We start from the raw sequence: 115,343 nt of genomic DNA on the forward strand, positions 1-115,343 counted from the left end.
ATATCTGTGAAGTGATCGGGATCACTTCGAGTCGTGGAGAATTCTTGTTGCAAACAGGTGGGCCCGGAAGTTTGTGTTCATTACGTTCAGGAGGCGCTCGATGGTCGAACGAAAGACCGGCCGACGTATGAGCGTCGCCAGGCAGATCCTGATCCTGCAATTGGCGTTGTTGGCGCTGGTCATCGGCGTGGGGGCTGCGCTCGCGGTTGTCGACGAACGCCGCGACAGCGATGACGCGATCCGCAGGCAGGTGAGCTCGATAGCGCAGACTCTCGCCCTGTCGGATTCGACGGCGGCGGCCCTGACGAGTCCGGACCCGACTGCGATTCTGCAACCACAGACCGAGAAAATCCGACAGGCAACCGGCGTCGATTTCATCGTGGTGATGGCGCCGGATCGCACTCGGTTCACACACACGAGCCCGGAACTGATCGGCCAACTGTTCACCGGGAACATCGACCGCGCACTCGCCGGCGCGACCTTCACGGAGACGTACGCCGGGTCGCTGGGGCCGTCGATCCGCGCAGTCACTCCGGTTTACGATTCCGGTGGAACCCTGGTCGGTCTGGTTTCCGCCGGTGTCACGCGCGAGCAGATCAGCAAGCAGTTCGCCCAAAGTGTTCCGGTCATCCTGTTCGTTGCCGGCGGCGGTCTACTTGCCGCCCTCCTGAGTTCACTTCTGGTGAGTCGGCGTATCAGGCGACAGACCCTGGGGATGGCGCCGGACGAACTCCGCACCATGTACGAACACCACGACGCAGTCCTGCACAGCATCGGTGAGGGCTTGGTGGTGATCGGGCGAGGCCGAAGCAACGATGCGCGAGTGGATATCGTCAACGACGAAGCACGTCGCCTCCTCGATCTACCGGAAGGGCCCGTGCCACTTTCATCCATCCCCGAGACCATGCGGGTCGACGATGCCTCTCCCGCAAAAGATCAAGTGCACCTCACCGACAAGCGTGTGCTGGTGGTCAACCAACACCCGGTTGAGTGGGAGGGCAACAGAATTGGCACGGTGCTGACAATTCGCGATCACACCGAACTGCAGAACGTACTCGGGGAATTGGATTCGGTACGTAGTTTTGCCGAGTCGCTTCGATCGCAAGCCCACGAGAGTGCAAATCGTCTGCACACGATCATCACGATGGTCGAGTTGGGGCGAAACGACGACGCAGTGGCCTTCGCCACCAATGAATTGCGGGTGTCTCAGCAGCTGATAGATCGTCTGATGAATGCGGTCCACGAGCCGGCACTGGCCGCACTACTGCTCGGCAAGATGAGCGAAGCGACCGAACGCGGTGTCGACCTGACCATCACGGAAGACACTGCGCTCGGTCCGGTTCCTTCGCTCAATGCACGCGAGTTGGTCACGCTGGTCGGCAATCTCGTGGACAATGCTATTGACGCATCGCGCGCGAGCGAGTCTCCGTGGGTGGAAGTGACGGTAATGGAAGAGGATTCGATGATGGTTGTTGCCGTCGCCGACAGCGGCCCGGGAATGACACCCGAAGCACTCGAAAAGGCCAAGGGCCGTGGCTACTCCACAAAATCCGGCTCTCGCGGACTCGGTCTCGCGCTCGTCTCGCAAGTGGTGAAACGGCACGGCGGCACGCTCACCAGTGAACCGGCGATGGGCTCGATGCTGGTAGTCCGTATACCTCTGCGCGAGGCGGAAACACCGCGATGATTCGTGTACTGATAGTCGACGACGAACCGTTGATCGCGCAGGCGCACCGTTCGTACGTCGAGCGTGTGCCGGAGTTCGTGGTCCACGGCGTGGTTCATTCCGGGAACGCCGCCGTGCGTGCAGTTACGGCGGCCAACGCCACCGACCAGCCCATCGACCTGGTCCTGCTCGACATCGGTTTGCCCGACGCCAGCGGTCTCGACGTGGCTTCCGCCCTCGGCGGGTTGCGCCCGAGTCCGGACATCATCGCGGTCACCTCGGCGCGCGATCTCGAGGTGGTTCGAAGCGCCGTGGCTCGCGGGATCGTCCTCTATCTCCTCAAGCCGTTCACCTTCGCAGCGTTCCGCGACAAGCTCGAGCGCTACCTCGAATATCGTGCTGCCCTGCCCGCTGGAGAGTCTGCGGTCAGCCAACACGACATCGACCGAGCGATGTCCGCACTACGAACGTCCGACGATCGAGCAGCGGCGCCGAAAGGCTTTGCATCTCAAACGCTCGGACTTGTCGCGGCATCTGTTCGGGATTCGGAAGGTCCCGTGACTGCGGCCGAGGTGGCAGCGTCGGTCGGAGTGTCCCGGGTGACAGCCTGGCGCTACCTGGAAAAGCTGGCAGACGACGGCATGCTCACCCGGGAGACCGAGTACGGGCGGGCTGGACGCCCTCAGGTTCGTTACCGCAGAACCTGACTTGTCACCGAACCTGATTGGTGCAGAAGCTAGTTCGCGCCCACGGTATCCAGAACCCAGGCGAACTCGAACGCGACCTCTTTCCACTTCTCGTAGCGACCGCTGACACCGCCGTGTCCGGCGCTCATCTCGGTCTTGAGAAGTAGCGGAGCGTCACCGGTCTTTGTGGCGCGCAGTTTTGCGACCCACTTGGCCGGCTCCACGTACAGAACGCGGGTGTCGTTGATGCTCGTGATCGCAAGAATGGCGGGATAGTCCTTGGCTTCCACGTTCTCGTACGGGCTGTACGAGCGCATGTAGTCGTAGACATCCTTGTTGTGCAGCGGATCTCCCCATTCGTCCCACTCGATGACCGTCAACGGCAGCGACGGGTCGAGAATCGACGTCAGCGGGTCGACAAACGGAACGTTGGCGAGGATGCCGGCGAACAGTTCCGGAGCAAGGTTGGCGACGGCGCCCATCAGCAGTCCACCCGCACTACCACCGTCGGCGACCATTCGATCGGCCGACGTGACACCGGTGTCGATCAAATGCTGTGCGCAGGAAACGAAATCGGTGAAGGTGTTCTTCTTGGTGAGCGTCTTGCCGTTTTCGTACCAGTGACGGCCCATCTCGCCGCCGCCGCGCACGTGTGCGACGACGAAGACGACACCGCGATCGAGCAAGGACAAGCGGGCAACCGAGAACGACGGGTCGATGCTCGCCTCGTAGGAACCGTAGCCGTACAACAACAGCGGCGCGGGACCTTCGGGCGCACCGACGCGCCTGACGATCGAGAGCGGAATGCGGGTGCCGTCGTCGGCCACTGCCCAGTCGCGACGCTGCTCGTAGTTGCTCGCGTCGAAGTCACCGAGAACGGGCTGCGACTTACGCAGTGCCAGTTCACCACTGGCGACGTAGTAGTCGTACACCTGCCCGGGAGTGATGAACGACGTGAATCCGAGCCGGATGGTGGGCTGCGCCCATTCCGGGTTGGACCCCATACCGATGCTGAAGAGTTCTTCGTCGAAGTCGATCTCGTGACGCTCACCGTAGCCGTCGGCGGTCAACGGCCACACGGCAACCCGAGTGAGCGCCTCGCGACGGTAGCTCAGCACGAGGTGTCCGGCAAAGGCTTCGGCTTCTTCCAGACGAACGTCCGCGCTGTGCTCGATCAGCGTCGTCATGTTCGTCGGATCCGACACGGGAGCTTCCACCAACACGAAGTTCTCGGCCTTGACGCCGTCGACGACGTCGTTGTGGAGAATGAGAAAGCGATCCTCTCCCCCGATCACCGCGTGTTCGGCCCCGTACTCGACGCCCTCGCGGCGCGGGATGATGACGCGGAAGTCGCCTTCCGGGTTCGCCGATTCCAGCATCCAGCCTTCGCTGGTCACCTTGGAACCGACCCAGATCATCAGGTACTTTTCGCTGCGGGTCGACCCCACCGAAACCCAGTACCGTTCGTCGGGCTCGTGGAACACCGAAACATCTTGGCTCTGCGGCGTTCCCAGCTTGTGACGCCACACGGTGTCCGGGCGCCAGGAGTCGTCGACGGTCATGTAGAAGACATGACTGTGATCGATCGCCCAGGTGGCACCAGGTGCGGTGTCGGGAATCTCGTCGGCGAGCATCTCGCCGGTCTCGAGGTTCTTGAACCGCAAGGTGTACCGCTCGTCTCCGACGATGTCCACCGAGTACGCGAGCAACGTGCCGTCCTCGCTGATGGAGAACGCCCCGAGCGAAAAGAACTCGTGCCCTTCGGCTTCGACGTTGCCGTCCATGAGGATCTGCTCACCGGCCAACTCGACGCCAGGTGTCAGGTTGGGCGGAGTCCAGTCGTCTTCACCGGCAATGGGACACCGGCACTGGACGGTGTACGACTTACCTTCCACACTGCGCGAGTAGTACCACCACTTACCCATGCGAGTGGGCACCGACATGTCGGTTTCCTGCGTCCGCGACTTGATCTCCTGGAAGATCTTCTCGCGCAACGGCTCGAGAGCGGCCGTCTGCTCGTCGGTGTACGCGTTCTCGGCTTCGAGGTACGCGACTACCTCGGCGTTGTCCTTGTCCCGCAGCCACTCGTAGTCATCGACGAACGTGTGTCCGTGATGGGTACGTTCGACGGGGACCTTCTTTGCGACCGGCGGGATCAGACTCATGCGCTGGGACCGACCCAATCGTCGAAGGACAACCCGGAAATGCGTTCGTACGCCTCGATGTAGCGGGCACGAGTCGCGTCGACGATCTCCTGCGGCAACGGCGGAGGTGTCGTGTCCGAGCTTCGATCCCAACCCGATTCGGGGCTCGTGAGCCAGTCGCGAACGAACTGCTTGTCGAAACTGGGCTGCACCTTGCCCGCTTCGTAGCCTTCGAGAGGCCAGTAGCGCGAGGAGTCCGGGGTGAGCACCTCGTCGGCGAGTACCAGGTTTCCACCGGAGTCGAGGCCGAATTCGAGCTTGGTGTCCGCCAGGATGATTCCGCGATCGGCCGCGAAGTTGGAGGCGCGGGCGTAGACGTCGAGGGTGTCCTCACGAAGCTGGACTGCCAGCTTCTGACCCACCTTCTCCACTACCTGATCGAAGCTGATGTTCTCGTCGTGATCGCCGAGGGCAGCCTTGGACGCCGGGGTGAAGATGGGATCGGGCAGCCGCGACGCCTCGACGAGGCCCTCGGGCAACGCGACGCCGCACACTGCTCCGGTGTTGTTGTAGTCGACCAGGCCGGAGCCGGTGAGGAAGCCACGGACGACGCATTCGACGGGAACCATGTCGAGGGAGCGCACGACGAGGGCGCGGCCGAGAACCTCTTCCGGGATGCGATCGTCGTCGGGCTCGCCGGCCAGGTGGTTGGTGCCACCGAGGACGTTGAAGAAGAACACGCTCATCGCTGTGAGAACGCGGCCTTTGTCCGGGATCGGTGTGCTGAGCACGTGGTCGTAGGCCGAGATCCGATCACTCGCGACAAGCAGCAGATGCTCGTCGTCGATCGTGTAAAGGTCACGGACCTTGCCACCGGCCAGATGAGTGTAGGAATCAAGTGTAGGACGCACCCGGTCACCCTATCGGGCGTTCGCAGTTCGTACAGAACCCCGGTAGCCGGGACGGGTAAGCGTCCTCGCCGTTCGGAGAGCTGTCCGCCCTGCTCATCCGGATATGCAGGTGGCCCCTCGCCGGCAGGCGAGAGGCCACCGTCACAGTCGATGAACTACTGGTTTGCGGGCAACTTCGACAGGCCCTCGTCGATCGAATCCAGCGTCAGAAGGGCCGTCTGATAGGTCGCGGCCAACGAATGCCGGACCTGGACGACGTTGCCGGCCTTCACTGCGGGCAATTCCTTCCACAGCTCGGAATTGACCAGCTCCTGCAACTGCGGCGACATCGAGCCGTCGGCGTTGAGGCCGTAGACGATCACGTCGACATTTCCGAGATTCTCGCCGATCTTCTCGATGGATACCTGTTCGACGTGGATGTCGGCCGGGTCTGCGGGGGTGCCGGGGAACTGCAGCCCCAGTCCGTCGAAGAGATTCGTCGTGTACGAAGACGCGTACTCGCGTGAGAAGGTGCCTGCCTCCGGCTTGCAGACGTTGCACACGCCGCCGAAGCTCAGCGCGCCGAGCTTGTCCTTGTACTTCGCGGCCAGCTCGGCAGTTTTGGCGTCGTAGTCGTCCTTGAACTCTCCGTAGGTGTCGGAGACGTTCGCGGCGTCGGCGAACTGCTCGCCCAGCACTCGCCAGTCAGCTGGAACCGTCGGTCCCAGGAAGACGACGGGAGCGGCAGCCTTGAGCTGAGCCATGTCCAGCTGACTTTCGACACGAGCGGGAACGCCCATGATGATCAGATCGGGCTCGGCAGCGACGATCCCCTCGTAATTGAGCTGGGAGACGTTGCCGTCGGGCGCGACCTTCGGCAAAGCTTCGTAAGCGGCCTTGGTCTTGTCGTCCATGTTGCCGAGTTCACGGGTCCACTCACATACCGCAGCCAGGTTCGCTCCCGCCTGAATCAGCGGCAGGACCGCATATCCGCAGGCCACGATCCGCTGCGGGTCGCTCGGGATCTCGATGGATCCGTTCTGCGCCTCGAAGACACGGGTCTGCGAGCTCGCGGCTGTCGTCGACGATTCGGACGATGCCTCCTCGGAGTTGCTGCAGCCGGCGACGCCGACCGCCAGCGCAGCTGCTGCACCGATCACCACTGCGCGGCGAAACCGCGACAGACCTTGAACCCGCATGTTGAACTCCATCTGAACGCACCGGACTGCTCCGGAATTGATTTGGTGAGGCTAACCAATATCAGGGCGGCGGGAGTTTGCACAAACACAGGTCTCGAGGAATGAACTGCGCCTCCCGAGCCGCTCACGCTCACAGCAGCACGCCTCCCACTGAGAGGGAGCAAAGCAAGATTCCTCTCGAATCGGACACGCGAACTCGCTACCTTGCCTTCGCGATACCTCATCGACTCGCCACTCTCTCCGCTCGACGAAGGGCTCACACATGTCCCGATCCACGCGTACCTGCTCACTACGGTCTGCCGCGGCCATTGCGTTGACCAGTAGCTTTCTCATCGCCGGCTTCGGCGCCTCGATCGCACAGGCCGAACCTGCCCCCTCTGCTCCACAGTTCGGCTCGCTTGATTTCGGATCCAGCGACTTCGGCAGTGCCGAGCAGACCCCAGATGCCCCGCGGCTGACCGGGATCGACAATTTCCGCGATGTCGCAGGCACTGGCGCCGGATACTCGGGAACTTTCGGTCTGCCCGTCAACAAGGGGGTCTTCTACCGCGCGAACGCGATCACGCCCAAGGGCGATGACATGAGCATTCTCGAAAAGCTGCGTCTGACAAAGGTTTACGATCTGCGCACCGAACCCGAGATCGCCAGTAAGCCGGATGTCCTGCCCGACGGGGTTGCGTACGAGAACATTCCGATCCTGTCCGGGAACATTGCCGAGATGGTCGCGAAGATCAAGTCCCCCGAGGACTCTCGATCGATGATGCAGGACATGAACCGCGCCTTCGTCACCGGAGCGACGGAACGAGCCGGATTCGCGCAGTTGCTCACAGGCCTCGCCGAAACCGAAGGCGCACAGGTCTTCCACTGCACCGCAGGCAAAGACCGCACCGGCTGGACATCGTTTCTCCTACTGAGCATCGCCGGCGTCGACCGCTCGGTGATCATGAACGACTACCTCCTGACCAACGAGTACACGGCCGAAGGCATGAAGGCCACGCGCGCGGGCATTGCGGCGAGCTTGGGCGAGCAGATGGCCGTCAACATGGAGCCCCTATTGGGTGTCGAGGCAAGCTATCTCGATGCCGGCCTCGCACAGTTGGACCAGACCTACGGGTCGGTCGATCGCTACCTGACCGAGGGCTTGGGCCTGAGTGCGGCAACTGTCATGGCACTCAAAGCCAAACTGCTTGGCTGAGCCGCACAGATGCCCCGGGTTCGACGTGGGGTCGAACCCGGGGCACGTGCACTTCTCTGCCCGTGCCGTGCCGGATGCGCCGCAGCGCCCCGTGCGTCAGCGCGATACGGCGATCACGTTGTTTCGGTACGCCCAGATGACGATCTGCACACGGGTACGCACCTGCAGCTTCTTGCAGATGTTGCTGATGTGCGACTTCACCGTGCTCTGCTCGAGGCTGAGGGAATCGGCGATGTCGTTGTTTCCCAAGCCTTGTGACAGCAACTGCACCACATCCATTTCACGTGCACTGAGACCGTGATCCGATCCGGAGCGCGCTGTGGACATGGGTGCAGGCTTGCGCCTCGCGAACTCCACGATCAGTCTCGAGGTCAATCTCGGCGAGAGCACCGAGCCACCCTCGGCCACGGTCAACACTGCGGACGAGAGTTCCTCGGGATCGGCGTCTTTGAGCAAGAACCCGGCGGCGCCGCTGTCGAGTGCCTCGAATACGTACTCGTCGAGATCGAACGTGGTGATCACGATGACGCGGGTCGCCGGAAACTCGGCAAGAACTTCCCTGGTAGCAGTCAATCCGTCGCCGTGCGGCATGCGGATGTCCATCAGCACGACATCCGGACGCAGTGCACGCACCTGCTCGTACGCCTCGACTCCCGTCTTGGCATGCCCGACGACGCGAATTTCGGGGTGACCGGAGAGAAACAGTTCGAAACCCTGCCGTACCACCTGCTGGTCGTCCGCAATAAGGACATCGATCATGCGTTGATCCTCCCGTTCACCGGCACCAGTGCCTGCACAGCCCACTCACCTTCCGAATTCGGTCCGGCGTCCAGTTGACCACCCATGAGCGTCGCGCGTTCGCGCATTCCCACAATTCCGAGGTTTTGCCCGTCGGAGGCCGGGCGAGAATTACCGAGAGTATTGATCACCCGTACCCTCACCGCGCCCGCTTCTCGGCTCAGGCACACCTTGGACTCACTGCCCGGCGCATGACGAAGGACGTTCGACAACGCTTCCTGCACGATGCGGTAGCAGGTCAACTGAACTCCGCTGTCCAGGTCGTCGAAGCGGCCGACCTTCTCCAGCGAGATCGACGAGATGGTGCGTCTGCAGTCGTCCACCAACTCGTCGATGTCGGAGACCATGGGCGTCGGGAAATCGGGGTCTTCCTCACCCAGGCGAAGTATCCCCACAATCTGCCGCAAGCTGTTGAGGGCTCGCTGCCCCTGCTCGATGACGCCGCCCAGGAGGGCTTGCGCTTGTTCGGGATTACTCGAGAAGAACTTGTCGGCGGCACGGGCCTGGATGATCATGCCGGTCATGTGGTGAGCCGCGACGTCGTGCAACTCACGTGCCATGTCCTGCCGTTCGGCGACAACGGCATTCGCGATCTTGCGTTCGCGGTCCCGGTGCAGATCCGCTACTGCCTGACTGTTCTCCACAGCTTGCTTTCGCAGGCGCGCGACGATCTTTCCCATGGCGGCGACAACCAGAAAACTGGTGACGGTGTTTGCCGCCGGTTCGAGGAACAGGTGGGGCAACTCCCCCACCTGAACCTCGGCGACCGTCAGCCCGTCCCGTTCGGTGAGATACATCGCCAAGATCACGTCCATCGCCATTCCGAGGACCAACAGTCCGGCCAAGCGCATGCCTGTCACCCGGATGGACACTGCCATGATCGCGAACCAGAAAAGCGGCGTTGCCCCGAGCGATCGACTGCCGAGGAAGAGCATCAACCCGCCGGATCCTGCCAGCGTCAGTAGGTAGTACGCGATCGGGTATCGACGGCGCGCACACGCCACCACGGTCAGCGCCGTCAGGAAACCCATGATGCCGACGACGGTCGCCGGATCGCTCAGCACTCGATTGCTCGTCTCGGGTTCAGTCTTGAGACTGGCGAGGCCGAATACCCAGGGCACGCTCAACAGACCGACGATCACGGCCGCCGTAGCCGGGTTGCTCAGGTTGAAACGTCCCCACCCTCGCGATGTCAGGGCTTGCCCCGGGGCATTCTGACCAGCCGAGTCGAACATCCACTCCCCATTCCGCATCCAGTGATTGACGTTCATGGTGGCATGCGCGCACCACTTGGTCCCACATTCGACGAACGTGAAGGGAATGTTCGATTCTCGGTTACGACCAAAGGACTAGTTCGGGGTGAAAGTACTAGTACTTATGGATCAGCTGAACTGTTCGACCAACCGGTTCACCATATTGGTGGCGCTGTAGTAGTCGAGACGGAAGGTGTCCAGCCCCACGGCGTAGACGTGGTGATCACGAATTGCCGGATGCTGGGCCAACAGGGGAAGTGCCTCGACCGCCTTCACCGCACCGTCGTCGGCGCTGACCAAGATCAGGGTGTTGCCCGCGATACCGTCGTAGAGGTTCTCGGCCGAGACCTGAATGATGTCCTTACGCTTGCCCATGGACTCACTGCTCTTCGCGGACTCGGGAATGTCGGCGACAGTGAAACCCATCGCCGTGAGCAACTTCGCCTGCCCGGACTCGTGCGTCCAGATATTGGCACCGCTGCCGTCCTCGTAGTAGACCAGCGCGGTGGTCGGCTGCGGTGGAAGCGTGATCTCGGCTTTGGCAGCCTCTACTGCGTTGTCGAATTTCGCGACCGTAGCCGCGGCGTTGTCTTCGAGACCTGTCGCCTTACCCAGAACAGAGGCAACTTCCTGCCAACTGCTTCCGCCGTAGTCCACCACGATCGTCGGAGCGATGGCCGTGAACTGCTCGTACAGGTCGACGACGGAGTCGCCGCCTGTCGCCGAGACGACGATCAGATCCGGGTTCTGAGCCAGAACGGATTCTGCGTTCGCGCCGCCCATCGGCAACACGGCAAGTCCGCGTTCTCGCGCGATGTCGCCCCACTGTGTGAACAATCCCTGCGCATCGGACACATCGGTGTTCGGTCCTGTCGATGCGGTAGCCACCACCGGAGCGTCGATCGACAACAGTGTGCCCGTCAGCGTCACACTGGTCGAGACGATTCTCTCCGGCTTCGACGTGATCTCCACCGGCCCTTTCGGCGTTTCCACGGTGCGCGGCCAATTACCCTGCGATACCGCTGAGTCAGCATCGGAATCGGCATCCGCAGAACTACATCCGGCGAGGGCGAACCCTACGACCAAGACTGCGGAGAGCACCTTCAGGGTGCGTGATTTTTTCATTGTGACGCCCACTGGCGGACCACTCCTCGAATTCAAAAGCCCATCAAATTAGGTTAGGCTGTGCTCATGCTAACCCAGCCGGCGACTGATCTGTCCGCTTCCCTCGCGGCCTCGCCCGACATCGACACGTTCTGGAACCGGATAGTGCGACAGGGCACGCCGATCATCGAAAGTGTTGATCCACAGACAGTTCGGGTCACATTCCTCTGGCGGCAGCCCGAAGAGATGGAGGTCGAGCGCGTCTACCTGGATGCAAACTCGCTGACCGACCACCACGCGGAACAGCTCAGCGTGATGCGCAGGATCGGCGAGAGTCCGGTGTGGTTCTACGCCACCGAAGTCTCGAACACCTGGCGTAGCAGTTACAGCTTCATCCCGGTACCGAAGTCCGTAGTCGACGAACTCGACTATCCCGGAGCAGGCAAGGAAGACACGACTCGCCGCACCCGATGGCTGGGGTTGCTCGAACACCGAATCGCCGACCCGCTCAATCCGCTCTCCGCGGGCGTGGACACAAGACGCTCCGTCGCCGAGATGCCCTCGGCGCCGGTCCAGTTCGGCTGGGATGCTCCGGTTTTCAGAAAGTCGGTGCAGCTCGCTTGGGACAGTTCGGCTCTAGGCATCGAACGACCGGTGTGGATCTACGAGACCGTGGACGACGGGCTGACACCGCTCGAAGAACGCCCACTCGTGATTCTTCTCGACGGGCGCCACTGGGCCGAGGTCATGCCCGCGGGTGCCGCTTTCGATCGTGCAGTCCAGACCGGCAAACTGAAATCCTGCGTTCTGCTGGCGATCGACTCCGTTGACAATCAACGTCGTTCGAAGGAATTGCCGTGCAACCGCGAATACTGGAGTGCAGTCGTCAACGAACTGCTTCCGCAGGTACGCGCCGTCGCACCCTTTTCATCTGATCGAACGCGAACCGTCGTCTCGGGGCAGAGCTTCGGCGGTCTGTCCTCGATGTTCGCAGCACTCGAATTTCCCGAACACTTCGCTCTGGTCGCCAGTGGGTCCGGATCATTCTGGTGGCCAACGGGTTTGAAGCGCGGCGAGGACGGCCCGGCGGGTGGAGACATAGCCGCACGCATCGAGCGCGACGGCGTGCCGGACGGTTTACGCGTTGTCCTCGAAGTAGGTAAGCACGAGTCCGACATGGTCGGGCACAGCGCAGCGGTCGCCCAGGCGTTGGAGGCCGCCGGAGCCCAAGTGTCGTATCGGATCTTCGACGGCGGCCACGACTGGTTGTGCTGGCGCAGTGCCCTTCTGGACTCCGTTGTCGAACTGATCGGCAGTCCGTGAGACGGACAACGCTCTAGGCCGGCTCGATGTCACCAAGCTTCCATGTCCGGTCGAAATAGGGCTCGAGAGGTCCGTAGAAGCGGAAGTACGAGAACCAGTGCCGGCCCGGAATGGTCTGAACCCAATTGGATTCCTTCCCTTCCGGGGCAGTAGGACCGTAGTAGAGATCCACTGAACCATCTTCGTTGACAACAAGATCGGGATCTCGCGAACCACGGTCGCCTCTGCCCTGCTCGTTGTCGATCAGGCACCGGGTGTCGATCGAGTAGACCGTCGCGGACCAGAAGAGCTTTGCCGGGACATCGGCGGGCACGTGGAGTGTGTAACTCTTTCCTCCGTCCAACCAGTGGCCGTCGGTATCGGAGTAACTACCCAAATACGCCTGGCCGAGCCCCGGCGTCGTACTCTTCATCGCCTCCGAGAAACTGACTGCCTCGTAGAACCACGACGCGCGTTCGTAGAACTCGTCGTAGTTGTCCGCCCGCTGAGCAGAGTTGTCCAGAACAATCGCCAAGTCCCACTGACGATCGGGCCAGTAGCGCGAACCGGGGAACCGCTTGACGAATGCATTCGCTTGCGCGAACACCTCCCCCACCTCGACGGCCCGCTGCAAGATCTTCCGCAAGCGATCGTCCGGGGCAAACGGTTTGCCCTTCTCTATCCCCAACTGCCGAAGCCACGCCATCGGGAAGCGGTCGCGCTCTTCGACGGGTTCGTCCTGCACGATGTCGTGTAGGAGCTCCCAGTAGCGAAGACCTCGCGGCTGAATTCCGCTCCAGGGCTTGCCGTCCGGTGAGACGAGCCGAGTGGGAGTCGGATTCGCGCGATCGGCGTAGGGGTAGACGCGCACTGCCTCGACCAACGCACTCGAACGCGCCGGGTCGGGATCGAGCGTGCGGAAGCCGAACATGATGTGCATCATCGGGGAGTGGACGACGGTGTATTCACCTGTGTCTTCAGCACTCTGGCCTGGGCCGACCACCACTGTCTTGCCACCCTTGCCGGCGTCGGGGCCCATCTCACCGAGCACTGCGACTTCCCGTTGCCAGAAATCCGCGATACCCCCGGCTGTCGGACCCGGCGGCAGTTCGATCACCAACGGCCCCGATACACCGAGATCGAAGAAGTTCAAGATGTACGGCGTCGTCGCGTTGGCGGTGATCAGCCCCAGTCGGTCGCGATACGATCGATAGACGACGATATCCGACGCGGTTGCTCCGAAGATGTTGGTATGCACGTCCATCCACTGCGCCCAGGAGACGATGGGGATGGCCCACAGGTACGCCTGGACCGCAGTCTGGAAGTCGAACTCGTCGAACACCGTTGCGATGTTCTCGCGAGCGGGAAGCTCTGCGTCCCTGGGGACCACTCCGGAGGAATACGTCAGTTCGATGTCGGCCATACCCAGATGGTGCTGAAAGAAACCTCGGCGCGAATCACCCGCACCGGGTGAACCTCTAGTTCAGCGCGCCGCGAATGACAGCAGCCGTGCTGTCGAGTATTGCCCGATTGGGTGTGCGAGGAAGCGCGCGCAGACCGAACCCGTCGCCGCGATTGCGCGGAATGACGTGCAGATGAACGTGGAAGACTTCCTGCCCCGCAACAGCTCCGTCGGAGAGATGCAGGTTGACCCCGTCGATGGGGAGGGGGCCGGTACGCATCGCTGCGGCAATCTTCTGCGCGACGGCAAAGATCCTGGCGCCGTCGTCGGGGTCGAGCGTGGACAATCCACTGGCGTGGCGCTTCGGCACGACCAGGAGATGGCCGGAGGTGAACGGCCGAATATCCATGAAGGCAAGAACATTCGCGTCGTCGTAGACGACACTGGCCTCGGCCTCACCAGCGATGATGGAACAGAAGATGCAGTTCATGCTCTTCGACCCGGTGCGCCTTTTCGGTAGTGACGGCCACCGAAAAGGCGCACGGGGGCGTAGCCCTTACAGAATCGGCGACGGCGCGTACGCCGCAGCTTCGGGATTGGCGTCGACAAGTTTCTGCACCTCGGCGACAACGGCATCGACCTGAGCCGAAGCGGCGCCGACAAAAGCGGCCTTGTCGGCAAGAGCCTCGTCGAGTGCAGCGCGGTCGAGCGGCAAACGGTCGTCGGCGGCGAGGCGATCGAGCAGATCGGGCTCCTTACCCTCTTCACGCATCGCCAGTGCAACTGCGACGGCGTTCTCCTTGATCGCCTCGTGTGCGGTCTCTCGTCCGACGCCCGCGCGGACGGCAGCCATGAGGACTCGCGTCGTCGCGAGGAACGGCAGGTACCGCGTCAGTTCCTTCTCGATCACGGCCGGGTACGCACCCATCTCGATCAGCACGGTCAGGAAGGTCTCGAACATGCCGTCGATCGCGAAGAACGCGTCCGGCAGCGCGACACGGCGCACGACGGAGCAGAAGACGTCGCCCTCGTTCCACTGTGCACCCGCAAGCTCGGCTGCCATGGAGCCGTAGCCGCGCAGGATCACCTGAAGACCGTTGACGCGCTCGCACGAGCGGGTGTTCATCTTGTGCGGCATCGCCGAGCTGCCGACCTGACCGGGCTGGAAGCCTTCGGTGACCAGCTCGTGGCCGGCCATCAAGCGGATCGTGTGTGCGAACGACGACGGGCCGGCGCCGACCTGGACGAGCGCCGAGATGACATCGTGATCGAGGGAACGCGGGTACACCTGGCCGACGCTGGTCAGTACGTGAGCGAATCCGAGGTGCTCCGCGACCTTCGCTTCGAGCTGCTCGAGCTTGGCCGCATCGCCGTCGAGAAGGTCGAGCATGTCCTGAGCGGTACCCATCGGACCCTTGATCCCGCGCAGCGGGTAGCGGTCGATGAGCTGGCGCAGACGCGTCAGTGCAACGAGAAGCTCGTCGGCCGCGGAAGCGAAACGCTTACCCAAGGTGGTGGCCTGAGCTGCGACGTTGTGCGAGCGGCCGGCCATCACGATGGACGAGTACTCGGCAGCGCGCTCACCCAGGCGGGCGGCGACGGCGATGCCGTGGTTGTAGACGTGCTCGAGCGAACGCACGATCTGCAACTGCTCGACGTTCTCGGTGAGGTCGCGGCTGGTCATACCCTTGTGGACCTGTTCGTGTCCGGCGAGTGCGTTGAATTCCTCGATGCGTGCCTTCACGTCATGACGGGTGACCCGCTCGCGGTCCGCGATGGACTCCAAGTCGACGTTGTCGATGACGCGCTCGTAGTCGGCGATCGCGTCGGCCGGAATGTCGATGCCCAGCTCTGCCTGCGCACGCAACACCGCCACCCACAATTGGCGCTCGAGCACGATCTTGTACTCGGGAGACCACAGAGCAACAAGCTCCGGGCTGGCGTAACGGTTGGCAAGGACATTCGGGATGCGGCTCACGAGGCCTCAGTCTAACGGTGGCCGAGCAGTGCTGTTACCCCCGAGCTGGAGCAGCTGTCTACCCCCGAGCTGGAGCAGCTGTCACCCCCCAGCTAGACGACCGGCGGCGCCATCACGTCGATCGATTCCAACAGCATTCCACGGGCCAACCCCCGCGGGTCCGGGTCGTACTCCCCCAGCGCCGTGATCATCGCGCCGTCGACCATCGCGACGAGACGACGCAGTTGCCCCTCGGGAGCCGACCGGCCCGAGCGCCGGAGCGCATCGGTCAACAATTCGTCGAGCTGGGCACGAAGGCGCAGCTGCACGTCACGAAGTGCGGGATGACGGGCACACGCCACAAATCGTTCGTAGCGCGAGATCAATCGTTCGCGACTCTCCGGCCGCTTCTCTTCGTCGCCGAGCAGCAACTCGACCAATAGTTCGACCGTCGATTCCGCGCCCCGCCGACGTTGGGTCACCGCAGCCACTCTGGCGCGCATCGCTTCCATGTCGGCGTTGCCGTTGAGCTCGACAGCACACGCGATCAGATCGTCGAGTGAATCGAAGTAATAGGTCGTCGACGCCAGCGGAAGATCGGCTCTGGTGGCTACGGCGCGGTGACGAACGGCGTCGAACCCACCCTCCAGCAAAAGTTCAGCAGCGGACGCCACCAGAGCCTGGCGACGTCGTTCACCCTTGGGCGTAGCTGCGGAAGACACCACGACATCGTGCCAGCATGGGGCACCTCCGCATGGCGAAACAGCTCGAAGACCCTGCTGTTTGTTACCCGAGCCACTTCTCGAGGCGGATCAGTGCCTCCTGGATGTCGGCAGTTGCGCCTGCAAACGAGAGTCTGACCATCCGGTTTCCGTGGACGGTGTCGAAATCGATTCCCGGCGCCAGCGCGACCCCGGTATCTGTCAGCAACCGGGCACACCACGCGGTGGCGCCCTCGTCGCCGCACAGATGGCCGATGTCCGCGTAGACGTAGAACGCACCGTCGGCCGGGGCCAACTCGGTGATGCCAAGTTTCGGCAGGCCGGTCAACAGCAGTTCACGATTGACGGCGTACCGCTGAACGTGCCCGTCCAACTCGATCTTCGCCTCGTCCGAGAACGCCTCGATCGCGGCGTACTGCGAGATCGCGGGCGGGCACACCGTCATGTTCGACGCGAGTCTCTGAAGCGGGCGTCGCAGATACGTCGGCACCAACATCCACCCGAGCCGCCAACCGGTCATCGAGAAGTACTTGGACACCGAGCCGATCACAACAGATTCGCGTGAGGTCTCCCAGGCACTCGACGTGTGCTGATCGCCGTATCCGATGCCGTGGTAGATCTCGTCCGAGATCAGAAGAGTTCCGTGCTCGTCGCACCACGCCGCCAAGGCGGCCAACTCGTCGGGCGAGATCACCGTGCCCGTCGGATTTGCGGGGCTGGCGACGATCAGACCGGCAGGCGGAGACGGCAAAGCCTCCAGCATGTCCACGGTCGGCTGGTACCGGGTTGCCGGCCCGCAGTCGAGTTCGACGACGTTGCAGCCGAGAGCGGCAAGGGTATTGCGGTACGCGGGATAGCCGGGCCGAGCAACCACAACGGTGTCCCCCTCGTCGAACGCGGCGAGGAAGAGCAAGGTGAACGCCCCGGACGAACCGGTCGTCACCACCACGTCTTCGGCGTCGACCGCAATCCCCGATCGCTCGCTGTGGTAGCGCGCAATAGCTTCGCGTAGCGGCAGGATCCCGAAAGTTTCGGTGTATCCGAGTAGTTCGGTGCCCAGAATCTCTCGCGTCGCACGTAGCACCGGTGCCGGCGCGGGAGTCGACGGTTGACCGGCAGCCAACGTCAGAACGTCGCCGTGTGTCCGCTGACGTTCGGTCGCGGCCTTCCATACATCCATGACATGGAAGGTCTGAATATCTGATCGACGAGATTCTGCGCGCACACCCCGACGGTAGCCGAACTGTGGTTCCGCATAAAACGACGACTGCCGATAGTGACGATCCGACAGATTCAGGCGCTCAGTGTGAGTCGATCGAACGAGACCTGGGCCACGTCTCTCGCGCAACATTGATCAACGACTTCCTTCGATCAAAAGGTGCATCAGATGAAAGTTCGCTCAGTGCCCACCGCGGCTCTGGTCACGATCGGCGTGCTCACCGTTGCCTCGTGCGGAAGTTCGTCTGATCCTGGAGGGGAGTCCTCCGGCGATTACGCCAAGGACGGCAGTTTCACGACGATCGTGAACACCGACCCCGGCAACCTTCATCCTCTGATCACCAACTTGACTGCCACGCAGGCAATCAACAGCTATACCAACGACTCGCTGTTGGCCATCGACCCCAAAACCCGTGCAGCGGGCTCGTATCTGGCCGAAAAATGGAGTGAGAACGGAACTTCGCTGAACTTCACCCTCAAAAAGGGGATCACGTGTGAAGACGGCACGACGTTCACTGCCCAAACAGCGGCGAACAACATCAACTGGGTCGTCGACAAGACGAACGGCTCGCCGTGGCTGGGAGCGTCGGTACCCGAAACTGCGGTAGCAACCGCTGACGGCGACGAGCTCACGATCAAGACAGCGGAACCTGCGCCCTTCCTGCTCGAGCGCATCGGTGCTCTCAAACTGGCATGCCAGGCAGCACTCGACGACCCCGCCAGTGTTCGCAGCAGCAGCAACGGAACCGGCCTGTTCAAGGTCACCGAGGTAGTGGCCAACGATCACGTCACGCTCGAGCGCCGCGACGGATACAACTGGGGACCGAACGGCGAAACCACGTCGGACACCCTCGGAGTGCCCCAGACCGTCACGATCAAGATCGTGACGGACGCGGCGACGACGGCGAACCTGGTCCTCACCGGAACGGTGAACGCAGCACCGGTGGCCGGTGCGGATATCGAACGTGTGGAAGCGTCCGGCCTGGAATCGATGACGTCGAACACCTTGAGCGGGCAGTTCATCTTCAACCACAATGCTGCTCTTCCCACCAAGGACGAAGCGGTGCGCAGCGCGCTCGTGCAGGCAATCGATCTCGACGACTACACGGACATCAACACCGGTGGCAAGGGTTCGCGCGCTACGGCATTGGCCGTTGTCGATCCGCGAGCATGTGATTACGACAGTGTCACCGGCGTAGTTCCGAAGTTCGACATGACCGCGGCGAAGAAGACCCTCGCCGACGCCGGCTGGAAGCCCGGGTCCGACGGCGTTCTGACCAAGGACGGTCAACCGCTGCAGTTGACCGTCATCTTTGCCAACTACCGCGATACCACCTCTGCAGCAGCAGAATACGCGATGAAGCAGTGGCAGGAACTCGGCGCGAAGGTAGAACTTCGTGGTGGTGACAACAACTTCATCATCTCCAACACGTTCGCGGCAAAGGACCTCACGTCCTGGTCGATCTCGATCGGTCTCACCGTTCAGAGTGACACTCCCAGCATCTTCGTTCCGTACTTCTCCGGCCCGGTCCCGCCTGCGGGAGTCAACTTCGCATCGATCGACAATCCCGAGTACACCGAACTGGCTGCGAAGGCCTCGGTTCTGCCCGGCCAGGAATCCTGCTCGGTATGGAAGGAAGCGGAACAGGCGCTGTTCACCTCTTCTGACGTCGTTCCGGTGTCCACGTCGCCGAACTTCATGTTCTTCAACGGTGCGACGTCCCTGTACGCGCCGATTGGTGGCACCCTGGCGGGTCCAGGCATCCGAGTTCTGAAATAAGCCGGAAGACAAAGCTTTACGTCTGCATCTATTTCTCCGATTCGAAGGATCTACATGACTGACCGTCCTTTTGCTCTCGACGACCTCCACCGTGTGGTCACGCCCACCGAAACCGCACTCTCTCCCGACGGCACCGTGGTCGTCTTCGTTCGCTCGGAAATTGTTGCCGGAAAGGCAACTACATCGCTCTGGGCGATCTCCCGCGATTCCCAGGCTCGCCGTCTCACTACGGGGCCCGCCGATTCTGCCCCTCGGTTCTCTCCGGACGGAACCTCGATCGCTTTCCTCCGTAAGGTCGGCGACTCCGCGCAGCTGCACCTGATCCCACTCGCCGGCGGCGAGGCCGAAACACTCACCACAGCAGCATCACTCCCCCTCGGCGCCGGAGCAGCGGCCTGGAGCCCGGACGGCAAAGCCATTGCATTCGCCGCCGTGGTCTCACGTTCGGACTCCACCGATCCGAATGCACCCATCGTCACCGACCGGCTCGGATACAAGGTGGACGGCGCCGGTTGGCTCGGCACCTTCCGGCGCCACCTGCACACCGTCGATCTGGAGACGAAGGCGGTTCGGCGGCTCACCGACGGTGATTGGAATGCAGACGTACCGTCCTGGTCACCCGACGGCACGGCGCTTGCCTTCACCGCCAATCTCGAACCGGACAGCGATCTGAACCTCACCTTCAGCGCTTACCGCGTCCTCGTCGACGATCTGTCGGTTCCGCCGCAGCAACTCGGTCACGCCACCGGAGTGCAGGGTTCAACACTGTGGCACCCGAACGGAGATTCGGTTGTCGCCATCGGCACCCCCGAGGTCCGTGTCGGAACTGCAGACCTGATCCGTCTGTCCGTCCCCGGCCCTACCGAAACACCGGTCGACGTCACTCTCACCGCTCATCTCGATCGAAACGTGATGCCCGGTGCGCCTGGTTACCCCGGTGGCACACCGGCACTGTCGAATACTCGCAACGAGATCGTGTTCTGCCTCCGCGATCGCGGATGGACGCATCTGTATGCAGCCGACATCGAAACCGGTACATCCCGCTCCCTCGTCGCCAATCCCAACGAGGTCGTCTCGGCGCTCTCCGTTGCCCGTGACGCCCGCGTCGCCTCCGTCATCATCACCACACAGCAGTCCTTCGGCGAGGTCGCTCTCGTCGATCTCGACAGCGGCGATGTCACCACGCTGACAGAATTCACCGCAGAAGCGCTCCCCGAGGTGACCCTGTTTGCCGCCGAGGAACGCGAATTCGCCATCTCCGACGGCCGTACCGTGCATGGTTGGTTGCTGTCCGCTCCCGAAACCAGTGGCGCCGCACCCCTTCTGCTCGACATTCACGGCGGACCGCACAACGCGTGGACCGGCGTTGCCGATACCTATCACCCCGCCCACCAGGTTCTCGCCGCGCAGGGTTGGCGCATCCTCACCCTCAATCCACGTGGATCGGACGGGTACGGTGCAGACTTCATGTACGCCGTCAACGGCGCCTGGGGTACCTCGGACCAAGCCGACTTCCTCGAGCCGATCGACGCGCTCGTCGCCGAGGGACTTGTCGACGGGGACCGACTGGCGATCACCGGGTACAGCTACGGCGGATACAGCACGTGTCACCTGACGTCGGCAACAGATCGTTTTGCCGCCGCGGTTGCCGGCGGCCTGATCTGCGATTTCAACGCCATGGCCGGGGTCTGCGATTTCGGTCCGCACCTCGCATCGCTCGCGACCGGCACCACTGTTCCCGAGAACTCCGCGGGGCTCCTGGCCGCCTCACCGCTTGCCGCCGTGAAGAACGTGGTGACCCCGACGCTGATCCTGCACGGAAAGTCGGACGAGCGGTGCCCGCTGGGCCAGGCCGAGGCCTGGTTCGCCGCACTGCGCCAGCAGCATGTACCCACCCGACTGGTGGCGTATCCCGGTGCAAGCCACGGGTTCCTCGTCAACGGCTCGATCTCGCACCGAATCGACTACAGCACACGGCTCATCGAGTGGGTCAAGCGATACACCTCCGCGAAGCTGCCCAAGACCGGCCTGGCCAACGCCTCTGCCGGAGCCGATGCCTGGAAGCGTTCACTGGACGTACTGTGTGAGCGTTACGGCGTCACCGGTGCTCAATTCGGTATTCTCACACTCGATTCCAGCGGCAAGGAAATCACCCGTACGACGGTGGCTTCCGGCGTGATCAATGCAGACACCGGGGTCGAGGTCTCCACCGACTCCCTGTTCCAGATCGGATCCATCACCAAGGTGTGGACCGCAATGCTGGTCATGCAACTGGTCGACGAAGGTTTGCTCGACCTCGACGCAACCGTCCGGTCGATCCTGCCCGATTTCGCACTGCAGGACGAGGAAACAGCTGCCCGCATCACGGTTCGGGCACTTCTGAACCATCGCAACGGAATCGACGGTGACCTGTTCATCGACAAGGGGCGCGGAGACGACGTCGTCGAACGCTACGTCGAGGGCCTGCGCGACTTCCGCCAGGTTCATCCACTCGAGGACGGCTTCGCGTACTCGAACTCCGCGTACGTCCTGGCAGCTCGTATCGTCGAGGTTCTTCGCGGCGGCATCTGGGACGACATCCTCAAGGAGCGGATCATCGACCCGCTCGGTCTCGAGCACACACTCACGTTGACCGGAGATGCTCCGAGATACTCTGTGGCCGCTGGTCATACGGGGAACTCCGTCGTGATGCCCGTCTGGCCGATCACGCGCTCGATGGGGCCGGCCGGCTGCATCACCGCCAGCATCGGAGACCTGCTCACGTTCGCCGAACTCGGTCTTCTCGAAGGTCGGAGCGTCGACGGCGTACGAATCGTGTCGGAGAAATCAGCCGCCGCGATGCGTACACCCGAAATCGACATCAGCGATCTGTTCCCGGACAAGTCGGGTTGGGGCTTGGGCTGGTTCCATGAAACCTGGTCGGGCGAAGAGATTTTCGGCCACGACGGCAGCACCATAGGGCAGCATGCGTATCTGCGCATCTTCCCCCGCCACAATGTCGCGATCGCGCTGCTGACCAGCGGCGGGAAGGCCGACGGCCTCTATCGTGATCTCTTCACCGAAGCCGCAGCCGCATTGGTCGGACTCGAACCTCCGCAAGCCCTCGCCCCGAACCCCGCGAGTGTGGAGTCGATTCCGGATTCGGTTCTGGGCAAGTACAGCTCGGGCGGAATAGCAATCGAGTTCCGCCGTGGAGAGTCCGCTGACGAAGCCGTGATCACCGTCATCGGTGACGTCATCCCGAATCCCGAGGAAGACGAAACAGCTCCGAAGAAGCCTGCAACGGTAGCCACTCTCGTGCCGTCCCAGATTCCGGGGACCTGGACCACCCGTCAACCCGGGGCCGCCGGTTGGACGACGGTACGGCCGCACCGCGACGGCGTGTACGTCGGATTCCGCTTCCTACCCCGGGTCAACGCGTGACGACGACCGATACACATACGATGACGGAAACACAGAACGCCGAAACACCGAACGCCAGCGAACTCGAGGAATCAAAGATGCAAGAACAGCTTCAGGAACTCGTCGATCAGTGGAGGGTCGAGGCGAACATCCCCGGCGTCTCGGTCGGAATTGTGCATGGCGACAAGGACATCGTCGTCACCAGCGGCATCGAGAGCATCGAAACCCAGCTCCCGGTCACCGACAAGACGATGTTCATGATCGGTTCCACCACAAAGGTTTTTGCTGCAACTGCCGCGATGGCACTGGTCGAGGACGGCCTTCTCGATCTCGACACCCCGCTGATCGAGTACGTCCCCGAACTGACCCTCGCCGACGACGAAGCCACCCGCACCGTCACGATGCGTCACCTCCTGACGCACACCGGCGGATTCACCGGCGACGCCAGCCTCTCGGCCGGTTGGGGCGAAGACGCCCTGGGCCGGTCGATTTCACGGCTGAAAGAACTGCGACAGGAATTTCCCGTCGGAGAAGTCTTCTCCTACAGCAACTCCGGGTTCGTTCTCGCCGGATACGTCGTGGCCAAGATCAGCGGACTGACCTTCGAAGAGTTGGTCAAGCAGCGCGTTCTGGACCCACTCGACATGAAGAACTCGGCGTTCCTGCCCTGGGACGTGATGACTCACCGGTTTGCACTCGGCCACTACATCCGCGACGGTGAGCCGTTCGTGTCCAACGAGACGGGGCTTGACCGCGGCATGACGCCCTGCGGCGGAATGTGGTCCTCGGTGCGCGATCAGCTCGTCTGGGCACGCTACGCACTCTCGGGCGAACACCCCGGTGAGGGACAGCCGCTCGACGAGTCCACCCGGTTGCTGATGCAGAAGCCGCAACGTCCCGCAGCGATGATGTTCGAGGAGGTCGGCATCGGCTGGCTGCTGACTCGATACGGAACCACCCAGGTAGTGCGGCACGGCGGAAACGTCAGCAACCTCCAGGTCTCCGAGTTCCTGACGGTGCCCGAGAAGAACTTCGCCGTCACCGTGCTCACCAACGCACTCGGCGGCGGAATCGGCAAGAAGATCGTCGACTGGTGCATGGCCAACCTCGCAGAACTGCCCGCTCCGGCATCTCTCGACGTGGTCGAACCCGCTCCGTCGGCCGTCGACGCCGTCCTGGGCAAGTACCAGGCCGGCAACCTGACGATGACCGTCGCCCCCGGCGACGAGGGAATCGGCGTCCGCATGGGCAGTGCGCAGGACCTCGGCGAATACGAGGACATCGTCTGGCCGCCGGCGATCCCGATCGCCTTCCTCAACGACCTCGACTTCGCTTCGCGCGCCGACACCACGCGGACGTTGGGGCGCTTCGTCACCGACGACACCGGACGCGCCGTGATGCTCGAATTCGGCGGCCGAACCGCCAAGCGAGTGGCTTGATCCTCTAGACGGGTGACGCGGTCCGATCACGAGGCCGCGTCACCCGTCCTTGTATATGCACAGCCTTTGCATGTACACAGCCTTTGCATTTACACAGCCGCGAAGGTACAGACTGGACGCCATGAACGTCATCGGCGAGTCGATTCTGCACCCGTCCCGGTGGAGCGTGCGTGCCCGGACAACCGTGGCATCGACGCTCGTGATCGCCTTCTGCCTGGTGATCGCCGGGCTTGCACTGGTTTTCGTACTGGCGAACTCCCTCCATCTGTCCGCACTGAACAGCTCCGAAGCTCGCGCCACGCAGTTGATCCAGCAACTCAGCGGAAAGAGCCCAGCCGATCTCGACCCGTCACTCCTGTCCACCGACAGTCAGGTCGGAATCGTTCAGATCGTCGACGCCGATCATCGAATAGCGGCCCAGTCTCCCGGAACCGAGAGCGGCCTGCTGTCGGAACAGCTTCTCGGCCCCGACGAGTCGGACGCCTACGGGAGGGTCAAGAAGTCCGACGACGAAGACTACTGGCTGATCGGACGCGGCGCGCAGACGCCGACCGGACCGGTCACCGTGTTCGTCGGCGCCGACCGCGAACCCGTTGAAACCGTGGTGACCACTGTTGCCGTTCTGCTGGCCATAGCCGGGCCCCTGGTTCTGGGACTTGCCGCGTTCGCCACGTACCGCCTGGTGGGTTCGGCTCTCGCTCCCGTGGAACGCATCCGCGCTCGGGTTGCCTCGATTTCGAGTGGGCGCCAGGGTGAACGAGTTCCCGTTCCGTCTGGGAACGACGAGATAGCCCGGCTGGCAACAACAATGAACGACATGCTCGCGCGCCTCGACGAGGGTGCACTTGCTCAACAACGATTTGTCAGCGACGCCTCACACGAATTGCGCAGTCCGCTGTCCACGATCACGACGGCTCTGGAACTGGCACACCGACGCCCGGATCTCCTCGACGACGCGTTGATCGAAGACGCACTACTCCCCGAGGCGCGCCGGATGCGGCAATTGATCGAGGATCTTTTGATTCTCGCGCGCTCGGACGAAAGCGAACTCGAATCCGCCGGTACCGTCGTGGACGTGGACCTCGACGACATTCTGTTCGCCGAGCAGAAGCGGATCGACGGTATCTCGGAGATCGCGGTCACCGCCCGTGTTGCTCCGGTTCGCGTCTCCGGGGACCCGAGAGCGTTGGCGCGTATGGTGCGCAACCTGGTCGACAATGCAGTGCGGCACGCCGAGACCATGGTGCATCTCGAATGCTCCGAAGACGGCCACGACGCCCAGATCGTGATCGAGGACGACGGGCCCGGAATCCCTGCAGCAGAACGCGAACGAATCTTCGGACGCTTCGTCCGCCTCGACCAGCCGCGGTCGAGGCAGGGAGGTGGCTCCGGACTCGGACTCTCCATCGCGTCGGAAATTGTTGCGGCGCAACACGGAACCATCACTGTCGGCGAGAGTGCCGGCGGCGGGAGTCGATTCGAGGTGACGATTCCGCTACCGACCGACTGAAGATCAGGCACTGCCGACAAAGCGGTACCCGACGCCTCGAATGGTTTCGATGCTGCGGGTTCCGAACGGGAGGTCGACCTTCTTCCGTAGGTATCCGATGTAGACCTCGACGATGTTCTCGTCACCTTCGTAGTTGGTGTCCCAGACGGAGCGAACGATCTCGCTCTTGGTGACCACCACTCCGTTGTTGCGCATGAGGAACTCGAGAACGCTGTACTCGCGTGGCGTCAGCGTCAACTCGATTCCCGCTCTGATCACTTGATGTTTCGCGGGGTCGAGGGACAGGTCTCCCACAGTGAGTATCGATGGACGCTGGGGAGCGCCGCGCCGGACCAGTGCGCGGAGCCTCGCTAGGAGTACGACAAACGAGAAGGGTTTGACCAGGTAATCGTCGGCACCGAGGTCGAAAGCATCAGCGAGGTCGTATTCGCCGTCCTTCGCCGAGAGCATGAGGATCGGCGTCCAGACCTCCCGGGCGCGTAGGTCCCGCACGATGTCGTATCCGTGTTTGCCCGGCAACATGATGTCGAGAACGATCACGTCGAATTCGTCGCTGCAGGCAGTCGCGAAGCCGTCGTCCCCGTTGAGTTCCACTGCGGTCACGAATCCCTCGGCTACCAATCCCCGCCGGATCGTCTCGGCCAGGCGCACTTCGTCTTCGACTACCAGTACTCGCACCACCGGCCCCGTTTCGTCGACACGCAGTTGTTCGGATGCACCCAGTAGAGCAGACGGTAGGCCCCTGACCGAGTTCCGTTCAGCATTTCTTCAGCTTCGGATCGTCACACTGCATGCATGCCAGCAACTGTGTCGACCGTGCGAAACGTGGTCACCGAAGTCTTGACCGAGAGCACCACTGCAGAAATTGCGGTTGCCACAATCGTGGTTGCCGCCGCGCTGTTCGCCTTCGGTTCGATCTACCGGGCGTCCAGCGTTCGGTCAACAGCGCTCCGCGCCTGCGGACTCGTGCTCGCACTCGTGACGCTCTCGATCCAGGTGTATCGAAACGGATGGTTGACGAGCTTCGACGAACCGCTGACCAACTGGATGGTCGATCATCGGAGCGGCACCCTGGACCAGATCGCAGTCGCAGTCACAGATCTCGGCAGCCCGGTAGCCACCGCGCTGCTCGGGATCACGTGCGGAGTGCTCATCTCGTGGCGAGCGCGTTCGGTAGTTCCAGGCTTGATCGTGATCGGAACCGTCGGCGGTGCAGCAGTCGCCTGCACAGTCGTCAAAGCACTGGTCGGCCGCGAACGTCCGCCGACCAGTATCCAAGTACTTCTCGAGACCGGCCACTCGTTCCCGTCCGGTCACGTGACCGGCACAGCAGCGCTTTTCGGCATTGCGGTTCTCGTTGTGAGCGTCGACCGAACGCCGGCCGTCAAACGCCTTCTGATGCTTCTCGCCGTGACGGTCACCGTTGTCGTCGCGCTCACTCGCCTCTACTTGGGAGCTCACTGGCTCACCGACGTCGTTGCCGGAGCCGTTCTCGCTACGCTTGCGGTCACTGTGGGAGGAGCAGTCTTCCGGTTCGTCGGCACGCACAAACAAGCCGAATCAACTACTGCTGCAGCGTGCTCTGCAGAACCTTCAGTACTTCACGAGCCGCAGTCGGCCCGGTATTGAGGTAGAAGACGTCGTCGTCGACAGCAACGGCATGATTGGCGGCCACCCCACGTAACTGCGCCCACAACGGCGCGTTGGTCAATGTCGCCGGGTCCCCGCCCTGCACCCCGTAGAAGATCCAATCAGCATCCGCCACGTTCAGCTCTTCCTCACTGATGTCTCTCGAAGTGTCGTCGAATTGCTGCGACTCCGGACGCGCCAGACCGGCATCCTGGGCGATACTTCCGGTGAATGAAGGAATACCGAAGATGCGCAGGCGATTTCCGTTCTGTCGGGTGAACGACACCGTGGGCGGCGATGACAGGGAAGCACCGAGCGCCGCCGCGTCGGCGTTGAACGTATCCAGTAGCGCCGTCGCCTGTTGCGTCTTTCCGACTCCGTCGGCTACCAGCAGGAAGTCCTGCTTCCAGTAGACACCGGTCCCCTGCGTTGCCACCGTGGGTGCGATAGCCGAAAGCTGGTCGTAGAGCGAATCAGCGTCCTTTCCTGCAACATTCATCAAGATCAGGTCAGGATCGAGCGTGACGATCGCTTCGAAATTCGGAGTGAAGCGACCACCAGCGTCAACGACATCACCTAGCTGAGTACGGAATTCCGGGTAGGCAGCCGACAAATACGGCGGAACCAGGTCCGCACCGTCACCACGCGTCGAACCTGCGGGCACGACACCGAGCGACAGCAGTGCGTCGGCCTGTCCGGTCGAGATCACCACCACCTTCTGCGGCTGCGATTCGATCGTGGTGTCTCCTTTGAAGTGAGAGACGGTGCGAGGAAACTCGCCGTCCGACTTTCCGCTCCCCATTCCGGCCGGGACTGCTCGCGGAGCGACGAACGCAGAGCCCGTCGGCGCCGACGCACTGGTCCCCGTATCTGTGGTCGAAGCGTCCTCGCTCGAGCAGCCACTGAGAGTTGCCGCCAATGCCAGCGCGCCGATCAGCATTGCACTGCGTGACTTCTTTCGAAAATTCATGATCGTGTCCCGTACGTCGTGAAGCATGACAGCTTTTTCTTCCGCCATGGTTAGGTGACCCTATCCTTCGAAGAACTGTAAACTATATCTGTGTCAGATACAGTTTCAGGGCGTGGATCACACGAGATCGATCACTACTCTGATCGCGTGCCCACTGCAGAAGAAACGTCGAGATCACTCATCGCTGCAGCATTCGAATTACGTCGAGCGCTGCGCGAATACATGGATGCGTCGGGCACCGACGCGACTTTGCCGGAGGCACAATCCGAAGTACTTCACGATGTAGCACGTCATCCGGGCACTCGGATCGGGGCTGTGGCCGATCGACTCTCCCGGCGCCCGAACACCATCAGCACACTGGTGCGCACCCTCTCCGACAAGGACCTGATCGAGCGGCGACCCGACCCCACGGACGGCCGAGTGAGCACACTTTTCGTGAAGGACGAGCGAAGCGCGCGTCGAGACCGTCGGTCCGAACTTCGCATCGGCGTCCTGGCCCAAGAACTGACAGGTCTCGACGAGGGTGACCTCGACACACTGACCGCTGCCATCGGCATCCTCGACCGAGTCAATCGATCATTGAGAGTTCATGCGCCGCGGTAATGCTGCTCAGGTGACGTTCCCGCTCTTCTCGTAGACGTCGGCAAAACGCTTCATCTGCTCCGTGATGCCCGTCAGGCTGTACCCCGTACGCAGTTCCACCGACGCGATCTGGCCCGAAACCACGGCCGGAAGCCTCGTGAACGTCGGCGAATCGAGTTCCGGCGCATCCGACCACGTCGGCGGAATCAGAACGAGATCGGCCGGAAAGATGCCTGGCTCTTCCCAACTCGCCGACGCCCAGAAACCGTCCTCGCTGTCGAGCTTGACGAATTCGACGCCCATCGTTTCGAGAATACTTCCGAGTGGAGTCCATCCCGGCACGGCGTAGTCCAGGCTCGATTCCAACGGAATCACGTATGCAACAGAGATATTCGTCCGCGCCGCAGCCAATTCGCGCACCCGATCGCCGAGCGCATTCAGCTCTTCCCGTTTCGCCGCGTAGACCGGCGAGGTGTCGGTGCCGCCGATGCCCTGGACCAACGAACTGAAGCTGTCCAGCGCCGCTTGCGCCCCATCGGTGATCTTGACACCTGCAATGGGAGCAACCTCTTCGACGCGAGCGATGTCGTCACCCCAGATGCTGCCGAAGTTGCCACCGTTGTACGAACTCCAGATGTCGATGACAAGATCCGGGTCCACGGCCAGGAGTTTCTCGGCGCTGATGTCCGTGTCAGTCTCGCTGACATGGGAAATTCCGCTGAAGTCGAATGCATTCAACGTTGATTCGTCCAGCCTGGAGAAGCCGATGATGCCGACCGGAACGACGCCGTATTCGAGCAGCACCGGCGCGGTGTCCGCCGTCGCCACGATGCGTTCGGGGATCTTGTCGAGCGAAATCTGCTGACCACGCGCATCGACGTACGTCCACGCTTCACTGTCGTACGTCCACGCTTCACCGTCGCCCGTCGTGTCGGTCGTCGAGGTGCCACACGCAGCCAGCACCGTCGAAAGTGCCACTGCCACAGCCATGAAGATGGCCCTGCTACCGCGTTTCGAACGCGGCGCAACAAAATCGATCACTTCTGCCCCATGCTGTCGAGCGGGTTTCGGGAGAACTCCGAACCCGGAAAGTAAAGTAAGCCTCGCCTACATGAGTAACGGTAGAGCGGATCAGGAGTTGACGCAATCGCGGAGTTTTGTCAGAGAATGTCGAAATCGGATCAACGATCCGCGTTCTTTCGAAAAACCATCGGCGTGATACCGGTGGACTGTTTGAAGGCGGCGACGAAACTGCTGGGCGTCGAGTATCCGATGCGTTCTGCCACGTCGGCGACCGCAGCCCCTTGGCCGAGCAGGGACATCGCCACGTTCATCCGAAGCAGCACTCGCCACTGGCCGAAACTGACTCCGGTGTCCACCTTGAATCGACGAGCCAAAGTGCTGGTGCTGACACCGATCTCGTTCGCCCAGTCTTCGAAACTGCGCGGGTCCTCCGGTCGAGCCAACAGGTCGCGCGCAATCCGGCCGACCGGGCCCGCATCGGGGATCTTCATCGCCCCGCGCGCGTCGCCGGGAACAACAAGGTCGAAGAACACTCGCTCGGCGCGGCCCCTCGCATCGTCCGACATCTCGCGAGCACTCAGATGCAGAAACAGTTCATACAGGAGTGGCGTGCCATGTACCGCAACCGGATGATCGCCGAGCGAAGGCCCTTGTCCGACAGCACAATACACGGTCAAGAATTGCGCACCCGCGGCAACGCGCACCGAGTGTCGAAGCAGTGCCGGTATCCACAGCCCGCGCCCCGGGAGCAACGTCCACATCTGAGCGCCTGAGCGCACAACCACAATGCCGGAACGAGGGAACAATATCTCGTTCGATCGGTGTGAGTGGGTTTCCCACGTCACCGGTTGATCAGCACTCGACGCACCACCCCACAGAACCAAATCTTCAGGCTCGTCGTCCAATTCGTGTTCGGATACCACCAACTCGTCGTTCGACGGCACTCCCCACCGGAGCCAATCACCGTCGATCTCGGACTTTGTCCGCCTCACGTCTACATCCCTGGGTCGAGCGTCGCCTGTCCACGTGACTCTAACCCCTGGACATACCGAACAGGTGCGGCAGAAACCGATCCCACCGCACCTGTCAGCGAGTTACCCCGCTAGTTCATGTCGTTCGCGATGATGTTCTCGATATTCCGTTCGGCAAGCGCGGTGATGGTGACAAACGGATTGACGCCGACATTGCCCGGAACGAGGGATCCGTCCATGACATACAGTCCCGGGTACTCCGGCAGACGACCGTAGCCGTCGGTCGCCTTGCCCAGCACACAACCGCCGAGGGGGTGGTACGTCAACTGGTCGCCCCACGTCTGCGTCGGCCCGAAGAGGTCGGTCCGGTAGATCGTGCCTTCCTTCTTGTTGATCTTGTCGAAGAGCTTCTTCGCCATGTCGATCGACGGCTGGTTTTGCGAGCGTTGCCAATTCAATCCGACTTTGCCGGTTGCCGAGTTGAATTGGAATTGAGCGCGTTGCGGATTCTTTGCAATCGCCAAGTACAGACTCACCCACAGTTCGGTACCCGCCGGGAAGGGCGCGATTTCCGCGAAGACGGGAGCGGATGTGTCGGCCCAGTTGTCGATGCCCATCACGGGGATCGCCGACTGCTTCGCGCCGGTCGCGTCCCACATGTGATTGGCGCGGCCCACCATCACGTTACCGTTGTGACCCCACTCCTGCCCCACAGCACCCGGCAAATTCGCCAGTTGCCCTTGCGCTTTCATCGAGACCAGGAGCTTGCTGGTACCGATACTGCCCGCCGCGAAGAAGACCTTGTCGGCTGTCACCGTCTTGGTGCCGACGGTGTTGCCCTGCTCGTTGATCTGATTCATCACCACTTGATAGCCACCGCCGGTCGCGGCCGGCGCAACCGAGGTCACGACGTGCAGCGCCGAGATCGTGAGCTTGCCGGTGGCGGATGCCGCAGCGAGGTACGTCTTGTCCAGCGACTTCTTTCCCGCGTTGTTGCCGTAGATGACCTCACTCACCAGGGCAGACTTGGTGACCTGACCAGCAGCTTCCTGCTTCATGTAGTTGAAGTCGTACACATTCGGCACGAACGTTGTTGTGTAACCGGATCTCTCAGCGGTCTTTCGCCCGGTCCGTGCGAACTTGTAGTACTCGGTCGACTCGAACCAAGCCGGGTCGATGTTATTGACTCCGAGCGCAGCGTTGGCCCGCGGGAAGTACGTCGAGTACATCTCGTTGGAATCGACTCCGGGCAGGATCTCTTCGAAATAGTTGCGCTTGGGTGTGACGGCCATGCCGCCGTTCACCAACGATCCGCCGCCGACCCCTCGACCTTGGTAGACCTTGATCCCGCCGAAGTCCTCGGCGTCGAGAACACCGACGTAGCGACTGATGTTCTTGTCCACCGAGCCGCCGGAAAAGTGTGAAACCGGTTGAACTGTACGGTCTCTGAGCCAGAAGGAACGACCGTCAGGTGAGAGCATCGGGCAGAAGACCTTGCCGTCGGACCCTGGCGTGGTCCACGACTTCCCCATTTCGACCATGTGTGTGTCGATTCCGGCCTGCGTCAACCGAAGAGCCGCAACGGCCCCGCCGTATCCGCTGCCGATCACGAGCGCGGGGACACGGTCTCCGTCGTTCAATGCTCGCCTGGGCGCCGCGGCCGCCGTGGTCCACGAGGACGAGAGCGCGGCGGCCCCCACAGCTAATCCTGTTGCTGCCAAGAAGTTTCTACGCGAGAGCGTGGAATTGGTACGTGCGTGCCGTTCGTTGGATCCAGCGCGAATGCTCAAGTGTGCCCTTCTCTTTCCGTGACCCCCGCGCTGAGATATACCGGGAGAAACCGAACGAGAAGTCCATACTCGTGGGTAACTTGAAGGAACCGTTGATTTTCCACGAAAAGGGCCGATGAACAGAAAGTTCACCGGCCCTCCGAAAGAACGAGTCAGGGAAGAGAGATGCGACCTTCGACGGCGCCGAGTCCGATGTCCTTGCGGAAATGACCGCCGGGAAGCTTGACGTCGGCGATCTTTGCGTAGGCGTCGTCGCGAGCCTCGGTCAGATCCTTACCCACTCCGACAACACTCAGCACACGTCCACCGGCCGAGACGACGGCTCCGTCTTCACGCTTCTTGGTACCGGCGTGCAGGACTCCGTCGGCGTCGGCTCCGGTGATCACGTCGCCGGTGCGCGGAGTCGCCGGGTAGTTCTCGGCAGCAATCACGACCGTGACAGCGGAACCGTCGCGCCACTGCAACGGACCGACCGAATCGAGTGTTCCGGTCGATGCCGCATTGAGTAGACCGCCCAGCGGCGTTTCGAGGAGAGCAAGCACGGCCTGCGTTTCGGGGTCACCGAACCGGCAGTTGAATTCGACCACGGCCGGGCCGTCGACTCCGATCGCCAGACCCGCATAGAGAAGACCGGAGAAGCTGCTACCGCGTGCCACCAACTCGGCGGCGACAGGCTTGACGACCTCGTCGACAATCTGCGTGACCATCTCGTCGGGCAGCCACGGCAAGGGGGTGTACGCGCCCATGCCGCCGGTGTTGGGTCCGGAGTCTCCGTCGCCGACGCGCTTGTGGTCCTGAGCCGGAAGCAGCGGGATCACGGTTTCGCCGTCGACGAGGCAGAAGAGCGAAACTTCCGGCCCGTCGAGGAAGGATTCGAGGAGAACCGGATGTCCGGTCTCGAGCAGTTCCGCGGCATGATCGCGTGCCGCGAGACGATCCGTCGTGACGACAACGCCCTTGCCCGCGGCAAGTCCGTCGTCCTTGACCACCCAGTTCGGCCCGAAGCGGTCGAGCGCTTCGTCGAGCTTGGCCGGATTGTCGACGATCTCGCTATGCGCGGTCTTGACGCCGGCAACAGCCATCACATCCTTGGCGAAAGCCTTGGAGCCCTCGATGCGGGCGGCGTCGGCCGACGGCCCGAAGCAGGCGATACCTGCTGCACGCACCGCGTCGGCGACACCGAGGACCAGCGGAACCTCGGGCCCGATGACGACGAGGTCGGCGTCGACCTTCTGGGCCAGCGCGGTAACCGCGTCACCCGAAGCGACGTCGACGGGGTGCTGCTCGGCGATTTTTGCGATCCCGGCATTGCCAGGCGCGCAGATCAGGGCCGTGACACCTGGATCGCGAGCAAGAGAGAGAAGGAGGGCATGTTCACGGGCTCCGGAGCCGATTACTAGTACGCGCACGGGGAACAGACTACGGCCTGCGATAACAGCGCTCTCGGAGTGCCACTGACGGGGCCAAGGTCCCAGCGTTCGACCTTTGTGCGAAATATCCGTTTCGAGATGAGATCATATGAATACCTGAATAGGTGAACAGATGTTTTCGGACACCTGTCCACCAAGGAAAGGACACCCGTGAAACTCCACAAACCAGGCGTTCTGACGCTCACCGCAACCGCCGCAATCGGCGCACTTCTGATCACGTCGTGCAGTAGCCCGACTGGCACCGACTCATCGGGCAACGACAACGGCCTGGTCCTGGCCGACGGCTACGAATTGGGCGGCTACAACCCGGTCGCAGGTTTCGGCGCCGCCGGTGAAGCCAAGATGTACGACGGTCTCGTCCGGCTCACCGGAGGCACCGGCATGCCGGGATTCGAGCCGTCTCTGGCGGCGGAGATGCCCACTGCCAACGCCGACGCGACAGTCTGGACGGTCAAACTCCGCGACGGGGTCACCTTCTCCGACGGATCGACCTTCGACGCCGCCGACGTGGTTGCCACGTACAAGGCGATCCTCGATCCCGCTTCCGCCTCCGAAGCGCGGTCGTCGTACGACATGATCAGCGACGTCGTGGCCGTCGACGACAGCACAGTCGAGTTCCGCCTCGCCTACTCGTATGCGCCGCTGCTGACGAAAATGCTGATCGGCATGGTTCCGTCGGAATCCCTCGCGACACCCGGGCTTGCCGCCGAGTCGCCGTTGAACACCGCGCCCGTCGGTACCGGTCCCTACACACTCGTCGACCTCTCACCGGATCGAGCGGTCTTCGAGGCGAACGAGAACTACTGGGACGGTGCACCGGAGATCAAGAAACTCACTCTCCTCTACGTTCCTGACGACAACACCCGAGCCCAGCGCATGGTGTCCGGCGAGATCGACGGCACCAATCTCCCTCCACTGCTTGCCAATACGTTTTCGGGCAAAGACAACATGTCCGTGACGGCCCACCAGTCAGCAGACTGGCGCGGCCTCTCACTCCCGACGAACAATCCCGTGGCAGGCGACAAAGCCGTGCGGATGGCACTCAATCTCGCCGCCAACCGCCAGTCGATGATCGACAACGTCCTGGGCGGACACGGCCGCGTTGCCGCCACTCCGATCCCCGAGGTGTACGGCGACTCGTACAACCCGAACGCAACCTTCGCCTACGACCCGACCGAGGCCGAGCGAATTCTGACCGAAGCGGGCTGGATAGAAGGCGCCGACGGAATCCGTTCGAAAGACGGTCAGCGGGCGCAGTTCACGATCATGTACAACTCCGTCGACACCGTTCGACGTGATCTTGCTCAGGCATTTGCCTCCGACGCCCTTGCTGTCGGCATCGAGGTGGATCTCGAGGCGCTCTCCTGGGACCGCATAGACCCTCGAATCAACCAGGATTCGACGCTTCTCGGTGGCGGAGACGAGCCTTTCGACCCCGACACGCAGGCGTACGACGCGCTGAACTCGAAGTACATCGCGCCCGGGGTCGGCAGCATCTACGACAACGCCAGCGACTACTCCAATCCAGCAGTCGACGCGGGGTTGGAAGTAGGACGCCGCAGCCTCGACCAGGCAACGCGTGACGCCGCGTATCGCGACGTTCAGCAGGCGTACGTCGAGGATCCCGGATTTGTCATCCTCGTGTTCCTCGACCATACGTACGTTTCGAAGGATTCCGACTGGCAGATGTCCGGGCCGGTACTCGAACCACACTCACACGGTGTGACCTGGGGTCCGTGGTGGTCACTGCAGACGTGGGCCAGAGGGCAATGACAGCGGTCGACGTTCGGGCAGACACGCGGCCGACGCAGGGCCACCGTGACAACTCCCGCCGAAAGGCCATCCTCACGATGGTCGGTCGGCGGGTGTTGTTCATCGTGCCGGTGATCGTCGTGGTGTCCGCGGGACTCTTTGCTGCCGCTGCGATTTCACCGTTCGATCCGTTGGTCGGCTATCTCGGCACGCGATACATGACGACCAGCGACGCGGACAAAGCGCTGATCGCCGACCAGATGGGTTTCGACAACCCCTGGTACAGCACGTATTGGAATTGGCTCCAGGGAGTATTCACCGGCGATCTCGGGATTTCCAGATCGTTCAATCAACCTGTTTCCCAAGTCATCTCCGAACGTCTGCCATGGACCCTGCTGCTGGTAGGCATCTCACTTCTCATTGCGATTCTCGCCTCGCTGGCCCTGGGTGTTCTCGCCGGAATCCACAGTGGAGGATTCCTGGACAAGACCGTGTCAGGGCTGAGCGTCGTCGTCCAAGGCCTTCCGCCGTTCGTCTTGTCTCTGGGGGCAATCGCCCTCTTCGCGTTGACTCTCGGCTGGCTCCCCGTCGCCGGACTGACCGACGGGGGTGTCGATCCCACACCGGGACAGGTGATCCGGCACTTGGTGCTGCCGGTGACGGTCCTCGCCATCTCGCAGATGCCGTGGCTCCTACTCGCGGTCCGAGAATCCGTCGTGGGTTCGAAAAGCGAGGGGTTTGTCGCGGGCGCGGTAGCGCGCGGAATCCCGACGCCGACCATCACGAAACGCCACATACTGCCCACATCGCTGGCACCGTTCGTCAACATCGTCGGCGTGCGGTTGCCCGAACTGATAGTCGGAGCAGTTCTGGTGGAAGAAGTCTTCAGTTGGCCAGGGATTGCCGGGGCCATCGTGTCGTCTGCGCGTGACCTCGACATGGCCCTTCTCGCGTTCCTCACCGTCGGTACGACATTGACGGTCATGCTCGGCTCATTACTTGCCGACGTCCTGGTTGCAGTACTCGACCCGAGAGTGAGTACCGATGGCTGAGCGACGCTTCAAGATCGCCCTCGGCGTGCTGATCCTCGTTGCGCTGTACGCGGCGCTGGTCCCATGGTTGGCCGACGTCGACGACCGAGTCACAGACTTCTCGGCGGCTCGCCTGGCCCCGTCCTTCGATCACCCGTTCGGAACGGACTCGGCAGGACGAGACCTGTTCGTGCGCATAGCTGCAGGGATTCGAACCTCACTTCTCATCGCACTCGCCTGCGCGCTGCTCGCCACGGTGATCGGCGTCGCCGTCGGTACCACGGCCGGACTGGTCGGAGGCTGGGTCGACAGGTTCGTCATGCGCGGCACCGACGCCGTCAACGCTCTCCCCCACCTACTGCTCGGCATCGTCATCGTCGCGATGTTCCGTGGAAGCATCGCCGCCATCGTGCTTTCGATCGCACTGACCCACTGGACCCAAGTGGCCAGGATCATCCGCTCCGAGATCTTGAGTCTTCGCGAACGTCCCTACATCGACGCCACCATTCTCGCGGGGGCAAGTCGACGTCACGTGATCATGCGCCACCTCGTGCCGGCGACGGCGCCGCAGGCCCTGATCGCAGTCGTTCTCCTGCTGCCCCACGCCGTCTGGCACGAATCGACGTTGTCGTTCCTGGGTTTCGGCCTACCCCCGCACAAGCCCAGTCTCGGAACGCTTCTCGAAGAGGCACGCAGTTCTCTGCTCCTCGGCGGTTGGTGGACGCTGGTATTCCCCGCCGCAGTCCTCGTGATCGCCACCGTCGCAGTTGCAGTCGCCGGTTCGGCCCTGCGGTCGATGCTCACGCCCCCTCGACCTTCGGAGCTACGACTGTGAACCCCGGCCTACGCATCGAATCCCTCACCGTCAGGATCCCGCTGCCCGGCGGATCCGTAGTCCACGCTGCGAGCGACATCGACCTCGACGTTCCAGCCGGCACGGTGACCGCGCTGGTCGGCGAATCCGGGTGCGGCAAGTCGATCATCGCCACCGCAGTCATGAACATGTTGCCGCCGAACGCTTCTCGAACCGGAACGGTCACCGTCGGTACCCCGGACGTCGAGATCGACGTCTTCTCCGGCACCCCCTTCCGCGGACGGCACGTGGCTCTCGTTCCACAATCCGCCGCAACACATCTCACCCCCGTCCGGACTGCGAGATCGCAGCTACAGGAGACGATCGACACACTCGGCGGCGATCACACTTGCGACGCCTTGGCACTTCGCGTCGGACTCGACCCGTCGGCCCTGGACTGCTACCCGCACGAACTGTCGGGCGGCATGGCACAACGCGTTGCCATTGCCGGTGCGCTGGCCGGGAATCCGTCGGTGATCGTGGCAGACGAACCTACCGCCAACCTCGACCGGGAACTCACCGACCACGTCATGCGACTACTTCGAGAATGCGCGGACGCCGGGGCGGCGGTCCTGCTCATCACCCATGACCTTGCATCACTTACCCGCAGCGGAGTCGCGGATCGACTTGCCGTCATGTACGCATCACGCATCATGGAAACCGGACCGGCTGCCCTGGTGTTTCAGGATCCACTCCACGACTACACCCGAGACCTTCTCGGCGCCTTACCTTCCCGCGGCTTGCATCCGATACCGGGCTCGCCACCGCAACTCACCGACCTCCCCGACGACTGCGTCTATCACCTACGACGCCCGGAGTCGAAACAGTCCGGCGGCCCGACCGAGTTGGTGACCCTCGGCGAACGCACATACCGAACATTGCGGAGGGTGGGCTGACATGAGTCTGCAAGCTCTGGGAATCACCAGCGGTTACCATCGCAACCGGCCAGTTCTCGAGAACGTCTCGCTCGAGATTCCGCCTGGGAAACTGATCGGCCTGACCGGTCCTTCGGGCACCGGAAAATCTACACTTGCAAGGATTCTCACCTCACTGGACGCGCCGTGGTCAGGCGAAGTGCGGATCGACGGATCGCCCGTTGTGGGTACCAAATTCTCGGTACCCACAGCACTGCGCGGCACGGTGTCCATGCTGTTTCAGTCACCTCGCGCATCAACCGACCCTCGGCAGACGCTCGCCTCGATCATCGGCCAACCCGGTGATATTGCCGGTAGGACAATCGATGTGGCCGCACTGGCAGCAGAAGTGGGCCTCACTCCCGATCTCTTGTCGCGCAGACCGCACCAGGTCAGCGACGGCCAACTGCAGCGCGCCTGCCTGGCGAGATCGCTGGCGCAACAACCGAAATACCTCATCTGCGACGAGGCGACGGCGATGCTCGACGCTGCCACGACGGCCGCGCTCGTTCGGCTGATCGAGAGTCGCGCCACCGAAACCGGCGTCGGCGTACTACTTATCAGCCATGATCGCGAATTACTCGACGCCTGCTGCGACCTGGTCCACGACCTCGACAGTATTAGCGCTTAGCCTCCCCGAAATCCATCCTTGACTCGAACGCATGTTCGAGTATGCTTTGTGTAGGGGATCGGGGGATTCAATGAGTGTTCTGTCATCGGATGTGGTGTCTGGTTCTGCGGTGGGTTTACGCGGACGTCTGTGGCAGTTGACGGCTGCTGAGTTGCGGGCTGCTGCTATCGAGGCGAGTGCGGAGATTCTGCGCCTGGAAGCTGTGCGGGTGGCGGTGGTCGACGAGTTGTCGTTGCGCCCGGATGATCAGGTGATCGCCAGTCGCGGGGTGGGTGCGTGGTTGGCGGCGAACACGATGCTGCAGGTGCGGGACGGGAAGAAGATCGCCGCCCTCGGTGCTGCGCTGCGGCCGTTTCCGGCAGTGGCGGCTCGGTTCGATTGCGGGGATTGTTCGTTCGAGCACGCCGTGTTGATCGTGGCGTTCTGCGAGTCACCGCCGAAGGGGATGCCGGAGGAAGCGCTACCGAAGTGCATCGACTTGTTGTTGGCTGCCGCGTCGGGGGTGGAGGCCACGACGACGAAGGTGCGGAACGTGATCGCGACGTTGGAGCGAATCTTCGAATCCGATGAGATTCCGCCAGCCGAAGACGTCGACCGCAACGAACTCCGCATCGCGTCGACGCTGAATGGTCGGGTGGTGGTGCGTGGCGATTTCGACGCCCTCACCGGCGAAATGCTGCTGTCGGCCCTGTCGAATCTGACGATGCCCACCCCGGCACCCGATGGAACCCCGGATGCCCGGTCGGCGGCGAAGCGGACCGCGGACGGGTTCACCGAACTGATCCGCCGCTACCTGGACTGCGCCAAGACCGGCATGGATGGTGGTCAGCGGCCGCACGTGAACGTGCACATCAACGCCCGGGATCTGGCCGAGCACCGCGACTGCGCAGCATCTTCCGCTGCCACTGATGCCGACGAGGAAGACTCACTTGATCTAGATCTGTCGGATCTCGATGTCGGGCACATGCCCTGGCTCGGACCACTCTCGATCTCGCAAACCAGGCTTCTCGGGTGCGACTGCTTCCTGTCCACTGTCCTACTCGATGATCACGGCGCACCGCTCGATGCGAAACCAGGGAAACGATTGGTCACCGCCGAACAACGCGTCGCCCTGATCGCCCGCGACAAAGGCTGCGCGTTCCCCGGCTGCACGTGTGTGCCCGCCTGGACCGATGCGCACCATATTCGGCACTGGGCCAATGGCGGCCCGACGGTGATGAACAACCTGGTCCTGCTGTGCCGTTCGCATCACCGGTTGATGCACCGCAAATCCGGGTTCGTCGGCAAGTGGGAGATCCGGATCGGGGTCGACAACAAACCCTGGTTCATCCCACCACCCTCGATCGACCCGCAGCGGCACCCGCGGCCGGCGAACACCACCTTCAAAACCTGAGGACAAACCTCGGGCATACAACTTCACGCCAGGTCCGCATCGGNNCCGATGCGGACCTGGCGTGCGTTCATGTTGGTCAGCCTGCAACCGTCAAGTCGTAGAGGGTCACTCCGTCCACCGTTGTGGCGGTGAAGTTTTCGGTCACCCACGTCGAGATGGCTGTAGCGGTGCCTTCGGCGTTCATACCGCCACCCATCCCCCCGCCCGCAATGAAGTAGTGAATCTTGCCCTCTGCCACGTACTGCTGGAACTGCGCGAGCGTCGGGGACGGATCGCTCCCGTTGAAGCCTCCGATAGCCATGACCGGTGACTGCGTCGCAAGCTGATAGCCCGAGGCGCTGTTGGATCCTATTGCCGCGGCGACCCACGTGAACTGGTCGGAGTTCTCTTCGAGTGTGGACACGACCGCAGCTCCCGGTGTGCTGCCCTGAAGCAAACCACCTCCCGCTCCGCCGCCCATTGCGCCGCGTGTTGCGTCAGTGGTCGATGTGGTGCCGCCCGGAACTGTTGCACCCCCTGGTATCTGACCCATTCCCGCAGGCGGCACCCCCATTGTCCCTGTCCCTGTCCCTGCCCCGGTACCGTCCGTCCGGCGGTTACCGCCGTCAGCCATGCCACTGAATCCGCCGAATCCTCCACGACCACCGCCGGGCCCGCCCATTCCACCTTCGACGCTCGGTCCGGCAGAAACTATGGAACCGGTGTGCGGAGTGTTGATCGTGTCGATCGCGTACGCAGTCGGACCCGCCAGACCGGTGAAGATCGCCGCGAGAATCACTGCCGCAGCCAATCGACCTCGCGTCACTGCCGGGATCAGCACTGCCACAGCAGCGACGATGCCGACGACCAGAATCGCCCAGCGAAGCCACGGTACGAACGAAGGCGAGCGTCCGAGCAGTACCCACGCCATCGCAATGGTTGCGGCCAACGACACTGCCAGAACGAGGCGAACCCAGAGAACGTCACGATGACGCCAAGCGAATACGGATCCTGAACCGATCAGTGCGGCGATCGCCGGCGCCAACGCAACCGTGTAGTACGCGTGGAAGATTCCCGCCATGAAACTGAAGGTCAGTCCGGTCACCAACAGCCACAGTCCCCAGACGATGAATGAAGCGCGCTGTGTGTCGACGCGCGGCGCCTTGCCCCGCAGCACGATTCCAGCCACCAGAAGAATCAGTGCGGCAGGAATCAGCCAGGCAATCTGGCCGCCCTGGGCAGATTCGAACAATCGGGTGATGCCGGTACTCCCCCACATTCCACCGCCTGCCCCGCCCCCTGGTGCCATACCTCCCGCTGCCATACCACCTGCGGCCTCGCCCATTCCGGGGAAACCACCGACAGCACCGGTCGCAGCGTCACCAGCACCGCGCATTCCGCCGCCGCCGACGCTTCCGGTCTCGTTGCCGCTCAGGCGTCCGAGTCCGTTGTAGCCGAGCGTCAGTTCGAGAATCGAGTTGTTCTGCGAACCACCGATCCACGGACGTGAGTCGGCCGGCCACAGTTCGACGATTGCCAACCACCATCCGGCGGAGACGATCAGCCCGCCCAGTGCAGCGAACAGTTGAAGTACCCGCTTACCCAGTTTCGGCGGACCGGCGATCAGGTAGGTGAGCGCCAGTGGCGGTACCACCAACATGACCTGTAATTGCTTTGTCAGGAAACCGAATCCACAGAAGACACCGACCAACACGAGCCAGCGGGTGCGACCATCCTGAACCGCGCGCATCATCGCCCACACCGCCGCGATCATCAGGAGCACCAGCAGGGCATCCGGGTTGTTGAACCGGAACATCAGCGCCGCGACGGGAGTGAGAGCAAGAACCAAACCGGCGAGGAGGCCGGCGGCCGCACCGAAGTACCGTCGCACCGTTCCCCACAACAGCGCTACCGACCCGACACCGAGCAACGCCTGCGGCACCAACATCGCCCAGGAATTGAGTCCGAAGATGCGAACCGACAGCGACATCAACCACAGGGACATCGGCGGTTTGTCGACGGTGATCGAGTTGGCGGCGTCCGAGGATCCGAAGAAGAAGGCCTTCCAGGACACCGAACCTGCCTGTACCGCAGCGGCATAGAACGAGTTGGCCCAACCGGATGCGCCGAGACCCCAGATGTAGGCGACTCCGGTGCCCACCAACAGCACTCCGAGCGCCCACGGTTCCCAGCGCGCCTGACGTGGCGGTTCCGGTGCCGGGACCGGTGCGGCCAATCTCTCTGCAGTGGCGGTCATCGATTAGCTCCTACGGGTTGTGCGGTGCGAAACACCCAGCGCAGTGCGATGAATCGACTCACTGTGGCAACAAGATTGGCAATGACGAGTACTGCAAGTTCGACGTGCTTGGACGCGTCAGGCGCCACAACGTCGAGGACGAACAACGATCCGCTGGTGAGCAGTAGACCGAACCCGAACACGAGCAAGCCCTGCATCTGGTGACGGGCGGATCCCTCCGACCCGCGAATCCCGAAGGTGAAGGCTCGATTGGCGGCGGTATTGAACACTGCCGTCACCAGCAATGCGACGGCGTTGGCCCACTGCGCACCCATCACCGAGTGCAGTGCGAGGTAAAGCAGCGCATACGCGAGCGTCGAAATGACTCCCACCACGGCAAAGCGTGAGAGCTGCCCGACCATTCCTCGAGGAACTCCGGGAACCAGTGGTTCACGTCCGAAACTCGCCCTGAGCTCGGCCAGTGGGAGCGAGCCGGTCGACAGTGCTCGTCCGACGCGGACGACACCTTTGAGGTCGGCGACTGCCGTGGCGACGATGTCTACCCGACTGTCCGGGTCGTCCACCCAGTCGACGGGCACCTCGTGAATCCGCATGCCCGCTCGCTCGGCCAACACGAGCAGTTCGGTGTCGAAGAACCACCCGGTGTCCTCCACCAGCGGAAGTAGTTGCCGCGCAACATCGACGCGCATGGCTTTGAATCCGCACTGGGCGTCGGAGAAGCGAGCGTGCAGTGCGCTTCGGAGGATGAGGTTGTAGCTACGCGAGATGAACTCACGCTTGGGGCCGCGCACCACGCGCGACGACCGTGCCAGCCGGGAACCGATGGCGATGTCCGAGTGCCCGGAGAGCAGCGGAGCAATCAACGGCATCAGGGCGTTGAGGTCGGTGGAGAGGTCGACGTCCATGTATGCGACCACGTCCGCGTCGGAGTCGCTCCACACCTGCCGCAATGCTCGGCCGCGACCCTTCGCGTCCAGGTGGACGACCCGGACGTCGTCGAATTCTTCGGCGAGGGAACGTGCGAGCGCCAACGTGCCGTCGACACTGGCGTTGTCCGCGATGGTAATTCGTGCAGAAAATGGCACCTGTGTGCGTAAATGCCGGCGCAGGCGCCGCACGCACGTCTCGAGGCCTGCCTCTTCGTTGTATACCGGGACGACCACGTCCAGCACTACAGTCGTCGCGGAAAGCTCCCCTGCGTCCGTGCTGCCCGCGGTCTGCATGGCTTCTGTCGTCATGCGTCCTAGATTTGTCGGGCCGGCTCCGACGAACCTGCGTCCAGCCTGGGAGTTTCCTGGCAACCGGACGCGGGCTAATCTCGGGGTATGCCTTCAGTCTTCAGCGCCATCATCAACGGGGATCTACCAGGACGTTTCGTGTGGGAGGACGACGACGTTGTCGCGTTCTTGACCATCGCACCGGTCACGCAAGGTCACGTGCTTGTCGTACCGCGCGCCGAGGTCGATCAGTGGCAGGACGTAGATCCTGACCTCTTTGCCAAGGTCACCGCGGTTGCACGCAACCTGGGCCAGGCCGTGAGGAAGGCGTTCGACGCACCTCGGGCCGGTCTCCTCATCGCAGGTCTGGAAGTTCCGCATCTTCACGTTCACGTCTTCCCCGCGTACGACATGGGCAACTTCGACATCAGCGGCGCCGACACTTCGCCGTCACCCGAATCTCTCGACGAGGCACAGACCAAACTCAAGTCGGCACTGCGCGACCTCGGCTTCGAGGCAACCGTCTCGACTCGATGATCGCGTACCTTCGACCGAATTTCGCTGGCCGATAACTGGACTCCCCGCCGCAGCCTCCCCCGGATGTTGCGGCGGTCGCATTTGTCGCTCCTACCGACCGTGACCTGCGATTGCACACCGAACAGTCCGTTTCGCGCTGTCGCGCGAGCACGAGTTTCGCTGCTACCGTGGGGCGCCGGTCCGGGACCTAGGGCCCTAAAACTAGTTCACGTGTTAACAGTCGGAGGACAAGGGAGCAATGCAGGAACGTGCCAAGATCAGTCGCCGACAGATTCTTCAAGGCGCTGCTGATCGGTTCGAAGTCACGGGGTACGGCAGCACGAGCATGAACGACATCGTGTCCGCGGCACGGATGACCAAGGGTGCGGTCTATTTTCACTTCTCGTCCAAAGACGAATTGGCCCAAGCCGTCATGGAAGAGCAACACCAGATCTCGATCTCGGCTTTCTCCGCGGTAGCCGCCACGGGCGCACCGGCACTCGAACAGCTCGTCATGGTGTGCCACGAGATGGGCCGCCAACTCGTCGCGGACTCGATTGTTCGTGCGGGAGTCCGGCTTAACCTCGAATTGGCCTCTGTCGACGGTTCGCAAGGCCCGTACCTCGCGTGGATACGCGACCTTCGAAAACTGGCCGAGGCCGCGAAGCTCGAAGGCGATATCCGCGAAGACGTGGAGCCGGAATCGGTGGGTCGCGTGGTGATCTCGGCGTTCACCGGCGTTCAGCTGGTATCGAACGTACTCACCCGACGAAGCGATTTGAACGATCGGATCGACGAGTTGTTCTCGTTGCTCTTGGCCGGTGTGGTCTCGGACAAGCGCCGCACCGAGGTCGCCGACCTGGTCGGATGCCGCCTCGAAACCTATGCGTCCTGACCCCGGAACACCCTGACAATCGATTGATTCGGCGTATCGGCACCGAACCGTGCGCCAACCTTCGTCGATTCGTACAAGACCCCCCGTCGTCGACTCACTATCGTCAGATCCACGAATAACCCAGATAGACGGATACCGACGAAAGGGCTTCTCGAATGACCGAAACCGCCACGTACGTTGAGAGCGCGCAGCAGGAGATCGCTGCTGTACTGGCCGAAGCGAAGACCGATGCGTTCGTCCACGCACGCGACATCGATTCGGGCGAAGAGTTCGGCTACGGCGCTGACGAGGGTGTCATCCTCGCCTCCGTTTTCAAGATTCCTGTCGTACTGCAGTACGCCCGCGAAGTTGCGGCCGGCACCCTTGATCCGACCGAGCACGCCACCGTGACCGCCGAGTTCCGCTCCGGCGGCATCGGTATCGGCGGTTGCGCCGACGACGTCACGGCCAGTTGGCGAGATCTCGCTCTGCTCATGATGAGCTTCAGCGACAACGCCGCCACCGATTTCCTGTACGAGCGTCTCGGACTCGACAACATCGTCGCGACGCTGCGTGGGCTCGGTTTGGAGAAGACCAACTTGGTTCGTGACTGCCGCGGTCTGTTCAAATCGGTCTACGACGACCTCGGCGTCGACAAGGGCACCTTGCTGGAAATGCCCCCGATCGAAATTCTCCGGACAATTTCCGTCATGGATCCGGCTCGCTCCAACTCCAGCACTCCTCGTGAGATCACAATGTTGCTGGCTGCAATCTGGAAGGACGAAGCAGGGCCCGCCTCAGCCTGTGAAGAAGTCCGAACGATCATGAGCAAGCAGGTCTGGCCACACCGACTTTCGTCCGGGTTCCCCGACGAGGTCACCGTCGCCGCCAAGACCGGAACGCTGGGATTGGTACGAAACGAAGCCGGTGTCGTGGCGTACCCCGACGGCAAGCGTTACGCCGTCGGCGTCTTCACCAAGTCCCACGAACTCACGCATCGCGCCCCGAAGATCGACGCCTCGATCGGAACCGTCGGCCGCATCGCCGTCGAAGCACTCCGCAACAGCTGAGCAGTACCCGCTGACAGAAGTGCGGGTCGCGCTGAGAAATCAGCACGACCCGCACTTTTCGGCTTTCGAGCTAGCGCGGACCGCGCAGACGAAGGTGCACCATCAAGCGGAACCGGACGTTGGGATCGTCGAGATCCAACGCGGCCATACCCTTGAGCTTACTTAGACGATACCGAAAGGTGTTGGGGTGCACGTGCAATGACGCTGCAGCGTCACCGACATCGCCGAAGGCATTGAGCCACGCATCGAGAGTGTCGACGAACGAGGTCGCATGAGCAGCATCGTGGCTGGCGATCGCCTCGATGGGCCCCAGGTCCGAAAACCCTTCGGCTGCGGCTTCCGACGCAATCTCCAGCAGAATGGCGTCGACGTGGACGCTGCTGAAAGTGGCGACGCTGCCCGACGCTCGTCCCGCCAACAACACTTCGAGGGCATGTTCGGCGTCACGCTTCGATCGGCTCAACTGTGCCGGCCTGGTCACGACCCGACCGATTCCGATGATCGTGTCGCCGGACGCTCCGGTACGGTCCAGGAAATCCGAAGCCACACGGAACGCCTGCAGTTCGGCTTCGGCCGGGGAATGCCCGCGAACGGACAGCACTGCGTAGCCGGTCCCGTTGACCAAGGCAGCCGCCGACTGTGAGTGGACGGCGCCGAGGTGCATGGCCAGAGCGTCGGTCAGTCGCACCACGTGGGCAGCGTCATCGGGTTTCGACGAACCTTCGAAAGACCTTCGGCCCAAAGCCATTACGAGTGCCGGGCCGGTTCCGAGGCCGAGGCGGTTCATCGCGTCGACCGCACCGGTCCCACCGTCGAGAAGGGTTGCGATCAGGTCTGCGCGCAGTCGACGTTCGGCGTCCGCGCCGCCGCGCAAACGCAACATCTGCAGCGCGATCAACCCTGCCGAATCGCGCAAGGCTCGCATCCGGTCCTCGGACATCGGCTCACCGGTTGCCACCCACATGGAGCCGAGGAACTCGTCGCCGGCCCGGATGGACACGGCGATACGACCCATTTTCGTACCGAGGGTCTCGGCCGAGACCCACACCGGATCGTCGCTGCGATAGAGCCGGTCGAAAACCCCTGCTTCTTCGAGCACCCGAATGTACTGGTCAGGAACTTGCCGCTCCAAGACGGTCGCGATACGTGGACCGTCGCCTTCTTCCTGGCGGCCTGAGAAGGCGATGACCCGCGAGCTTCGGTCCTCGATCGTGATCGGCGCGTCCAGCAGCGCACTGACGGCGTTGGCGAAGGCGAACAGATCGCCCGCCGGACCACCCCCGCGTGAATGGATGTGCCCGACTTCGTTCCGTGCCGAGAGCACCGAATGAAGCAGACTTGTCAGCTGAACCCACGAGACTCCGCGGGCCAACGTCAACACGACGACGCCCGAGGACATGATGGATTCGCGGTCTGCGTCGCTGACCTCGGTGGTCACTCGCGCGACCACCACTCGCACTCCGCGCTCGGCCAGGCCTGCGACGGACTCCGCGATACGTTCGCCGCCGGTGATGCCGACCAGCAGCACCATGGAGTCGGGCGTCGAGGGCGAGTCGTCGTCGGGGTCGTGAATGACCACCGAAGCGATCTCCTCGACCGCCTCCGGGTCACCGACAACCGGATTCAGCACCGTAGTTCCCACGTCTTCGAGAAGCCGCACCAAACTGATGCGAGGTCGTACGGTGCCCACGTCTATCACTCCTTCGTCCTGTGAACGAAGTGTGTCATAGTGATTCGTCAAAACCGATCCATGCCGATCCATTCGACCGACGTGGTAATCGCTTCGAGCAGGTCAGGGATCGGTTCGACGCCGATGCCCGGTCCTTCCGGAACCTTCACGTAACCGTTGTCGAGAACGAACGGCTCGGTGATGTCTTCGGCGAAGTACCGGTCGGAAGCCGACGTATCACCTGGTAGGACAAATCCGGGGAGCGCGGCAAGAGCAACGTTGGCGGCTCGACCGATTCCGGTCTCGAGCATTCCGCCGCACCACACGGCAATTCCGTTGGCCTTGCAGACGTCGTGGATACGGCGCGATTCCAGATAACCGCCGACACGTCCCGGTTTGATGTTCACCACGCTGCACGCACCGATGGCCAATGCGTCGGCGGTGACCTTGGCGGAGGTGATCGACTCGTCGAGGCAGACCGGCGTCCGCATCATCTCGGCCAGCCTGGCATGGCCGCGAAGTTCCTCTTCGGGAAGCGGCTGCTCGATCAGCAGGAGGTCGAAGTCGTCGAGCCGCTGGAGATGGCGCGCGTCAGCCAGGGTGTACGCGGTGTTCGCGTCGACCTGGAGGAGTACGTTTTCGCCGAACCGCTCGCGGACCGCGCGAACCGGCTCGATGTCCCAGCCCGGTTCGATCTTCAGTTTGATCCGAAGGTATCCGGCATCGAGGAAGCCGCCTACCTCCTCGAGCAGTTCGTCGATCGAGTTCTTGATACCCACCGAGACACCGGCCGGTACGCGATCGACTACTGCGCCGAGGTACGAAGACATGCTCGTCCCGCAGGCGCGCAACTCGGCGTCGAGGAAAGCGGTTTCCAAGGCGGCTTTGGCCATCGGGTGTCCGGCGAACTGTTCCATCGCGGCGCTCAGTGCGTGCACGTCGGGATCGGTGAGTTCACCCAGAGACGGGATCAGGAACTTGCGAAGTACTTCGGCGGCGCCGTCCGTGTATTCGGAGCAGTAGCGAGGCTCGGACATCGCTACGCACTCGCCCCAGCCCTCCGACTCGGAGGTGACGACCTTGACGAACAGCACGTCCTTGGTGGTCTCCGTGCCGAACGAGGTCCGGAACGGCGCCTTCAACGGCAGTGCTGCCCGGCGTAATTCAACTCCGTCGATCTTCACGAGGTAACCTCCGCTGTTGTCCTGCCTGCCTGTGTTCCCGGCGCACGGTCCAGGACATACTTTCCGGTCCTGGTGACAGCGAGAACCACTCCGTTCTCGGCGAGCACACCGCCGAGAGTCTCGCGGACTGCCAGACGCCAGTCGTTCGCTGCTGCCGGATCCGACTTACGTAGTGCGTACACGTCATTCGGTGTAGCCACCGTGACGAAACGATTCTTCGTCGACTTCAACACGGGCAGGCCGGCTTCGGAGATGGACAACAGTTCGCTGGCTCCCAACGACTCGGGAGTCGGGACCTCTCCCGAACCGGCGACGACGTCGGAAACCTTGCTGCTACCGATTTCCCAGTCGATCAGCAACCGGTCGCTGTCTGCGCCGCCGTTGAGACTGTCGTTCATCGGCGCGTAGAAACGCGGCAGATACTGGATCGGGAACGCACCGAGTTTCGAGACGTTGAAGTAGGCATTGCGCGCGACGAGCGGGTCGAAAGTCCACCGCACGTGGAGAATTCCCCGTTCCAGTGCCCATGCTCGCTGGAACAGTTTCAACGCGAGGCCGATGTGCCCGTTCTGCACGTTCGGGAGGATCCCCGTGATGTGTGAATGCAACGAACGATGTTGCGGTTCCTCGAAGAATGCGACCGAGCCGCCGATCAGATCTCCGCCACGAAAAGCGCCGGCGACGTAGTTACCGGAGTGCGCGAGCGCTTTCATCATGTCCCGATGGACGGGAGGGTTACCGCTCTCCGGCTGCCATACCTTCTCGAACAGACCGAATACCTGTTCCAACTCGGCATGTCCGGTGACGGTTTCGATAGTCACACATGCAAGCAGAGCGGCCTGCTCGGCCTGGCTGATAGCTTGCCGCATCCGTGAAGGCGATACACCTCCGAATGGTTGAACGGTCTTGCGTTGGACATTGTTCGGCGACGTCATCGTCACAGTCCTCCCTCCAGGATTCGAGTCACCAGACCGGCCAACAAGGTGGCGCGCGGGATCATCTGATCTATCTCTACGTGTTCTGTCGCTGCGTGGGCACCACCGCCGACGGCGCCGAGGCCGTCCAACGTGGGAGTTCCGACTGCGGCAGTGAAGTTTCCGTCCGAGGCGCCGCCCACAGCGCAGTCGCGAAGCATTCCCAGCCCGTTCTCGCTGCTGACCTGGTGAGCGAGAAAGTACAGCTTCTCCGACGACACGGACTCCAAGGGCCCACGGTTGGGTCCTCCGGACACCGAAATTCGACTTTCGGCAAGCACCGGCGTCAGTGCGCGGATCGAACGATCGATGCGTTCCTGTTCCTTCGCCGACCACATGCGAACGTCACACCACAGTTTCGCTTGCGCTGCAACGGTATTGGTGGTGGTACCGCCACTGATCACGGACGGCACCACCGACGTTCCTGCCGACGGGTCCGCGAGCTCCACCACGGCCTGAATCTGATGTGCGAGTTCCACGACAGCGTTCACGCCTCGCTCCGGTTCCAGTCCGGCGTGTGCTGCGCGTCCTTCGATGTCGACGCAGTACAGCGACATTCCCTTGCGCGCTGTCTTCACCGCGCCGTCGGCCGCGGCTTCGAGGACCAGCACCGCGTCGACCTGACGTGCTTGGTCCTCGATCAGTGCGCGCGAGGTCGGGGAGCCGATTTCCTCGTCGGAATTGAGGAGCACGACCACCCCGTCCAGCGACGGAAGAGACGCCAACGCATGGAAGAGCTGGACGATGCCGGCCTTCATGTCGAAGACTCCGGGTCCGGTGGCGATGTTGTCGGTGACCGACCACGGCAACTCCGCGAGCGTTCCGAGCGGCCAGACGGTGTCGAAATGGCCCAGAAGCATCACCTTCGGCTCCGCGCCGAACGACCAGCGCAAGTGCTGGCGACCGTCGATGCGGATACGTTCGGGAGCGCTTCCAAGATGACGTTCGCCGATTTCGGCCACCACGTCCGCACATGCATCGACTGCGCCGAGATCGGAACTGGGCGACTCGGCGGTTACCAACGCCGCCAGGTCCGCCACCATTGATTTCTTGTCCACTCCGACGCTCTCCTGTCACCGACTTGCAACTTCGCAGTCAAGCTTGGTCGAAGCGACCCTGTCGGATCTTGTCCAAGACTCCTGTCCTTCGGGCTCGGATTCGTCGTGTGTCACGAACAGCTGGGTGTAACAAGCAGGTGCGTCAGGTTCCGATCTCGGTTCGGGCGGCAAACAGTTCGGGGAAGAAGCTCAACTCCAGCGCACGTTGCAAGAACCCGGCACCGCCACTCGAACCGCCGGTCCCCTTCTTCATGCCGATCACTCGCAGCACGGTCCGAAGGTGCCGGAACCGCCACAGCTGAAAGCTCTCCTCGAGGTCGACCAACTCCTCGAACGCCTCGTACGCGGTCCAGTGCTGCTCGACGTTCTCGTAGATTGCCTTGACCAGCGGAATCAGTTCGTCGTTTCGCACGTAGGGCGCGCTGACATCTCGCTCGAGAGCCGACGCCGGAACGTCGTAACCTTGCCTGGACAAGTACCGCCAGAACTCGTCGTACAGTGTCGGCTCCCCGAGCAGGGTCTCCAACAATCGATGGGCGGACGGATCCGATTCGAACACCTTCAGCATGCCCGCGTTCTTGTTTCCGAGCACGAATTCCACGGCGCGGTACTGGTACGACTGGAATCCCGAGGAGTTGCCGAGAACGCCCCTGAACTCCGCATACTCCGCCGGTGTCAGTGTCGCCAGCACGGACCACTGTTCGGTGAGAGTGGCCTGGATGTGTTTGACGCGTGCGATCCGCTTGAATGCGACGCGGATGTCGTCGGCAACGATCGCCGCTCTGGCCGCCCGTATCTCGTGGAGAAACAGCTTGAGCCACAACTCGCTGGTCTGGTGCTGAATGATGAACAGAAGTTCGTCATGGTGTTCGGGCTCGCTCACCGGGTGTTGCGAATCCAGAAGGGTGTCGAGTCCGAGGTAGGCCCCGTAACTCATCTTCTCGGAAAAATCGGTGACGACGTCGTCTTCGATCTTTCGTGTGCCGTCCGTTGCCGACATCTTCGGTCTCCTTCTCAGAATTTCGCCGGGGTCTGCGGAACGATCATGGCCACCAATGCGGCAGCGCTCGTCGCTCCGACCAGGACTCCGAATGCAGCCATGTACGAGAACTGGTCCACCATCCATCCCATCACGAGCGGAGTGATGAAACCGGCGAACTGACCACACCCGTTGATCAAACCCATTCCGGAACCGAGGAATTCGGAGGGAAGTGCCCGCAACGGCATCGCGAAGATCGACATCGAGCACAGACCGCTGATGCCGAGAGCCAAGGTCTCGTAGAACGTGAACATCGCGACGGTGTCAGCAGTCGTCATCAGGAACAACAGGACGGCCGACGTGGCCATACACGGAACCAGAAGAATCCGAGCCCGGTCGTGGAAGTACTTGTCCACCAACCGCCCGCCCACAATCGTGGCCAGCGCCGTGACGATGAAGGGGATCGCGGCAAAGATTCCCGTGTCGATCAGCGATAGTCCCTTGTCGTTGAGCAGATAACTCGGCACCCAGGTCATCAGCCCGTACGCGGACATGTTGGCCAGACAGAACAGAATCGCGAACTTCCACACCGACGCGGACTTGAACACCGCGGCGCGGGAGTGCTCGCTCGCGAGGGGTTGCAGCGCAGCCTCCGGATCTTCCGAGATTTCGGTGTCCAACGGCGCCGGCAGCACCAACCACACCACCGTGCCGATCACGGCGCCGACGATCGCCACCAGCCAGAACGCGTCACGCCACCCCACGGCCATGAGGACCGGCGCGATGATCAGCGGTGCGATGCCGGGGCCGAGGTTGTTGGCGCCGAGCATGAAACCCATCGCGGTCGCTCTGGTTTTCGGACGCGTCCGCTCAGCCAAAGCCTTGAACGACGCCGCCGGAAAGAGCCCCTGGCTGATGCCGAACATCGCACGCATGACCATCAACGAGATGAGCCCCACGCGAACCCTGTCAATGCTGTGAACACCGACCACAGGATCAAAGCAACGATCAACAGCGGCCTGGGTCCGAAGCGGTCGGCCAACATTCCGCCGGGAACCTGCCCGAGCATGTAGAAGATCGCGAAGACCGAGACCACGCCACCCAACTGCGTACTGCTGAGCGAGAATTCGTCGCCGATCATCGGAAGCGCAAGCCCGATCATGACGCGATCCACCATGTCGATCAACCAGATAGTACTGAGCAGCCCCACCGTAACGGTGGTCGTGCGACGAATCGACTTGTTGTCCATCATGTTTCGAACCGAACCGTCGACCCTCCGCGATGATTCTTCCACTGTGACGCGTTCCGCCTTCATCAAGCCTCCCGAATTGTCTTGTGTCGCATGGACTGGAACATTGAAAAGACTGATGAAGTGTGACAGCGAACACGTCTACCGCATTGGTCCGTTTCACCAATACCCGAAGCAACGTTTGGTCGTTCGGAACATGTTCTGCCCCAAGAGATGACAAATGCCGCCGACGCACACGGCGTCGGCGGCATTTCGCGATAGAGTCGCTACTTCATTACGTGCGATTGGCGACTGCGATGATCGTCGAGACACCTGCGGCTGCAAGCCGAGCATTGACAGTGATCAGACCGAGAATGTCGTCGACGCTACCGAGCGTGTGCGAAATCGTGCGGTCCGAAATCCGTCGCGAGCCGGGAACAGCCTCGGCGAGTTCGGCTCCCGTCGTGGTGGGGTGAACGATCTCGAGGGTCCATTCGTCACGCAGCTCGACCGGCTTCAGTGTGTCGGCCTTGCGCACTGCACGCTCGGCGCCTGCTCGGATCTGCTCGCACGCCAGCGAAGGCGGCAGCGAATTGGTTGCCGACCATCCGTGCGCCTTCTTGACCTCGACGGTCTCGGTTGTCGGCGAGGCCGCATCCACCAGGCCACAGATGATGTCGTCACCCGTCACCAACCCGACGGGAACGCCCTGCGTGGCGGCATAGAGGGTGTTGACGTCGGTCTCGGAGACGGACTTACCGTCGAGGCGGACGTCGGCGAACAAACTCGAGAACGTGTGCGCCAGAACGCCGGGGCCGCCGGCAGGTGCGTGGTAGCCGACGAACAGTGCGACGTCGTGATCGGACGTCAGTCCCTCCGCCATGCACTGCATCTTCGGTGTTCCGAAGATCAGACGCGCCCGTGGATCCAGGTCTGCGTGAAGCAGGTTGTCCATCGTTCCGTGGCTGTCGTTGACCAGGACGCTCGTCGCACCGGCGTCGAACGCACCCGCGATCGCGGCGTTGGTCTCGGCGGTCATGAGCATCTGCGCACGGTGGTAGCCGCCACCGCCACGGATCGTCTGATCGAGCGTCGCGATACCCGCGATACCCTCCATGTCCACCGAAATATAGACGTGCATTCCTGTCCTCCATCGATCTCAATCGGCCGAATTGATAACTTCGCTTTCACCTTCACACTCGGCTGCATTCGTTTCTTGTCCGGTCGAACGGTGAGTCGGCCTCCATTTGGGACGTTCACACCAGATTCCGCTACCCGAGCCGTGAAACCATCGGGACATTCGCCGGGCCAGGCGGTTCGACCAACGACAGGAGTGCAGCGCTGATGCAGGTCCACGACATCGTGTTCACCGGCGGCCGCGTCGTCGATCCCGCATCGGGGACCGACGAGGTTCGGGGTATCGCGATCACCGGCGGCAAGGTCTCCGCGTGGGGTCACGACGCGATCGAAGCCCGGCAGACGATCGACGTGACCGGTCAGGTGATCTGCCCCGGATTCATCGACCTGCACAGCCACGGGCAGGAAATCGCCGAGCAGCGACTTCAAGCGTTGGACGGAGTCACGACGGCCCTCGAACTGGAGGCCGGCGTCATTCCCGTCGCGAAAGCATATGCGCGAGCCGGTGCCGAGGGACGCCCGATCAACTACGGCTACGCGACGTCGTGGGCGCACGCCCGAATGATCGAGCTCTCGGGAGCCGATCCCGACGGCGACATCAGGACTCTCCTGCACCATCTCGGTTCCCCGAGCTGGCAGGGCGAGCCCACCGCCTCCCAGCGTGCACACATTCTCGAACTCCTCGAAAACGATCTGGCCGCAGGCGCTCTCGGCATCGGCGTCGTCGTCGGGTACGCCCCGAAATCCGATCCGGTGGAGTACTTGCAGGTGGCGGATCTCGCGGCCCGAGCCGGTGTCCCCACCTACACCCATGCGCGCCCGCTCATCTCGGCCGATCCGTCGAGCCCGGTGGACGGCGCCGTCGAAATCGCCCGTGCAGCAGCCGAAACCGGTGCACACATGCACTACTGCCACGTCAACAGCACCTCGGGGATGCACGTCGACCACGCGCTGTCGGTGGTGGCGCAGGTCCAGGCAGCCGGATCGCGCGTCACGACGGAGGCGTATCCGTACGGTTCCGGGTCGACGGCCGTCGGAGCTGCGTTTCTCGATCCGGACAAGCTGCACCTGATGAATCTGACACCACGGTCGCTGACATTCGTGCCCACCGGTGAACGTATCGCGGACCGCAAACAGCTCGAACACCTTCGGGCCACCGACCCCGGTGGGCTGGTACTGGTGGAGTTCCTCGACGAAAACGACACCGTGCAGCGCGAATTCCTCGAACGGGCGATGACTTTCGACCGCGCCGCCATCGCGAGCGACGCGATGCCACTGACCTGGCCCGGCCGTACACCCGCCGATGCTTTGCAGTGGCCATTGCCCGAAAAAGCACTCGGTCATCCCCGCGGCGCCGGCACCTACGCACGCGCGATTCGTACGCTGTATCGCGAGCGTCAACTGCTGTCGTTGTCGGAGATCATCGCGCGCTGCTCGTTGATCCCCGCGCAGATCCTCGAGGAGTCGGTTCCCTCGATGGCGACGAAAGGTCGGATCAGCCCCGGTAGCGACGCCGACATCCTCGTTTTCGATCCCGAGCGGATCACCGACAACGCCACCTACATCGACGGCACCCGTCCCTCCAGCGGAATCAGCCGCGTGCTGGTCGGCGGAGTACCCGTCGTCGAAGGCGGTGTCGTGGTCGAGGACGCGCTGCCCGGTCGCCCGGTACGCCGCTCGTAGCCGAATCACCTTCTGACCTGCATAGTTCTGACAGAAAGTCACCACACATGAACACATCGTCTGCAATCAACGGCACAATCGATGCCATGACGGATTTCGCGAACCCCCCGATCGGTTGGCAGCACAAGGCCTTCGGCACCGACCTCGAAGGTCGCGACGGTTCAGACCTCGAGCCGCTGGGGATCTCGGCACTCGACGGCAACCTCCTGCTGCCGGTGATGACACTCAACCGTGCAGCGATCGCGCACAATGTCGACCTCATGGCGCAGTTCTGCTCCGATCACGATGTGGACCTGGCGCCCCACGCGAAGACCACGATGAGCCCCGAACTGGTTCGTCGGCAACTCGACGCCGGGGCATGGGCTATGACGGCGGCAACCGTTGCGCAGGCACGCATCCTGCGTGAGTTCGGTGTGGACACCATCGTCATCGCCAGCCAGGTTCTCGATCCCGCCGGCATTCGGTGGATCTGCGACGCCCAGGCCACCGATCCCGATTTCTTCGTCACCACGCTCGTCGACTCGGTCGAGAGCGTCCGGTTGATGGAACAGTTGATCGCGAAAGTCTCACCGGCCAGCCGTATCCGGGTTCTCGTCGAGTTGGGCTACGACAGCGGGCGCGCCGGCGCTCGCACGGTCGAGCAGGCACTCGATGTTGCACGCGCAGCGTCGCAGGCTCCTTCGTTGATTCTCACCGGAGTCGAGGGGTTCGAGGGCATGATGCCAGGAGCCTCGGTAGCCGCCCGCCGTATCTCCGTCGATTCGTATCTCAAATCCGCGCGGGTGTTCACGGAAATCTGTGTGGCCGAGAACCTGTTCGAGAACAACTCCGCGAAGGCTCCCCGGCCGCTGGTCACTTTCGGCGGCAGCGCATTTCACGATCTCGTGGTGCGCGAACTGGCCGGCCGGTGGGCGCTCGACAACGGCGTACGCGTCGTACTGCGCAGTGGTTGTTACATCACCCATGATCACGGTCTCTATGCCGAGACTTCGCCGTGGGCGGACGGTCCGCGAACTCTGCAGGGAGCCGCAGAAGTCTGGGGTGTCGTGCTGTCGATTCCGGAACCCGGCCGCGCGATCCTGGGTTTCGGGCGTCGCGACGTCGGTTCCGACGCAGGCTTTCCCATCGTCCTGTGGCGCCGACGCGACGGATCCAACCGCTCGGCGCGAGAACTGACCATCACCGCGCTCAACGACCAGCACGCGTACGTCGACGTTCCGGCTGACTTCGACGTGACCGTCGGCGATCTGCTCGGTTGCGGAATCTCGCATCCGTGCACCACTTTCGACAAGTGGTCACTGATTCCCGAGGTCGACTCGGAATACCGCGTCGTCGGCACGGTGCACACCTACTTCTGAGAAACAGCGCCCGTAAGTCCTCGTCAGTCGTCCTTCGGGTCACGCGGCAATTCGACGCGGAACGTCGTTCCCTGCCCGAGGGCCGTCTCGACGCCGACGGTTCCGTCGTGCGCTGCAACCAAAGCCGAGACGATGGACAGGCCGAGACCGGCGCCCCCGGTCTCGCGGGTGCGAGAGGTGTCCGCGCGGTAGAAACGCTCGAAGATACGCGCGGCATCCTCGTCACTCAAACCCTGGCCGGTATCCGAAACTTCGACCACCGCGGAGTTCTCGGTCGTACCGACACGAACGGTGACCTGCGCATCCGGCGGGGTGTGTTTGATCGCGTTGCCCACCAGATTGGCGACGACCTGACGCAGTCTGGCCTCGTCACCGTGCACCTCGGGCAGGCCTGGGCCGCCGGTCATCTGAAGTTTGACAGTTCGATCCGGTGCAATCGCACGCGCCGCCTGCACCGAATCAGCCGCAACTGCAAGCAGATCCACCGGCTTGTTCTCGAGCGGTCGCTGTTCGTCGAGCCTGGCCAGCATCAGCAGATCCTCGACCAGAAGTCCCATCCTCGACGCCTCGCCCTCGATCCGGTTCATCAGCGTTTCCGTATCGGTCATGGCCCCTTGGCGATACAACTCGGCGAATCCACGAATAGTCGTCAAGGGTGTGCGCAACTCGTGGCTCGCGTCGCCGACAAATCTACGCATCTTCTCCTCGGAACGCCGTGCTGATTCCTCCGAAGCCTCGGTCGCCGCAAATGCGTGTTGAATCTGCGCGAGCATTCCGTTGAGCGCCACGGACAGTCGGCCGACCTCGGTGCGGTCGTCACGCTCCGGAACGCGTCGATGAAGGTCGCCGGCGGCAATGGCAGCGGCAGTTTCCTCCACCTCGACCAGCGGGCGAAGGCTCCGACGAACCACGAAATACGCTCCGCCGCCCAGGATCAGCAGGACAACCAGGCCGATGCCGAGTTGCAGACCGACCAAGTCGTCGACGGTCTGCTCGTTATCCGTCAGTCGCACACCGATAGTCGTGGTCGTGCCGTCGCGGACCGTCGTGAGAACTCGCCAGTTCACGTCCGAACCGTCGCTCGATCCGACGGTGATCGGGCCGTTGGTGGAATCTTTCGACAGGTCGGGTTCCGTGGTCGTCGACCTGTCGTTCAGGATTATCACCCGTCCGTCCGGGGTCACTGTCCGGACGAAGAAGGGGCTGGGTGGGCGGGTGCCCGGGCCGACGTCACTGGGCGGCTGTAGATCTCTGGTGTGCGGCTTCGCCCAACCGTCGACCGCCTCGTACAGCGTTTTGTCGGTCCGCTGGGTCAGCGAATTCTCGAGAGCAGAAGTGACCGCCACGCCCGACGCCAACAAACCCAGCGCGGCCAACACCAGCAAAGCGGCAACCAGTGTGAAGCGCAGCGGCAGTGAATGGAGACGGAAACGACCCCGCTTCGGAAGCTGATCGTTTTCCGCGGCGGCGATCATTGCCGCGGTTCACGCATCACGTAGCCGACCCCACGCAATGTGTGAATCAGCGGTGTCTGCCCCGTATCCACCTTGCGCCGCAGGTAGGACACGTAGGACTCGACAACTCCGACCTCCCCGCCGAAGTCGTAGTTCCAGACGTGGTCGAGAATCCGCGGCTTGCTGAGGACCGTCCCGGCGTTGACCATGAAGTAACGAAGCAGTGTGAACTCGGTGGGTGAGAGTGCGACCAGTTCGCCCTTCTTCCAGACCTCACGGGTGTCGTCGTCGAGTTCGATGTCGGCGAACTTCACGCGCGGCGACTGCTCCGGCGCGACACCGCGACCGGCACGGCGCAGGATGACCCGCAACCTCGTCACGACCTCTTCGAGGCTGAACGGCTTGGTGACGTAGTCGTCCGCGCCGAGGGTCAGACCACTGATCTTGTCGTCAAGCGAGTCCTTCGCCGTCAGAAACAGGACCGGCGCGTCCACGCCGTCGGCGCGGAGGCGTCGAAGCAGACCGAAGCCGTCCATCCCGGGCATCATGACGTCGAGAACAATCGCGTCGGGACGGAAAGTACGTGCGACGTCCAGGCCTTGGGCGCCGCTCGAAGCAGTTGCCACCTCGAAACCCTGGAACCGGAGGCTCACGGAGAGCAACTCCACGATGGTGGGTTCGTCGTCTACGACGAGGATGCGGGCTTCAGGGGTCTTGTCGGTCACGAGAACCATCTTCTCCCTTGGCACTGGAATCCCGCTGTATGTTCCCTGGGAGCTTCCTGTGAACGGCTGAGTTCAGGTGAAAAGCTGAGTGCAGGTGAAAAGCTGGGGCGCAGGGCCCACGAACCGGAAGGACGCGGCATGTCACTGCCCCCACTGTGGAACAGAGACTGCTTGACCTGGCGCATTCCTCTGTTCACCAACAACACCGATCCCGGCGAGGATCCCGGCTTCGCGCCACCGGAGTCTTGGGCACAAGCCCTTGCTGCTGTTGCCCAAGATCTGCGTTGTCTGCGATTCGGGCCTGAAGTGGTTGTCGATCGTCTGATCTGGGAATTTTCGATCAACAGCGACTACAACGTCACGATCGGCTGGCAAGGCGCACGCGACATCGGCGGATTCAGCCACTTCGACGCAATGCCGATGGAAGACGCAATATCGATGGACACTGCATTCGCGGACGCTGCGGTGTGGGTCGCCGATATCGTTCAGACCAAATTGGCCGGCTACGACTTCGTCCAGTGGCCGAGCCGAGGGCGCCATCTGCTTGTTCCTCGACGTCGAGACGGGGAACCGGTGTGGATGGATCCGCACGGTGACGTGACGGTCGGTCGCATCGGAGAGTTGTGCAAAAATGCGACCAATTATGCAGCAACCTAGCTCAGTTCAAATCGCTCAGCTCTACGGTCCTGTGGCGTCTGCGTTGGTCGGCGGCGTGGTGGCCGCATACGCAGTGGCCGAGTCGCGAGTGGACGACTTCTCGTTCTCCGACGACGGCGTTACCTCGGTGGTGATCACGCCGCAGTGGGCGGGAGCAACCGCCGCGGTAGTTGCCGCGGTCGGCGTTGCGCTACTGCATCGCTGGGGACGTGGCAGATTCGCGAGTGTCTTCGCTGCGGCCGGCGCCCTCGCCATCGCGCTACCGACATTCGTTTCGATCTCCGCCCAAATGTCGGTGACTCTGAATGCAATCGGGGCCGGCGCTTTCCTCGCGGCGGCAGCATTTCCGACGAAGGGGCACCGCGGAGCACAAATCGCTCTCGCACTCGGGCTGATCACGACGACCCTGTACTTCGGCGCCGCGGACTTGTGGCGCGATCGCGTCGCGCGATGGTCACTCACACTTCCAGGTGACACCTATCCCGTGCCGTCCACGGTTCCCGTCTGGATTCTGCTCGCTGCAACTCTTCTCGTGGGCGGGGTCGCTTCAGTCGCACGCTCAGAGCAGGCACCGGACGACGTCGACACACGCCTGGTGACGCTGGGAGTTGTTCTGCCTCTGGCATTCACGGCTCTCCATGTGTGGTTGGGCTCGCCGTCGACATCACATGGGTTCTGGTTGACTGCAGTGGGGATCGCGGTTGTCGTAACCGTCGCACTGGCTTGGCGGTTGCCCCCACACGACGGTCGTTTCATACTCGTCGGACTGGCAGTCAGCGCAGTTTCGGTCGGCACGATCCGCTTTTCGTCCGACTGGACTTGGGCGATACCCGCGAGCGCTGCTGCCCTGGCGCTGGGCGTCGTCGTCGGCTGGAAAAGGCCGATGCCCCAACTCGGGCTGGGACTCCTTGCCGTGACCACACTCTCGGGACTGCTGGGTGCCGCCCCGACCACGGTTACCCACATCCTCGTCCTCCCGCTTGCGCTGGGACTGGCCGTCGCGTCATGCCTGCCTGTTGCGGTCGGAGCAGTTTCGAGCGGGGCCGTACTGCCCTTCGCTCTTACGTTGTTCTCGGTTTCAGCGACCTTCTTGGACCCGGCCGCGCAGGAATTCGGGTGGTCGAGCGGTCCGCTCGCCGAACACGGTCCTGCCACGGTGAACACGTCGATTCCACTGGCCGTTCTCGCGGCAACGGCGACGATCGTGGTGGCCATGACGGCCATCCATCAGAAGAGAGTTCGAACGGCGGTGGTGACCTAAATCGCCAGCTGATCGGGTCGGAACGCAGAATTCTGTTGCTATGGTTGGTTGGTCAACGACGACATCCGGACGAGCGCACCGTACCCGGCCAGCGAAAAGACGGTGCCTTGGGAGTTGTTCACCATGGCATGGATCGTGCTCGTCATTTCCGGACTTTTCGAAGCTGTCTGGGCTACCGCACTCGGTAAGTCCGACGGATTCAGCAAGATGTCACCCACCGTCGTCTTCGTCCTCGGCCTGATCGTCAGTATGGCTGGTCTGGCCTACGCAATGCGCACCCTTCCTATCGGGACTGCGTACGCGGTCTGGGTGGGCATCGGCGCTGCCCTTACCGTCGGATATGCGATGGTCACCGGCGCGGAGTCCACGTCGGTCGTCAAGATACTGCTGATCCTTGGCATCGTCGGTTGTGTCGTCGGTCTGAAGGTCCTTCACTGACCGGCGATCCTGGTGAGTGTTTGTGTGTTACCGGTTACAGTTAATGCATGAAACTGCTGGAGATGCTCACGCTTCCCCTACGCGCGGGCATTGCAGCCGCAGAGATCAGTTTGGGAATCGCGGAGCTGACGGTCACGACAGTTCGTATCGCCGTCGGTAATACCGGCGCCGTGACGGCGGGTGCTGCCGGCCTGGCAAGCCCCCGCGGACCCATGCAGATGATTCAGCAGTTGTCATCGCTTACTGCAGACGATCGGCCCATCGGGCAGGCCTTGGCCCCCGGTGGGCCGCTCGATCGACTTCTCTCACCCGGCGGTCCGGTGGATAAACTGACTGCACCCGACGGCACTCTCGAACGACTACTCGCTCCCGGCGGACCACTCGAAAGACTTCTGGCCCCGGGCGGCCCGTTGGATCGAGTGCTCGCCGAGAACGGCGCTTTGGAGCGGCTACTCGCCCCGGACGGATTGCTCGATCGAATGATGGCCGAGGACGGTCCGCTGGAACGCCTGACGGCACAGGACGGTGCCGTCGAACGCCTGACGGCCAAGGACGGCGTCATCGATCGCGCACTGGCCGAGAACGGCATCCTCGAAACACTCCTGGCAGAGAACGGCGCCTTCGAGCGGCTCATCGCCGAAGGCGGCCCGCTTGACCAGATCGTTGCACTGTCCGACACCTTGACTTCCCTCGCCCCCAACCTCGAGCGAATGAGCGCAAGCATCGAGGTACTTCAAGAAACCGTCGGAATCCTCAGTGCTGCAGTCGGTCCACTCGGAGAACTGGCCGGCAAACTTCCCAATCGGTGGCTCAAGAGCAAGAGCGAGCGCCCAGGGCCGGACCTTCCGATCGAGTCGGCATAACGAAGGGTTACTCGCCGATTACGCGGTCAGTTGTTGATCACGATATTGAGATTGATGATGATTCCGCCGAAAGTCAGGATCGTGTTGGCCAAGCCAACTGTCATTCCGCTGTTCAGAGCCGCGATCAGTCCGTTCATCGTCGTATCCCCTTCACTGTCTACGGGTTACGCGTACAAGATTGTGCGCTGGCGCTGACAATAGGCCAAGTTCGCGACCTGCGCGCCATTGCGGAGAAAACTTGTACCCCGGTCGCAGTTTTCACGTTAACTGTTGCAGGACAACATAATTCCAAGATCGGCGCACTACCCGCTAACGGCCGAATCAAACATCACGATTGGGCATACGGAGCCCACTCCGCATAACCGTCCGTCTCATCAGACACTTGTCCACCCAAACAGAGTGCACAACAGTTAGTCCGGTGCAACAATAAGACGAATCGGACATGCCTGCGACGTGATGGGGAAGGGTGGTTGAAACAATGACGGCGCCGCGCATTGCCAGGGAACACCGCGGCCCCACCGGGGGCCGAAATTCCGCGTCGCAGGACAGCCTGGACGCCGCCTCGGACGCCTTGCAATCGCTCTATGCGCACCTCGATCCACACGCTCAGGCAGAGCAGTTCCTCGAACAGGTCTGCAAACACGCCGTCGACCTCATCGCCGACGCGGACATGGCCGGAATTACCATCGGCGGTTCGGATTCGACGTTCCGAACCGTAGCCGCCACCCACCAACTTGTTCGCACCGTCGACTCGATTCAATTCCGACTGGACTACGGACCGAGTGTGACGTCGTCACGCACAGGAACGGTTGTCCGCGCACATGCCAGCGAAGCTCACAGCCGGTGGCCTCAATTCGCAAGCGCGGCAAAGGCAGTCGGCGCCGTCAGTTTCTTGTCGATGCCGTTGCCCGGTAGAGATCGCCCGCTGGGGACCCTCAATCTCTACAGCCACGACCTCCGAGGTTTCACCGGAGCCGACGTCGCACTGCTTCAACTGTTCGCCGTGACCTCGGCCTACGCACTGCACAGCTCGCAGCGCCTCGACATCGCCAGAAAGCACGCGATGGACCTCGAGCGAGCACTCGAATCGAGAGGCGTCATCGAACAGGCCAAGGGCATCATCATGGGCACTCATCGCGTCGACGCCGACCGAGCCTTCCGCATCCTCATCCAGGACTCGCAGCGCAGCAACGTCAAACTGCGAGTGATCGCCCAGCAGTACATCGACGGCGCGATCGACCCGCGTCAGGCTACGAACAAGCCTGAGACCAACTGATCCGGGCCTGCTGAACCGGGCCGGCAAACACAGCAGCATCTCGGCAAACACCGCATCTTGGAAAACACCGCATCTTGGAAAACACAGAGGCACCCACCAAATTCTCGGTGGGTGCCCTCTTCGATGGAGCCTCCTGTCGGGATTGAACCGACGACCTTTCGCTTACAAGGCGAGTGCTCTACCACTGAGCTAAGGAGGCGAAGACCGACGCGTTCCCGCGACTGACTTTGCGGAGCCATCATATCCAAGCCGTCACGGTGGCCGCGCCCGGGTCACGTTAGATAGCGTGGGCCCCATGCGCAACTCCCACTCCGCCCCCTGATGGCGAAATTCACCGAAGTACTCACACGCCTGACGGGTAACCGCCAAGCCACCGTCGACACGGTCACGTCGGCTCCCGCACCGCTTCAACCGATCGACCTCACCGACGACGCCGTCGTCGCAGAAGTCCTGGACCTGGCGGTTCGGGTCGGCGAAGTCCTCCTCGCATCCGGGACCGCGGCCATGGACACGGCGGAGCAGGTGCAGTTCATCGCCGCTACCTACGGCCTTGCCCAGTGTGACGTCGACGTCACCTACAACTCGATTGTGCTCTCTGCCTATCGCGGCCCGACGCGACCGCCGGCGAGCACGATGCGCATCGTCCACTACCGCTCGATGGACTTCACACGATTGGCGGCTGTCGACCGACTGACGCGTCGTATCCGTCGTGAGGCGATCACCCCGGACCAAGCGCACGACGCGCTCACAGCCATCACGACAGCGCCCCACCCGTACAACCGATGGACCGCGACCATGGCCTGGGCTGCGATGGCGGCTTCGGTCTCCGTCCTGCTCGGCGGCGGGTTTCTCGTTGCCACAGTCGCGTTTCTGACGACGATGGTGATCGACCGCGTCAACCGCGTACTGAACCGTTTCGGGTTGCCGTTCTTCTTCCAGCAGGTTGTCGGTGGTCTCATCGCGGCTGCGCCCGCAGCGACGCTCTATACCTTTCAGGACCAGCTGGGGATCAGTATCCGGCCGTCGTTGGTGATCGCGGCCGGAGTGGTCGTCCTGCTGTCCGGGCTGTCGTTGGTGGGCTCGGTCCAGGACGCGATCATGGGTGCGCCGATCACGGCTGTCGCGCGATTCTTCGAAGTGGTGATGATGACGGGCGGCATCATCGCGGGCGTCGCGATCTCGTTGCGGATGACCGGAATGCTGGGTTCGACGCTTCCGCCGATCAACGTGGAAGTCTCCACCATCACCCAGTTGCCGATCCTCATGCTCTCCGGTGCATGTGCGTCAGTCTTCTACGCGCTTGCCTGCTATGCCGAGCGCCGTGCACTGACCGCGGCGTTCCTGGGCGGCGCGGCCGGCAGTGGTGTGTCGATCTTCGTGCAGACACTCGACGTCGGCCCTGTGATCGCCGCCGCGATCGCCGCAACCGTGGTCGGTCTTGCCGGTGGCCTGATGGCACGCCGCGCCCTGACGCCTCCGCTGGTTGTCGCGGTCGCCGGCATCACTCCCCTGCTCCCCGGCCTGTCGCTGTATCGAGGCCTGTACGCATTGCTCAACGACCAGGTACTGATCGGCCTGACTGCCTTGCTGTCGGCCTTCGGCATCGGCTGCGCCCTGGCCGCGGGCGTGACGCTCGGCGAATGGGGAGCGCGCACGCTGCGTCGTCCCCGAATCCTGATGCGCGTCGACTCGCTACGCCGGCCGATGGTCCGCAAGCGCAGACGCCGGGTTCCCGTCACCGAGAAGTAGAGAGATACGAGCAGAAAGAGCTGGGCACCTGACGGTGCCCAGCTCTTTCGGTTCACTCGGCGGTTTCCGAGCGGTGAGAATCAGCTCTCGACTGCATGCTTTCCGCCGGCAGCCTGATCGGCTTCCATGGCCTCGCGCAGGCTCTTCGGACGCATATCGGTCCAGTTCGCCTCGACGTATTCGAGGCACGCCTTGCGGCTGTCTTCGCCGAACACCACGCGCCAGCCGGCGGGGACCTCGGAAAACGTGGGCCACAGCGAGTGCTGGTCCTCGTCGTTCACCAGCACGTAGAAGCGGCCGTCTTCGTCATCGAAAGGGTTAGTGCTCATCTCGCCTCACTCGTTACGTACGTGTCTTGTGCGCCCAGACTAGCAAGCGCACCAGTTCGGTTCTGGTGGCTCAGTACCGACGCCAGAATCTCCCCCGCCCGCACTGCCACGTTCGACAGCAGCGACGACGTCAATCCGTGAGTCTGTTCTGTCCCACCCTGCAGATAGATACCGCCTGTCACGTCCTCCGTTACAGCCAGTCGATAATCCCGACTGACGTTACGCGGAACGGACGAATCCGGCACGAGTTCACCCAACAAATTGTCCAGCGGTGCCGGGGTGAAACCCGTGGCCAGAATGAGTGCGTCGCACGACAGCGTGTCGGTCAAGCCGTCGAGGTTGCTACGGACGGCCAGTTCGATGCCGGATTCCGTCTCGACAGCGCTCGTGATCTCCGAGGCCCGACGCATGAACAGTCGCCGCGGCCCACGAACCATCTCCTGATACTCGGTGGCATACAGCTTGTTGATCAGTTCGATGTCGACGACCGAGTAATTGGTACTGCGGTGCAAATCGAGCAGTCGACGTCGTTCCGCGGCGTCGGCGCCGTGCAGCTGATCGACGGCTTCGGGATCGAAGATGCGGTTCGCGTACGGGCTGTCGTCTGCCGGGCTGTAGCCGTAGCGGGCGAAAACACTGTGCACTTCGGCGGTCGGGTAGTTCGTGTGCAGGTAGTCGACGATCTCTGCGGCACTCTGGCCGGCGCCGAGAACGACGAACCGGTTGTGTACGGGCTCCGGCATGGCTTCGAGGTGAAAGAGGAACTGGTGATTGTGGAAGCACCGGGACGACGGCGTTGCCCACTCCGGGATCCGCTCTTTCAGCCCGGCTCCGACGACGATGTTGCGCGCGATCACCGTGTCACCGTCGGCTGTGCGAACCGCAAAGCGATCGACCACGCCGTCGGAGTTCTTGATGCCCTCGACCCCGTCGACGGTTGTCCCGAACTGCACGTCCGCGTCGACTCGTCGAGCTGCCCAGCACAGGTAGTCGTTGAATTCGTGGCGTGTGGGGAAGAAGGTCTGGTGGTTGACGAAGTCGACCAGTCGACCCTGCTCGAACAGATACGAGAAGAAGCTGTATCCGCTCTGCGGGTTGCGGAAGGTCACCAGGTCCTTCGGAAACGCGATCTGCATCGTGGCACCGTCGAGCAGCATCCCGGGATGCCACGCGAACTGAGACTGCTTTTCGAAGAACCGCGCGTTCACCCGATCAACGGCTGCACAATTTGCATTGTGTTCTTCGACAGCGATGGCCAACGCGAGGTTGGCCGGCCCGAACCCGACGCCGACGATGTCGACAATGGCAGGTTCGGCGCTGGAGTCTCTCGGTGATTCACTCATTACAGGTAGTCCATCCCCGACGGGACGACCTGATACGGTCGCCAATCGATGTCCCGAAGTAAGTAGCAAAGGCTACCCTTAATGAGGTGAGGGTATCAATACTGTGAGCCCTCGTATAGCGGTCGACCCCGCGGAGCGATGCGACGTATGTCATAGTTTCGCCGCCTCCCTCACGTCGTCCCCGCCGACGATGGCCGCAGCCTCGATCACGTCGACCAGCTGACCTGCCCATTCACGGACTGCGACCGCGTCGACGCGGTCGGCACGGAACCCGAGAGTTGCAAAAACAGGCCCTTCGCCAACTGGCTCGTAAAAACTCAACGTCACATCCGCATCGGGCACTCCCACCGGAATCGGTACGAGAGAACCGAAGTCGCCGAGCCCGTCCAAATCCGCCTGTTGGTGATGGATCACCATCACCTGAGGTCTCATGGACGCCGGATTACCCAGAGCCTGCTCGACATACACATATGAGACGTCCTGATTGCTCAGCGCTTCCAGATTCCCCTCCCTCACCCGAGCCAGCAATTCTGCGAACGTCGGGCTACCGGACGTATCCGTGCGCAGGAGAACAACATTGAAGAAGGACCCGATCATCGGTTCGAGACGGGGATCCGACCTGCCCGCAACCAGCGAACCGATCGGAAGATCGGTACCGGCCCCAGCCTTCGTGAGAACGGCGGCCAGCGCGGCTTGCAGGACCATGAACATGCTCGTGCCGGTGCGCGCTGCCAGAGCATCGATCCTGGCGTGCAGATCGGCGTCGATGTCGACAGAGACCACGTCGCCCCGAGGCTCCGAGTCATCTTCCGGCAACGGAAGATTCACACTGGTCGGTATTCCGTCGAGCGCATCCTGCCAGTACGCGAGTTGCTTCGACGCGCGGCTGCCCACGTCCAGGGGGTCTCCCAAGAGCTCGTCCGACCACACGGTGTAGTCGGCGTACGTCAACGCAAGCTCGTCCCAGACCGGTTGATCTCCCTGCGACCTGGCTGCATAAGCAGAGACCAGATCTCCCAACAGCGGCACTACGGACCACTCGTCGACGGCGATGTAGTGCATGACGAGAAGCAGTGTCCGAGAACCGTCTTCACCGAGCACGAGGTGCACTCGCAACGGCGGTTGCTCACGCAGATCCATCGGAAGTTGAGCCAGCTCGAACACCGCTCGGCCCAGGTCGCCGGCACCGACATCGACGACATCGACAGTCGGCCGAACCGATTCCCTCGCCACGACGATGCCGTCGACCTCGACGAATGTGGTCCGCAGGGGTTCGTGCCGCGATGTCACATCGTCCAATGCGTGCCCGAGAATCTCCGGATCGATCTTCGATTTCAGGGTCAGTGCCAGAGCATGGCTCGCTTGCGGATGTGCGCCGGCAGAACGGAACAACTCCCACTGACGACGTTGCGGCGCAGACAGACCCATGGTCTCCGGACGCCTCACCGCCGGTGCCAGGACCGGGCGTCCACCTTCCGAACGCGCAACGACTGCCGCCAACTCGGCCACGCTCGGTGCATCGAACACGTCTCGAATACTGATGTCCACTCCGAATGCTTCACGAATGCGACCGACCAGTTTCATCGACGCCATCGAGTGCCCACCGAGTTCGAAGAAACTGTCGTGGACTCCGACGCTCGGGAGTTGCAGTATGTCCGCGAAGGCAGCCGCAACGGTGGACTCCACGACAGTGCGAGGAGCAACATCACCTGCCAGCTCCGACCAGTCCGGGGCGGGCAACGCCTTGCGGTCGAGCTTTCCGTTGGGTGTCAACGGCAGCGGGCCGTCGAGGGCGACGACCATCGTCGGAACCATGTAGTCGGGCAACGACACTGCAGCGAGATTGCGCACTGCCGTCGTGTCCACCACCACGCCGGGCTCGGGTGACACGTAACCGACCAGACGCGTGATCTCGCCCTGCCGATCCGCGACGACCGTCGCCTGCTTCACCGTCGGATGGGCACTGAGGGCTCCGATGATTTCGCCCAATTCGATTCGGAAACCACGGATCTTGACCTGATCGTCCACACGGCCGAGGAAGTCGATGTTCCCGTCAGCCCGCCACCGCGCTCGGTCGCCGGTGCGATACATGCGATCGCCCGCGGTGAAGGGGTCAGCAATGAATCTCTGGGCCGTCAGATCGAATCGGCCCAGGTAGCCTCTCGCCAGGCCGCGCCCCGCGATGTACAGCTCGCCGGATACTCCCGGCGGAACCGGACGCAGTTGATCGTCGAGCACGTACGCCTGTTCGTTGGGGTCGGGGATTCCGATGGGCACGGCGCCGTTCCAACCTGGCTCCGCCTGCCACAGTGTGTTGTTCACCGTGGCTTCGGTGAGTCCGTACGCAGCAAGCAAATTCAGCCGCTCTGCCCATCGCCCGATCAGCTCCGGCGGTACCGTCTCGGTTCCGACCAACACGGTGCAGCCTTGCGGTACTTCACATCCTGCCGGCAGGGCTGCCAGCAACGAGGGCGGGATGATCGCGTGGGTGACACGATTGTTCGTCATGAAATCGGTCAGCGCCGGGCCGGCAACCCGGGCGCTCTGCGGCACGATCACCAGGGTGCTGCTCGTGCACAGAGCCATCGCCAGCTCGAATACCGCGACGTCGAAGCCGACCGAAGCGAACTGCATCACCACCGAACCCGGTACCAGTCGCATCCGAACCTCGGCTGTGGCAACAAGACTCGGAATACCGTCGTGGGACAGCACGGCTCCCTTCGGCTTGCCGGTCGAACCCGAGGTGTAGATGACGTAGGCAGCGTGGCTGACGCCAACTGGTGGCCGGGGAGTTTCCACGATCGATGCCTCGTCCAGTTCTGCGCGGATCAGCGGATCGTCCAGGAGGATTCGCTCGACGCCGACCACGTCCTCGATTCGAGAACTCTCCTCGGAGGTGGACAGCAGTACCGAGGCGCGAGAATCGGTGAGCATGTACGTGATGCGCTCGCTCGGGTGACTCAAATCCAGGGGTAGATACGCTGCCCCCAGCTTGAGCACGGCGAGGACCGACGCGACCATCTCCACCGAGCGCGGGACGGCAAGTCCCACCACGTCTTCGACCGAGACCCCGCGCCGATACAGCACACCGGCTATCCGATCACACTGCTCGGAGAGTTCGTGGTACGTGGCCTGCCCCGCTTCGTCGCGCACCGCAATCGCCTCGGGCGTAGCAGCGACTCCACGCGCGAAAGCGTCGTAGAACGTCTCTTCCGGCACGTCGACGGCGGTGTCGTTGAACGCGGTGACAACCTGTTCGAGTTCGCCTGGCAAGAAGATGTCGATGTCACCGATCTCGATGTCGGCCGATTCCACGACTGCAGTGATCATCGATTCCAATCGGTTCGAAATTCGCTGTACGGTTTCGCGATCGAAGAGGTCACTGCCGTATTCGAGACGGACGTCGATGCAGCCTTCGTCGCCCAGGTACTCGGTGAAGTTGAACACCAGATCGAACTTGGCCGTGTACTCCTCGAGTTCGAACGGATCCCCGCCCGTCTCCTCGCGGCTGTGATAGCCGACCATGACCTGGAACAGCGGGTTGCGTGCCAGGGTGCGCGACGGATTGAGGCGTTCCACCACAGTTTCGAACGGAACGTCGGCGTTGGCGAAGGCCTCGAGATCTCCCTCCCGAACGCGATCCACCAACTCCCGGAACGTCGGGTTACCCGACGTATCCGTGCGCAGCACAATGGTATTGACGAAGAAGCCGACCAAGTCGTCGAGCCCCTGTTCACTACGTCCGGCTACCGGAGCGCCGAGGGGAAGGTCCTCACCCGCTCCGAGCGCAGTCAGCAACGCCGCCGACGCCGCGTGCAGGACCATGAACATCGAACTCTGGCTCTCGCGCGCCAGATTCCGCAATGCCGCAGTTGTCTCCACGCCCAACCGTGTCACCACTGCCCCACCGGAGAAACTCGGTCTGGCTGGTCGACTCCGATCGGCGGGAAGCAACAGTTCTTCGGGGGCTCCGTCCAAACTCTTCGCCCAGAAGTCCAACTGCGTGCTCAGGACGCTCGACGGATCGTCGGCGCTGCCGAGTAATTCCCTTTGCCACAGGGTGTAATCCGCGTACTGCACCGGAAGCGGTTCGAAAGCTGGCTCCTCGCCCTGAATCCGAGAGGAGTAGGCAGACATCAGATCCCGAAGGAACGGTCGATCGGACCATTCGTCGGTTGTGATGTGATGCAGAACGATCACGACGACTACTGCATCGTCCACCCGGATCAGACGTGCACGAATCGGAATCTCGTTCGCAAGGTCGAACGGACGGCCCACCGCCGCTGCAACCTCACCGGCGACGCCGGCTTCTCCTGAATGAACGGTCTCGACCGGAACCGTCGCCGATTCGAGAATTATCTGTTCCGGCGTTCCGTCGACCAACCGGAACTCCGTACGCAAGGATTCGTGTCGTTCGACCACATCGTCCAGCGCCGCGGCGAAGACGTCCGCGTCCAGTGCACCGTCCAAGCGGAGCACGATCGGGAAGTTGTAGGCCGCGGAGTTCTCCTCCATCTGTCCGATCAGCCACAATCGCTGTTGAGCGGCAGAAAGGGGGAGGTGGTCCGGTCGCGGCTTCGCGACCAGCACCGGTCGCGTCGATCCCTGCTCGGCCGCAATACGTTCCGCGAGTTCCGCGACCGTCGGTGCTTCGAAGAGATCACGCATGGTCAGAGCGTTGGGAATGGCGATCCGAGTTCGGCTGATCAGTTTGGTGGCCAGAAGCGAGTGACCACCGAGGTCGAAGAAATTGTCGTCGACACCGATGCCGTCGACGTCCAGCACGTCGGAGAAGAGTTCGCAGAGGACCTCTTCCGTACGGTTTCTGGGCGCGATCGCTACCCCACTGCGCTCCCCCAGCACCGAATCGGCCGTGGGCAGCGCCTTGACGTCGAGCTTTCCGTTGACGGTCATCGGCAATGTCTCCACCTCGACGACCACGGCCGGAACCATGTAGTCGGGCAGGAGAACGCGCGCCCGCGCGCGGTAGTCGTGCGCGACGCCGAGGCGCACCGGTGTCACGTAGCCGACGAGTCTCTTGACTCCACCCGCCCCGACATCGACCACCACCGCTGCTTGCCGCACGTGTTCGTCGGATTCGAGAACGGAGACGATTTCGCTCGGCTCGATCCGGTGACCTCTGATCTTCACCTGATCGTCGGTGCGGCCGAGGAAGTCAAGGTTGCCGTCACCGCGTCGCCGCACCAAGTCACCGGTGCGGTACATACGTTCTCCGGTCCCAGCCGGATCGGCGACGAAGCGCTCGGACGTGAGCGCGAAGCGTCCGAGGTAGCCGCGAGCCAAACCAGCTCCGGCAATGTACAGTTCGCCGGCAACTCCGTCGGGGACCGGTCGCAGCCAGCTGTCGAGAATGTGCGCCGTGGTGTTCCAGATCGGCTTACCGACGGTCGGGGTGTCACTGTCGGCAGTTCCGCCACCGAGGGTGTTGATCGTGTATTCCGTCGGACCGTAGAGGTTGTAGCCCACGGTTCCCTCGGTGTCGCGCAGCCGGTTCCACACCGAATCCGGAACGGCTTCACCACCGAGCAGGACCAGTGGCGGGCGGTGGTGCCCCACACCGTCGTCGAGAAGTCCGCTGTCGATCAGGTGCGTCGCGTAGGTCGGTGTCACGTTGACGACGTCGATGTCCTGAGCGTCGCAGTATGCGACGAGCGCCTCGGCATCACGACGCAGATCCTCGTCGCAGATGTGCACCTCGTGGCCTTCCACGAGCCACAGAAGTTCCTCCCACGACATGTCGAAGGCGAAGGACACGGTGTGCGCGATCCGCAGGCGCCGGCCTGCCGCGGCGATGACCGGTTCGAAGATCGCCTCGCGGTGGTTGAACTGCATGTTCGTCAAGCCGCGGTATCCGGTGACCACGCCCTTGGGCTTGCCGGTCGAGCCGGAGGTGTAGATGACGTACGCGGGGTGGTCGAGTCGATGCGGTGCCCCCGGGGCGAATGCTCCGAGTTCCGCCGCGGAGAGTGCCCGTGCCGAGATCGTCAGTCTCCTTGCCGCAGTGTCCGGCTCGTCGATCACGATAGTGCGGACGTCCGCGCCGTCGAACTTCGGTGAGGCGGCAACGGTGGTCAGCAACACGACGGGCCGCGCGTCGTCGATCATCGCGGCCAACCGTTCGGCTGGATGGTCGAGTTCGAGTGGTAGGTAGGCCGCGCCGGTACGCAATACGGCGAAGAGCGCGACAACCATGTCCACCGATCGTGGTAGACCAAGGGCCACAATTCTTTCCGGACCGGCCTCGTAGTTGATCAGCAACCGCGCCATCCGGTCGATCTCGCCGTCGAGATCGGCATAGGTCATCCGACGCTTCCCGAACACGAGTGCCGTGTCGTTCGGTTGCACCGACGCCACCTCTTCGAACAAGTCGGCAATGGTGCGCTCCGGCAACTCTCGGATCTGCGTCTGCTGCGCCACTACAGGCACCGGAGTCGCAACAACCAAACCTGTCATGTCCTGCGACCAACTCTGCAGCAGATCGACGAAGTGACCGAGCAGGTCCTCGGCTCGACGCGCGGTCACCAGATGCGGATGGAACTCGAACTTGACGTTGACGGTGGTACCCGGTGTGACCACGACGGTCAGCGGATAGTGCGTGTGATCGATACTGTCGCTGCCGCTCACGTCGTGAGCGGCATTGAGTGCGTCGACTTGTTTCTCGTCCACGAAGTTCTGCAGGACTATCAGCACGTCGAACAGTTGACGATGTTCGGACAGACGTTGAATCGAGGCCAAGCCGAGGTAGTCGAACGGCATCAGCGATAGACGATCCGCCTGCGTGCGGCGAAGAAGTTCGTCGATGCTCTCGTTCGGATCCAGTTGCAGCCGAACGGGAACGGTGTTGAGGAACATTCCCACCACGGTGTCGATTCCCGGCACCTCGGGAGGCCTTCCGGCAACGGTGGAGCCGAAGACGACATCCTGTCGACCGGTGGCCGACGCCAGCACCAGGGCCAGCGCTGCGTTCAGTACCGTGTTGAACGTGACGCCGGACGCGGCGGCACGCTCACGCAGGGCGCGCGAAAGCGATTCCGGCAGAACCACATCTCGGCGATCCGGAAGCTGACGTTCGGCGTCCGGCGCCGGCACGGCGACAAGCGTCGGCTCCTCGAGGCCTGCCAGCGCTCCGCGCCACGCCTCGTCGGCGGCAACACCGTCGCGATCGGCCAACCAGGCGAGGTACGTCTCGAACGACCCCTCGGGTTCACCGAAGGCGCTGTCGTCGCCACCGGTATCGTAGAGCGCCAGAAGCTGGCTGACGACAAGGCCGTTGGACCAGCCGTCCCACAGCAGGAACTGCCGGTTGATCACAAGACGATCGTGCCCGCCGGGCAGATGCAGCACGTTCATACGCCACAGCGGCGGTGCTGTCAGATCGAATGGAGTAACTCTGTCCAGGGCAGCGATCCCCTCGGCGCGCTTACGAGCCGCCGAGTCGTCGAGTTCACGGAGATCATGGACGGCAACGGGAACGTCGAGTCCCGCGCTGAAGAACTGCACGGGCTCGTTCAGTCCTTCGCTCACGAACCCCGCTCGCAAGGTGGGATTTCGTCGTTGAAGTGTCCGAGCAGCCTCAGCCAACCTGTCCACGTCGAGCGTGTGCCCGAAGTCCATCGAGAACTGTGCCGTGTAGATGTCCCCGCCAGTGCTTTCACTGCTGTCCGAGTATCCGGCCTGGAAGTACAGGCCTTCCTGCAACGGTGACAGCGGCAGGATACGGCTCACACCTGCCGGGCTCGCATCGGCTATCGCGTCGATCTCGGCCTGACTCAGGTCGAGCAAGGTCACATCGAACGGAGTCAGGAAGGGCGGACCGCCGTGACGTGCGGCCGCAGCCGCCAGATCGCCGAGTGCCGAAACCCAGCCCTCGGAGAGTGCCAGCGCGTCAGTATCGGACAAATCTTCACTTGCCCAGGCGAAGTCGGCGCGAAGCTCCGAATCGACACTCACGACATTGACGATCAGCCGGTACGGGCCTCCCATGTCCGCGTCGGGATCGGTGGACATAGCGTCGGATTCCGCCGCCAGAGACCATGCGGTCGATCCAGGAGCCGTCGCACGTCCGAGATAATTGAACAGCACCTGAGATTCGGAACGCCCCGCCAATATCGTTGCCGTGCGGGCATTCACGTACCGCAGCATCCCGTATCCGATGCCGCCGTCCGGTGCACTTCGCAGGCTCTCCTTCACCTCACGCAAGGTATCCACCGGATCGGTTCCGCTGTGCAGTCGCATGGGCGCGATGGTGGTGAACCAGCCGACTGTTCGCGACAGATCGGTTCCCGGCGCCAACTCCTCCCGGCCGTGCCGTTCGAGATCGACCAGCAATTCGTACTCACTGCGGCCGGTGGAGCGACGCCAGCGATCGACGGACATCGTCAGCGCTGCCAACAGAACATCCGTTCCCTCGGCACCCACCATTGCCGCAACCGATCCAAGTGCTGCCTCGGAGATTGCTCCGTCCACCGTGACCGTGCGCCTCGAGCCTCCGGATACGACGGCATCGCCCGCGGCATCGGGGATCAACTGTGCGCCCGGAGCGGTCACGGTCAGCCAGTGATCGAGTTCGGCGAATCGATGTGCACTGTATGCGTGTTCGGCCACCGTGCGGGAGAAGGTACGCAGCGAAGTTCCGACGGCATCCAGTGCGGCGGGCTCTCCGGCTTCGACTGCCACCCAGGCCATCGCGAGATCCTCGAGCAGGGTTCCCCAGGAAACCCCGTCCACGACCAGGTGGTGCGCGACTATTGCGAGTCGGCCCAGATTCTCCGCGCCACAATCGAACCAGACCACCGAGACCATCCGCCCTGCAGACGGATCCAATCGACTGGTCGCTGCTTCGGAGTGCTCCGCAATGAGCGTTCGCAAATCGCCGTCGTCCAGACCTTGCGCGTCGACTCGGGCGACCACGTCCGCTGCCCGGACACTGCCGGGTTCCTCGACCCGCGCCGACCACATGCCGCGGTCATGTCGGATCAAGGTTTGGCGAAGCCCGTCGTGGTGATCGAGCACCGCCTGCAACGCACCGGTGATCGAACCGAGAGATGTTGCCGGAGAGTGGATCAGAACTGCCTGGTTGAAGCGATCGGTACCACCCGTCCATTCGGACAAGCGGTGAACCACCGGCAGCGGTACCAGCTCACCCACACCGATGTCGGCCGAGGCGGTGGCAACCGAGGTGGCGACATCACCCACCGTTGCGGCGATCGCGGCGGGAGTGCGCAATTCGAAGATCTGACGCGGGGTCAGCACTACCGAATCACGACGAGCCAGGTTGACCAGTCGGATCGCCAGGATACTGTCGCCGCCGAGAGTGAAGAAATCGTCGCGCATCCCGACACGGGGCAGTCCGAGAACCGTCGCGAAATGCCCGGCGAGAAGGTCTGCAACGTCCGAGGAAACTACTCCCGTCGAGTCGCCCACCTGTGCCGCGAAATCCGGTGCAGGTAGTGCTTTTCGGTCGAGCTTGCCGCTCGGGCTCAGCGGCAGTGACTCGAGTCGCACAAAGGCGCTGGGCACCATGAATTCCGGTAGCACCGACAGCAACTGAGCGCGAACCGCAGCATCATCAACATCGCCGACCAGATAGGCAACCACCTGTGCGCGGTTGCCAGGACCGTCTGTTCGGACGATCACGGCACTGGCCGTGACTCCGGGGCACAGCGCCAACTGTGCTTCGATTTCACCGAGCTCGATGCGGAATCCACGAACCTTCACCTGCTCGTCCACGCGGCCGAGGTACTCGAGGACGCCGTCGGCATTCCACCGCACGATGTCACCGGTCCGGTACATCCGCGAGCCGCCGTCGATGTACGGATTCGCCACAAATCTTTCGGAGGTGAGTCCCCCACGTCCGTGGTAACCACGCGCCAGTTGTGGTCCCGCCAAATACAGCTCACCGGTGGCACCGGCCGGGACGTTCTGCAGGTAGGGATCGAGGACGAACAGGCCGGTGTCGGCTGCGGGTACGCCGATCGGGACACTGACGGCGTCTGCCGGAGTTTCCTGCACCGACGGCTGCCAACTGACGTCGACGGCGGCCTCGGTGGGGCCGTAGAGGTTGTCCACCAGAACGTTCGGCAGGATCTCGGCGACCTTGCGTGCAACGTGAACGGGCAGTGCCTCACCGCTGCAGTTGACGATCTCGAGGGAAGAGCACAGTGCTGCTTTCGGCTCTGCAAGAAACACTTCGAGCATCGACGGAACAAAATGCACTCGGGTCACGGACTGTTCGACGATGACGTCGGCCAGATAGCCCGGGTCCTTGTGCCCGTCCGGCTCGGCCATCACCAGGGTTGCCCCCACCAGAAACGGCCAGAAGAATTCGGGAACGGAGACGTCGAAGCTGGACGGGGTCTTCTGCAGCATCCGGTCGGAAACGTCCATCGGACGTATCTGCTGTGCCCAGAGCAATCGGTTGACCACACCCTCGTGGGTGACGACAACACCTTTGGGACGACCGGTCGAACCCGAGGTGTAGATCATGTACGCGGCATCCGCGGGTGATCCTGGGGCACTCAGGGGATCGGCTGGGAACTGCGCCGACTCCGATACGGTCACCCGCGGAACCGAACCCGAATCGAGTGAAGAGCCTTCTGACACCACGACGCACACCGGATCGGCGTCACCGAGCATGTACGTCAGCCGCTCCGCCGGGTAACCGGTGTCGAGGGGAACGTAGGCACCCCCGGCCTTTCCGATGCCGAGTATCGCGACCATCAGTTCGATGGAGCGCGGCAGGGCAACGGCCACCAACGATTCGCGTCCGACGCCACGTTCGCGCAGCAAGTGCGCGAAACGATCAGCGCGAGAGTGAAGTTCGGCGTAGGTCAACGACTCTTCACGGAAGATCACTGCGGTGGCTTCGGGCGTACGCCCGGCCTGATCACGCAGCAGCTCGGTCAGCGTTGCGCGCGGCCGATCCAAGGCCGTGCCGACGCTCCCCGGCTGTGCGGGTGCCAGCGCGATCCGGCCGATGACCTGGTCGAGATCGCGAGAGAGCTCGGCGAGTACGACTGCGAGAGCTTCGGCCAGCGACGCAGCGGCATCGCCGTCCACCTGAGCGGCGTCGTACTTGAGCTCCAATGCCAACCGATCGCCGGGGACGACGATCAGCGTCACCGGGTAGGCCGGCCGCTCGTCGAATCGAATTCCCGTCAGTCGCAACGAGTTCGTCGGATCGGCGATAGCGGTGTCACCGAGTGGATAGTTCTCGAACACGACCAGTGATTCGAAGTTCTGCTCCAGTCCGCCGGTCCGCCGCAGTTCGGGTAGACCCAGGTACTGATGGTCGAGTAGTTCCGATTGTTCCCTCTGCCAACGAGAAAGTGCTTGCGAGGCTGTCTCTGCCGGATCGAAACGCAATCGCGCCGGCACAGTGTTGATGAACAGGCCCACCATGGTCTCGATGCCCGGCAGGTCTCCACCGCGTCCCGATACTGTTGATCCGAACAGCACGTCGGTTCGGCCGGCCATTCGGCCGAGCACCAGTCCCCAGGCGCCGTGCACGAGCGTGCTCAGTGTCAGTCCGTGTGAGCGTCCGTTGGTCACCAGTGCGCGCGTGTCTAGGTCGGTCAGTTCGACTCGGGTAGCGTGGATCCCGCTGCTGCCCGCACTCGGCGCGGGAAGTTCGACCGCGGGCCCGGGAGAGTTCAGAGCTTTCCGCCACACCGCCGCCGAAGCGTCGTGATCGTGACCGGCCAACCATTCGAGATAGCTACGGTACGGCGCCGGGTTCGGGAGCACGACGCCGGAATCGGCAACGCTGTACGACGCCATCAGCTCCCGCAGCATCACCGGGACCGACCATCCGTCTGCGACCGCGTGGTGAATCGACTGCAGCAGAAGGTACTTCTCCGAGGAAGCACGGACCAGCGTGTAACGGACGAGCGGCGGATGCGCGAGGTCGAACCCGCGCGCGCGGTCGACTGAGAGCAGTTCGTCCACGTCGGCGCCGGCATCCGTGACTACTGTCATCTCCACGACGACGCTCGGGTGCACCACCTGCACGACTCGACCGTCACCCAGGACCGAGAATCCGGTGCGCAGCGCCTCGTGCCGATCCACGACGGACTGCAGCGCACGGCGCAGAGCCGTACTGTCCACGGCACCAGTCAGTTCCACAACCTGTTGCACGACATACTGATCCGATCCCGGATCGGCAAATGCCGAATGGAAGTAGATCCCTTCCTGCAACGGAGTGAGCGGGAGAATCTCGTCCGCCTTCGGCAACCCGTCCACGTCGGTCTGAGTGAGCGCCACCAGAGGGTAGTCGGACGGTGTGGCTCCGCCGAAAGCGGCGAGCCCGGCCACGGCCTTGAGCGAGTCCAGCCACAGCCGCGCAAACCTGTCGATGTCGCTACGCAGGAAGATGTTCGACGCCCAGGTCAAGGTGGCTCGCAGTCGTGGACCACCCGCAGCGTCCTCGGCTACGACGTCGACCGACAGTGCGTGCCCCAACGGCATGGACGGATCGGCAGCACCGTCCACCGACACCGGGAACCAGTCCCCCTCTGCAACTGCAGTGCGCCCCAGATAGTTGAGCACCACCTCGGGTGCTGCGACGCTACGCAACTGACCCGAGCCGCCGAGGTATCGCAATGCTCCATATCCGAAGCCGGCGTTCGGGATGCGTCGAAGTTGCTCCTTGACGTTCTTGAGAACCCCCGCCAACTCGCCGCTCGCTTCGAGGTCCGGAGCGGCTGCACCGATCTCGAGTGCCACCGGAAACACTGTGGTGAACCATCCGACAGTTCGTGTCAGGTCGACGTGGGCAGCGCCGTCGCCGCGAACGACGTCCTCGTCGCGTCCGTGACCTTCCAAGTCGATTGTCACCGATCCGGCACCGCTCCACTTGGTCAGCGCAACGGCCAGTGCGGTGACCAGTACTTCGCTCACGTCGGCCCCGAATGCCCTTGGAACACTGCCCAACAACCGATCGGCGAATTCCGGAGACAGGGTGATCGATCGCGCCGCAGCGGTGCGCGCGAGGTCAATTGCCGGGTCGAGTGCCCGACGGCCGAGGGGTGACTGTGGTGCCGACGTGACCGAGTCCCAGAACTCGATTTCCGAGTCCAGTCGCCCGGCTCCGACCGCCTCCGAAACGAGTTCGGCATACCGTCTCACGGAGGTACCGACCGGAGCGAGTGAGGGTTCGTCGCCATTCATCGCTGCGATACCGGCGCGCGCGAGGTCTTCGAGGATGATGCGCCAGGAGACACCGTCGACCACCGCGTGGTGGATGGCAAGCAACAGTCGCCCAGGACCTGTCGCAGTAGTGAAAAGAACAGCACTGACCATCGTTCCGTCAACCGGATTCAGACGCCTGACGGCTCGCTCGGTCTCGGCGACTATCAGCGGCCCGCATTCTTCGAGCGGCACCGGTAGCGCCCGGGTCTCGAAGACCACAGCCGCTTCGTTTGTGGCCGGAACAAGCAGCGTTCCGTCGGGAGTCAATTTCGCACGAAGTGCATCGTGGCGCGCCACGAGGACATCGAGCGCCGACTTGACGTGTTCGGACGTCAAAGCCGACGGGGTCTGAATCAGCGCTCGCTGATGGAAGGTTCGTACTGCGTCCGGTGTCCCGAGGACCCTGGCAGCGATGGGCGTCGTGGCTACGTGACCGATCGGTTCGTCCGCATGATCGACGATCTCAGCCGTTCGGCCGGATTGGGCACGCGCCATGGCCTCGGCGGTGCGCAGTTGGAACACCTCGCGTGGACTGATCGACAAACCGGCTGCACGAGCCGCGGTCACGAGCGAGATCGCGACGATGCTGTCCCCGCCCAGTGCAAAGAAATCGTCGGTCACGCCGACCGAATCGAGACCGACTGCCGACGCGATCAACGTGCAGAACTGTTGTTCGACTTCGTTTCTCGCAGCGACATGCGCGCTCAGTTCGGCTAGATCGGGCTCGGGAAGCGCTCGACGGTCGAGTTTGCCGTTGGCCGTGAGCGGAAACTCGTCGAGGACGGTGACGGTGGTCGGGATCATGTAGTCGGGCAGCTTGCTCGCCGCCCACTCGCGAATGTCCCGCGAGTCGATCGCACGGTCAGTCCCCGACGCTGCGCTCACGTAAGCGGCGAGATACTTTGCCCCTGTGGGCGCTTGACGCACCAGAACTGCCACATGCCGCACTCCAGGGTGCGAGATCACCGCGGCTTCGACATCTTCGAGTTCGAGGCGCATGCCACGAATCTTCACCTGATTGTCCGTGCGTCCGAGGAAGTCGAGGGTGCCGTCCGGGGCCCATCGGGCCAAGTCACCGGTGCGGTACATCCGGGATCCGGCCAGATCACCCGTGACAAAGGGATCCGCGACAAAGCGAGATGCGGTCAGCGCCGACGCGCCGACGTATCCGCGCCCCAGCAGGAAGCCCGCGGCGTAGAGTTCGCCGCCGGTGCCGACCGGAACCGGCTGCAGGTCGCCGTCCAACACGTACAGGCGAGTGTTGGGGTTCGGCCGACCGATGGAGGTCGCGATTCGTTCCGCGTCCTCTCGGTAGATCACATGGGAGACACCGATGGTCGCTTCCGCCGGCCCGTAGCCGTGATACAGCGTCGTGGACAGTTGGGCGCGGAACCGGTCGAAGAGTTCAGGCGTGAGAACCTCACCGCCGCACCACACGTGCTTCAACGAATCGAGCTGATCGGTCTCGTTCGCCAGGTCCAGCAGTATGTCGAGCATGGACGAAACCAGGTAGACGAAGGTGACCGATTCTCCGGCGATCAGGTCGAGTAGGTATTGCGGGTCGCGTTCCCCCTCGGGCTTCGCGATCACCAGTCGACCGCCGGACACGAGCGGGAGCAGGATCTCGTTGATCGAGATGTCGAACGAGAGTGGGGCTTTGAACAGCGAGGCATCGCTCGATCCGAACCCGAGAACCCGCTCCCGCTGCCACAGCAACCGTGCGCAGATCGCCTCGTGGCGGATCATGGCGCCCTTCGGGCGTCCGGTCGAACCGGACGTGAAGATGACGTACGCCAATTGGGCACCGTGAATACGAACGTCGGGCGTCATGACCTCGGACAGGACCGACGGCCCGTCCTCGTATGCCCACGCGGTCAGATCGACCGGAACGGAGTCGTCTACACCGTCCGAGGTGAGTACCAGTGTGGCGCCCGCGTCGGCGAGTACCGATTCGCGGCGTTCCGCAGGCCATGACGGATCCAGCGGAACGAAGGCACCACCGGCACACATGACGGCCAACAACCCCACCACCATCTCGGCGGATCTCGGAAGCCCGATCGCCACAACGGTTTCGGTCGCAACACCGCGAGAGATCAAGTGCGCGGCGAGCTGTGATACCCGACTTTCGAGTTCGCCGTAGGTCAGCCGGACGTCCCCGTCGACCACGGCGACAGCGCCCCGATCGGCAGAGAAGCTGCTGCGCAACAAATCCGGCACCGTCGTGACGGGCTGCGGCTCTGCGGTGTCGTTCCACCCGTGGAGCACGAGTTCTCGTTCCGCGAGCGACATGGGGTCGAGTGCCGAGATCGGAAGCTGCGGCTCGGCTACGAATCGATCGAGGAACTGTTCGATTCTCGCGGTGTGATCGGCCAACTCCCTGTCGAATCCGGCCGGGGCGCGGACGTCGATCTCGATCGGCTCCCCGTCCTGACCACCGCGCACACTCAGATCCAGGTCACTGACTCGACCGGTTACCGAATTACGCACGCGCACCGGGCATCCGCCGAAGGTGAGTGTGTGTTCGAACATCATCGAGTTGATGCCGGGACCGAAGACCTGACGGTCGGGATCGATCGCCCGAATGTCGCGAGCGAGATCCTCTCCCCGGTAGCGCCCGTGCTTGAGTATCGAGATCAGGGCGGTGTCGAGTCGAGTTGCCAACTGGCCGATGGTTTCCGAGCGTTCTACTCGAATACTCAGCGGAAGAATCGTCGACGCCATCGAGGGAATGCGACGCATGTTGCGCCCCACCCGAGCCGCCATCGGCACCGAGACGACAACGTCGTGCTGTCCCGTGGTTCGTGCGATGTACGCGATCAGCGCGGCCATGGGCAGGCGAGTTCGCCGAATCCCGGCGTCGGCCGCATAGCGATAGAGCTGTGCCGCACGATCGGCATCGAGCGTGAGCACTGCCGAGATCGGGGGCAGCGAATCATCGACCTGCCCATGCAGAATCCGCGTCGCTTCCGGTCCTGATTCGACTCGCTGCACCCAGTACTGACGGTCGAGCTCGAACCGCGGAGAGTTCCGGTAGTCCTGATCGGCTGCAACCACTGCATCGAGTGACCATCGCGGTGCGTCAGTCCCCAGATTCGGGTCGTCGTATCTTTCGGCGACGTCGGCGACGATGAGCGAGATGCCGTAGCCGTCGACCACACTGTGGTGATAGCGCTGATACCAGATGACTCGGTCGTCGGCCGTCAGCAGAAGTGTCTGACGGAAGAGCAGATCGTCCGCACCGAAGACCCGGGCCATGTCGGTGTCCATCCACGACTGCGCTGCCGAATCGGGATTCGCCTCGGCCCGAAGGTCGAGAATTTCCACGTCCCAGCGTGCATCCGGAATCGGCACCTGGATCAGCTGGTTGTCGGCATCGACCTCGAAGTTCACGAACAGTGCTTCGACGCGTCCGACGGTGGCCCTGATCGCCGCTGCGGCGCGCTCGACGTCGATGGTGCCGTCGACCTCGACGACAAGTCCGATGTTGTACACCGGGCTACTCGGATCGACGTTCTGAGCAACCCACACCTCACGCTGAGCGGCCGTCGCCGGGAGCGCTGCGTCCAGATGGCCACCGCCCGATACAGACGGGTGAGCTACCTGAGAGTGGTCAGACATCGAGAATCCGATCATCGTCGTTCATGCTCATCGAACGACGAACACCCTCGCAAGTTTAGGGTAGGCTACCCAGGAACGTGAAGGTACGCTCCCACCCTGGTCAGACCTGTTCCCACGGACCGAATTCGAGCAAAACGTCGATCGCCGTCTTACCGTCCTGCGGCCGAACGACATGTTCGAGGGCATAGACCCTCGACCCCTCCGCTGCGCGAGCGAGATCGGAAATACCGGGCAGAATGGTCGGTTCGGGTGGACCGCCCACACCACGATGGAAGTTCTCGATCGAATGCCCCAGATAGAGGACGCGCCCGCCTGGAGTCAGCCACTCCCCGACGCGCTTCAGGATTTCGGCCAGCTCGTCGACCTCGAGGTGAAGAAAGCTGACCAACACCAGGTCGACCGCCCCTTCCGGTTGCCACGTAGTCGCGTCTCCGACCCGCCAGTCGACAACGTTGTCCCGGTCACTCGCCCGTGCCAGATCGATCGCCACGGACGAGTAGTCGACCGCGGTCACCGACCAACCCTGTCCGGCCATCCACCGCGCATGACGGCCGTCGCCGCAGGCCAGATCGATCGCAGTGCCCGGCGTCAGGTCGGCAATGCGTGTTGCGACGGTTCCCGCCGGGTCGACTCCCCATGGCTCCGTCACCGCTCGGTATCGCTCGTCCCAGTCGTGTGCGTCCAAGATCTCTGCTCCTCGTAGTCCGAATCACCATCACTGATCAAGACGGTGCCCCGAGCAGCATAGAGAACCCGCGAACGTGACAGACACATACCCCTGGGGGTATACAAGTGGAGACCAGAAATACCCCCACCCGTATCAGGAGCGAAGATGTCAGCGACCAGAACAGTCACCGCGGACCCACCCACCCGAGCCGGCGGCATACTAGCGCGCCTCGGTCGATCGATGGCGGAGCACACCCGCCTCGTTCTCGGTGTCTGGTTGATCGCGCTGGTTGCCCTCGGCGCCGCAGCACCCAGCGTCTTCACCTCCTTGGCCGGCGCAGGTTGGCAGGCGAACGGATCCGAATCAGTGCAGGTACGCGAGTTGGCCGAGCAGCATTTCGGTGGAAACTCCTCCGCCGCAGTGCAGGTGGTCGTTCACTCGGACTCTCTGCCCATCACGGATCCGTCGATGCAGCAAACGCTGGCCGCGGCAACTGAAATCTTTTCCGCGGACCCACGTTTCGGTGAAGTCGTCACTCCGCAGCCCGGAATGACCATCAGCCCGGACGGACATACCGGCATCCTGATCGCGGGCGCAAACGCAAGTACCGACGAGATGGTCAGTGCGGTAGACGAACTCGGCAAGGAACTCACTGCATTGTCCACGGACACCATCGAGGTGTACCCCACCGGCGCGTCGGCTTTGTGGAGCGATTTCAACAAGGCCAATCACGAAGCGATGATCAAGGCCGAAATGATGTCATGGCCCGTCACTCTCGCGATCATGGTGTTGGCCTTCGGTTCCCTTGTTGCCGCGGGACTCCCACTGCTGCTGACGCTCGCGGGGCTGGTCGCATCCGCGGGTGGGCTCGTGATCCTCAACGAGATCACGCCGATTTCCGTGTGGGCCATGAACTTCGCGATGATGTTCGCTCTCGCACTCGGCATCGACTACGCACTCTTTCTCGTCGCCAGGTTCCGGGACGCATTGCGAACCAATGCGGATCCGCGGACGGCCGTGGCTCAAACCATGGACACCGCCGGCAAAGCTGTGGTCCTCTCCGGCCTGACAGTTCTGGTCAGCTTGTCTGCGGTGCTCATCGTTCCAGCCCCGGCCGTACGCACGATGGCTGTCGGAATCATGCTCGCTGTGATCTTCGTCCTCGCCGCAACACTCACCCTGCTACCGGCCGTGCTCGGCAGGATCGGCGCCAAGGTCAACGGCGGTTCACTACCGTACGCAAAGCGCCAGCAGCACCGCTCCCCGATGTTCGCAGCTTGGGCATCACTGCTGCACAAGCACCCGTGGCCTTTCGGCATCGGCGCTTTCATCGTCCTGATCGCACTCGTTGTTCCGGTCTTCGGCCTGAAGGTGGCAATGCCCTCCATCGCCGTGGTTCCCGAGGACGCCCCAGTTCGACAGGGCTACGAACTGGTCCAGCAGCAATTCGGTGACGGAGCGCCCGGAATGCTGCAGATCGTCACGTCCGCCGACGATGCAGCCGACACCTCGCGTGTTGCCATGAGCATTGACGGCGTCGCCATGGTCACCCCGGCGCAAGAAGCGGCCGACGGATCCGATCTGGTTATGCTGCAAGCAGTTCCCACTGTCGATCCGTCGGATCCTGCGATGGACACCATCCTTGCCGACCTTCGGTCACAACTGCCGGAATCGGCGCTCGTCGGCGGCGCTCCGGCCGAAAATCTCGACCTCCAGCAGGCACTCGACGACTACCTTCCCATCGTCGTGGTCGTGATTCTGACGCTCGGATTCCTGTTGCTGCTGATCGCCCTCCAGGCACCTCTGATCGCCTTGATCGGCACGCTGGTCAGCCTGCTGTCCACCGGGGCCGCATTCGGAATCGCGAAGCTGATCTTCCAGGATGGTCACGGCGCAGGCCTACTCGGCTTCGATCCCCAGGGTTTCCTCAACGGGTGGGGTCCGGTCTTCTTCTTCGCCATGATCTTTGCCATCGCGATGGACTACACGGTATTTCTGCTCTCGAGCGCCAAGGAGCACTACGAACGCACAGGTGACCCCGCGATCGCACACATCGACGGCCTGGCACATTCAGGTCGGGTCATTGCGGCGGCAGCGGCGGTGATGGTTGCGGTCTTCTTCACTTTTGCGCTCGCAGATCCCTTGCCACCCAAGGAAATGGGCATCATTCTCGGTGTAGCCGTCCTCCTGGACGCAGTGCTCGTCCGCTTGGTGCTGCTGCCCGTTCTCCTGCGTCTCACCGGCCGGGCAGCCTGGTGGGCGCCGGTATGGCTACGTAGCGTCCTGCCGAACATCAGCTTCTCGCATGGCTGATCGTGTACCCGACATCACTGTTTTCTTGATACCCCCAGGGGTATGGTGGAAGCAAGAGAAATCGAAGCCAACGGCATCGAAGACAACGACATCGAAACAACGGCAAGGAGCGGGCAATGACAACACCCACAGAACCGATCGCGATCGCAACCAAGGTCGCCGGAACTTTCGACGACGTCGTCACCCGAACGCGTGCTGCTCTCGCCGAGCAGGGCTTCGGCATCCTGACCGAGATCGACATGCAGGCAACGCTCAAGGCGAAGCTGGACGAGGACATGGAGAAATACCTGATCCTGGGCGCCTGTAATCCACCCCTGGCCCATCGGGCAGTCTCGGTGGATCGCCAGATCGGTCTCCTGTTGCCGTGCAACGTCGTCGTCCGAGAGGATACGACCACGGAGAATTCGTTCTTCGTCGAAGCAATGAATCCCGCTCTCATGGTTCAGGTTTCCGGCGAACCCGGCCTGAAGTCCGTGGCAGCCGACGCAGCCGTCAAGTTGCGGGCGGTCGTCGACTCGCTGATCTGACACCGCACCCGGATCAAATACTGAATCAACACTGACATGCCCCCAGGGGTACCCTCGGTCGCAGCACGAACACTCGAGAAGGGGTCACCATGACCGGCGACGAAGAGAGCATTGCGCTCGTACTGAACAGGCTGCGGCGTGCCCACGGCCAACTTGCCGGGGTCATCTCGATGATCGAGAACGGCCGCGACTGCAAGGACGTCGTCACGCAGCTCGCAGCCGTGTCCAAGGCACTGGACCGAGCAGGGTTCAAGATCGTCGCTTCCGGGCTGCGTGAATGCCTGAGCGGTGACAGCGCCGACGGTCGAGAACCGATGACCGAGGCCGAACTCGAGAAGCTGTTCCTGGCCCTGGCCTGAAATACGAGAAGGGCCTGACCCGCAGTGAGCAGGTCAGGCCCTTTTTCGCGTGCGAAGAACTACTTCGCCAGGAAGTCGATCAGCACCTTGTTCACGGCCTCCGGACGCTCGAGGTAGCCGTAGTGCCCGGCGTCGGGAATCTCTTCGTACGACGCCGTCGCGATGCAATCCGCCACCTCGCGGGAGAGGTAAGGCGGGATCATGCGGTCGTCGGCGAAAGCGACGGACAGGCACGGGCGCATGATCGACTTGTATGCGCCCCGTCGATCGAAAGCGCGGTCCATGCCGAGCTGTGCGCGAACACCGGGTGAGGTTGCGCCGCCGGTGAACTCGAAGATGTCCATCCAGTCGCGTGCGGAGTGATCGTCGGCGAGCGTGGCCGGCGAGAGGTTCATCACCGCGGTCACTGCGGCACGGTACTTGGCCGGCAGGGCGACGCCACTGTCGAACAACTGGCGCTCACCTTCGGTCAGGACCTGCTGGAAATGATCCATCCGGGCATGGCCGGCGAGGAACACGGCTTTGCGAACCAGATCGGGCCTGGCGAGCGTCAGTTCCTGCGCTACCCGGGCGCCCATCGAGGTACCGATGACGTGGGCCGGACCGCCGCCGAGGTGCTCGATCAACCCGGCGGTGTCCGCAACCATGTCGGGCATCGTGATGCCGCCGAGGCTCTCGCCGGACGGGGCGATTCCGCGGTTGTCGAAGGTGGCGACGCGATAGCCGGCGGCCACCAGAGCCGGCGTCTGGTGCAGATCCCAGACGCGACCGGGGCTACCGGTCCCCATGATCAGCACCACCAGATCTCCATCACCCTTGACCTGGTAATTGATGGGGATTCCGTTGATTGTGGCGACCGTCATGTCAGCCTTCCTCCTCGTACGTGTGATCAACAATTTTGGTTGGATAGCCTAAGCTGATGGGCGGTCGTGTGACCGCAACCCCAGCCCATGCTCGTCCAGGAGGACCCCCGTTGAGAGTCGCTACGCTCGGATACCAAACCTGGGGCCACCGTACCCTGCAGGCCTTGATCGACTCCGATCACGAGGTCGTGCTGGCGATCACACACCCGAAGAGTGAACACGTCTACGAACAGATGTGGGCGGACTCGGTTGCAGATCTGGCGGCCGAGAACGGTGTACCCGTTCACGTGGCGAACAAGCCTGACGACGCCTTCAAGGCCGCACTGGCCGAAGCTGCTCCCGACATCATCGTCGCCAACAATTGGCGCACCTGGCTGCCGGCGGAGGTCTTCGACGCACCCAAGTACGGCACCCTCAACATCCACGATTCGCTGCTCCCCAAGTACACGGGATTCTCCCCGCTCATCTGGGCTCTGATCAACGGCGAAGAAGAAGTCGGGCTCACGGCGCACCTGATGGACGAGGAGCTCGACGCGGGCGACATCGTGCTGCAGCGTTCGACGCCGGTCGGCCCCACGGACACCGTCACCGATCTGTTCCACCGCACGATCGACATGATCGGCCCCATCACACTCGACGCCCTGGATCTGATCGCATCCGGGCGTACCGACTGGACGCCGCAGGACCGCTCGCAGGCCACGTTCTTCCACAAGCGCGCACCGCAGGACAGTCACGTCGACTGGTCCTGGCCGGCCGAGGTCATCGAGCGTTTCGTCCGAGCACAGTCCGATCCGTACCCCAACGCTTTTGCGGAGTTCAAGGGCCAGCGCGTCCGCATCCTGAAGGCGTCCGTCTCACGCGGGCACTACGGCGGAACCCCCGGCCGAGTATTCATCCAGGAAGACGACGGCATGGTGATCGTCGCGGGCCCCGACGCGTGGTCGGGCAAGAACAAGGGACTGCGGATCGAGCGCGTCCGACTCGACGACGGCAGCGAGTACACCGCCGCCGAGTTCTTCCCCCACGGCGGCGGGTACCTCACCTGATCGTCTGAACGCTCTCAGTCGCGTCCCTCCCAGGCCGCCCACAGTTGCGCGTAACGCCCGCCCGCGGACACCAGTTCGCGGTGCGGGCCTTCTTCTACGATCTGCCCGTGTTCGAGCACGATCACTCGGTCGGCGCCTGCAGCTTGGGTAAGCCGGTGTGCGACAACCAGAGTGGTGCGGCCCTCCGTAGCAGCTTCGGCAGTCGCTTCCAGTTCCCGCGCTCCGGCGCTGCCCGCCTCCGCTGTTGCTTCGTCCAGTACCGCGACGGCGGGATCGGCCAGCACCAGTCTCGCCAAGGCCAACTGTTGCGCCTGTGCCGCCGTCATCTCGTGCCCGCCTTCGCCTACGACGGTCAGCATTCCCTCGTCGAGAGCCTCCACCCACTCGTACGCGCCGACTGTCCGCAGTGCCGCGGCTACGTCCTCGTCCGAGGATTCGGGAGCCGCCAACCTCAGATCCTCGATCAGGGGTCCGGCAAAAACGTGGACCTCCTGACTCACGATCGCGATGTGGCGTCGTAGGTCGTCGAGGTCGGCAAGCGGGACACCGCCGATCGACACCCTCCCCGACGTCGGAGTGATCGAACCGGCAGCGATCGCCGCAAGCGTCGTTTTTCCGGCTCCGGTCGAACCGACGAGCGCCACGCGCTCCCCCGCTCGCAGGTTGAGCGTCACTCCATGGAGTACCTCGTGACCACCGTCGTAGCTGTGCCGGATGTCGTCCAGACGCAGCGAACCGTCAGCCGGAACGGAACCTGCATCCGTCGAAGGCTCCGTTTCCTCGATCTCGACGACGCCGACCAGTCGCGCGAGGCTGGCGCCGGCCGACTGCACTTCGTCGAAGGTGTAGAGCAGCGAGCCGATCGGGTTGAACAGGCGATGGAACAGCAGGGCAGCAGTCGTCGTCTGACCGACCGTCACGACGTCCTCACGAACCAGCAGGAATCCGACGACCAGAATCATGGACAAGCCCACGAATTCGGCGCGGTTACCGCGACCGGCGAATCTGGTGAACAGGCCGAAAACTCCGACGGCCAGATCACGCGCTTTCGCCGACGCCGCATCGATCTGACCGAGATGTTCCTTCTCGAGGCTGTACGCGCGCACGGTCTTGGCACCCTGGAGACTGCTGATCAGCGCTTGTGAACGAGCGCCCATCGCTACCCGCTCGGCAGCGTAAACGGGAGCCGATCGTGGCAGGTACCACTTGAGCGCCAGCGCGTACATCGGCAGCGCGACCATGCCGGCCAGACCGAGTCGCCAGTCGAGTCCGAGCATGGTCACCATGCTCAGAGCCACGAGCAGAACCGCCGCGATCATGCCGGGAACCACATCGGACACGGCCTTGGCGATCACCGAAACGTCGTCGCCGACTCGTGAGAGCAGATCGCCCTTGCCGACCTTCTCGACGGTCTGGATCGGCAGGCGCAGTGCCCGGTCCACGGTCCGCTCGCGCAGATCCGCCAGGATCGTCTCGCCTAGCCGTTTGATCAGATAGGCGGCCACACCGGTGAACACGCCACCCACGATTGCGGCAGCGGCGATGATCACGACCACCCCGACGATCGTCGACGTGGGCGCGTTGTCCCGGACCCGGTCGACCAGGACACCGAAGACGTAGATCGGCACCAAGGCCATCGCCGACGCCGAAGCCGCGACGATCAGGACCAGCAGGCTCTGCATCCGGTGCTCGGCCAGCGCTGCCCGCAACCACTTCCAGGTCTGTCGACCACTCGCGATCGGCAACAACTCACGCTCGGTCACCTTCTCCGCGTTCTCCCCGGCCGGCATACCGGTAGTCATGTCCGTGGCCGTCACCGCAGCACCGCTCCTCGGTAGTTCGCGTCGCCGCGAGAGAGTTCGGAATGTGTGCCCGTCGAGGCGATCACTCCGTCGTTCAACACGATCACTCGATCCGTCACGGCCAACAAGGCCGGACTGCTGGTGATCAATACCGTCGTGTGGATGCCGCCGGCACCCTCGTGCCGCAGTTCTGCGATTCCTTCGGCGATCGACGCCTCGGTCACCGCGTCCACCGCCGTCGTCGGATCGTGCAGGACCATCACCGGTGCCTGTGCCACCAAGGCCCGCGCCAGGGCAACGCGTTGCCGCTGGCCTCCCGACAAACTCGCGCCCCGATCGGTCACTTCGAGATCGAGACCGTCCGGATGTGCGTCGACGACATCCGCCGCTGCCGACGCCACCAGAGCGCTCTGGATGTCGAGACCGGCAGCATCACCGGCGCCCGCGGTCACGTTCGACGCGAGCGATCCGGAGAACAGATCGGTGATGTGCGGCTCCACCAGCACTGTGCGGCGCGCCAATCGCAAGTCCATGTCGGACAGGCTGATTCCGCCAACCCTCACCACTCCGCGATACGCGTCCTGCGCCAGCTGACCGGACAGGACCGCGACAAGAGCGTCGGCGTCCTGCGGCTGGTAAGCCACGACGCCCAGCAGTTCCCCAGCGGGCAGATGCAGATCGATGCCCTTGAGGGACTTGTACTCGACTCCGTCGAGAGTCAGGTCGGTGCCTTCGAGCTCGGTCTGCGAACCCGCTCCCCGCAGCGGCTCCGCGTCCAAGACCAGTGCCAGTCGATCAGACGATGCACGAGCCACCGCGAAGTATCCGGGAATGGACGCAAGCAATCCGAGCGGTTCGATGATGAACTGCGCAAGCCCCACCACGGTGATCAGTTCACCGACCGTGATCCTGCCCTGCAACGCGAAATATCCCGCGAAACCGGCAACACCGACTGCGAGCAACGCACTGATGGTCGCGGCAACGCCGGTGTAGATACCGGTTGCCTTCGCCGTGCCGATCGTGGAAGCGAGCGCCTGACGGCTGACGGTGCGGTAGCGCGCCGACGCGGTCTTCTCGCCGCCGATCCCGCGCAGCGGACGCAATCCGCTGACCAGATCCGTAGCCATCGCCGACGCTCGCGCGATCGAGGCCTGCTGACCGGTGGCCCTCGACGTGATGAGCGGCGCCGCCAGTTGCAGCAGACCGAGAATCACCGGCGTTCCGATCAGAACGGCCAGTCCCAGCCAGAGGTCGATCCACACCAACGCCACCGCCGACGCCACCGCAGCGGTCAGGGCGGCGGCCGCGCGCGGAACGATGTCCGCAATCCACGACGTCTGCTCGGCGTCCGATGTCGAAACGGTCAGCAGTTCACCTGATCGCAGATCGGTGCGCACCCCACGCGGATCGAGGACACGGTGCGCCACCTCGAGCCGGAGCCGATGAGCCTCCTGCTGCATCGCAGTGACGATGAACCGTGCACCGAAACGCCACGCGGCCGTCAGAACGAGAAACAGAGCCGCGAGACCCACGATGGAGACGATCAGGGCCGTGGTGTCCGAAGTCTCGACCGCACGGTCGATGATCACACCGATAGAGATCGGCACCGCCGTCTCGGTCAGTTGGTGCAGACAGACCAGAACCGTGCCGATAGCGAGCGGGCCACGGTTACGGACGAGGACGCGTCGCAAAATCGCAGCACCGCTGTGATTGCCACTATCCGGCTCGTCCGAGTCGACGGTCACACTCGAGGGGGTCGAACTCATGGAACTCCAAGCATCGATGGAAGCGATAAAGTTGAGTACAGAGATAAGTAAGTCGACCCTAATACATGAGCAACTAGCGTCGACACGCCCAGTTCTCATAGAGTCGCGAGTAAGAACCATTGCTTGCGCCGTGCAGGCAAGCACGAGAGGAACATGATGGCTGAGAACACGACCGTCGAAACCGAGATCGCGGACGAGGACCTCGAGCCCGTAGCGGACGAAACTGCTCGTCAGGCACAGCGCGTCGTCGCTGCCTACGCGGAAGATGCCGACGAGTGCAGGATGCTGCTCTCGATGCTCGGTATCTCCCCCGCCGCCAAGCTCGACTGAATCTTTCCCTCACCGACCGAGAAGGAACCACGTGCCTGTCAGTCCGGATTCGACCAGTTCAACCCTTTCTGACAGCGCACCTGCTTCTTCGACCGGTGACGCCGTGTCCGGGCAGGCTGAGTTCGTCGTCGTAGCGAACCGCCTGCCCGTCGACCTGGAACGGCTTCCCGACGGCACCACACGATGGAAGCGAAGCCCCGGCGGACTGGTCACCGCTCTCGAGCCGATCCTGCGCAGCAATCAGGGCGCCTGGGTGGGCTGGGCGGGCGTGGCAGACGCCGACCTCGACCCCATCGTCGAAGACGGACTCGAGCTCTACCCGGTGCCGCTGAGCGCCGAGGAAATCAACGAGTACTACGAGGGATTCTCCAACGCCACCCTCTGGCCGCTCTATCACGACGTCATCGTCAAACCCGAATACCACCGCGAATGGTGGAACGCCTACGTCGAGGTGAACCGGCGGTTCGCCGAGGCCACTTCCAAGGCAGCGGCACAGGGCGCAACCGTCTGGATCCAGGACTACCAGCTGCAGTTGGTACCGAAGATGCTGCGGATGCTGCGCCCCGACCTCACCATCGGCTTCTTCCTGCACATTCCGTTCCCCCCGGTCGAGTTGTTCATGCAGATGCCGTGGCGCACCGAAATCGTCGAAGGCCTCCTCGGCGCCGACCTCATCGGATTCCACCTCCCAGGTGGCGCACAGAACTTCCTGTACCTGGCCAGACGCCTTGCCGGGCAGCAGACTTCACGCGGAACCGTCGGCGTCCGCTCCAAACTCGGTGTGGTGCAAGTAGGTTTCCGTAGCGTCCGCGTCGGCGCCTTCCCCATCTCCATCGACTCCGGCAAGCTCGACGAACTCTCGCGCACCAAGGCAATTCGGGACCGCGCCAAGCAGATTCGCAAGGAACTCGGAAACCCCAAGCACATCATGCTGGGCGTCGACCGCCTCGACTACACCAAGGGCATCGACGTCAGGCTCGCCGCGCTCCACGAACTTCTCATGGAGAAGCGCATCGATCCCGCCGACACGGTCATGGTGCAGCTGGCGACCCCGAGCCGCGAACGCGTCGAAAGCTACGTACAGATGCGCGGAGACATCGAACAGAAGGTCTCCCGCATCAACGGCGAGTTCAGCGAAGTCGGCCGCCCCGTCGTCCATTACATCCATCGGCCGATCCCGCGCGACGAATTGGTCGCGTTCTTCGTCGCCGCCGATCTCATGTTGGTCACGCCGCTGCGTGACGGCATGAACCTCGTCGCGAAGGAATACGTCGCCTGCCGCAGCGATCTGGGCGGTGCATTGCTGCTCAGCGAATTCACCGGTGCCGCAGCCGAACTCCGTCAGGCATTCCTGTGCAATCCCCACGACCTCGACGACGTCAAGGATTCGATGGAGAAGGCTCTCAATCAACCGCGAGAGGACGGCCGACGCCACATGCGCGCGTTGCGTCGTCAGGTCCTGACCCACGACGTCGACCGCTGGGCCCGCTCGTTCCTCGACGCGCTCGCACACGGCGGTGCCGCAGGCCCGGCGCTGATCGCTCCGGCCGAATCCCGAGAGCCCTGAGGCCAGTTCAACAAGGCTGGGTGCAGCGCACAAAGGCTGGGGCCGCGGAGAGTAAATCTCCGCGGCCCCAGCCTGTTTCATGCCCGGATCCAGCCCTTGGTGTATTTGATCAGAAGGGTTGGACGTTGTTCACGAGCCAACGCCCGTCCTGCTTCTCCAGACTCATCTTGACGCGACTACCACTGGCGACGGCTTCAGGTGATTCCGAAGACGTGGTGATCTGATTGAGGAACAGCATGGTTGTCGCGCTGTCCGCCTCCGCGTCGAGAACCGCAGCGCCCTGGACGACTACCTGAACGGTCAGCGACTTTTCCTTGGCTCCCGGAATGATCACCGATTCGATCAGATTGGTGAACGTGCCCTGGAAATCGCCCGTCAAACCGTCTGTGGCCGCGTGCAACTGCTGGTCGACGTTGTTGTAGTCGTACTGGAACATCGCAACCGCCTGATCGGAAGAGGCCTGTGCCACTTCGTCTCTGGTCTGATCGATCGCTGCCGTGTCACGCGTTCCGCCCGGACCGAAGTAGAGATACGCCGACACTGCTGCCAACGCGATGGCCACTGCGCTGATGACGCACAGAACGATGGCGAGCGGTGAGACGCGCTTGGGCTTGGACGTCTCTGGGATTACTTCTGGGGTCATGGCACAAACTCCACATTCGAGGCAAGCAACTGCCCGTCGACGTCGCACATGGTGATTCGGAGTCGGTAGTTGCGTTCAGCGGGCGCTTCGTCGCCGTTCTTCTGCATCGCACGCACCGCGACCAATGAAGTCCCGCAATCACCGTCGGACTTCTCGAACCCGGCCTCGAGCACCTCGCCGTCGGTCTGAACTCCGGCCTGCCCGAGAACGTTGACAAACGAATCCTTGCGTCCGTCGAACTGCGACTTGAACTCGTCGGTAGTGCCGGCGAGAAACTTGTCGAGGTCGGCGGCCGCTGTATCCGCGTGCAGCGTCGTCAGATTCAGTGCGGTGGTCCGGGCTCCAGCCACGTAGCGGGCTCGGTCCTCGTCGGCGTTGGACGCCTTGTTCCGGTCGACGAGGAGAAACACCGTCAGGGCCGCAAGAGCTACAGCGATCACCGAAGCAACGGCGATCTCGACTACCAGCCCAGCCTTGGGCTTCGAACGAACAGGAGTGTCCACAGCAGTTTCTGAGGGGGTTTCGGCGGCGCCGGTCGGCTCGGCCTTGGCCGCTACCTGATCACCGCTGACGACCTTCTCCGGTGGAGTATCGGGCTTGCCCAAATCAACTGGGGCCGCTGCTTTCTGCTCAGCCGACTTCTGCTCAGCCGACTTCTGCTCAGCTGGCTTCTGTTCGGCCGACTTCTTTTCGGTGGGCACTACTACCGCGGCAGCGTCTGCATCCGCACCCGTGGGTCCGGCGCTGCGAGACGCGCGACGGCGCACCCGCTGCCCGGCCTGTGGATCTTCGTCTGTCATCAACCCTGCTGACCCTTCATGAACTGTTCGAGACTGACGTCGCCGCCGCCGAGGTTCGGTTGCGAGTACGTCCTTCCGTCCGGCCCGATGTACGTGCCTGTAATCGGATCGTACCGACGAGCCGAGACCGAAGGCGTCGACGTGTACGAGCTCGGGGTCGCGGTAATCGGTTCCGGAGGCCCGGATTGCGGGTTCGTGCCCAACGGGACGTAGCCGGAACGGCACTGTTCGACCGTCGGCGCACGACGTCCCGGATACTCCTCGCAGGGAAGGTTTCTCGCGCCTCGCACCGCGATCGGCGAATCCTGGGCAACCTGGCAGAAAAGATCCGACGGTGTCTCGATCGGTGATTCGTCCTTCGGACTGCGCCACTGCTCTGCGGGCAGGAATCCGGTAGTGCACGGCGGCGGGTCGTTGACCTCCATGTGGAAGTCCACCAGAGCGCCGTCCGCAGCCGGGCCGGAGCCTGCCACCGTGACCAGCGCTGCGGCCAGCGGCGGGTAGATGACCAGAATCTGCTCGATCGCGTTGTTGTAGATCACGCCGACCTGTCCGACGGACACAAGGTTCGCCAGAAGAATCGGCAATGTCGGCTGCATGTCTTGCAGAAGAGCATTCGCCTCCGCCGCGGCAGCCGGCCCCTTCTGGATGACGGCACGCAGATCAGGATCGCTGGCTCGGAGCTGGTCGGTGAACGTCACCAGATTGCTTGTCCAGGAACGGATGGCGTCGCTGCTGACCACCTGAGTGTCCAGGAGTGGACCGGCCTGCTCGATCAGCGTCTTGGTCGCGTCGGAGTTGTTGTTCGCCTCCTCGACGAACAGCCGAGCCGAGTCGATCAGCTTCTGCAGATCCGGGCCGGCACCGTTGAACGCCTTGAAGGATTCGTCGATGACGGTCTTGAGCTTGGTGTCGGAAATGCTCTGCAGCAACAGATCTGCCTGATCGAGCATCGCGCCGACATCCTGCGGAATGCTGGTTCGGTCTTCGGGAATCACCGATCCGTTTTCCAGATGCCCGTCGACCACGATCGCTCCGGAGCTGTCGGTGTGCGGAATCAGATCGACGAACTGCTCGCCGATCGCCGACACACTCTTGACCGCGGCGTCGACGTCCGACGGAACCTTGATGCCACTCTCGAGAGACAGTCGCGCATTCACACCCGTCTCCGAGAGCTCCACCGCGTTCACGACACCGATGGTCTGACCGCGGTAGGTGACGTTCGAGTTCTTGTACAGCCCACCGGTCGCGGGCAATTCGACGGTGACGTCGTATCGGCCGATACCGACCATCGCCGGAACACGCACGTACTGAGTGGCCATCACGATCAAACCGACGACCGTCAAGACGGCGAAGATGATCAGCTGGATGCGGACGAACTTTGTGAGCATCATGGTGCCGGTGCCCCCTGGGGAAGTCCTGGAATGTTGATCGGCGGAAGTCCCGGAATCTGAATGGTATTCGGATCCGCTGACTTGTCCTCTCCTGCGGGAGCCTGTCCGGCAGGAGCCTGGGCGGGCGGTGCGGCAGGCTTGAGCGGATCACTCAACGGGTTGCCTGTCTGCCCGGCGAGCCCGGCCTGCTTGCCCAACACACCTTCCGGCCCCGAGAGCGTTCCGGCCAACGGAGTTCCGGTGAGGAAGTTCGCATCGAGTCGGGGCAGCGAGATGTCGATGGTCATCGCCAAGTTGGCGTAGTCGCCGCGGATGACGTTGTCGATTCCGTTCTGTGGGAACGGGAACGTCAGGAGAACGCCGAGAACCTGGGTGAGAGCGTTACCGGAATCAGCCAACGCCTTCAGGGTCGGTGACAGCGCACGAACATTGGTCGCGAAATCGTCACCACTCTCCTGGATGACACGGCTCGCCACCTCGCTGAGACCTCCGAGCGAGGTCAACGCGTTGGTGATGTCCTGACGCTGAGCGACAAGAACCTCGAGTGCCGGCGGAATACCTTCGAGCGCTTTGTTCAAGGTGTCGTGCTGTGCCTGGACCGTCGAGGACAGGCGATCGAGTCCTTCCATCGCCGAAACGATGTCGCCTCGTTGCTTGTCCAGACTGCCGACCAACTGATCGAGCTGAGGTAGGAGGTCGCGAACGGAGTCTTCACGCCCACCGAGAGCGGCGTTGAGTTCCTTCGTGATGTCCTGAACCTGCGCGAGACCGCCGCCGTTGAGAACAACCGACAGAGACGACAGCGTCTGTTCCGTCGTCGGGTAGGCGCCCGCCCGCTCGATCGGAATCAGGTCACCGGCTTCGAGTCGGCCCTCGGGCTCTTCTCCGACCGGCGGCGCCAACTCGATGTGCTGAGAGCCGAGCAAGCTGGTCTGGCCGATTTTCGCCGTCGCGTTGGCAGGTAGCTGAACGTCAGGATTCAGCGACACCGTCACCAGAGCGTGCCAGCCCTGTACCTCGATGTTCGAAACGCTTCCCACTGCCACGTCGTCCACCCGGACGGGCGAATTCTGCGACAGCGTAGTCACGTTCGGCATCTCGATCTGGACCTCGTACGCGCCTTCGCCCCGGCCCTGAGTGCCTGGCATCGGCACGGAGTTGAGCCCGTTCCATTCACAGCCGCTGGCGCCGAGAGCCACTGCCGTGGCCAACACGGCAACCGTGGTCTTGCGAGCTACCCGCATCAGTTCCCTCCGCCCATGTTGAAGAGTTCGGCGAGATCCTTGGGAACACTCGTCATGGGAGCACCTGACATCGGTCCTGCGACGGTTTGCGGCTGATTCTGACTTGCCGCTTCCAATCCCGGTTCGGTGTAGACGATCTGATCCGGGAAAGCCTGCACGCCCGCGACCGGGTTGAACAGGAATCCGGGGTAGTTGCCGATCATGGTGCTGAGCACCGGTCCGAGGTACTGCTTGCACAGATCGGCACTGTTCTGGGAGTTACCACTGTCGATGCCTTCGATGGAACCACAGATCCACTGGATCGGATTCTTGAAGTTACTCAGCGCAATTGCGCCGGTCATGCTGCCCTGAGCGGGCTTGTAGATCTGGTAGAAGTTGGCGAGCGACGTCGGTCCGGAGTGCAGAACCTGCTCGATCTCCGGGCGCTTGTCCGTCAGCACCTGGGTGGCATCGGCCAGACGCGCGACCGATTCGCTCAGTCCCTCGCTGTTGTCCTTGACGAACCGCTGAACGTCGCCCACCGCCAGGTCGAGATCGCTGAGGGCGGTACCCAACTCGTCGGAACTGCTTGCGAGAACGCTTGTCACCGAAGCGAGGTGACCACTGAACTGCACGATCTGCTCGTTGCTCGAGGACAATGCGGTGACGAACGCCTGCAGGTTCCGAATGGTGGAGAACAAATCGGTCCGGCCTTCGGACAGCGTGTGCATCGTGGCCGAGAGTTCGCGCAGCGTCGACCGAATGGACTCACCGTTGCCGTCGAGGTTCGTTCCCACAGTGTCGATGAATCGGCCGAGGGAACCTTGATCGTCCAGACCTTCCGGTCCGAGGGCGTCCGACAGTTTGGTCAGTTCGGTCTTGATCTCGTCCCACTCCACCGGAACAGCCGTGCGCTCGATCGGGATCTCGCCGCCGTTGGGCATCTGTTCCCCGCCGGAATACACCGGAGTCAACTGCACGAAGCGTGCGGACACGAGGCTTTGAGCAACGATGAGTGCCTTGGCATCTGCCGGAACGTCGACGCTCGAGTCGATCTTCATCTCGACGTAGGTGTCTCGATCACGCGGTTCGATCTTGGTCACCTTGCCGACGTTGACACCGAGCACTCGCACGACGTCGCCCTCATACAGACCGGTGGTCGAGACGAAGTGCGCGGAGATCTTGGTCTTGCCCAGGCCCGGGACGAAGAGGTATGCCGCGCCGGCGACGAGCAGCGCGACCAGCACACCCGCTCCGATCAGCACCCACTTCTTGCGTGGGTTGGTGGAGCCCTGTGGATCCTGTGAAGTCATGGTCTCGGTCATTCTCCCGGCCCCCTGATCGTCGGTGGAATGCCGGGGAAGAAGTCTTCCAGGTCGCCCGGAACCTGCTCGGGCGCGACGCTGGTGTCCACCAGGGTCTTCCACCAGTTACTCGGCAGAATGTTGATGATGAAGGCATCGAAGAACGGGCCGCTGGCCACGGTCTCACCGAGCGCGGTGATGTACGGTCCGAGGCCGTCGAGCGCCCCGGCGATGTTGTCCTTGTTCTGCTGAAGAACCTCGGCGACGGAATTCAGTTTCTCGAGGGTCGGCCCCATCTGGGCCTCGTTCTCCTGTACCAGCGCTGACAGTTGGCGTGAGACTGCGCCGGTGTTGACGATCAGTTCGCTGATCGCGTCACGCCGCAAGCTCAGTTCGGCAAACAACTTGTTGCCGTCGACCAGCAACGAATCGATCTGACCGCTTCTGTCAGAGAGGATCTTGGTGACATCTTCGGCCCGCGAGAGCAATTGGAGCAGGCTCTCGTCGCGCGAGTTGATGCTCTGCGAGAGCCTCGTCATTCCGTCCAGCGCGGTGCGAAGTTCTGGCGGAGTATCGGCCAGCGTGTCCGAAATCGCGTTGAGCGAATCGTTGATCTGATCCGTGTCCAGCTCGGACACCGTGGTCCCGAGGTCGCCGAGTGCGTCGTTGAGCGAGTACGGCGAGTTGGTGCGTTCGACCGGAATCGGCGTGTCCGTCCGCAACAGTCCGGATCCTTCCGGCCGTACCGCCAACGACTTTCGGCCGAGAACCGTGTTGGTCTTGATGTCGGCCGCGGTCTGCTCGCCGAGGGCGACACCGTCCTGAACGGTGAAGGTGACCAGCACCTTCTGGTCGTCGAGTTCGACGTCACTGACCTTGCCGACCTTCACTCCGGCCATGGTCACGTCGTCGCCGGTGACCAGGCCGCCGGCATCTTGGAAGTACGCCGAGTAGCGAATGCCGCCGTTGATGAACTGGAGCTGATCGTATTGCAGTGCGGCACCCACGGTTGCCACCGCCAGGACAAGACCGATGACACCGATCTGTACCGGATTACGTTCACGGGTAGGGGTCATGAGACTTTTGCGCACCTTCCCGTGTCCTGCACTGCCGTGGGCAAGATGATCGTCGTTCCGTCAGGTCCGGAGAACTTGAAAGTGTTGGCGCACAGATAGAACTGGAAGAACGCTCCGTACGTGCCCACTCGGATCAACTTCCGATAGTCGGACGGCAGACGATCGAGAGCGGTGTTGATGTCGTCCTTGCCCAGGTCCAGCTGCGTCATCGTTCGGTTGGTCTCCCCGATCAGCGTCTGGATGTCCGGACGTGTCGCCTGCAGCAGCGAAGCGAGATCCCCCGTGGCACCGGCGATCTCGGTGATCGAGTTACCGATCGGGCCACTGTCCTTCGCCAATCCACTGACCAACTGCTGGAGCTGATCGATCGTGGTGGAGAACTGATCGCCCTTGTCGTTGATGGTGCCGAGTACGTCGTTGAGGTTGGTGATGACGTCCCCGATCAACTGGTCTCGGTCCGCCAACGTACTGGTGAACGAACTGGTGTTACCCAGCAACGAAACCAGCGTTCCGCCCTGGCCTTGCAGGACCTGCAGCAGCGCCCCGGAGAGGTCGTTGACCTGCTGAGGGTCTAGCGAGCGCAGGAGCGGCTTGAATCCGCCGAGCAGAAGATCCAGATCGAGCGCGGGTGACGTCTGGTCGACTGGAATCGATCCACCCGACGGCAGCGTCTCGGTGGACCCGGCGCCCTCGAGCAGTTCCATGTAGCGATCGCCCACCAGGTTCTCGTAGCGCACAGTCGCTTTGGTGCTCTTCATCAGCGAGTACTTGGTGTCGACGTCGAACTCGACCTCGGCCTGGTTGGAGTCACCGATGGACACTTCGGTCACCGACCCGACCGGAACACCGGCGATACGTACCTTGTCGCCGGACTTGAGTCCCGAGACGTCCGAGAAGGTCGCGTGAAATCCGTTGCTGCTGCTGAAGCGCACCTGACTGAAAACGATCGCCAGTCCGGCGAAGATGACCGCCATGACGACGGTGAAAATCAGCAGCTTGACCGTGGTCGGTCTCATCACTTCCCGTCTTCCTGCTCGTAGGAGTCACCGAAGAGGTACTGGAAAATGGTCGGCACGGTGACGCGCAGTTCGGTGTTGGGAACGAAAGGCACGTTGCCGGTGTTGGTGACTGCGAACGGTGCATGCCCGTCGACCTTCGGATCGAATTCGGGCAGACCATAACAATTGGGTCCGCCGGAGGCCGCGACCTTGGGGAGAGATTGTGGGTTCTGGTACGCCTCGGCGCCGTACATGAAGCTCGCACTCAGCATCAGCGCCGCTTTGTCCCCGGTGCCTGCCAGTGGCTCGAACTTGATCCGGCCGTCGTTCAACCCGACGATGAAGCACGTCAGACCAGACGAGTACTTGTCGAGCAGGGTCGTCGTCGCGGTCAGAGTGTCGAGGGCGGTGGTCAGGTTCTGCTCGTTGTCGGTCAACAACGCGTTGCCCGTGTCCGCGAGGCCGGTGACGTTGAGCAACAGCAAGTCGAGGTTTGCCTGCTCGGCCACGATCGATCCGCTTGTCGCGGTGGCATTGTCGAGGATGCGCATCAGATCCGGTGCCACGTCGGCGTAGAGATTGGTGACATCGGCGGCACCGACCAAGTCTTCCTGGAGCTGCGGCAGAACCGGATTCATCTTCTTCAGATAGGTGTCACCGAGCTCGAGAACCTCACCGAGCGACTCGCCGCGCCCGTTCAAAGCGGTGGAGATCGCGCCGAGTGTGGCGTTGAGCTTTTCCGGTTCGATCTTCGCGAGTACGTCCGAAAGATGTTCGAAGACACTGTTGAACTCGACGGTGACGCTGTCCGAGGCGATGACAGCACCCTCCTGGATCGGCTGGGTCGAGGGATCGTCGGGAATCACGATGTTGACGTACTTCGCACCGAACACCGTGGTGGTCTTGATTTCCACCCGGGCGTTCGACGGAATCTTCGACATCTGGCCGGGATCCATCGCCAACTTCAGGTTTGCCTGGTCTCCGACGAGGGAGATCGATTCGACACGGCCTACCTGCACTCCGCGCAGCTTCACCTTGGCATTCGGTTCCATGACCAGGCCGGCACGCGTGGACGTCACGGTGATGGGTGTGCTCTTGGTGAACCCACCCGAGAACATGGTCAGGGCAACGGCGACGATCGCCACGAGTCCGAGGACGAGGCCGGCTGCGGCCAACTTCTTGTGCCATCTGGGTACGGTCATCGCTTGCCCGCCTATCCCGACAGGTTGAAGTTGCCGGACCCGCCGTAGATGGCGAGTGAGATGAGCAGGGTGACCGTGACGACCGCGATCAGCGAGGCGCGCACTGCGTTACCCACCGCGACGCCGACACCCACCGGGCCACCGGTTGCGTTGAAGCCGTAGTAGGTGTGGATGAGCATGACGGCCAGCGCCATGACTATCGCCTGGGCGAACGACCACAGTATGTCCGTGGGTATCAGGAAGGTCGTGAAGTAGTGGTCGTAGACGCCGCCGGACTGGTTGTAGAGGAACACCGTCGCAAAGCGGCTGGCGACGAAGGATGCGATCACCGCCAGTGAGTACAGCGGGATGATCGCGATCATGCCGGCCATGACGCGGGTGCTGACCAGATACGGAATCGACGGGATCGCCATCGTCTCGAGGGCGTCGATCTCTTCCGAGACGCGCATCGCACCGAGCTGCGCGGTGGAGCCGGCGCCGATGGTCGCGGCGAGACCGATTCCGGCGATGACCGGCGCTGCGATGCGAACGTTGATGAAGGCGGCGAAGAAGCCCGTCAGCGCTTCGACACCGATGTTGCCCAGCGAGCTGTAGCCCTGAACGGCGATGGTGCCACCGGTGAACAGTGTCAGGAATCCGACGATCACGACGGTGCCACCGATGACGGCGAGCGCACCGGTGCCCATGCTGATCTCGGCGATCAGTCGCAGAGTTTCACGTGGATAGCGCATCAGCGCCTTGGGAGCGTGACCGAGAGCCTTCGCGAAGAACAGCGCTTGATCACCGATGCTGTCGATACTGCGAGAGATCGAGCCGATCTGTCGACGTGTGCGCGGGAAGCGTCCCGCTGCGGCCAACGCCATCAGATCTCCTCCCGTTCGTCGTTTGTCGTTCTGTCCACTTCGATCTCTCCGACTGCCGTGTGCCTCATCCGGCCGTCAACTTGATACCGATGGTCGTGATGAGCACGTTGACGACGAAGAGCGCCATGAACGCGAACACGACGGTCTGGTTGACCGCGTCGCCGACGCTCTTGGCGCCGCCTTTGACGTTGAGTCCGAGGTAGGCCGCAACCAGGCCGGCGATCATGCCGAACAGTCCTGCTTTGACCATGGAGAGCATGAGCTCACCGAATCCGGTGAGCAGTGTGATGCCGTTGACGAAGGCGCCGGGGTTCACGTCCTGGATGAACACGGAGAAGACGAAACCGCCGAGGATGCCGATGGTGCAGACCAGTCCGTTGAGGAGCAGCGCCACTCCCGTCGACGCGAGTACCCGGGGAACGACCAACCGGTGGATGGGATTGATACCGAGCACCTTCATGGCGTCGATCTCTTCACGAATGGTTCGGGCCGAGAGGTCTGCGCAGATGGCGGTTGCGCCGGCGCCGGCGACGATCAGCACGGTGACGATGGGGCCGACCTGCGTGACGGTGCCGAGAGCAGCTCCGGCACCACTGAGGTCGGCTGCACCGATCTCGCGCAAGAGAATGTTGATGGTGAAGCTGACAAGCACCGTGAACGGGATCGCGACCAGCACCGTCGGAACCATCGACACTCGGGCCACGAACCAGGCCTGATCGATGAACTCTTGACGCTGGAAGGGGCGGGAGAAGACTGCCCGCAGGGTTTGGGCGGACATCTGAAAGAAGCCACCGACCGCTCGTAATGGCACCTCGACGAGGTCTACCATTCGCCCTCCTCGTCCTTGGTTGCCGCAGTACTGTCTGTTCTCATAGTCCAGCCCCCGACAGCTTGTGACTCAGGTCATATTAACTAGAACGTGTTCACCTGTCAAAAACAAGTGTCCAACTCTAAGAAGTAGCCTCACGGCGCCGATCCGAAACCGAAAGATTCGGAACATGGGAAGCATCCCTTTTCGGCGTGATTTTCGCCGAAATATCCTGGAAATTAATACTTTTGAATGATCGACGCTTCTCGGATCCAAGTTCGAGATTCAGCTATGCGAGAGCCTTGACCGGGCACGCCGATCGAATATCGCATCGTTCACAGGAATGCAAAATTGGAACACAGTCCAGTTTTTTCGAGACCGCTGGTCTCGTTTCAGAACGCAGGCAGATTACCGCGCCCACCGACTCGTGAACACGCTATTTCTACCAGGAAGTGGACACGTAGACCCGCCTATGTGTGAACGACGGTTCTACGTGTCGCGAGCACTGGTCAGCCCAGCGCCCTCAGGGCCGCCGATGCCGAGAACATCTTTGCCGGGTCACGGTCCGCGAAATAGTCACCCATCACTGCTGACAGCGCTTCCGGCGACCAGGAGTCACCGTCTGCGTCGAACCGTTGCTCGACGACGGGCGCCGCCATCAGCGCAACCATCGGGCCGTACACCACGAACACCTGACCGTTGACGGCGTCGGCTGCCGGTGATGCCAGATACGAGACGAGCGATGCCACGTGCTCGGGCGAGAGTGGATCGATGCCGTCGGCCGGCGCGTCTCCGAACACACCTTCGGTCATCGACGTCCGCGCCCGCGGGCAGATCGCGTTGGCCCGAACGCCGTAGCGCGAGAGCCCACGTGCGGCCGACAACGTCAGCGCCGTGATTCCGGCTTTTGCAGCGCCGTAGTTGGGCTGCCCTTCCGGTCCGAGGAGACCCGCCTCCGAAGAGGTATTGACGATGCGCCCGTACACCGGCGCCCCGGCTTCCTTGGATTTCGCCCGCCAGTAGGCAGCGGCGTTGCGGCACAAGAGGAAATGGCCGCGAAGATGAACTTCGAGTACCAGATCCCAGTCTTCGTCCGACATGTTGAACAGCATCCGGTCGCGCACGACACCGGCATTGTTGACGACGATGTCGACACTGCCGAACTGCCCCTGCGCTGCTTCCATCAGTGCGTCCGCAGTAGAACGCTCACCGACGTTGCCTGCCACGAATTCGACCTTGGCGCCCAGGCCGCGGATCTCTTCGAGCGTCGCTTCGACGGCCTCGTTCGGGGCCAGATCGTTGACGACCAACGACGCACCGGCCTTCGCCAGACCGATAGCCTCGAACTTTCCGAGCCCCGATCCGGCACCGGTCACGATGGCGACCTTGCCTTCGAGACTGGTTTCTGGGCTGTTCACAGCATTCATCGAAGCGCTCTCCCGGTTCTCTGCGGTCGTGTGTCGAGTTACCCGGCTCGATTGCCGTGACCCACGAGTTCGCAACTTTAGAACGTGTTCTTGTTTTGGGCAACCATCGTCACGGATGTTCGGTCAGCGCCGCACGCGGGCACTGAGCGATCGCGGACCGGACATCTTCCCAACGATCCTCCGGCGGACGCGCAGAACTGATCACGAGCTCCTCGTTGTCGTCGAGGTCGAAAATATCGGGTGCGATCCCGACGCACACACCGTTTGCCTCGCAACGGTCCAGATCAACCCTGACCTCCATGGCGATTCCTCTTCTCTTCTCACAACTACTGGCGCGAACACGGATACGAAACGAGTGCCGCAGGGCTGTGCCGCACACCGTTCCTGGCGATAACACTAGAACCTGTTTCAGTCGTGTGCAATGATTCGAAAAAGTACCGAGAACGGACGTCGAACGATCCGCTGGACACAGCGAAGGCGCCCCTTGTCGCCGATGTACGCATCGATAGAACCTGTGTCAATCGAATGGTTGGCGCTTTGATTCGTATCTCTATGGAGAGGTAACCATGCACATCACCTACACCCCTGAGCAGCAACAGCTCCAGGAGGAGTTGCGTGCCTACTTCGCACAACTGATGACTCCCGAGCGGCGTGAAGCGCTAGCCGCCACGACGGGTGAATACGGCGAAGGCAATGTGTACCGCGAAGTCGTCGCGCAGATGGGCCAGGACGGCTGGCTCACTCTGGGTTGGCCGAAAGAGTACGGCGGGCAGGAACGCTCCGCGATGGACCAGCTGATCTTCACCGACGAAGCCGCCATCGCCGGTGCGCCCGTGCCATTCCTGACGATCAATTCCGTAGCGCCGACAATCATGCATTTCGGTACGGACGAGCAGAAGGCCTTCTTCCTGCCCAAGATCTCTCGCGGTGAGCTCCACTTCGCGATCGGCTACTCCGAGCCCGAGGCAGGCACCGACCTGGCGTCTCTGCGCACCTCGGCTGTCCGTGACGGCGATGACTACGTCATCAACGGGCAGAAGATGTGGACGAGCCTGATCCAGTACGCCGACTACGTGTGGTTGGCCTGCCGTACCGATCCGGAAGCCAAGAAGCACAAGGGAATCAGCATGCTGATCGTCCCCACCACGGCAGAGGGCTTCTCCTACACCCCGGTTCACACCATGGCCGGCCCCGACACCAGCGCCACCTACTACCAGGACGTACGCGTCCCGGCGTCGTCGATAGTCGGTCAGGAACACGGTGGCTGGGCACTGATCACCAACCAGCTCAACCACGAGCGTGTTGCCCTCACCTCGGCGGGACCGATTCTGACCGCGCAGCGTGAGGTCCGCGAGTGGGCACAGAACACCAAGTTGCCCGACGGCCGACGCATGATCGACCAGGAATGGGTGCAGATCAATCTCGCTCGCGTGCATGCCAAGGCCGAGTATCTGAAGTTGATGAACTGGGAAATTGCCTCCGCAACCGATCATGCTCCCGGACCCGAAGCCGCGTCGGCCAACAAGGTGTTCGGTACCGAATTCGCCACCGAAGCTTACCGCTTGCTGATGGAGATCCTCGGATCCTCCGCCACGATCAGGCAGAACTCCCCCGGCGCTCTTCTGCGTGGCCGCATCGAACGTATGCATCGTTCTTCGCTGATCCTGACGTTCGGCGGCGGTACCAACGAAGTGCAACGCGACATCATCGGAATGACAGCTCTGCGGCTTCCCGCATCGAAGCGATAAGGACCAACGATCATGGAATTCACCCTTACCGAGGCCCAGCAGGACCTGTCCGGTCTGACACGATCCGTCGTCACCGAACTGGTCACCAATGACCGCCTCCGTGAACTCGACGCCGCCGAAGACCGCTTCGACGCCATCTTGTGGAACGCTCTGGCCTCGGCCGGCGTCCTCGGCGCAGCTCTTCCGGAATCGGTGGGCGGCGACGGATTCGGTGTCCTCGAGCAGTGCAGCATCCTGGCCGAACTCGGGCGCGGTGTTGCAGCCGTTCCGTTCCTGACGTCCATCGTCGGATCGGCCGCGGCGATAGCAGAATTCGGCTCGGACCAGCAGCGAGACGAATGGGCGAGCGCTGCCGCCGCCGGCGAGAAGATACTGACTGCGGCCCTCGCCGAGGAATACAACGACGACCCGGCCCACCCCGTCACGCGTGCCGAGAAGACCGCCGACGGCTGGCGCATCGACGGAGCAAAGATCACCGTCGACAGTGCGCCGCTCGCCGATCTGTTCCTCGTCCCCGCCATCACCGAGGACGGCGTCGCAGTCTTCCTCGTCGAACCCTCCGACGCGGGCGTGCGCATCACCAGGCAATCGACCACGGATTTCTCGAGTGCGGCCCTGGTCGAGTTCGATTCGGTGCAGATTCCGGCCGATCGTGTTCTCGGGTCGGTTGCCCAAGGATCCGACATCGCGGCATGGATCGTCGAAAGAATTCAGCTCGGTTCCAGCGCCTACCAGTACGGGGTGCTCGATCAGGCACTGAAGCTGACCGCCGAATACGCCTCCGAGCGTGTGCAGTTCGGCCGTCCGATCGGTAGTTTCCAGGCCGTGGCACAGCGCCTCGCCGACGGATACATCGACGTCAAGGGCGTCCGTCTGACTCTCTGGGCCGCAGCGTGGCGTCTGAGCGAAGGACTTCCGTCCGACGGGGCAGTGCAGACGTCCAAGTTCTGGGCTGCAGATGCGGGACACCGAGTCGGGCACACTGCTGTTCACGTTCACGGCGGCGTGGGTCTGGACGAGGACCATCCCGTTCACCGCTACTTCCTCGCGGCCAAGCATCACGAGTTCCTGCTCGGCAACGCAACGGATCAGCTTCGCGCACTGGGCAAGGAACTTGCCGCAGTTCCTGCCTGAGTGCGTCCCACCGAGTGGAAATCCATGACCTGGTCCGAGACGAATCGATGATGATGCAGCTATGAGTCAGAGCCCCACTGTTTCCGATCTACTCCTCGGAGTCAGCGAGATCGACGACCGCGGTATCCGTTTCGAGGACCAGGTCATCACCTGGCGCGAGCACATTCAAGGCTCGTTCGATCGAGCAGCGCTGCTGGACACGCTGCTCGATCCAACGCGCCCCCGGCATTTCGGTCTTCTGATGGAGAACGTCCCCGAATTCTCGCTATTGCTCGGCGCAGCATCGTTCTCGGGTTCGGTTGCCGCCGGACTGAACACGACCAGGCGCGGCCCGGCACTGGCGCGAGACATTGCGCTCTCCGACTGCCAGGTCATCTTCACCGAGAACAACCAGGCGCATCTACTCGACGACGTCGATCTCGGCGACGTCCGGGTGATCAACGTGGATTCTCCGGCCTGGACGGAATTGTTGGCGCCCTTCGCCGATACGCCCGCCTACGCGTCGACGGCGCAACCCGACGATCTGTTGATGCTCATCTTCACTTCCGGAACCAGCGGTGATCCCAAAGCGGTTCGGTGCACGCACCACAAGTTGGCCTCTCCCGGGGTCATGCTTGCCGATCGCTTCGGGCTCGGCGCCGACGACGTCGTCTACATGGCGATGCCCATGTTCCATTCCAACGCCATGATGGCGGCGTGGACGGTCGCGCTACACGCGCGTGCGGGAATTGCCATGCGACGCAAGTTCTCCGCTTCGGGTTTTCTGCCCGACGTTCACAAGTACGGAATCACGTACTCCAACTACGTCGGAAAGCCGTTGTCCTTCATCGCTTCCACCCCCGAGGTGCCGAACGAGCGGGACAACACCTTGAAGATCATGTACGGCAACGAGGGTTCGGCGCCCGCCGTCGCCACCTTCGTTCGGCGCTTCGGTGCCCGCGTCATCGACGGGTTCGGGTCCACCGAGGGCGGTATTTCGATCTCCGCGGCGCCGGTTCCCCGGGCCGGCGCCCTGGGACTGCTCCCGGACGGCGTCAAGATCCTCGATCCCGAGACCGGAGCACCCTGCCCGCCTGCCGTCTTCGACGCCGACGGCCGGATCACCAACGCCGACGAGGCAACCGGTGAACTGGTCAACGTCACCGGCCCAGGCACGTTCGCCGGGTACTACAAGAACCCGGAAGCCGACGCCGAGCGAATGCGCAACGGCCAGTACTGGAGTGGCGATCTGGCGTACACCGATGCCGACGGCTACGTCTACTTCGCGGGACGCAGTTCCGGTTGGCTACGCGTGGACGGCGAGAACATCGGCGCCGCACCCATCGAACGCTCCCTGGTCGGTTACCCGGGCTTCGCGCAGGTGTCCGTGTACGCGGTCCCCGACAGCGACGTCGGCGACCGCGTCATGGCGTCGGTGATTCCGGTCGGCGACGTAGACAATTTCGACCCGGTCGCCGTAGCCGAATACATCGACTCCCGGCCGGAACTCGGTCCGAAGCAGAAGCCGACCTTGATCCGAGTGTGCAGTGAGTTCCCGAGAACGGCGACGTTCAAGGTGGTCACTCGAACGCAGAGTGCCGAACGCTGGAACACCTCCGATCCGGTGTGGATCCGTCGGCGCGGAGAATCCGACTTCCAATTACTCACTCCCGAACTGGCACTCGGCCTCGAGAAGACGCGAGAGTCCGTCTAGTCCGGTGTCTCAGTAGCGCTGAGCAAGCGGTTTGTGCGCCGACACCGTTTTATAGAACTCGGTGAGCCGAAGCTGTGATGCCGCTGCCTCGTCGATTACCACCGTCGCGTGTGGATGCAGCTGGAGGACCGATGCCGGGCACACCGCGGCCAGGGGCCCCTCGACGGCAGCGGCAATCGCAGCGGCCTTGTGCTCGCCGGTCGCGATCATCACCAGATGCCGTGCTTCGCAGATAGTTCCGAGGCCCTGGGTGATCACGTGCCGTGGTACGTCGTCCGGACTCTCGAAGAACCGGGCATTGTCGGTTCGAGTCTGTTCCGTCAGCGTCTTGACCCGGGTCCTCGAATTCAGCGAGGACGTCGGTTCGTTGAAACCGATGTGACCGTTGCCGCCGATGCCCAGGAGTTGTACGTCCACCGGACCATTCGACCCAATCGCCCGGTCGTAGGCTGCCGCGGCGGCAAATGGATCCGGCGCGGTTCCGTCGGGGCTGAATACCCTTGACGCGTCCAGGTCCAGGTGATTCACAAACTCGGTTCGAATCACCTGGGCATACGACTCCGGGTGACCTTCCGGCAGACCGACGTATTCGTCCAACAGGAACGCCTGCAGGCCGACAAAACTCAACCCGTCCTCGCGGTGACGGCGCGCGAGTTCGCGGTACACCGAGAGCGGTGAAGACCCCGTCGCCAGGCCCAAAGTCCGTGCACCTGAATGCACCGCGTGTTCGAAGATGTCGGCAACAACGGTGCCGGCCGCCTCCGCACTGTCGACAATGACAATTTCCATCGGTTGATTCCTCAGCTTTCGGTGTAGTTCATGAGCCAGGTGTCATGAGCCAGTTCCCAGCGGCCATGACGGCGCGGGTTTCGAGTTCGGGACCGGTGACGATCAGATCGGCGCGGCAACCCGGCACGAGATCGCCGACAATTCCGGCCAGCCCCACCAGCGAAGCAGGCGTTGCCGTCGCTGCGATGACGGCCGAAAGCAGATCGACGCCCGCGTGATTGACCGCCCGGCGGACTATGTCCATCAACCGACTCGTCCCGCCGGCGATGGCCGTATCGCCCTGGCCGGCCAATCGTGCCACGCCACCGACCACGTCGACGTCGAGAGGCCCGAGTGGGTAGCGGCCGTCGGGCATTCCGGCGGCAGCCATGGCGTCGGAGACCAACGTGATCTGATGCGGACCGACAAGATCGAACACCGTCGCTACCGTCTCGTCGGCCAGATGTACTCCGTCCCCGACCAACTCGACCACCATCTGTCCTCTGGCGGCCGCGGCAAGACACGCCGCCACTGCGCCGGGAGCGCGATGATGCATCGGAGCCATTCCGTTGAACAGGTGAGTGGCACTGAGCGGTGCATGCGCCGAGTGTGCGATCGAACGGGTCGCGACCGGGTTGGACGCATCTGTGTGTCCGATACTCACGACTGCACCGTGACGTTCCATCAGTGAGGCAAGTTCGTCGAAGTGCGCTGTCTCCGGAGCAATAGTCATCGAGCGAATGTGCCCGCGGCCGGCTTCGAGCAGCGACTCGAGCAGAGCCGGGTCGCCATCGAGAATGCTGTCGGGATCCTGGGCGCCACAACGGAGTACCGAAAGGAATGGACCTTCCAGGTGAATTCCGGCCAGCGTGCCCTCGTCGACCAGTCTTGCCAGGAGTTCGATGCGAGTGCGCAGGATCTCCGGCGGCGCGGAGACGAGCGAGCCGATCACCGAGGTCGTGCCGTTCGTCCGATGGTGATCGGCAGCCGCGGTTGATCCGAACTCGTCTGCCTCGGGGAAACCGAACCCGCCGGCGCCGTGGCAGTGAACATCCACCAACCCCGGAATGATCGTTGTCCCCGCAGCCGTCCGTTCGGGTAACGGGTCGGTTCGCTGCGACGCCGGCCCGGCCCACACCACACGATCACCGGCGATCTCGACAACCCCGTCCGAGAGCAGTCGACCACCGGTCACCAATTGTCCACGCAGAATTTGTCCACGAAGTATCACGACATCACCTGCGGTACAACGGGAACTTCGGTATCTGCGATCGACAACTCACGGAGCACGGCGTCCGCGAGCACGTAGTGCCCATGTTCGTTCGGATGGAACGCGTCAGCCAGGAGCGCCGGCGGTGGGCCCTCGGGAGAATGGGCCGTCCACTGCGCGTAGTGGTCGACGAACACCACGCGCGTCGAGGCGGCTACTTGCCGCACGACCTCGACGTACTGAACCAATCCTGCTCTGGTGGGCGCGTTCTCGACGTCGATCGGCGGCGGCGTCTGCAGGATCGGCACCGCGCCGATCGCTCGCGTCCGGAATATCGTGTCCGAGAGGTCGTCTCGAAAACGTTCCAGTCCTTCGTCGCCGTCCAATGCGTCATTCGTACCGAGCATGATCAACACCACCGAGGGGTCGAACACTTCGATGCGGTGCGCGAAACCTGCACGCACGTCTGAGGATCGATTGCCACTTATTCCGGTGTTGACAAGGACGTGATTGAACAGGGAAAGCTCACCACGGACGCGCTCGGCGCAGTGTTCGACGTAGCTTCGATGACCATCGGTGTGCGTCAATCCCTGAGTGATGCTGTCACCGGTGAAGACCCACCGGATCGGCGTCGAGGAGTCGCCGAGCAAAGTCTCCAGTCGGATCCGTTCAGCAGTCTTGGACTTCAGAGCCTTCGACGTCGGCGTCATCCCCTCTGCCTTTCGGCGCCCGATACTGCCGCCGCGAACTTCGACGTGATGAACGCCGGGTCCGTGATTGCGGTTCCGACAACCACCGAGTCTGCACCCAGGGCGATTGCGCGTGCCGCATCCTCCGGGCTGTGGTAGCGCCCTTCGGCGATGAGGACCGCATCTGGAAGTGCCTGCCGCAGTTCCGAGATCAGCTCGAGATCCGGACCTGCCAGCCGTCTGCTGTTCTCGGTATATCCCGCGAGTGTGCTGGAGATGACGTCGGCGCCCGCCGCAGCGGCAGCGATACCGTCTTCGAGAGTCCCACAGTCGGCCATGACGAGGCCGCCGCGATCATGGACCGCGTCGACGGTGTCGGCGA

General features: G+C 62.8%; 88 protein-coding genes, 1 tRNA gene and 1 riboswitch (1 of these 90 running past the window's edge). Of the genes, 36 read left to right on the forward strand and 53 right to left on the reverse strand.

The window, feature by feature from the left end; translation table 11 throughout:
• The first annotated feature begins 100 nt into the window (after window positions 1–100).
• Window positions 101–1,687, forward strand: a complete 1,587-nt coding sequence (locus DBV08_RS21475; RefSeq protein ID WP_095971419.1) for a sensor histidine kinase — start codon at window positions 101–103, stop codon at window positions 1,685–1,687.
• Complete coding sequence (locus DBV08_RS21480) at window positions 1,684–2,373, forward strand: response regulator (RefSeq protein WP_003945570.1); 690 nt, start codon at window positions 1,684–1,686, stop codon at window positions 2,371–2,373. Before DBV08_RS21475 ends, DBV08_RS21480 begins: the two co-directional genes overlap by 4 nt.
• A gap of 29 nt (window positions 2,374–2,402) precedes the next feature.
• Here the strand turns inward: DBV08_RS21480 and DBV08_RS21485 are convergent, their stop codons facing one another.
• From DBV08_RS21485 to DBV08_RS21495, 3 genes are all read right to left on the reverse strand, one after another.
• Complete coding sequence (locus DBV08_RS21485; RefSeq protein WP_095971420.1) at window positions 2,403–4,517, reverse strand: S9 family peptidase; 2,115 nt, start codon at window positions 4,515–4,517, stop codon at window positions 2,403–2,405.
• Window positions 4,514–5,407, reverse strand: a complete 894-nt coding sequence (locus DBV08_RS21490) for a phosphoribosylaminoimidazolesuccinocarboxamide synthase (RefSeq protein ID WP_019747067.1) — start codon at window positions 5,405–5,407, stop codon at window positions 4,514–4,516. Before DBV08_RS21490 ends, DBV08_RS21485 begins: the two co-directional genes overlap by 4 nt.
• Window positions 5,408–5,562: 155 nt before the next feature.
• The gene (locus DBV08_RS21495) at window positions 5,563–6,597 is read right to left on the reverse strand and encodes an ABC transporter substrate-binding protein (protein WP_124568777.1); all 1,035 of its coding nucleotides are present in this window, start codon (window positions 6,595–6,597) and stop codon (window positions 5,563–5,565) included.
• Between the two features lie 250 nt (window positions 6,598–6,847).
• Between DBV08_RS21495 and DBV08_RS21500 the strand changes: the two genes are divergently transcribed.
• Window positions 6,848–7,780: a tyrosine-protein phosphatase gene (locus DBV08_RS21500; RefSeq protein WP_124568778.1), complete on the forward strand. Its 933-nt coding sequence runs from the start codon at window positions 6,848–6,850 to the stop codon at window positions 7,778–7,780.
• A 96-nt stretch (window positions 7,781–7,876) separates the two neighbouring features.
• Here the strand turns inward: DBV08_RS21500 and DBV08_RS21505 are convergent, their stop codons facing one another.
• The 3 genes from DBV08_RS21505 to fepB form a co-directional block, all read right to left on the reverse strand.
• Window positions 7,877–8,539, reverse strand: coding sequence for a response regulator transcription factor (locus DBV08_RS21505; protein ID WP_050655447.1), 663 nt, complete (start codon window positions 8,537–8,539; stop codon window positions 7,877–7,879).
• Complete coding sequence (locus DBV08_RS21510) at window positions 8,536–9,849, reverse strand: sensor histidine kinase (protein WP_234036671.1); 1,314 nt, start codon at window positions 9,847–9,849, stop codon at window positions 8,536–8,538. The genes DBV08_RS21505 and DBV08_RS21510 overlap by 4 nt, the downstream gene beginning before the upstream one ends.
• Before the next feature lie 111 nt (window positions 9,850–9,960).
• Entirely contained in the window at window positions 9,961–10,956 is a 996-nt protein-coding gene (gene fepB, locus DBV08_RS21515; RefSeq protein WP_185564800.1) for a Fe2+-enterobactin ABC transporter substrate-binding protein, read from the reverse strand.
• Window positions 10,957–11,022: 66 nt separating this feature from the next.
• Between fepB and fes the strand changes: the two genes are divergently transcribed.
• On the forward strand, window positions 11,023–12,258 hold the full coding sequence (gene fes, locus DBV08_RS21520) for an enterochelin esterase (protein WP_124568780.1): 1,236 nt from the start codon (window positions 11,023–11,025) through the stop codon (window positions 12,256–12,258).
• Between the two features lie 13 nt (window positions 12,259–12,271).
• Here fes and DBV08_RS21525 read toward each other — a convergent pair whose 3' ends face one another.
• The 5 genes from DBV08_RS21525 to DBV08_RS21545 form a co-directional block, all read right to left on the reverse strand.
• On the reverse strand, window positions 12,272–13,660 hold the full coding sequence (locus DBV08_RS21525; protein ID WP_124568781.1) for a DUF1254 domain-containing protein: 1,389 nt from the start codon (window positions 13,658–13,660) through the stop codon (window positions 12,272–12,274).
• A 55-nt stretch (window positions 13,661–13,715) separates the two neighbouring features.
• A complete protein-coding gene (locus DBV08_RS21530) occupies window positions 13,716–14,129 on the reverse strand; it encodes an HIT family protein (RefSeq protein ID WP_124568782.1) in 414 nt (137 codons plus the stop codon).
• 66 nt (window positions 14,130–14,195) lie between these two features.
• Window positions 14,196–15,617: an adenylosuccinate lyase gene (gene purB, locus DBV08_RS21535; RefSeq protein WP_095971426.1), complete on the reverse strand. Its 1,422-nt coding sequence runs from the start codon at window positions 15,615–15,617 to the stop codon at window positions 14,196–14,198.
• A gap of 92 nt (window positions 15,618–15,709) precedes the next feature.
• Window positions 15,710–16,318 carry a TetR/AcrR family transcriptional regulator gene (locus DBV08_RS21540; protein ID WP_166811564.1) on the reverse strand — a complete coding sequence of 203 codons (609 nt, stop codon included), beginning with the start codon at window positions 16,316–16,318 and terminating at the stop codon, window positions 15,710–15,712.
• A 64-nt stretch (window positions 16,319–16,382) separates the two neighbouring features.
• A complete protein-coding gene (locus tag DBV08_RS21545; protein WP_124568784.1) occupies window positions 16,383–17,543 on the reverse strand; it encodes a pyridoxal phosphate-dependent aminotransferase in 1,161 nt (386 codons plus the stop codon).
• A 162-nt stretch (window positions 17,544–17,705) separates the two neighbouring features.
• Here DBV08_RS21545 and DBV08_RS21550 point away from each other — a divergent pair, with 162 nt between their 5' ends.
• From DBV08_RS21550 to DBV08_RS21565, 4 genes are all read left to right on the forward strand, one after another.
• Window positions 17,706–19,316, forward strand: a complete 1,611-nt coding sequence (locus DBV08_RS21550) for an ABC transporter substrate-binding protein (RefSeq protein ID WP_124568785.1) — start codon at window positions 17,706–17,708, stop codon at window positions 19,314–19,316.
• 54 nt (window positions 19,317–19,370) lie between these two features.
• Window positions 19,371–22,739 (forward strand): serine hydrolase, encoded by a 3,369-nt coding sequence (locus DBV08_RS21555; protein ID WP_124568786.1) that lies wholly within the window; start codon window positions 19,371–19,373, stop codon window positions 22,737–22,739.
• A 20-nt stretch (window positions 22,740–22,759) separates the two neighbouring features.
• Complete coding sequence (locus tag DBV08_RS21560; protein ID WP_124568787.1) at window positions 22,760–24,157, forward strand: serine hydrolase; 1,398 nt, start codon at window positions 22,760–22,762, stop codon at window positions 24,155–24,157.
• A 121-nt stretch (window positions 24,158–24,278) separates the two neighbouring features.
• Window positions 24,279–25,667 carry a cell wall metabolism sensor histidine kinase WalK gene (locus tag DBV08_RS21565; protein ID WP_124568788.1) on the forward strand — a complete coding sequence of 463 codons (1,389 nt, stop codon included), beginning with the start codon at window positions 24,279–24,281 and terminating at the stop codon, window positions 25,665–25,667.
• A 3-nt stretch (window positions 25,668–25,670) separates the two neighbouring features.
• On the opposite strand, the gene DBV08_RS21570 is transcribed toward DBV08_RS21565, so the two are convergent.
• The gene (locus tag DBV08_RS21570; RefSeq protein WP_185564803.1) at window positions 25,671–26,345 is read right to left on the reverse strand and encodes a response regulator transcription factor; all 675 of its coding nucleotides are present in this window, start codon (window positions 26,343–26,345) and stop codon (window positions 25,671–25,673) included.
• 117 nt (window positions 26,346–26,462) lie between these two features.
• Between DBV08_RS21570 and DBV08_RS21575 the strand changes: the two genes are divergently transcribed.
• On the forward strand, window positions 26,463–27,296 hold the full coding sequence (locus DBV08_RS21575; protein ID WP_260395693.1) for a phosphatase PAP2 family protein: 834 nt from the start codon (window positions 26,463–26,465) through the stop codon (window positions 27,294–27,296).
• On the opposite strand, the gene DBV08_RS21580 is transcribed toward DBV08_RS21575, so the two are convergent.
• A complete protein-coding gene (locus DBV08_RS21580) occupies window positions 27,232–28,314 on the reverse strand; it encodes an ABC transporter substrate-binding protein (protein ID WP_240952510.1) in 1,083 nt (360 codons plus the stop codon). The genes DBV08_RS21575 and DBV08_RS21580 overlap by 65 nt on opposite strands.
• A 99-nt stretch (window positions 28,315–28,413) precedes the next feature.
• Between DBV08_RS21580 and DBV08_RS21585 the strand changes: the two genes are divergently transcribed.
• Window positions 28,414–28,869, forward strand: a complete 456-nt coding sequence (locus DBV08_RS21585; protein WP_095971432.1) for a MarR family winged helix-turn-helix transcriptional regulator — start codon at window positions 28,414–28,416, stop codon at window positions 28,867–28,869.
• 6 nt (window positions 28,870–28,875) lie between these two features.
• On the opposite strand, the gene DBV08_RS21590 is transcribed toward DBV08_RS21585, so the two are convergent.
• The 4 genes from DBV08_RS21590 to purD all read right to left on the reverse strand — a co-directional run bounded on the left by DBV08_RS21590 (window position 28,876) and on the right by purD (window position 34,041).
• Window positions 28,876–29,838, reverse strand: coding sequence for an ABC transporter substrate-binding protein (locus tag DBV08_RS21590; RefSeq protein WP_124568790.1), 963 nt, complete (start codon window positions 29,836–29,838; stop codon window positions 28,876–28,878).
• Between the two features lie 191 nt (window positions 29,839–30,029).
• Window positions 30,030–30,863: an AraC family transcriptional regulator gene (locus tag DBV08_RS21595; protein ID WP_124568791.1), complete on the reverse strand. Its 834-nt coding sequence runs from the start codon at window positions 30,861–30,863 to the stop codon at window positions 30,030–30,032.
• 110 nt (window positions 30,864–30,973) lie between these two features.
• Window positions 30,974–32,542 carry a GMC oxidoreductase gene (locus DBV08_RS21600; protein WP_200318017.1) on the reverse strand — a complete coding sequence of 523 codons (1,569 nt, stop codon included), beginning with the start codon at window positions 32,540–32,542 and terminating at the stop codon, window positions 30,974–30,976.
• 242 nt (window positions 32,543–32,784) lie between these two features.
• Complete coding sequence (gene purD, locus DBV08_RS21605; protein WP_124568792.1) at window positions 32,785–34,041, reverse strand: phosphoribosylamine--glycine ligase; 1,257 nt, start codon at window positions 34,039–34,041, stop codon at window positions 32,785–32,787.
• 171 nt (window positions 34,042–34,212) lie between these two features.
• Between purD and DBV08_RS21610 the strand changes: the two genes are divergently transcribed.
• From DBV08_RS21610 to DBV08_RS21635, 6 genes are all read left to right on the forward strand, one after another.
• Complete coding sequence (locus DBV08_RS21610; protein ID WP_124568793.1) at window positions 34,213–35,835, forward strand: ABC transporter substrate-binding protein; 1,623 nt, start codon at window positions 34,213–34,215, stop codon at window positions 35,833–35,835.
• Window positions 35,832–36,866 carry an ABC transporter permease gene (locus DBV08_RS21615; RefSeq protein WP_124569047.1) on the forward strand — a complete coding sequence of 345 codons (1,035 nt, stop codon included), beginning with the start codon at window positions 35,832–35,834 and terminating at the stop codon, window positions 36,864–36,866. The genes DBV08_RS21610 and DBV08_RS21615 overlap by 4 nt, the downstream gene beginning before the upstream one ends.
• Entirely contained in the window at window positions 36,859–37,680 is an 822-nt protein-coding gene (locus DBV08_RS21620) for an ABC transporter permease (protein WP_124568794.1), read from the forward strand. Before DBV08_RS21615 ends, DBV08_RS21620 begins: the two co-directional genes overlap by 8 nt.
• The gene (locus DBV08_RS21625) at window positions 37,677–38,594 is read left to right on the forward strand and encodes an ABC transporter ATP-binding protein (protein ID WP_124568795.1); all 918 of its coding nucleotides are present in this window, start codon (window positions 37,677–37,679) and stop codon (window positions 38,592–38,594) included. The genes DBV08_RS21620 and DBV08_RS21625 overlap by 4 nt, the downstream gene beginning before the upstream one ends.
• 1 nt (window position 38,595) lies before the next feature.
• Complete coding sequence (locus tag DBV08_RS21630) at window positions 38,596–39,243, forward strand: ABC transporter ATP-binding protein (RefSeq protein ID WP_124568796.1); 648 nt, start codon at window positions 38,596–38,598, stop codon at window positions 39,241–39,243.
• 70 nt (window positions 39,244–39,313) lie between these two features.
• Complete coding sequence (locus DBV08_RS21635) at window positions 39,314–40,636, forward strand: HNH endonuclease signature motif containing protein (protein WP_124568797.1); 1,323 nt, start codon at window positions 39,314–39,316, stop codon at window positions 40,634–40,636.
• 76 nt (window positions 40,637–40,712) lie between these two features.
• Here the strand turns inward: DBV08_RS21635 and DBV08_RS21640 are convergent, their stop codons facing one another.
• Entirely contained in the window at window positions 40,713–42,872 is a 2,160-nt protein-coding gene (locus DBV08_RS21640; protein WP_124568798.1) for a glycosyltransferase family 39 protein, read from the reverse strand.
• Window positions 42,869–44,110 carry a glycosyltransferase gene (locus DBV08_RS21645; RefSeq protein WP_124568799.1) on the reverse strand — a complete coding sequence of 414 codons (1,242 nt, stop codon included), beginning with the start codon at window positions 44,108–44,110 and terminating at the stop codon, window positions 42,869–42,871. Before DBV08_RS21645 ends, DBV08_RS21640 begins: the two co-directional genes overlap by 4 nt.
• Window positions 44,111–44,197: 87 nt before the next feature.
• Between DBV08_RS21645 and DBV08_RS21650 the strand changes: the two genes are divergently transcribed.
• From DBV08_RS21650 to DBV08_RS21660, 3 genes are all read left to right on the forward strand, one after another.
• Entirely contained in the window at window positions 44,198–44,626 is a 429-nt protein-coding gene (locus tag DBV08_RS21650) for an HIT family protein (RefSeq protein ID WP_095971444.1), read from the forward strand.
• Window positions 44,627–44,864: 238 nt separating this feature from the next.
• On the forward strand, window positions 44,865–45,500 hold the full coding sequence (locus DBV08_RS21655; RefSeq protein ID WP_095971445.1) for a ScbR family autoregulator-binding transcription factor: 636 nt from the start codon (window positions 44,865–44,867) through the stop codon (window positions 45,498–45,500).
• 155 nt (window positions 45,501–45,655) lie between these two features.
• Complete coding sequence (locus DBV08_RS21660; protein WP_124568800.1) at window positions 45,656–46,549, forward strand: serine hydrolase; 894 nt, start codon at window positions 45,656–45,658, stop codon at window positions 46,547–46,549.
• Between the two features lie 70 nt (window positions 46,550–46,619).
• On the opposite strand, the gene DBV08_RS21665 is transcribed toward DBV08_RS21660, so the two are convergent.
• The 8 genes from DBV08_RS21665 to DBV08_RS21695 all read right to left on the reverse strand — a co-directional run bounded on the left by DBV08_RS21665 (window position 46,620) and on the right by DBV08_RS21695 (window position 54,782).
• Window positions 46,620–48,239, reverse strand: coding sequence for a CdaR family transcriptional regulator (locus DBV08_RS21665; protein WP_095971487.1), 1,620 nt, complete (start codon window positions 48,237–48,239; stop codon window positions 46,620–46,622).
• A gap of 47 nt (window positions 48,240–48,286) precedes the next feature.
• Window positions 48,287–49,402, reverse strand: a complete 1,116-nt coding sequence (gene menC / locus DBV08_RS21670) for an o-succinylbenzoate synthase (RefSeq protein WP_124568801.1) — start codon at window positions 49,400–49,402, stop codon at window positions 48,287–48,289.
• The gene (locus DBV08_RS21675; protein WP_234036676.1) at window positions 49,399–50,271 is read right to left on the reverse strand and encodes a GNAT family N-acetyltransferase; all 873 of its coding nucleotides are present in this window, start codon (window positions 50,269–50,271) and stop codon (window positions 49,399–49,401) included. The genes menC and DBV08_RS21675 overlap by 4 nt, the downstream gene beginning before the upstream one ends.
• 68 nt (window positions 50,272–50,339) lie before the next feature.
• Window positions 50,340–51,434, reverse strand: a complete 1,095-nt coding sequence (locus DBV08_RS21680) for a M20 family metallopeptidase (protein WP_124568803.1) — start codon at window positions 51,432–51,434, stop codon at window positions 50,340–50,342.
• A gap of 142 nt (window positions 51,435–51,576) precedes the next feature.
• On the reverse strand, window positions 51,577–52,434 hold the full coding sequence (locus DBV08_RS21685) for a tryptophan 2,3-dioxygenase (protein ID WP_124568804.1): 858 nt from the start codon (window positions 52,432–52,434) through the stop codon (window positions 51,577–51,579).
• Between the two features lie 14 nt (window positions 52,435–52,448).
• Window positions 52,449–53,372, reverse strand: coding sequence for an MFS transporter (locus DBV08_RS21690; RefSeq protein WP_260395695.1), 924 nt, complete (start codon window positions 53,370–53,372; stop codon window positions 52,449–52,451).
• Window positions 53,354–53,728, reverse strand: a complete 375-nt coding sequence (locus DBV08_RS32955) for an MFS transporter (RefSeq protein ID WP_260395696.1) — start codon at window positions 53,726–53,728, stop codon at window positions 53,354–53,356. The genes DBV08_RS21690 and DBV08_RS32955 overlap by 19 nt, the downstream gene beginning before the upstream one ends.
• Window positions 53,729–53,936: 208 nt before the next feature.
• Window positions 53,937–54,782, reverse strand: a complete 846-nt coding sequence (locus DBV08_RS21695) for a M55 family metallopeptidase (protein ID WP_050655401.1) — start codon at window positions 54,780–54,782, stop codon at window positions 53,937–53,939.
• 203 nt (window positions 54,783–54,985) lie between these two features.
• Here DBV08_RS21695 and DBV08_RS21700 point away from each other — a divergent pair, with 203 nt between their 5' ends.
• Entirely contained in the window at window positions 54,986–56,461 is a 1,476-nt protein-coding gene (locus DBV08_RS21700) for an amidohydrolase family protein (protein ID WP_124568805.1), read from the forward strand.
• An 86-nt stretch (window positions 56,462–56,547) separates the two neighbouring features.
• Window positions 56,548–57,819: an alanine racemase gene (locus DBV08_RS21705; protein WP_234036677.1), complete on the forward strand. Its 1,272-nt coding sequence runs from the start codon at window positions 56,548–56,550 to the stop codon at window positions 57,817–57,819.
• Window positions 57,820–57,842: 23 nt separating this feature from the next.
• Here DBV08_RS21705 and DBV08_RS21710 read toward each other — a convergent pair whose 3' ends face one another.
• Together DBV08_RS21710 and DBV08_RS21715 are read right to left on the reverse strand one after the other, a co-directional pair.
• Entirely contained in the window at window positions 57,843–59,294 is a 1,452-nt protein-coding gene (locus DBV08_RS21710) for a cell wall metabolism sensor histidine kinase WalK (RefSeq protein WP_124568807.1), read from the reverse strand.
• Window positions 59,291–60,007 carry a response regulator transcription factor gene (locus tag DBV08_RS21715; RefSeq protein ID WP_124568808.1) on the reverse strand — a complete coding sequence of 239 codons (717 nt, stop codon included), beginning with the start codon at window positions 60,005–60,007 and terminating at the stop codon, window positions 59,291–59,293. The genes DBV08_RS21710 and DBV08_RS21715 overlap by 4 nt, the downstream gene beginning before the upstream one ends.
• Window positions 60,008–60,136: 129 nt before the next feature.
• On the opposite strand from DBV08_RS21715, the gene DBV08_RS21720 reads away from it, so the two are divergent.
• The 5 genes from DBV08_RS21720 (at window position 60,137) to DBV08_RS21740 (ending at window position 64,493) form a co-directional block, all read left to right on the forward strand.
• Window positions 60,137–60,655, forward strand: coding sequence for a hypothetical protein (locus DBV08_RS21720; protein WP_124568809.1), 519 nt, complete (start codon window positions 60,137–60,139; stop codon window positions 60,653–60,655).
• 31 nt (window positions 60,656–60,686) lie between these two features.
• On the forward strand, window positions 60,687–61,916 hold the full coding sequence (locus DBV08_RS21725) for a hypothetical protein (RefSeq protein ID WP_260395697.1): 1,230 nt from the start codon (window positions 60,687–60,689) through the stop codon (window positions 61,914–61,916).
• 46 nt (window positions 61,917–61,962) lie between these two features.
• A riboswitch (guanidine-III (ykkC-III) riboswitch) is annotated at window positions 61,963–62,025 on the forward strand.
• A gap of 14 nt (window positions 62,026–62,039) precedes the next feature.
• Entirely contained in the window at window positions 62,040–62,354 is a 315-nt protein-coding gene (locus DBV08_RS21730; RefSeq protein WP_095971489.1) for a multidrug efflux SMR transporter, read from the forward strand.
• Window positions 62,355–62,401: 47 nt separating this feature from the next.
• Window positions 62,402–63,217: an ABC transporter gene (locus DBV08_RS21735; protein ID WP_095971455.1), complete on the forward strand. Its 816-nt coding sequence runs from the start codon at window positions 62,402–62,404 to the stop codon at window positions 63,215–63,217.
• A 478-nt stretch (window positions 63,218–63,695) separates the two neighbouring features.
• Window positions 63,696–64,493: a GAF and ANTAR domain-containing protein gene (locus tag DBV08_RS21740; protein WP_095971456.1), complete on the forward strand. Its 798-nt coding sequence runs from the start codon at window positions 63,696–63,698 to the stop codon at window positions 64,491–64,493.
• A gap of 124 nt (window positions 64,494–64,617) precedes the next feature.
• Here the strand turns inward: DBV08_RS21740 and DBV08_RS21745 are convergent.
• Window positions 64,618–64,692, reverse strand: a tRNA-Thr gene (locus DBV08_RS21745).
• 122 nt (window positions 64,693–64,814) lie between these two features.
• On the opposite strand from DBV08_RS21745, the gene DBV08_RS21750 reads away from it, so the two are divergent.
• Complete coding sequence (locus tag DBV08_RS21750; RefSeq protein ID WP_007734361.1) at window positions 64,815–66,242, forward strand: threonine/serine exporter ThrE family protein; 1,428 nt, start codon at window positions 64,815–64,817, stop codon at window positions 66,240–66,242.
• 80 nt (window positions 66,243–66,322) lie between these two features.
• Here the strand turns inward: DBV08_RS21750 and DBV08_RS21755 are convergent, their stop codons facing one another.
• The 4 genes from DBV08_RS21755 to DBV08_RS21770 form a co-directional block, all read right to left on the reverse strand.
• The gene (locus DBV08_RS21755) at window positions 66,323–66,571 is read right to left on the reverse strand and encodes an MbtH family protein (RefSeq protein ID WP_003945538.1); all 249 of its coding nucleotides are present in this window, start codon (window positions 66,569–66,571) and stop codon (window positions 66,323–66,325) included.
• A complete protein-coding gene (locus DBV08_RS21760) occupies window positions 66,568–67,914 on the reverse strand; it encodes a lysine N(6)-hydroxylase/L-ornithine N(5)-oxygenase family protein (protein WP_095971457.1) in 1,347 nt (448 codons plus the stop codon). The genes DBV08_RS21755 and DBV08_RS21760 overlap by 4 nt, the downstream gene beginning before the upstream one ends.
• 150 nt (window positions 67,915–68,064) lie before the next feature.
• Window positions 68,065–84,756: a non-ribosomal peptide synthetase gene (locus tag DBV08_RS21765; RefSeq protein ID WP_124568811.1), complete on the reverse strand. Its 16,692-nt coding sequence runs from the start codon at window positions 84,754–84,756 to the stop codon at window positions 68,065–68,067.
• A gap of 85 nt (window positions 84,757–84,841) precedes the next feature.
• Entirely contained in the window at window positions 84,842–85,426 is a 585-nt protein-coding gene (locus tag DBV08_RS21770; RefSeq protein ID WP_124568812.1) for a bifunctional 2-polyprenyl-6-hydroxyphenol methylase/3-demethylubiquinol 3-O-methyltransferase UbiG, read from the reverse strand.
• Window positions 85,427–85,573: 147 nt separating this feature from the next.
• Here DBV08_RS21770 and DBV08_RS21775 point away from each other — a divergent pair, with 147 nt between their 5' ends.
• From DBV08_RS21775 to DBV08_RS21785, 3 genes are all read left to right on the forward strand, one after another.
• Window positions 85,574–87,721, forward strand: coding sequence for an MMPL family transporter (locus DBV08_RS21775; protein ID WP_124568813.1), 2,148 nt, complete (start codon window positions 85,574–85,576; stop codon window positions 87,719–87,721).
• Between the two features lie 116 nt (window positions 87,722–87,837).
• The gene (locus DBV08_RS21780) at window positions 87,838–88,248 is read left to right on the forward strand and encodes a DUF302 domain-containing protein (RefSeq protein ID WP_124568814.1); all 411 of its coding nucleotides are present in this window, start codon (window positions 87,838–87,840) and stop codon (window positions 88,246–88,248) included.
• An 89-nt stretch (window positions 88,249–88,337) separates the two neighbouring features.
• On the forward strand, window positions 88,338–88,607 hold the full coding sequence (locus DBV08_RS21785) for a metal-sensitive transcriptional regulator (RefSeq protein ID WP_095971462.1): 270 nt from the start codon (window positions 88,338–88,340) through the stop codon (window positions 88,605–88,607).
• Between the two features lie 59 nt (window positions 88,608–88,666).
• Here the strand turns inward: DBV08_RS21785 and DBV08_RS21790 are convergent, their stop codons facing one another.
• The gene (locus DBV08_RS21790) at window positions 88,667–89,470 is read right to left on the reverse strand and encodes an alpha/beta fold hydrolase (protein WP_095971463.1); all 804 of its coding nucleotides are present in this window, start codon (window positions 89,468–89,470) and stop codon (window positions 88,667–88,669) included.
• A gap of 110 nt (window positions 89,471–89,580) precedes the next feature.
• Here DBV08_RS21790 and DBV08_RS21795 point away from each other — a divergent pair, with 110 nt between their 5' ends.
• Window positions 89,581–90,516, forward strand: coding sequence for a methionyl-tRNA formyltransferase (locus tag DBV08_RS21795; protein WP_124568815.1), 936 nt, complete (start codon window positions 89,581–89,583; stop codon window positions 90,514–90,516).
• 14 nt (window positions 90,517–90,530) lie between these two features.
• Here the strand turns inward: DBV08_RS21795 and DBV08_RS21800 are convergent, their stop codons facing one another.
• Both DBV08_RS21800 and DBV08_RS21805 read right to left on the reverse strand, forming a co-directional pair.
• Window positions 90,531–92,318, reverse strand: a complete 1,788-nt coding sequence (locus DBV08_RS21800) for an ABC transporter ATP-binding protein (RefSeq protein ID WP_372581081.1) — start codon at window positions 92,316–92,318, stop codon at window positions 90,531–90,533.
• A gap of 11 nt (window positions 92,319–92,329) precedes the next feature.
• Window positions 92,330–94,084 carry an ABC transporter ATP-binding protein gene (locus DBV08_RS21805; RefSeq protein WP_095971465.1) on the reverse strand — a complete coding sequence of 585 codons (1,755 nt, stop codon included), beginning with the start codon at window positions 94,082–94,084 and terminating at the stop codon, window positions 92,330–92,332.
• A gap of 156 nt (window positions 94,085–94,240) precedes the next feature.
• Between DBV08_RS21805 and DBV08_RS32375 the strand changes: the two genes are divergently transcribed.
• Both DBV08_RS32375 and DBV08_RS21810 read left to right on the forward strand, forming a co-directional pair.
• Window positions 94,241–94,414, forward strand: a complete 174-nt coding sequence (locus DBV08_RS32375) for a hypothetical protein (RefSeq protein ID WP_164490548.1) — start codon at window positions 94,241–94,243, stop codon at window positions 94,412–94,414.
• 103 nt (window positions 94,415–94,517) lie between these two features.
• Window positions 94,518–95,981 (forward strand): trehalose-6-phosphate synthase, encoded by a 1,464-nt coding sequence (locus DBV08_RS21810; RefSeq protein ID WP_124568816.1) that lies wholly within the window; start codon window positions 94,518–94,520, stop codon window positions 95,979–95,981.
• 109 nt (window positions 95,982–96,090) lie between these two features.
• Here the strand turns inward: DBV08_RS21810 and DBV08_RS21815 are convergent, their stop codons facing one another.
• The 12 genes from DBV08_RS21815 to DBV08_RS21870 all read right to left on the reverse strand — a co-directional run bounded on the left by DBV08_RS21815 (window position 96,091) and on the right by DBV08_RS21870 (window position 108,020).
• The gene (locus DBV08_RS21815) at window positions 96,091–96,624 is read right to left on the reverse strand and encodes a twin-arginine translocation pathway signal (protein ID WP_095973520.1); all 534 of its coding nucleotides are present in this window, start codon (window positions 96,622–96,624) and stop codon (window positions 96,091–96,093) included.
• Complete coding sequence (locus DBV08_RS21820; protein WP_124568817.1) at window positions 96,621–97,424, reverse strand: hypothetical protein; 804 nt, start codon at window positions 97,422–97,424, stop codon at window positions 96,621–96,623. The genes DBV08_RS21815 and DBV08_RS21820 overlap by 4 nt, the downstream gene beginning before the upstream one ends.
• Complete coding sequence (locus DBV08_RS21825; protein ID WP_124568818.1) at window positions 97,424–98,818, reverse strand: MCE family protein; 1,395 nt, start codon at window positions 98,816–98,818, stop codon at window positions 97,424–97,426. Before DBV08_RS21825 ends, DBV08_RS21820 begins: the two co-directional genes overlap by 1 nt.
• Entirely contained in the window at window positions 98,815–100,062 is a 1,248-nt protein-coding gene (locus DBV08_RS21830; protein WP_095973523.1) for an MCE family protein, read from the reverse strand. The genes DBV08_RS21825 and DBV08_RS21830 overlap by 4 nt, the downstream gene beginning before the upstream one ends.
• A complete protein-coding gene (locus tag DBV08_RS21835) occupies window positions 100,062–101,366 on the reverse strand; it encodes an MCE family protein (protein WP_095973524.1) in 1,305 nt (434 codons plus the stop codon). Before DBV08_RS21835 ends, DBV08_RS21830 begins: the two co-directional genes overlap by 1 nt.
• Window positions 101,363–102,421: an MCE family protein gene (locus DBV08_RS21840; protein ID WP_020906317.1), complete on the reverse strand. Its 1,059-nt coding sequence runs from the start codon at window positions 102,419–102,421 to the stop codon at window positions 101,363–101,365. Before DBV08_RS21840 ends, DBV08_RS21835 begins: the two co-directional genes overlap by 4 nt.
• Complete coding sequence (locus tag DBV08_RS21845; protein WP_124568819.1) at window positions 102,418–103,437, reverse strand: MCE family protein; 1,020 nt, start codon at window positions 103,435–103,437, stop codon at window positions 102,418–102,420. Before DBV08_RS21845 ends, DBV08_RS21840 begins: the two co-directional genes overlap by 4 nt.
• Window positions 103,437–104,621 carry an MCE family protein gene (locus tag DBV08_RS21850; RefSeq protein WP_003945815.1) on the reverse strand — a complete coding sequence of 395 codons (1,185 nt, stop codon included), beginning with the start codon at window positions 104,619–104,621 and terminating at the stop codon, window positions 103,437–103,439. Before DBV08_RS21850 ends, DBV08_RS21845 begins: the two co-directional genes overlap by 1 nt.
• 11 nt (window positions 104,622–104,632) lie before the next feature.
• Window positions 104,633–105,484, reverse strand: coding sequence for an ABC transporter permease (locus tag DBV08_RS21855; RefSeq protein ID WP_003945759.1), 852 nt, complete (start codon window positions 105,482–105,484; stop codon window positions 104,633–104,635).
• A 64-nt stretch (window positions 105,485–105,548) separates the two neighbouring features.
• Window positions 105,549–106,313, reverse strand: coding sequence for an ABC transporter permease (locus DBV08_RS21860; protein ID WP_003945687.1), 765 nt, complete (start codon window positions 106,311–106,313; stop codon window positions 105,549–105,551).
• A gap of 488 nt (window positions 106,314–106,801) precedes the next feature.
• Entirely contained in the window at window positions 106,802–107,719 is a 918-nt protein-coding gene (locus DBV08_RS21865; protein WP_124568820.1) for a 3-oxoacyl-ACP reductase, read from the reverse strand.
• A 109-nt stretch (window positions 107,720–107,828) separates the two neighbouring features.
• Window positions 107,829–108,020 carry a ferredoxin gene (locus DBV08_RS21870; protein ID WP_033232296.1) on the reverse strand — a complete coding sequence of 64 codons (192 nt, stop codon included), beginning with the start codon at window positions 108,018–108,020 and terminating at the stop codon, window positions 107,829–107,831.
• 265 nt (window positions 108,021–108,285) lie between these two features.
• On the opposite strand from DBV08_RS21870, the gene DBV08_RS21875 reads away from it, so the two are divergent.
• The 3 genes from DBV08_RS21875 to DBV08_RS21885 all read left to right on the forward strand — a co-directional run bounded on the left by DBV08_RS21875 (window position 108,286) and on the right by DBV08_RS21885 (window position 112,294).
• On the forward strand, window positions 108,286–109,467 hold the full coding sequence (locus DBV08_RS21875) for an acyl-CoA dehydrogenase family protein (RefSeq protein ID WP_003945878.1): 1,182 nt from the start codon (window positions 108,286–108,288) through the stop codon (window positions 109,465–109,467).
• A 12-nt stretch (window positions 109,468–109,479) separates the two neighbouring features.
• On the forward strand, window positions 109,480–110,601 hold the full coding sequence (locus tag DBV08_RS21880; protein WP_124568821.1) for an acyl-CoA dehydrogenase family protein: 1,122 nt from the start codon (window positions 109,480–109,482) through the stop codon (window positions 110,599–110,601).
• 61 nt (window positions 110,602–110,662) lie between these two features.
• The gene (locus DBV08_RS21885; protein ID WP_124568822.1) at window positions 110,663–112,294 is read left to right on the forward strand and encodes a long-chain-fatty-acid--CoA ligase; all 1,632 of its coding nucleotides are present in this window, start codon (window positions 110,663–110,665) and stop codon (window positions 112,292–112,294) included.
• A gap of 9 nt (window positions 112,295–112,303) precedes the next feature.
• On the opposite strand, the gene nagB is transcribed toward DBV08_RS21885, so the two are convergent.
• The 4 genes in view from nagB to DBV08_RS21905 are tightly spaced (at most 28 nt apart) and all read right to left on the reverse strand, a layout consistent with a single transcriptional unit that may run on beyond the window.
• The gene (nagB, locus tag DBV08_RS21890; protein ID WP_124568823.1) at window positions 112,304–113,083 is read right to left on the reverse strand and encodes a glucosamine-6-phosphate deaminase; all 780 of its coding nucleotides are present in this window, start codon (window positions 113,081–113,083) and stop codon (window positions 112,304–112,306) included.
• A gap of 28 nt (window positions 113,084–113,111) precedes the next feature.
• On the reverse strand, window positions 113,112–114,293 hold the full coding sequence (locus DBV08_RS21895; protein WP_260395700.1) for an N-acetylglucosamine-6-phosphate deacetylase: 1,182 nt from the start codon (window positions 114,291–114,293) through the stop codon (window positions 113,112–113,114).
• Complete coding sequence (locus DBV08_RS21900) at window positions 114,290–114,982, reverse strand: GDSL-type esterase/lipase family protein (RefSeq protein WP_124568824.1); 693 nt, start codon at window positions 114,980–114,982, stop codon at window positions 114,290–114,292. Before DBV08_RS21900 ends, DBV08_RS21895 begins: the two co-directional genes overlap by 4 nt.
• Window positions 114,979–115,343 carry the 3' portion of an N-acetylmannosamine-6-phosphate 2-epimerase gene (locus DBV08_RS21905; RefSeq protein WP_095973530.1) on the reverse strand. Its footprint extends 343 nt past the window's final position, so the window shows 365 of its 708 coding nt (coding positions 344–708); its start codon lies beyond the right edge, outside the window — the gene reads right to left on this strand; the stop codon is at window positions 114,979–114,981. The genes DBV08_RS21900 and DBV08_RS21905 overlap by 4 nt, the downstream gene beginning before the upstream one ends.

Source organism: Rhodococcus sp. KBW08 (genome assembly GCF_003852455.1).
Lineage (GTDB): Bacteria > Actinomycetota > Actinomycetes > Mycobacteriales > Mycobacteriaceae > Rhodococcus_F > Rhodococcus_F baikonurensis.

What these genes read in the sequence shown, in the direction of transcription:
- DBV08_RS21475 (WP_095971419.1), top strand. Translation starts at nt 101, where the DNA reads ATGGTCGAACGAAAGACCGGCCGACGTATGAGCGTCGCCAGGCAGATC.
- DBV08_RS21480 (WP_003945570.1), top strand. Translation starts at nt 1,684, where the DNA reads ATGATTCGTGTACTGATAGTCGACGACGAACCGTTGATCGCGCAGGCG.
- DBV08_RS21485 (WP_095971420.1), bottom strand. Translation starts at nt 4,517, where the DNA reads ATGAGTCTGATCCCGCCGGTCGCAAAGAAGGTCCCCGTCGAACGTACC.
- DBV08_RS21495 (WP_124568777.1), bottom strand. Translation starts at nt 6,597, where the DNA reads ATGGAGTTCAACATGCGGGTTCAAGGTCTGTCGCGGTTTCGCCGCGCA.
- DBV08_RS21500 (WP_124568778.1), top strand. Translation starts at nt 6,848, where the DNA reads ATGTCCCGATCCACGCGTACCTGCTCACTACGGTCTGCCGCGGCCATT.
- DBV08_RS21505 (WP_050655447.1), bottom strand. Translation starts at nt 8,539, where the DNA reads ATGATCGATGTCCTTATTGCGGACGACCAGCAGGTGGTACGGCAGGGT.
- DBV08_RS21510 (WP_234036671.1), bottom strand. Translation starts at nt 9,849, where the DNA reads ATGAACGTCAATCACTGGATGCGGAATGGGGAGTGGATGTTCGACTCG.
- fepB (WP_185564800.1), bottom strand. Translation starts at nt 10,956, where the DNA reads ATGAAAAAATCACGCACCCTGAAGGTGCTCTCCGCAGTCTTGGTCGTA.
- fes (WP_124568780.1), top strand. Translation starts at nt 11,023, where the DNA reads ATGCTAACCCAGCCGGCGACTGATCTGTCCGCTTCCCTCGCGGCCTCG.
- DBV08_RS21525 (WP_124568781.1), bottom strand. Translation starts at nt 13,660, where the DNA reads ATGGCCGACATCGAACTGACGTATTCCTCCGGAGTGGTCCCCAGGGAC.
- DBV08_RS21530 (WP_124568782.1), bottom strand. Translation starts at nt 14,129, where the DNA reads ATGAACTGCATCTTCTGTTCCATCATCGCTGGTGAGGCCGAGGCCAGT.
- DBV08_RS21550 (WP_124568785.1), top strand. Translation starts at nt 17,706, where the DNA reads ATGAAAGTTCGCTCAGTGCCCACCGCGGCTCTGGTCACGATCGGCGTG.
- DBV08_RS21555 (WP_124568786.1), top strand. Translation starts at nt 19,371, where the DNA reads ATGACTGACCGTCCTTTTGCTCTCGACGACCTCCACCGTGTGGTCACG.
- DBV08_RS21560 (WP_124568787.1), top strand. Translation starts at nt 22,760, where the DNA reads ATGACGGAAACACAGAACGCCGAAACACCGAACGCCAGCGAACTCGAG.
- DBV08_RS21565 (WP_124568788.1), top strand. Translation starts at nt 24,279, where the DNA reads ATGAACGTCATCGGCGAGTCGATTCTGCACCCGTCCCGGTGGAGCGTG.
- DBV08_RS21575 (WP_260395693.1), top strand. Translation starts at nt 26,463, where the DNA reads ATGCCAGCAACTGTGTCGACCGTGCGAAACGTGGTCACCGAAGTCTTG.
- DBV08_RS21580 (WP_240952510.1), bottom strand. Translation starts at nt 28,314, where the DNA reads ATGGCGGAAGAAAAAGCTGTCATGCTTCACGACGTACGGGACACGATC.
- DBV08_RS21590 (WP_124568790.1), bottom strand. Translation starts at nt 29,838, where the DNA reads ATGGCTGTGGCAGTGGCACTTTCGACGGTGCTGGCTGCGTGTGGCACC.
- DBV08_RS21615 (WP_124569047.1), top strand. Translation starts at nt 35,832, where the DNA reads ATGACAGCGGTCGACGTTCGGGCAGACACGCGGCCGACGCAGGGCCAC.
- DBV08_RS21620 (WP_124568794.1), top strand. Translation starts at nt 36,859, where the DNA reads ATGGCTGAGCGACGCTTCAAGATCGCCCTCGGCGTGCTGATCCTCGTT.
- DBV08_RS21630 (WP_124568796.1), top strand. Translation starts at nt 38,596, where the DNA reads ATGAGTCTGCAAGCTCTGGGAATCACCAGCGGTTACCATCGCAACCGG.
- DBV08_RS21635 (WP_124568797.1), top strand. Translation starts at nt 39,314, where the DNA reads ATGAGTGTTCTGTCATCGGATGTGGTGTCTGGTTCTGCGGTGGGTTTA.
- DBV08_RS21640 (WP_124568798.1), bottom strand. Translation starts at nt 42,872, where the DNA reads ATGACCGCCACTGCAGAGAGATTGGCCGCACCGGTCCCGGCACCGGAA.
- DBV08_RS21645 (WP_124568799.1), bottom strand. Translation starts at nt 44,110, where the DNA reads ATGACGACAGAAGCCATGCAGACCGCGGGCAGCACGGACGCAGGGGAG.
- DBV08_RS21650 (WP_095971444.1), top strand. Translation starts at nt 44,198, where the DNA reads ATGCCTTCAGTCTTCAGCGCCATCATCAACGGGGATCTACCAGGACGT.
- DBV08_RS21655 (WP_095971445.1), top strand. Translation starts at nt 44,865, where the DNA reads ATGCAGGAACGTGCCAAGATCAGTCGCCGACAGATTCTTCAAGGCGCT.
- DBV08_RS21660 (WP_124568800.1), top strand. Translation starts at nt 45,656, where the DNA reads ATGACCGAAACCGCCACGTACGTTGAGAGCGCGCAGCAGGAGATCGCT.
- DBV08_RS21675 (WP_234036676.1), bottom strand. Translation starts at nt 50,271, where the DNA reads ATGCGGCAAGCTATCAGCCAGGCCGAGCAGGCCGCTCTGCTTGCATGT.
- DBV08_RS21685 (WP_124568804.1), bottom strand. Translation starts at nt 52,434, where the DNA reads ATGTCGGCAACGGACGGCACACGAAAGATCGAAGACGACGTCGTCACC.
- DBV08_RS32955 (WP_260395696.1), bottom strand. Translation starts at nt 53,728, where the DNA reads ATGAAGGCGGAACGCGTCACAGTGGAAGAATCATCGCGGAGGGTCGAC.
- DBV08_RS21695 (WP_050655401.1), bottom strand. Translation starts at nt 54,782, where the DNA reads ATGCACGTCTATATTTCGGTGGACATGGAGGGTATCGCGGGTATCGCG.
- DBV08_RS21700 (WP_124568805.1), top strand. Translation starts at nt 54,986, where the DNA reads ATGCAGGTCCACGACATCGTGTTCACCGGCGGCCGCGTCGTCGATCCC.
- DBV08_RS21705 (WP_234036677.1), top strand. Translation starts at nt 56,548, where the DNA reads ATGACGGATTTCGCGAACCCCCCGATCGGTTGGCAGCACAAGGCCTTC.
- DBV08_RS21710 (WP_124568807.1), bottom strand. Translation starts at nt 59,294, where the DNA reads ATGATCGCCGCCGCGGAAAACGATCAGCTTCCGAAGCGGGGTCGTTTC.
- DBV08_RS21715 (WP_124568808.1), bottom strand. Translation starts at nt 60,007, where the DNA reads ATGGTTCTCGTGACCGACAAGACCCCTGAAGCCCGCATCCTCGTCGTA.
- DBV08_RS21720 (WP_124568809.1), top strand. Translation starts at nt 60,137, where the DNA reads ATGTCACTGCCCCCACTGTGGAACAGAGACTGCTTGACCTGGCGCATT.
- DBV08_RS21730 (WP_095971489.1), top strand. Translation starts at nt 62,040, where the DNA reads ATGGCATGGATCGTGCTCGTCATTTCCGGACTTTTCGAAGCTGTCTGG.
- DBV08_RS21735 (WP_095971455.1), top strand. Translation starts at nt 62,402, where the DNA reads ATGAAACTGCTGGAGATGCTCACGCTTCCCCTACGCGCGGGCATTGCA.
- DBV08_RS21740 (WP_095971456.1), top strand. Translation starts at nt 63,696, where the DNA reads ATGACGGCGCCGCGCATTGCCAGGGAACACCGCGGCCCCACCGGGGGC.
- DBV08_RS21750 (WP_007734361.1), top strand. Translation starts at nt 64,815, where the DNA reads ATGGCGAAATTCACCGAAGTACTCACACGCCTGACGGGTAACCGCCAA.
- DBV08_RS21755 (WP_003945538.1), bottom strand. Translation starts at nt 66,571, where the DNA reads ATGAGCACTAACCCTTTCGATGACGAAGACGGCCGCTTCTACGTGCTG.
- DBV08_RS21760 (WP_095971457.1), bottom strand. Translation starts at nt 67,914, where the DNA reads ATGAGTGAATCACCGAGAGACTCCAGCGCCGAACCTGCCATTGTCGAC.
- DBV08_RS21765 (WP_124568811.1), bottom strand. Translation starts at nt 84,756, where the DNA reads ATGATCGGATTCTCGATGTCTGACCACTCTCAGGTAGCTCACCCGTCT.
- DBV08_RS21775 (WP_124568813.1), top strand. Translation starts at nt 85,574, where the DNA reads ATGTCAGCGACCAGAACAGTCACCGCGGACCCACCCACCCGAGCCGGC.
- DBV08_RS21780 (WP_124568814.1), top strand. Translation starts at nt 87,838, where the DNA reads ATGACAACACCCACAGAACCGATCGCGATCGCAACCAAGGTCGCCGGA.
- DBV08_RS21785 (WP_095971462.1), top strand. Translation starts at nt 88,338, where the DNA reads ATGACCGGCGACGAAGAGAGCATTGCGCTCGTACTGAACAGGCTGCGG.
- DBV08_RS21790 (WP_095971463.1), bottom strand. Translation starts at nt 89,470, where the DNA reads ATGACGGTCGCCACAATCAACGGAATCCCCATCAATTACCAGGTCAAG.
- DBV08_RS21800 (WP_372581081.1), bottom strand. Translation starts at nt 92,318, where the DNA reads ATGACTACCGGTATGCCGGCCGGGGAGAACGCGGAGAAGGTGACCGAG.
- DBV08_RS21805 (WP_095971465.1), bottom strand. Translation starts at nt 94,084, where the DNA reads ATGAGTTCGACCCCCTCGAGTGTGACCGTCGACTCGGACGAGCCGGAT.
- DBV08_RS32375 (WP_164490548.1), top strand. Translation starts at nt 94,241, where the DNA reads ATGGCTGAGAACACGACCGTCGAAACCGAGATCGCGGACGAGGACCTC.
- DBV08_RS21815 (WP_095973520.1), bottom strand. Translation starts at nt 96,624, where the DNA reads ATGACCCCAGAAGTAATCCCAGAGACGTCCAAGCCCAAGCGCGTCTCA.
- DBV08_RS21820 (WP_124568817.1), bottom strand. Translation starts at nt 97,424, where the DNA reads ATGACAGACGAAGATCCACAGGCCGGGCAGCGGGTGCGCCGTCGCGCG.
- DBV08_RS21825 (WP_124568818.1), bottom strand. Translation starts at nt 98,818, where the DNA reads ATGATGCTCACAAAGTTCGTCCGCATCCAGCTGATCATCTTCGCCGTC.
- DBV08_RS21830 (WP_095973523.1), bottom strand. Translation starts at nt 100,062, where the DNA reads ATGCGGGTAGCTCGCAAGACCACGGTTGCCGTGTTGGCCACGGCAGTG.
- DBV08_RS21835 (WP_095973524.1), bottom strand. Translation starts at nt 101,366, where the DNA reads ATGACCGAGACCATGACTTCACAGGATCCACAGGGCTCCACCAACCCA.
- DBV08_RS21840 (WP_020906317.1), bottom strand. Translation starts at nt 102,421, where the DNA reads ATGACCCCTACCCGTGAACGTAATCCGGTACAGATCGGTGTCATCGGT.
- DBV08_RS21845 (WP_124568819.1), bottom strand. Translation starts at nt 103,437, where the DNA reads ATGAGACCGACCACGGTCAAGCTGCTGATTTTCACCGTCGTCATGGCG.
- DBV08_RS21850 (WP_003945815.1), bottom strand. Translation starts at nt 104,621, where the DNA reads ATGACCGTACCCAGATGGCACAAGAAGTTGGCCGCAGCCGGCCTCGTC.
- DBV08_RS21855 (WP_003945759.1), bottom strand. Translation starts at nt 105,484, where the DNA reads ATGGCGTTGGCCGCAGCGGGACGCTTCCCGCGCACACGTCGACAGATC.
- DBV08_RS21860 (WP_003945687.1), bottom strand. Translation starts at nt 106,313, where the DNA reads ATGGTAGACCTCGTCGAGGTGCCATTACGAGCGGTCGGTGGCTTCTTT.
- DBV08_RS21865 (WP_124568820.1), bottom strand. Translation starts at nt 107,719, where the DNA reads ATGAATGCTGTGAACAGCCCAGAAACCAGTCTCGAAGGCAAGGTCGCC.
- DBV08_RS21870 (WP_033232296.1), bottom strand. Translation starts at nt 108,020, where the DNA reads ATGGAGGTCAGGGTTGATCTGGACCGTTGCGAGGCAAACGGTGTGTGC.
- DBV08_RS21875 (WP_003945878.1), top strand. Translation starts at nt 108,286, where the DNA reads ATGCACATCACCTACACCCCTGAGCAGCAACAGCTCCAGGAGGAGTTG.
- DBV08_RS21880 (WP_124568821.1), top strand. Translation starts at nt 109,480, where the DNA reads ATGGAATTCACCCTTACCGAGGCCCAGCAGGACCTGTCCGGTCTGACA.
- DBV08_RS21885 (WP_124568822.1), top strand. Translation starts at nt 110,663, where the DNA reads ATGAGTCAGAGCCCCACTGTTTCCGATCTACTCCTCGGAGTCAGCGAG.
- nagB (WP_124568823.1), bottom strand. Translation starts at nt 113,083, where the DNA reads ATGGAAATTGTCATTGTCGACAGTGCGGAGGCGGCCGGCACCGTTGTT.
- DBV08_RS21900 (WP_124568824.1), bottom strand. Translation starts at nt 114,982, where the DNA reads ATGACGCCGACGTCGAAGGCTCTGAAGTCCAAGACTGCTGAACGGATC.